The 115,343-nt window shown below is 67.7% G+C and carries 78 protein-coding genes and 1 tRNA gene (1 of these 79 running past the window's edge); 42 read left to right on the forward strand and 37 right to left on the reverse strand.

The window, feature by feature from the left end:
- The 8 genes from ACWPN5_RS31220 to ACWPN5_RS31255 form a co-directional block, all read left to right on the forward strand.
- Positions 1–2,769, forward strand: a 2,769-nt coding sequence (locus tag ACWPN5_RS31220) for a glycosyltransferase (protein WP_492299461.1), incomplete at its 5' end; no start/stop codon positions are given.
- Between the two features lie 20 nt (positions 2,770–2,789).
- Positions 2,790–3,437 carry a class I SAM-dependent methyltransferase gene (locus tag ACWPN5_RS31225; RefSeq protein ID WP_492299462.1) on the forward strand — a complete coding sequence of 216 codons (648 nt, stop codon included), beginning with the start codon at positions 2,790–2,792 and terminating at the stop codon, positions 3,435–3,437.
- A gap of 73 nt (positions 3,438–3,510) precedes the next feature.
- The gene (locus tag ACWPN5_RS31230) at positions 3,511–4,785 is read left to right on the forward strand and encodes a glycosyltransferase family 4 protein (RefSeq protein ID WP_200478393.1); all 1,275 of its coding nucleotides are present in this window, start codon (positions 3,511–3,513) and stop codon (positions 4,783–4,785) included.
- Positions 4,782–6,359: a class I SAM-dependent methyltransferase gene (locus ACWPN5_RS31235; protein ID WP_145689647.1), complete on the forward strand. Its 1,578-nt coding sequence runs from the start codon at positions 4,782–4,784 to the stop codon at positions 6,357–6,359. Before ACWPN5_RS31230 ends, ACWPN5_RS31235 begins: the two co-directional genes overlap by 4 nt.
- Positions 6,360–6,513: 154 nt before the next feature.
- Entirely contained in the window at positions 6,514–7,086 is a 573-nt protein-coding gene (gene gmhA, locus ACWPN5_RS31240) for a D-sedoheptulose 7-phosphate isomerase (RefSeq protein ID WP_492299464.1), read from the forward strand.
- Positions 7,087–7,599: 513 nt separating this feature from the next.
- Positions 7,600–9,294 carry a M10 family metallopeptidase gene (locus ACWPN5_RS31245; RefSeq protein ID WP_247888870.1) on the forward strand — a complete coding sequence of 565 codons (1,695 nt, stop codon included), beginning with the start codon at positions 7,600–7,602 and terminating at the stop codon, positions 9,292–9,294.
- Between the two features lie 225 nt (positions 9,295–9,519).
- The gene (locus ACWPN5_RS31250; protein WP_145689640.1) at positions 9,520–11,199 is read left to right on the forward strand and encodes a glycosyltransferase family 4 protein; all 1,680 of its coding nucleotides are present in this window, start codon (positions 9,520–9,522) and stop codon (positions 11,197–11,199) included.
- A 39-nt stretch (positions 11,200–11,238) separates the two neighbouring features.
- Complete coding sequence (locus ACWPN5_RS31255; RefSeq protein ID WP_200478395.1) at positions 11,239–12,084, forward strand: GNAT family N-acetyltransferase; 846 nt, start codon at positions 11,239–11,241, stop codon at positions 12,082–12,084.
- Positions 12,085–12,100: 16 nt separating this feature from the next.
- Here the strand turns inward: ACWPN5_RS31255 and ACWPN5_RS31260 are convergent, their stop codons facing one another.
- The 10 genes from ACWPN5_RS31260 to ACWPN5_RS31305 form a co-directional block, all read right to left on the reverse strand.
- Entirely contained in the window at positions 12,101–13,831 is a 1,731-nt protein-coding gene (locus tag ACWPN5_RS31260; RefSeq protein ID WP_145689637.1) for a tetratricopeptide repeat protein, read from the reverse strand.
- 81 nt (positions 13,832–13,912) lie between these two features.
- Complete coding sequence (locus ACWPN5_RS31265; protein WP_145689635.1) at positions 13,913–15,271, reverse strand: HlyD family type I secretion periplasmic adaptor subunit; 1,359 nt, start codon at positions 15,269–15,271, stop codon at positions 13,913–13,915.
- The gene (locus ACWPN5_RS31270; protein WP_247888871.1) at positions 15,234–17,540 is read right to left on the reverse strand and encodes a peptidase domain-containing ABC transporter; all 2,307 of its coding nucleotides are present in this window, start codon (positions 17,538–17,540) and stop codon (positions 15,234–15,236) included. Before ACWPN5_RS31270 ends, ACWPN5_RS31265 begins: the two co-directional genes overlap by 38 nt.
- Positions 17,541–17,718: 178 nt before the next feature.
- Positions 17,719–18,711, reverse strand: coding sequence for a GDP-L-fucose synthase family protein (locus ACWPN5_RS31275; RefSeq protein WP_145689631.1), 993 nt, complete (start codon positions 18,709–18,711; stop codon positions 17,719–17,721).
- Positions 18,708–19,484: an ABC transporter ATP-binding protein gene (locus tag ACWPN5_RS31280; RefSeq protein ID WP_145689629.1), complete on the reverse strand. Its 777-nt coding sequence runs from the start codon at positions 19,482–19,484 to the stop codon at positions 18,708–18,710. Before ACWPN5_RS31280 ends, ACWPN5_RS31275 begins: the two co-directional genes overlap by 4 nt.
- On the reverse strand, positions 19,484–20,344 hold the full coding sequence (locus tag ACWPN5_RS31285) for an ABC transporter permease (protein WP_492299468.1): 861 nt from the start codon (positions 20,342–20,344) through the stop codon (positions 19,484–19,486). The genes ACWPN5_RS31280 and ACWPN5_RS31285 overlap by 1 nt, the downstream gene beginning before the upstream one ends.
- 182 nt (positions 20,345–20,526) lie before the next feature.
- Positions 20,527–21,585: a GDP-mannose 4,6-dehydratase gene (gene gmd / locus ACWPN5_RS31290; RefSeq protein ID WP_492299470.1), complete on the reverse strand. Its 1,059-nt coding sequence runs from the start codon at positions 21,583–21,585 to the stop codon at positions 20,527–20,529.
- 196 nt (positions 21,586–21,781) lie between these two features.
- Positions 21,782–22,825 (reverse strand): glycosyltransferase family 61 protein, encoded by a 1,044-nt coding sequence (locus ACWPN5_RS31295; RefSeq protein WP_492299472.1) that lies wholly within the window; start codon positions 22,823–22,825, stop codon positions 21,782–21,784.
- Between the two features lie 262 nt (positions 22,826–23,087).
- The gene (glf, locus tag ACWPN5_RS31300; RefSeq protein WP_145689624.1) at positions 23,088–24,185 is read right to left on the reverse strand and encodes a UDP-galactopyranose mutase; all 1,098 of its coding nucleotides are present in this window, start codon (positions 24,183–24,185) and stop codon (positions 23,088–23,090) included.
- 166 nt (positions 24,186–24,351) lie between these two features.
- Complete coding sequence (locus ACWPN5_RS31305; RefSeq protein ID WP_492299474.1) at positions 24,352–25,335, reverse strand: hypothetical protein; 984 nt, start codon at positions 25,333–25,335, stop codon at positions 24,352–24,354.
- A 323-nt stretch (positions 25,336–25,658) separates the two neighbouring features.
- Between ACWPN5_RS31305 and ACWPN5_RS31310 the strand changes: the two genes are divergently transcribed.
- The 4 genes from ACWPN5_RS31310 to ACWPN5_RS31325 all read left to right on the forward strand — a co-directional run bounded on the left by ACWPN5_RS31310 (position 25,659) and on the right by ACWPN5_RS31325 (position 30,036).
- Positions 25,659–28,175, forward strand: a complete 2,517-nt coding sequence (locus tag ACWPN5_RS31310; protein ID WP_492299476.1) for a glycosyltransferase — start codon at positions 25,659–25,661, stop codon at positions 28,173–28,175.
- Positions 28,176–28,270: 95 nt separating this feature from the next.
- Positions 28,271–28,606, forward strand: coding sequence for a hypothetical protein (locus tag ACWPN5_RS31315; RefSeq protein ID WP_145689620.1), 336 nt, complete (start codon positions 28,271–28,273; stop codon positions 28,604–28,606).
- Positions 28,607–28,610: 4 nt separating this feature from the next.
- Positions 28,611–28,733 carry a hypothetical protein gene (locus ACWPN5_RS31320; protein ID WP_282186912.1) on the forward strand — a complete coding sequence of 41 codons (123 nt, stop codon included), beginning with the start codon at positions 28,611–28,613 and terminating at the stop codon, positions 28,731–28,733.
- Positions 28,734–28,737: 4 nt separating this feature from the next.
- Positions 28,738–30,036 carry a hypothetical protein gene (locus tag ACWPN5_RS31325; protein WP_492299478.1) on the forward strand — a complete coding sequence of 433 codons (1,299 nt, stop codon included), beginning with the start codon at positions 28,738–28,740 and terminating at the stop codon, positions 30,034–30,036.
- 137 nt (positions 30,037–30,173) lie between these two features.
- Here ACWPN5_RS31325 and ACWPN5_RS31330 read toward each other — a convergent pair whose 3' ends face one another.
- Positions 30,174–30,899, reverse strand: a complete 726-nt coding sequence (locus ACWPN5_RS31330) for a CatB-related O-acetyltransferase (RefSeq protein ID WP_145689616.1) — start codon at positions 30,897–30,899, stop codon at positions 30,174–30,176.
- Positions 30,900–31,180: 281 nt separating this feature from the next.
- Here ACWPN5_RS31330 and ACWPN5_RS31335 point away from each other — a divergent pair, with 281 nt between their 5' ends.
- Positions 31,181–32,419, forward strand: a complete 1,239-nt coding sequence (locus ACWPN5_RS31335) for a sulfotransferase family 2 domain-containing protein (RefSeq protein WP_145689614.1) — start codon at positions 31,181–31,183, stop codon at positions 32,417–32,419.
- 64 nt (positions 32,420–32,483) lie between these two features.
- Here the strand turns inward: ACWPN5_RS31335 and ACWPN5_RS31340 are convergent, their stop codons facing one another.
- From ACWPN5_RS31340 to ACWPN5_RS31390, 11 genes are all read right to left on the reverse strand, one after another.
- The gene (locus tag ACWPN5_RS31340; protein ID WP_492299479.1) at positions 32,484–33,110 is read right to left on the reverse strand and encodes an SIS domain-containing protein; all 627 of its coding nucleotides are present in this window, start codon (positions 33,108–33,110) and stop codon (positions 32,484–32,486) included.
- A 7-nt stretch (positions 33,111–33,117) separates the two neighbouring features.
- Positions 33,118–34,155: a GHMP family kinase ATP-binding protein gene (locus tag ACWPN5_RS31345; protein WP_200477662.1), complete on the reverse strand. Its 1,038-nt coding sequence runs from the start codon at positions 34,153–34,155 to the stop codon at positions 33,118–33,120.
- A 150-nt stretch (positions 34,156–34,305) separates the two neighbouring features.
- Complete coding sequence (locus ACWPN5_RS31350; protein ID WP_492299481.1) at positions 34,306–37,902, reverse strand: glycosyltransferase family 4 protein; 3,597 nt, start codon at positions 37,900–37,902, stop codon at positions 34,306–34,308.
- Between the two features lie 258 nt (positions 37,903–38,160).
- Positions 38,161–42,750: a glycosyltransferase family 2 protein gene (locus tag ACWPN5_RS31355; RefSeq protein ID WP_492299483.1), complete on the reverse strand. Its 4,590-nt coding sequence runs from the start codon at positions 42,748–42,750 to the stop codon at positions 38,161–38,163.
- Between the two features lie 282 nt (positions 42,751–43,032).
- Positions 43,033–43,365, reverse strand: a complete 333-nt coding sequence (locus ACWPN5_RS31360) for a hypothetical protein (protein WP_492299484.1) — start codon at positions 43,363–43,365, stop codon at positions 43,033–43,035.
- Positions 43,366–43,372: 7 nt separating this feature from the next.
- Positions 43,373–45,844, reverse strand: coding sequence for a glycosyltransferase (locus tag ACWPN5_RS31365; RefSeq protein ID WP_145689604.1), 2,472 nt, complete (start codon positions 45,842–45,844; stop codon positions 43,373–43,375).
- 17 nt (positions 45,845–45,861) lie between these two features.
- Positions 45,862–46,935 (reverse strand): glycosyltransferase family 61 protein, encoded by a 1,074-nt coding sequence (locus tag ACWPN5_RS31370; protein WP_492299485.1) that lies wholly within the window; start codon positions 46,933–46,935, stop codon positions 45,862–45,864.
- Between the two features lie 115 nt (positions 46,936–47,050).
- Positions 47,051–48,529 carry a mannose-1-phosphate guanylyltransferase/mannose-6-phosphate isomerase gene (locus ACWPN5_RS31375; RefSeq protein ID WP_145689599.1) on the reverse strand — a complete coding sequence of 493 codons (1,479 nt, stop codon included), beginning with the start codon at positions 48,527–48,529 and terminating at the stop codon, positions 47,051–47,053.
- Between the two features lie 145 nt (positions 48,530–48,674).
- A complete protein-coding gene (locus ACWPN5_RS31380) occupies positions 48,675–49,718 on the reverse strand; it encodes a rhamnan synthesis F family protein (RefSeq protein WP_145689597.1) in 1,044 nt (347 codons plus the stop codon).
- Positions 49,719–49,743: 25 nt separating this feature from the next.
- The gene (locus ACWPN5_RS31385; RefSeq protein WP_492299486.1) at positions 49,744–51,504 is read right to left on the reverse strand and encodes a class I SAM-dependent methyltransferase; all 1,761 of its coding nucleotides are present in this window, start codon (positions 51,502–51,504) and stop codon (positions 49,744–49,746) included.
- 159 nt (positions 51,505–51,663) lie between these two features.
- Positions 51,664–53,130: a DUF2142 domain-containing protein gene (locus ACWPN5_RS31390; RefSeq protein WP_145689780.1), complete on the reverse strand. Its 1,467-nt coding sequence runs from the start codon at positions 53,128–53,130 to the stop codon at positions 51,664–51,666.
- A gap of 214 nt (positions 53,131–53,344) precedes the next feature.
- Here ACWPN5_RS31390 and ACWPN5_RS31395 point away from each other — a divergent pair, with 214 nt between their 5' ends.
- The 11 genes from ACWPN5_RS31395 (at position 53,345) to rfbA (ending at position 67,648) form a co-directional block, all read left to right on the forward strand.
- On the forward strand, positions 53,345–54,868 hold the full coding sequence (locus ACWPN5_RS31395) for a glycosyltransferase (RefSeq protein ID WP_492299487.1): 1,524 nt from the start codon (positions 53,345–53,347) through the stop codon (positions 54,866–54,868).
- Positions 54,869–55,033: 165 nt separating this feature from the next.
- Positions 55,034–55,939, forward strand: a complete 906-nt coding sequence (gene cysD / locus ACWPN5_RS31400) for a sulfate adenylyltransferase subunit CysD (protein ID WP_145689778.1) — start codon at positions 55,034–55,036, stop codon at positions 55,937–55,939.
- Complete coding sequence (cysC, locus tag ACWPN5_RS31405) at positions 55,939–57,831, forward strand: adenylyl-sulfate kinase (RefSeq protein WP_492299489.1); 1,893 nt, start codon at positions 55,939–55,941, stop codon at positions 57,829–57,831. Before cysD ends, cysC begins: the two co-directional genes overlap by 1 nt.
- A 147-nt stretch (positions 57,832–57,978) precedes the next feature.
- Positions 57,979–58,938, forward strand: a complete 960-nt coding sequence (locus ACWPN5_RS31410) for a UDP-glucuronic acid decarboxylase family protein (protein WP_492299490.1) — start codon at positions 57,979–57,981, stop codon at positions 58,936–58,938.
- 404 nt (positions 58,939–59,342) lie between these two features.
- Positions 59,343–60,314, forward strand: a complete 972-nt coding sequence (locus tag ACWPN5_RS31415; RefSeq protein WP_425490044.1) for a replication protein RepA — start codon at positions 59,343–59,345, stop codon at positions 60,312–60,314.
- A 138-nt stretch (positions 60,315–60,452) separates the two neighbouring features.
- The gene (locus ACWPN5_RS31420; RefSeq protein ID WP_492299492.1) at positions 60,453–61,550 is read left to right on the forward strand and encodes a glycosyltransferase family 4 protein; all 1,098 of its coding nucleotides are present in this window, start codon (positions 60,453–60,455) and stop codon (positions 61,548–61,550) included.
- A 368-nt stretch (positions 61,551–61,918) separates the two neighbouring features.
- On the forward strand, positions 61,919–64,231 hold the full coding sequence (locus ACWPN5_RS31425; RefSeq protein ID WP_492299494.1) for a glycosyltransferase family 2 protein: 2,313 nt from the start codon (positions 61,919–61,921) through the stop codon (positions 64,229–64,231).
- 3 nt (positions 64,232–64,234) lie between these two features.
- Complete coding sequence (gene rfbC / locus ACWPN5_RS31430) at positions 64,235–64,786, forward strand: dTDP-4-dehydrorhamnose 3,5-epimerase (RefSeq protein ID WP_145689773.1); 552 nt, start codon at positions 64,235–64,237, stop codon at positions 64,784–64,786.
- 19 nt (positions 64,787–64,805) lie between these two features.
- The gene (gene rfbB, locus ACWPN5_RS31435) at positions 64,806–65,861 is read left to right on the forward strand and encodes a dTDP-glucose 4,6-dehydratase (protein ID WP_145689772.1); all 1,056 of its coding nucleotides are present in this window, start codon (positions 64,806–64,808) and stop codon (positions 65,859–65,861) included.
- On the forward strand, positions 65,858–66,757 hold the full coding sequence (rfbD, locus tag ACWPN5_RS31440) for a dTDP-4-dehydrorhamnose reductase (protein ID WP_145689771.1): 900 nt from the start codon (positions 65,858–65,860) through the stop codon (positions 66,755–66,757). The genes rfbB and rfbD overlap by 4 nt, the downstream gene beginning before the upstream one ends.
- A 27-nt stretch (positions 66,758–66,784) precedes the next feature.
- On the forward strand, positions 66,785–67,648 hold the full coding sequence (rfbA, locus tag ACWPN5_RS31445; protein ID WP_492299496.1) for a glucose-1-phosphate thymidylyltransferase RfbA: 864 nt from the start codon (positions 66,785–66,787) through the stop codon (positions 67,646–67,648).
- Between the two features lie 18 nt (positions 67,649–67,666).
- Here rfbA and ACWPN5_RS31450 read toward each other — a convergent pair whose 3' ends face one another.
- The 5 genes from ACWPN5_RS31450 to ACWPN5_RS31470 all read right to left on the reverse strand — a co-directional run bounded on the left by ACWPN5_RS31450 (position 67,667) and on the right by ACWPN5_RS31470 (position 74,140).
- Positions 67,667–68,203 carry a D-glycero-alpha-D-manno-heptose-1,7-bisphosphate 7-phosphatase gene (locus ACWPN5_RS31450; RefSeq protein WP_145689769.1) on the reverse strand — a complete coding sequence of 179 codons (537 nt, stop codon included), beginning with the start codon at positions 68,201–68,203 and terminating at the stop codon, positions 67,667–67,669.
- Between the two features lie 132 nt (positions 68,204–68,335).
- A complete protein-coding gene (locus ACWPN5_RS31455; protein ID WP_200477210.1) occupies positions 68,336–70,798 on the reverse strand; it encodes a glycosyltransferase family protein in 2,463 nt (820 codons plus the stop codon).
- 48 nt (positions 70,799–70,846) lie between these two features.
- Complete coding sequence (locus ACWPN5_RS31460) at positions 70,847–71,893, reverse strand: acyltransferase family protein (protein WP_492299498.1); 1,047 nt, start codon at positions 71,891–71,893, stop codon at positions 70,847–70,849.
- 104 nt (positions 71,894–71,997) lie between these two features.
- Complete coding sequence (locus ACWPN5_RS31465; protein ID WP_492299500.1) at positions 71,998–73,356, reverse strand: ABC transporter ATP-binding protein; 1,359 nt, start codon at positions 73,354–73,356, stop codon at positions 71,998–72,000.
- Complete coding sequence (locus ACWPN5_RS31470) at positions 73,346–74,140, reverse strand: ABC transporter permease (RefSeq protein ID WP_145689765.1); 795 nt, start codon at positions 74,138–74,140, stop codon at positions 73,346–73,348. The genes ACWPN5_RS31465 and ACWPN5_RS31470 overlap by 11 nt, the downstream gene beginning before the upstream one ends.
- A 377-nt stretch (positions 74,141–74,517) precedes the next feature.
- On the opposite strand from ACWPN5_RS31470, the gene ACWPN5_RS31475 reads away from it, so the two are divergent.
- The 10 genes from ACWPN5_RS31475 to ACWPN5_RS31520 all read left to right on the forward strand — a co-directional run bounded on the left by ACWPN5_RS31475 (position 74,518) and on the right by ACWPN5_RS31520 (position 89,826).
- A complete protein-coding gene (locus ACWPN5_RS31475; protein WP_200477207.1) occupies positions 74,518–75,486 on the forward strand; it encodes a GHMP family kinase ATP-binding protein in 969 nt (322 codons plus the stop codon).
- 179 nt (positions 75,487–75,665) lie between these two features.
- Positions 75,666–80,366, forward strand: coding sequence for a glycosyltransferase (locus tag ACWPN5_RS31480; RefSeq protein ID WP_492299502.1), 4,701 nt, complete (start codon positions 75,666–75,668; stop codon positions 80,364–80,366).
- Positions 80,367–80,398: 32 nt separating this feature from the next.
- Positions 80,399–81,358: an NAD-dependent epimerase/dehydratase family protein gene (locus tag ACWPN5_RS31485; RefSeq protein ID WP_492299504.1), complete on the forward strand. Its 960-nt coding sequence runs from the start codon at positions 80,399–80,401 to the stop codon at positions 81,356–81,358.
- 31 nt (positions 81,359–81,389) lie between these two features.
- Positions 81,390–83,327, forward strand: coding sequence for an HAD-IIIA family hydrolase (locus ACWPN5_RS31490; protein ID WP_145689761.1), 1,938 nt, complete (start codon positions 81,390–81,392; stop codon positions 83,325–83,327).
- 118 nt (positions 83,328–83,445) lie between these two features.
- On the forward strand, positions 83,446–84,927 hold the full coding sequence (locus tag ACWPN5_RS31495; protein ID WP_145689760.1) for a UbiA family prenyltransferase: 1,482 nt from the start codon (positions 83,446–83,448) through the stop codon (positions 84,925–84,927).
- A 16-nt stretch (positions 84,928–84,943) separates the two neighbouring features.
- Positions 84,944–86,362 carry an FAD-binding oxidoreductase gene (locus ACWPN5_RS31500; RefSeq protein WP_145689759.1) on the forward strand — a complete coding sequence of 473 codons (1,419 nt, stop codon included), beginning with the start codon at positions 84,944–84,946 and terminating at the stop codon, positions 86,360–86,362.
- On the forward strand, positions 86,359–87,099 hold the full coding sequence (locus ACWPN5_RS31505) for an SDR family oxidoreductase (RefSeq protein WP_492299507.1): 741 nt from the start codon (positions 86,359–86,361) through the stop codon (positions 87,097–87,099). Before ACWPN5_RS31500 ends, ACWPN5_RS31505 begins: the two co-directional genes overlap by 4 nt.
- Positions 87,100–87,113: 14 nt before the next feature.
- The gene (locus ACWPN5_RS31510) at positions 87,114–88,085 is read left to right on the forward strand and encodes an NAD-dependent epimerase/dehydratase family protein (RefSeq protein WP_145689757.1); all 972 of its coding nucleotides are present in this window, start codon (positions 87,114–87,116) and stop codon (positions 88,083–88,085) included.
- 32 nt (positions 88,086–88,117) lie between these two features.
- Complete coding sequence (locus ACWPN5_RS31515; protein WP_145689756.1) at positions 88,118–89,401, forward strand: NAD(P)/FAD-dependent oxidoreductase; 1,284 nt, start codon at positions 88,118–88,120, stop codon at positions 89,399–89,401.
- Positions 89,398–89,826 carry a GtrA family protein gene (locus ACWPN5_RS31520; protein WP_247888481.1) on the forward strand — a complete coding sequence of 143 codons (429 nt, stop codon included), beginning with the start codon at positions 89,398–89,400 and terminating at the stop codon, positions 89,824–89,826. Before ACWPN5_RS31515 ends, ACWPN5_RS31520 begins: the two co-directional genes overlap by 4 nt.
- Positions 89,827–89,864: 38 nt before the next feature.
- Here ACWPN5_RS31520 and ACWPN5_RS31525 read toward each other — a convergent pair whose 3' ends face one another.
- Entirely contained in the window at positions 89,865–90,983 is a 1,119-nt protein-coding gene (locus tag ACWPN5_RS31525; RefSeq protein WP_145689755.1) for an NAD(P)/FAD-dependent oxidoreductase, read from the reverse strand.
- Positions 90,984–91,553: 570 nt separating this feature from the next.
- Here ACWPN5_RS31525 and ACWPN5_RS31530 point away from each other — a divergent pair.
- The 6 genes from ACWPN5_RS31530 (at position 91,554) to ACWPN5_RS31555 (ending at position 102,531) form a co-directional block, all read left to right on the forward strand.
- Positions 91,554–94,418, forward strand: a complete 2,865-nt coding sequence (locus ACWPN5_RS31530) for a DUF4347 domain-containing protein (protein ID WP_492299509.1) — start codon at positions 91,554–91,556, stop codon at positions 94,416–94,418.
- A 452-nt stretch (positions 94,419–94,870) separates the two neighbouring features.
- Positions 94,871–97,180, forward strand: coding sequence for a DUF4347 domain-containing protein (locus ACWPN5_RS31535; RefSeq protein WP_492299511.1), 2,310 nt, complete (start codon positions 94,871–94,873; stop codon positions 97,178–97,180).
- A gap of 199 nt (positions 97,181–97,379) precedes the next feature.
- Entirely contained in the window at positions 97,380–98,372 is a 993-nt protein-coding gene (locus ACWPN5_RS31540; RefSeq protein ID WP_145689752.1) for an AAA family ATPase, read from the forward strand.
- Positions 98,362–99,252 carry a ParB/RepB/Spo0J family partition protein gene (locus ACWPN5_RS31545; RefSeq protein WP_145689751.1) on the forward strand — a complete coding sequence of 297 codons (891 nt, stop codon included), beginning with the start codon at positions 98,362–98,364 and terminating at the stop codon, positions 99,250–99,252. The genes ACWPN5_RS31540 and ACWPN5_RS31545 overlap by 11 nt, the downstream gene beginning before the upstream one ends.
- Before the next feature lie 488 nt (positions 99,253–99,740).
- Positions 99,741–101,138 carry a glycosyltransferase gene (locus ACWPN5_RS31550; protein ID WP_247888479.1) on the forward strand — a complete coding sequence of 466 codons (1,398 nt, stop codon included), beginning with the start codon at positions 99,741–99,743 and terminating at the stop codon, positions 101,136–101,138.
- A 286-nt stretch (positions 101,139–101,424) separates the two neighbouring features.
- Positions 101,425–102,531 carry a site-specific integrase gene (locus ACWPN5_RS31555; protein ID WP_492299513.1) on the forward strand — a complete coding sequence of 369 codons (1,107 nt, stop codon included), beginning with the start codon at positions 101,425–101,427 and terminating at the stop codon, positions 102,529–102,531.
- 156 nt (positions 102,532–102,687) lie between these two features.
- Here the strand turns inward: ACWPN5_RS31555 and pgmG are convergent, their stop codons facing one another.
- From pgmG to pseB, 5 genes are all read right to left on the reverse strand, one after another.
- The gene (pgmG, locus tag ACWPN5_RS31560) at positions 102,688–104,091 is read right to left on the reverse strand and encodes a phosphoglucomutase/phosphomannomutase PgmG (RefSeq protein WP_492299515.1); all 1,404 of its coding nucleotides are present in this window, start codon (positions 104,089–104,091) and stop codon (positions 102,688–102,690) included.
- A 33-nt stretch (positions 104,092–104,124) separates the two neighbouring features.
- Positions 104,125–105,447, reverse strand: a complete 1,323-nt coding sequence (locus ACWPN5_RS31565; RefSeq protein ID WP_492299516.1) for a UDP-glucose dehydrogenase family protein — start codon at positions 105,445–105,447, stop codon at positions 104,125–104,127.
- Between the two features lie 277 nt (positions 105,448–105,724).
- Positions 105,725–106,021, reverse strand: coding sequence for a hypothetical protein (locus ACWPN5_RS31570; RefSeq protein ID WP_145689746.1), 297 nt, complete (start codon positions 106,019–106,021; stop codon positions 105,725–105,727).
- 100 nt (positions 106,022–106,121) lie between these two features.
- Complete coding sequence (pseC, locus tag ACWPN5_RS31575; RefSeq protein ID WP_492299518.1) at positions 106,122–107,369, reverse strand: UDP-4-amino-4,6-dideoxy-N-acetyl-beta-L-altrosamine transaminase; 1,248 nt, start codon at positions 107,367–107,369, stop codon at positions 106,122–106,124.
- 10 nt (positions 107,370–107,379) lie between these two features.
- Positions 107,380–108,432, reverse strand: a complete 1,053-nt coding sequence (gene pseB / locus ACWPN5_RS31580; protein WP_200479216.1) for a UDP-N-acetylglucosamine 4,6-dehydratase (inverting) — start codon at positions 108,430–108,432, stop codon at positions 107,380–107,382.
- A 174-nt stretch (positions 108,433–108,606) separates the two neighbouring features.
- Here pseB and ACWPN5_RS31585 point away from each other — a divergent pair, with 174 nt between their 5' ends.
- Positions 108,607–110,817 carry a DUF6165 family protein gene (locus ACWPN5_RS31585; protein ID WP_492299519.1) on the forward strand — a complete coding sequence of 737 codons (2,211 nt, stop codon included), beginning with the start codon at positions 108,607–108,609 and terminating at the stop codon, positions 110,815–110,817.
- A gap of 48 nt (positions 110,818–110,865) precedes the next feature.
- On the opposite strand, the gene ACWPN5_RS31590 is transcribed toward ACWPN5_RS31585, so the two are convergent.
- From ACWPN5_RS31590 to ACWPN5_RS31605, 4 genes are all read right to left on the reverse strand, one after another.
- Positions 110,866–110,940 (reverse strand) — tRNA-Gly (locus ACWPN5_RS31590).
- A 455-nt stretch (positions 110,941–111,395) separates the two neighbouring features.
- A complete protein-coding gene (locus tag ACWPN5_RS31595) occupies positions 111,396–112,064 on the reverse strand; it encodes a 4-carboxy-4-hydroxy-2-oxoadipate aldolase/oxaloacetate decarboxylase (RefSeq protein ID WP_492299521.1) in 669 nt (222 codons plus the stop codon).
- Positions 112,065–112,141: 77 nt separating this feature from the next.
- Positions 112,142–113,647 (reverse strand): tripartite tricarboxylate transporter permease, encoded by a 1,506-nt coding sequence (locus ACWPN5_RS31600; protein WP_145689738.1) that lies wholly within the window; start codon positions 113,645–113,647, stop codon positions 112,142–112,144.
- Complete coding sequence (locus ACWPN5_RS31605) at positions 113,644–114,237, reverse strand: tripartite tricarboxylate transporter TctB family protein (protein ID WP_145689736.1); 594 nt, start codon at positions 114,235–114,237, stop codon at positions 113,644–113,646. Before ACWPN5_RS31605 ends, ACWPN5_RS31600 begins: the two co-directional genes overlap by 4 nt.
- A 957-nt stretch (positions 114,238–115,194) precedes the next feature.
- On the opposite strand from ACWPN5_RS31605, the gene ACWPN5_RS31610 reads away from it, so the two are divergent.
- On the forward strand, positions 115,195–115,343 hold the beginning of the coding sequence (locus ACWPN5_RS31610) for a TVP38/TMEM64 family protein (protein WP_200479714.1). It continues 544 nt past the right edge of the window; 149 of the gene's 693 nt are visible here — the first part of the coding sequence; it begins with the start codon at positions 115,195–115,197; the stop codon falls past the right edge of the window.

The raw sequence follows: 115,343 nt of genomic DNA on the forward strand, positions 1-115,343 counted from the left end.
CCGGCAACGGTCAACCGGGGCCTGCGCCTTCATCCGGACCGCGACGTCGTCCTGCTGAACGCCGACACGCTGGTCGCCGGGGATTGGCTGGCCCGCCTGCGCGCCGCCGCCCACGCTTCGGACGACATCGGCACGGTCACGCCCCTGTCCAACGACGCGACCATCCTCAGCTATCCCTCCGGGAAGGACCGCCCGCCGCCGCCCTCCCCGGCCGGCGCGGCGCGGCTCGACCGGCAGGCCCGCGCGGTGAACGCCGGCCTCCGGGTCGAGCTGCCGACGGCCGTTGGGTTCTGCATGTACATCCGCCGCGACTGCCTGGCGGAGACCGGTCCCTTCGAGAAACTCCTGTTCGGACGCGGCTATGGCGAGGAGAACGATTTCTGCCTGCGCGCCCGCGGCTTGGGCTGGCGCCATCTGGGGGCGGCCGATGTCTTCGTGGCCCATGTCGGCGGCCGCTCCTTCGGCCGGCAGAAGACCATCCTGGCCGCGCGCAACGGCCGCCTGCTGGAACGGATGCACCCCGGCTACGATGCGCTGGTGCAGGCCTTCATCGCCGACGACCCGCTGCTGACGGCGCGGCGGCGCCTGGACCTCGCCCGCTGGGCCGCCGAGGAGCCGGAACCGCGCCCTCCGGCTGTCCTGCTGATCACGCTGTCCGGCCGCGGCGGCGTCGCCCGTTTCGTCGCCGAGCGTGTCGCGGCGTTGCGCGCGGAGGGCCGGCGGGTTCTGCGCCTGACCCCGGAAACCGGGGAGGGCCCGGACGCGCCGCCTGACGATGAGGACGAGAACGACGAGGGGGCCATCCCGGCCGATCCCCCCGAACGGCGCTGCCGGATCGAAGTGGCGGACCGGCCCGAGCTGCGCGACTTGGTGTTCCGCACGCGCGGGGAGTTCGAGGACCTGGTGACGGTGCTGCGGCAGGCCGGGACGGTGGCGGTGGAGATCCATCACACGCTCGGCCATGATCCCGCCGTGCTCGGCCTCGCGGCCCGGCTCGGCGTGCCCTACGACATCACCGTCCACGACTACGGGCTGATCTGCCCACGCGTGAATTTGGTGGACGGGAACGGGCGCTACTGCGGCGAGCCCGATCTGGCCGCCTGCGAGCGCTGCACCGCCGATCCGGAGGCCCGCGCCGACCCGGACCTGACGGTGACCGCGCTGCGCCGGCGCACGAACGCCCTGGTCGCCGGGGCCCGCCGCGTGACGGCCCCGACGCGGGACGTCGCCCGGCGTCTGGCCCGCCACACCGCCCCGCGCGCCATCGACGTGCGCCCCTGGGAGTCCGTCGAGCCTCCCCGCCACCCCCGGCCGGCCCGCCCGCCGGGGGGGCGTTGGCGTGTCTGCACCATCGGCGCGATCGGCATCCAGAAGGGCTACGAGGTCCTGATCGCCTGCGCGCGGGACGCCGCGGCCCGCGACCTGCCGCTGGAGTTCGTGGTGGTCGGCTTCAGCGAGGAGGACCCGCCGCTCTTCGAGACCGGGCGCATCGTCGTGACCGGGCGCTTCGCCGAAGAGGAGGCGGTCGCCCTGGTGCGGGCGCAGCAGGCCCATCTCGCCTTCCTGCCCTCCATCTCGCCGGAGACCTGGTGCTACGCGTTGTCCACCGCCTGGCGGGCCGGGCTGGAGGTGGCCGCCTTCGACCTGGGTGCGATCGGCGAGCGCATACGGCACGACGGCGGCGGCCATCTTCTGCCACCGGAACTCGCACCTGCGACAATCAACGACATGCTTCTGGGTATCCTTGACGCTCACACAGTGCATAGCGTAGCAATCGAAAGGCCTATTTCCTTCCAGCCTGATTACAGGCGTTCCGGTCCGCTGACGGGTTCGGAAGCGCCCGTTCACCAGTTTTCAACCTTTCACGCCCGCGGGGGGTCGTCGATGATCGGTAGCGTTGCGTCCGCAGAAGCCACCCAGTCCAGCCAGATCAAGGCCACGGCGCAGACCCTGCCCTTGGTGCCGGGCTTCTATTCCCTGATCGTCACGGGCGGCGGCGGCCCGTCGACCCCGGGTGAGCTTCCGCTGCCGAGCGTCCAGTTGGCCGTCGCCCCCAACGGCGCGGCCGGCACCGCCGTGGAGATGATCGGCAGCGTCCCGGGCAACTGGCTGACCAAGCCGGGCGATACCATCATCATCAAGGTCACGGGCGGGCCCGCCAATGTGATCCTCAGCTCCTACAAGCACATCGACCGCACGAACGCGCTTCTGTCGCTCCAGTTCGCCCGCATCGACGACGTTCCGGCCTCCTCCCAGCCGTCGGCCGCCGCCCCTGCGGCGGCGGCCCCGGTTGCTGCTCCGGTCGCCGCTCCGGCGCCGGGCGCCCGCCTCCCGCGCACCGAGATCCTGGCCCATGTCCAGCGCCATGGCGACCTGCGTTTCGCGGATTCCAACTGGACCGGCGCCATCGGGCAGCGGCTGTGGATCGAGGCCTTTTCGATCACCCCGGTCGAGGGCCTGGCGGCCGAGGACATCGAATACAAGGGCCTGACCGCCAACGGCTGGGAAACCCCCTGGATCACCGGCGGCGGCATGTGCGGCAGCCGCGGCCTCGGCACGCCGCTGATCGGCTTCTCGATCCGCCTGCGCGGCGCCGCGGCCGAGCGCTTCGACTGCGTCTATGAAGGCGCCTTCGTCAGCGGCTATCGCTCGCCGACGGGGCAGAACGGCAGCCCCTGCCGGTCGGACGCCATCGGCGACCCGCTGGAGGGCATCCTGCTGCGTCTGGTCGAGAAGCAGGGCGCCAACGCCCAGCCGCGCCCCTTCTGATCCGGAGCGGTTCCAGTCTGATGCTCCATCCGGAGTTTCCTGACACCCCGCCGCCGGCGACGGCCGCGCCCAGGACCGTGCTCAACGTCGGTTGCGGTCCGCGGGCCATCACCATCGTCGGCACCGTCTTTCCGGCGGAGGGGTGGCGGGAACTGCGGCTCGACATCAACCCGAAGGCCGACCCGGACATCGTCGCGTCGATGACCGACATGCCGGCGGTCCCGGACGGGTCGGTCGACGCCGTCTGGTCGTCGCACAATCTGGAGCATCTCGATCCCCACGAGGTGCCCCTGGCTCTGCGGGAATTCCTGCGCGTGCTGAGGCCGGGCGGCTGCCTTCTGCTGGCCGTGCCGGACCTTCAGGCGGTCGCCCGGCGGGTCGCCGAGGACCGCATCGACGAACCGCTCTACCAGTCCGGGATCGGACCGATCTTTCCCCTCGACGTCGTCTACGGCTTCGGACCGGCGCTCGCCGCCGGCGACCGTTTCATGGCCCACCGCACCGGCTTCACGCCGCGCACGCTGGAAAAGGCGTTGCTGCACACCGGCTTCGGGCCCGTCATCATCTGGCGCCTGGACGAGGCCTACGAACTGCGGGTCCGGGCGTACCGGCCGCCGGCACCGGCGAACGCGCTGGACGGCGCCATGTGGGACTTCCCGATGGCCTGACGGGCCGTGGGGCGACATGACGTGCAACGTGACTCGGCCCGCGACGGGCCCTCTGCGGAATCGGCGACGCGCAATGAATTATCTCTTCGTCCACCAGAACTTTCCGGGCCAGTACCAGCACATCGTCCAGCATCTGGCGGCGCAGCCCGGCAACCGCGTGGTCTTCATCTCGCATGACAGCCCCATGCAGATCCCCGGGGTGGAGCGCGCGATCTACCAGCCCTTCCGCGCCGCGCGGCCGTCGACCCACCACTATCTCCAGGAGCTGGAGCAGGCGGTCGTCTACGGGCAGGGCGTCTACGAGGTCTGCCGGCGCCTGCAGGCCGAGGGCTTCCGTCCCGACATCATGATCGGCCACAACGGCTGGGGCGAGACGCTGTACATGAAGGACGTCTGGCCGGACGTGCCGCTGCTCGCCTATTTCGAGTTCTTCTACCACTTGGCCGGGGCCGACATCGGCTTCGACCCGTCGCTGCCGGTCAGCCTGAACGACGGCCCGCGGGTGCGCACCAAGAACGCAATCAACACGCTGGGCTTCGACGCCGCCGACTGGGGCCACACCCCGACCGGCTGGCAGTGGTCGCTCTACCCCGACTACATGCGGTCCCGCATCAGCGTGATCCACGAGGGCGTCGACACCAGCATCGTGCGGCCGGAGCCGGACGCCTGGCTGCGACTGCCCTCGGGCCTGACGCTGACGCGCAAGGACGAGGTGGTCACCTACGTCGCCCGCAACCTGGAGCCCTACCGGGGCTTCCATGTCTTCATGCGCGCCCTGCCGGACATCCTCAAGCGGCGCCCCAAGGCCCATGTGCTGATCGTCGGCGGCGACGAGGTCAGCTACGGCCATGCGGCTCCCGGCGGGCGGAGCTACCGCGACATCCTGCTCGACGAGGTCGGGGCCGGCATCGACCGGGAGCGGGTGCATTTCCTCGGCAAGGTGCCCTACCCCAGCTTCCTGACCATCCTGCGGATCTCCTCGGCCCACGTCTACCTCACCTACCCCTTCGTCCTGTCCTGGTCCTTCCTGGAAGCCATGGCGGCCGGCTGTCTGGTCATCGGCTCCTCCACCATCCCGGTCGAGGAGGTGCTGCGCGACCGGCAGAACGGGCTGCTGGTGGACTTCTTCGACGGCGCCGGACTGGCCGAGCGCATCGACGAGGTGTTCGAGCATCCCGACCGGATGCAGGCGCTGCGCGACCGGGCGCGGCGGACCGCGGTGGAGCATTACGACCTGCGCACCGTCACCCTGCCCCGCTTCCTCGCCCTGACGGACGACCTGATCGCCGGCCGGACCCCGTCCCAGGGAGCGCCTTCCGGAAGACTTCCCGAAAGGACCCCGGCATGAGCGGCTGGAGCGACGGCTACAACGCCGACATCGCCTATACCCACGGCGCTTACCGCGAGCTGGCCCCCGGCTACCTCTCCTACGTCTGCCTGCTGAACGGCATCCGGCCGCCGCGCACCGACCGGCCCTTCCGTTACTGCGAACTGGGCTGCGGCCAGGGGATGACCCTAAACATCCTGGCCGCGACCCATCCGCAGGGCCGCTTCACCGGCATCGACTTCAACCCGCTGCACATCGCGGGCGCCCGCCGGCTGGCCGAGGAGGCGGAGCTTACCAACGTCGCCTTCCACGAGCGCAGCTTCCAGCAAATCGTCGCCGACGGGCTGCCGGGCGATGAGGCCGGGGCCAAGGGCGGCGAGGGATTCGATTTCATCGCCCTGCACGGCGTCTACAGCTGGATCAGCCCGGAGAACCGCCAGGCGGTGGTGGACATCCTGGAGCGCATGCTGAAGCCGGGGGGACTGGTCTATCTCAGCTACAACAGCCAGCCGGGCTGGGCGCCGCTGATGCCCCTGCAGAAGCTGATCCTGGCGCACGCAACGGCCAATCCGGGACGCAGCGACCACCAGTTCGACGCGGCGCTGGGCTTCCTCAACCGGCTGAACGAGGCGGGGGCCGGCTATTTCGCGGTGAACAGCGCGGCCGGGCAGCATCTCGGCATGATGGCGGGGCAGGACCGCCGTTATCTCAGCCACGAGTATCTGAACGCTTACTGGGAGCCGCTGGGCCATGCCCAGGTGGCCAAGGATCTGGCCCGCGCCAAGCTCGGCTACGCCGGTTCGGCGACCATCCCGCAGAATTTCGACGACCTCGCGGTGCGCGCGGAACTGCGCGCCATCCTGGCGGAGATCACCGATCCGACCCTGGCCCAGACGGTGCGCGACTTCGCGGTGAACCAAGTGTTCCGCCGCGACGTCTTCGTGCGCGGCCCGGAATCGATGCCGGCGGCGGAGACGGAGGCGGCGTTGCGGCGCCTGCGCTTCACCCTGCTGGTCCCACGCGAGAGCGCCAGCTTGGCGATCCCGGTGCCGCTGGGCGAGCTGCGCCACGACCCGTCGCTCGGCCTGCCGATCCTTGACGCGCTCGCCGCCGGCACGCCGAGCTTGGGCGAAATCGCCGCGATGCCCGAAATGGCCCGGCACGATTTCGGCACGCTGTCGCGTTTCCTGGCGCTGCTGGTGTCCTCCAACCAGGCGCATCCCCTGGTGGACGCGCCGGAGGAGGGCCGCGCGTCGGCCGGCCGGCTGAACCGGGCGGTGGCCCGACGCATGGGGCTGGATGAGTCGCTGTTCCATCTGGCCGCGCCGGTCGTCGGACAGGGCCTGGGGGCGGACTCGCTGGAGCGCCTCGTCCTGGCCGGCCTGCTGACCGGTCCGCGGGACGGCCAGCCGCTGGACATCCAGGCGCTTGGCGGCTTCGTGGCCGGGGCGCTGGAAGGTTTCGGGCGGTCCGTGCTGGCCGAGGACGGCAGTCCGGTCACCGGCCGCGACGCCATGCGGGAGCGGCTCGCCGTGGTGCTGCCCGACCTGCTGAACCAGAAACTGCCGGCGTGGCGGCGCACCGGAATTCTGTGAGCCTCCTTCGCGATCCGGCCGATCCGTCGGGGAGGGCCGCCACGCGGCCGCCCGCGAAGGAGGGCGGAATAACAGCGGGATGGCGCCGCCGGGCGCCCCCATCGTATGGTGCGGGACGAAGGACCCGCCCTCTCGACGTTTCCAGGAAGCTCTGATGACCAACCCCGCCGACCGCGTCCGCGACGCCTTTCTCGAGACATCCCGCAACTTCGTCGCCTTCGCCGAGCAGGCGGACGCCATCGCGGCCGCGGCCACCGTGATGATCGACGGCCTGCGGGCGGGCGGCAAGGTGCTGTTCTGCGGCAACGGCGGTTCGGCGGCCGACTCCCAGCATCTGGCGGCGGAACTCACCGGGCGCTACCTGCGCGACCGGCCGCCGCTGGCGGCGGTGGCGCTGACGGTCGACACCTCGGCCCTGACGGCCATCGCCAACGACTATTCCTATGACGAGGTCTTCGCGCGGCAGGTGCGCGGGCTCGGCCGGGCGGGCGACGTGCTCGTCGGCATCTCGACCAGCGGCAACAGCCGCAACGTGGTCGCCGCCCTGGAGGCGGCGCGCGCCCTGAGCATGCGCACCGTCGGCCTGACCGGCGCCGGCGGCGGTCGGATGAAGGAGCTGTGCGACGTCTGCCTGTGCGTTCCCTCCTCCGACACCCCGCGCATCCAGGAAATGCACATCGCCGCCGGCCACATGCTGTGCGAGCTGGTCGAGAACGCCTTCGTCTGACGCGGGACCGGCCGCGCCCACCGTTCGGAGGCGGGCGCAAGGCCTGATCGGCCCAGCTTTCCAATCCCCGCTTTCCAGTTGGCCCGTTTCCGGCCGATCGGCGTTCTGTTCGATCGGATGAGGGGACGACGCTCCGGGCGCGACCGGAGCGCCGCCTTCAAGCGCCTCTCACCCGATCCGCTGTCCCGTTCGCGTCCCCCGGCACGGCCGGTTGTGCCTCCGGACAACCCGGCGCACACCGATGGTTTCCGCGATCCGGCGGAGCTACATCCTCGCATCGCAGCGACACGCAAAAGAAACAAGGCGGCGCCCCTTAATACTCCCCCTGCGGCGGCGAGTACTTACGGGTAGCCGTTCAATGGAGTAATTGTTCGCTCGAATTCACTCCTGAAATGAAGATCCATCCGCTGCGCGCGGTCCTTCTTCATTTCAGGGTATTGGGTGATGAGCGCAATTGATTACGCGTATCCCGTATCCGGGATTAACGCGAGCGGCAACATCGCGATCGATTCCTTGTTGTGGGGTTACAAATGGGGGGCGGACAGCACGCCCGGCACAGGCGTTTCCCTGACCTATTCCTTCGGCGTGGCCGGTCTCTCCACCTACCGTGACGGTTACGCGACGCCCGACCCATCCAGCGCCTGGACCCTGTCCGGCACGGCCGAGGCGGCGATCCGCCAAGCGATCGGCAGCTGGAGCGCGGTGGCGAACATCACCTGCACGGAGGTCGCCGACACGGCCACCGCCTGCGGCGATCTTCGCATCGGCGGCAGCGCGTCGCCCGCAGTCGCCTACACGATCATGACCATGGCCGATCTGCCCGAAGGGGGAGACATCTGGTTCGGCACCAGCTTCGCCGACCCCTCCCTGTCCTGGAGCGGCGGCTCCTACGCCTACCTCACCGCCATGCACGAGGTCGGCCACGCACTGGGCCTGAAGCACACGCACGAGGACGGCGGGGCCGGCTTTCCCGCGGCCCCCACCGCCATCGACAGCCAGCTCTACAGCGTGATGAGCTACAAGTCCTTCGTCGGGGCGTCGCCGACGATGGGGTACTGGCAGGACCGCTTCGCCACCACGCCGATGATCGGCGACATCCAGGCGATCCAGTACCTGTACGGCGCCAACATGGCGACCAACGCCGGCGACACCGTCTATTCCTGGGAGCCGGGTCAGGCGATCTACGAAACCATCTGGGACGGCGGCGGCAACGACACCATCAGCTGGGCCAACCAGACGACCGACGCGCGGATCGACCTGCGCCCCGGCCATTACAGCGACCTGGGCCCGGCCTGGTCGTCGGGTTTCCTGCTGGAGAAGCGGACCCTCGGCATCGCCTACGACTGCTGGATCGAAAACGCGACCGGCGGATCGGGCAACGACCTCCTGATCGGCAACGAGCGCGACAACCTTCTGATCGGCGGCGCCGGCAACGACACGCTGATCGGCGGCGGCGGCAACGACACGCTGGACGGCGGCGAGGGGATCGACACCGCCCTGTTCGAGAAGCCACCGGAGGCCTACAGCATCCTGCACACCGGCGACGGCGAGGTGACGGTGACCAGCTCCCAGGGCACGACCACCCTGCGCAGCATCGAGCGGCTGTCCTTCGGCGACATGACCCTGGCCCTCAACCCCGACGCCCAGGCCGGGACCGTGCCCACCACCTTCTACGCGGTAGCCGACAGCGCAACCGGGAACCGCATCCTTCAGGAGGCCTCATCCTACTCCGGCCCCCTGAACTCCCTGCAGTGGCAATGGATCGGCAGCGCCGCCGACGAGGCCATCGCCGGCAGCGCCGGCAACGACTTCATCAACGGCCTGGGCGGCGACGACGCCATCGACGGCGGGGCTGGCGACGATGTGCTGGACGGCGGCACGGGATCGAACTTCCTGACCGGCGGGGCGGGGCGGGACACCTTCTTCGTCGACGCCCGCGCGGGCGAACCGGTCTGGTCCACCGTGACGGACCTGGAGGCCGGCGAGTCCGTGACCGTCTGGGGGTGGCAGGACGGCCGGTCGACCATGTCCTGGGCGGAGATGAACGGCGCCGACGGCTACAAGGGCGCCACCGCCCAGATCGACATCGACGGCGACGGGCGCATCGACGCCAGCCTGACGCTGACCGGCAAGGCGGTCGGGGCGGTCGCGGCCATGTCCGGCACCGTGCAGGGCAACGGCTATCTCGCGCTCTGGCTGAACGGGTAACGCCGGTCAGCGGGCAGGCGGGGGGCGAAAGGCGGGCGGATGATCGTGATCCGCCCGCGCCGGAATCGGGAGCCAGAATCGGCCGCTGGCGGCGGGCACCGGCGATTGAAGAAATTTCCGGCGACACACGGCGTGGCGTTCAGGCGCGTTGCCCAGGGCGGGTGCCCCCGCTACTCTCCGGCTGGCATCTCTTCCCCGCCGCACCAGCCAGGACGTCCGCCGCCCGTGTCCAACGCCGCCATCTACTTCCACCCCGAAGGCTACGAGACCGCAAGGGCGGACCTGAAGGGCCGCCACGTCGCCGGGGAGTCCTTCCTCATCGGCTTCTTCCGGCATTCGGGGCTGGACGGCTTCGCCTGCCACATCGACCGGCCGGAGCTGGCCCACCTGTTCACCGATCTCGCCGCCCGCCACGCCCCGGGACGCCGCGTGACGCTCTACCCCACATCGGAGCCGTCGAAGCTCGCCAACGTGGGGTGCCTGTTCGTGCCGGGGCCGGGGATCGACCACTACGCCTGGCGCCGGCGCTCCCGCGACCAGCGCGGCTACAGCCTGTGCGGCATCACCCACACCACGTCGGAATCCCCGGAGCATCTGGGCGCCCTGGCGACCGCGCCGCTGCAGTCCTGGGATGCGGTGATCTGCACCTCCCAGGCGGCACGCGCCTCCGTGGAGGCCGTCCTGCGCCCCTACGCGGCCTATCTGCGCGACCGGCTGGGCGCCGCCGAGGTGCCGATGCCGAACCTGCCGGTGGTCCCGCTGGGCGTGGACACCGCCGCCTTCCGCTTCGACCCGTCGGTGCGCGCGGCGGAGCGCGCGGCGCTCGGCATCGGCCCCGGCGAGGTGGCGGTGCTGTTCATGGGCCGCCTGAGCTTCCACGCCAAGGCGCACCCGGTGCCCATGTATCTGGCGCTGGAACAGGCCGCCCGCCTCACGGGCAAGCGGATCCACCTGATCCAGGCCGGCTGGTTCGGCAACGACGCCATCGCCGCCGCCTTCGCCGAGGGAGCCAAGCGCTACTGCCCCAGCGTCAACGCGATCTTCCTGGACGGCCGCAAGCCGGAGGTGCGCACCCGCGTCTGGGCCGCGGCCGACCTGTTCACCTCGCTGGTGGACAACATCCAGGAAACCTTCGGCATCACCCCGGTGGAGGCGATGGCCGCCGGACTGCCCTGCGTGGTCACCGACTGGAACGGCTACCGCGAGACGGTGCGTGACGGCGTGGACGGCTTCCGCGTGCCGACCATCCTGCCGCCGCCGGGCGCCGGCGTCGATCTGGCCGACCGCTACGCCGCCGGACTGGACAATTACGACCACTACATCGGCCGCGCCTCGCAGATCAGCGCCGTGGACGTGCACGCGGCCGCCGAGGCCTACACGCGGCTGGTTGCGGACGAGGGCCTGCGCCTCCGGATGGGCGAGGCCGGACGCGCCCGCGCCGTCGCCCTGTTCGACTGGCGGGCGATCATCCCGCAGTATCTGGACGTCTGGCGCCAGCTGGCCGACATCCGCCGCAACGCGCCGGAGCGCGCGCCGCGCGCCTCCGGGGAGGACGGCAACCCGCTGCGCCCCGATCCGCTGCGCATGTTCCAGAGCTACCCGACGCGCGCGCTGGAGCCGGGGCTGCGGCTGGTGCGCACCGATGGCGCCTCGCGGGCGGCCATCGGCAACGCCTTGGCGGTGCTGCAGGCCGACCCGCTGAACTCCCCGGCGCGCGGCATCCTGTCCCCGGCGGCCGACCTTGTCCTGGCGCTGGACGCCCTGGACCCGCCGGGCCGAACGGTCGGTGAGCTTACCGCCCTGGTTCCGCCGGAGCGCCAGTTGCTTCTGGTGCGCAGCCTTGTCCATCTGATGAAGTTCGGTCTTCTGCGCACGGTCGAGCCGCTCGCCGTGCGGGAACTCTGAGGGCCGGACGGAACCGGCCGGGTGCCTGGGGGCAACGCCATGACCATCGGGCCCGAAGGCTGTCTCGATCGTATCGGCCACCACGTGACCGGCTGGGCCTGGCTGCCGGCGGAGCCGGCCCGCCGGTTGCGCGTGGAGATCCTGTTCGGTGATCCCCCCACGCGGATCAGGGTGCTGGCCGATCGGCACCGCCCCGACCTGGAGGGCGCCGGCAAGGGGGACGGGCGCCATGGCTTCGCCGTGCCGCTGCCCGACGCCCTGATCGGACGGGAACCCGCGGTCGATGTGCGCCTGCCGGACTTTCCCGGCGCTCGACTGCGGGGCACCCCGCGGCGGGCCATCCTCACGCTCGGCTTCGTCACGCTGCGGGCCATTCGCCCAGTGGGCACCGATCCGGAGCGCTTGTGCGGCTTCCTGGCCGGCATGGTCCGGCTGAATGGGGGATGCGCCGACACCGCCGTTCCAGGCGTGGCGGACCTTCGGTCCTGGCTGGCCGGCGGGGCCGACCGGTGCTGGCTGATTGCGGAACGGGGGGGCCGCATCGTCGGGCATTGCCGGATCGGCCCGGGCTGGCCCGCCCAGGCGAACACGGGAGCCCTCACCCTCGGCATCGAGCTGCACCCGGACGTGCGCGGCTTCGGCCTCGGCCGGCAGCTCATGCTGGCCGCGCACCGCTGGGCCGCCGGACGGTGCGCGCGCCTGGAGCTGGCCGCCTTGCCGCACAACGCCCACGCCCTCGCGCTCTATCGCGGCTTGGGCTACGTCGACCTGGGTCCGGCGGCCCTGCCCGAAACCGGGGAGATACACCGCCGCATGGCCATCGGGCTGGCCGCACCTCGCGGACCCGCCTGGGACGCGGGGCGGGCGATCATCCTGGTCGGCTGAGCCGGCCGCGGGAGCGTCACCCCTCGCCGGCGGCGCGGAGCTGGCCGGGGGGCTGATCGTCGAGGGTATCGCCGATCGGGTCGTCGCCGCCGGACGGGTCGGTGGCGGGCAGCCGCTGCAGCAGCAGCTTGGCCCGCTCATCGCCAAGGGTCGCCGCGCGCTCCAGCCAACCGCGGGCGCGGGCAAAATCCTTCCGCTCGCTCCAATGGCCGTGCAACTCGCCGAGCGCCGTCATGGCCGACGGTTCCTTCTGCTCGGCGGCGGCGGTCAACCAGCGGAGCGCCTCGTCGATGTCGCGCTCCATCCCCAGCCCCTGCATGCAGAAGCGGCCGAGGTTGATCATCGCGCCGACATGGCCCTGTTCGGCAGCCTTGCGCGACCAGAAGGCGGCGCGGGCGTAGTCCTGGGGCACCCCGTCCCCGGCGGCGAGCATGGTGCCAAGCCGGAACTGCGCCAGCACGCTCCCCTGCTCGGCCGCCCGCTCGTACCAGGTCAGGGCGCCCGCCGGGTCGCGCGGCACGCCGAGACCGAGGCTGTGCAGCGTGCCGATGTTGTAGACCGCGTCGCTGTTGCCCTGCTCGGCCGCCCGGCGGAACCAGTCGAGCGCCCGGTCGTAGTCGCGGGTCACCCCGCGCCCTTCGGCGTACAGCGCGCCGATGCGCAGCTGGGCCTGCGGGTCGCCCTGGCCGGCGGCGCGCTCCAGCCAGCGGACCGCCTCCATCTCGTCGCGCGGCACGCCGGACCCGGCGAAATACATCTGCGCGATGATCTTCTGCGCCTCCCGGTGCCCCATCTCCGCCGCCGCCCGGTACCAGGTCGCGGCGTCGAACAGGTTGGGCTGCATCCCCGCCCCCCGGCTGTTCAGGTGGCCGAGCTGCAGCATCGCCTCGGTGTCGCCCTGAACCGCCGCCTTGCGCAGCCAGGTCTCGGCCGTGTGCGGATCGGCCGCAACGCCGATTCCCCGCGCGTACATCAGGCCGAGCGCCCGCTGCGCGGCGGCGGCGCCGGCTTCGGCGGCGCGGCGGAACCAGACGGCGGCGGCCTCGTGATCCTGCGCCACCCCCACGCCGGCGGCGTACTGGGTGCCGAGATAGTACCAGGCCATCACGTTCTTCTGCTCGGCCGCCTTGCGGAACCACTGGTGGGCGGCCTCGGGGTCGGATGTCCCCCCATAGCCCCCGGCCAGCAGGGTCCCGAGCCCGAGTTGGGCCGCCGGGTTGCCCCGCTCCGCGGCGATGCGGTACCAGCGTTCGGCCTCGGCGTAATCGGGCGCGATGCCGAAGCCCGAGGCGTGCATGTAGCCGAGCATGGCCTGCGCACCGACGACGCCCTGCTCGGCGGCGGCGCGCGCCCAACGCAGCGCCTCCTTGTAGTCCTGCTCGATCTTCAGGCCCTTGGGGAAGAGGACCGACAGGGCCTCGTCGGTCGGCGTGATCCCCTTCGGCGCGTCGCAGCCGTAGTAGTAGATTTCGGCCAGCCGCGCCTGGGCATCGCCATGACCGTTCTCGGCCGCCTGCCGGTACCAGCCGACCGCATCGACGGCATTGCGCACCACGCCTTTGCCGAGATCGTACAGGCGACCGATCTGGTGCTGGGCGCCGGCATGGCCGGCACGGGCGGCCGGCAGCCAGGATTCCAGGGCCGCCTTGTGGTCTTCCCGTTCGAGCGCCTTCAGACCCTGGGCGTAGTCGTCGTCCGGCGAAGCGGCGCCGAACAGCCGCCCGGCGGCCTTGATAAGCTTGCGCATCGGCCTCTCAACCCTTTCCTTCCGTACCGATCACCGGCCGTCGGCTTGCGCCGGCCGGTACCGGTGCCTTCGGGCCTCGCTTTACGGCTCGCGCATGCCTTCGGCACGGCTCTTCAAGGCCCCTTCGACAAGATAGGCAATGATGGTCCTTTCACCGACCACAATGTCCGCCGTCAGCGGCATGCCGGGAACCAGCCGGAAATCGGCGGGCACATCGCGCAGCGTCACGTCGGTCAGCTCGATCCGGGCGCGGAAGAAGGGACGCGGCGCCTGGGACTGATCCTCGCGCTTGGTGAAGGAGTCCTCGCTGATCGTCTTGACCACGCCCTTGGCCATCCCGTGCTCGACGTAGCGGTAGGCATCGAGCTTGACCTGCACCGGGTCGCCCGGCTTGATGAACCCCTGGTCGAGACCGGCGATCTCGGCCTCCACCTCCAGCTTCGCGTTCAGCGGCACCAGAGTGTAGATCGGTTGGGCCTGCTCCACCACCGATCCGACGGAGTACTTCCCGACCTCCAGCACCACGGCGTCGTCCACCGCGCGCAGCTCGACGAGATCGCGGCGCTTCTGGGCCTTGGCCAGTTCCTCGCGGACGCGCTCAAGGTCGACCTGACGGGTCGACAGGTCGGTCAGCAGGGTGCTGCGCCACTGCTGGATGTAGACCTCGCGCTCGGCGCGCAGAGCCTCCAGATCGTGACCGGCGGTGCGGATGGTGTTTTCGCTGTTGCTGAGGTTGCGTTCCGTTTCCACCCGCGTGTCGCTGGCGATCAGGGAGTTGAGGCGGCTGCCGGTCTGATTCTTCTCCAGGGTCCGACGCATCGTCTCGATTTCGCCGACGATCCTCAGGCGCGAGCGGAAATGCTCGGCGTCCGTCTGGTTGTTCTTGATCGTCGCCTGCAGGGTGGCCATGCGCTGGTCGAAGTTGGCCAGCTTGGCCGTGTACTCCGCTTGGCGGAAGCGCCAGATGGATTCCTGCAGGGCCATGTCCGGGTCGTCGGCGGCCGCCGCGAAGACCGCGTTCTTGGCTTCCGCGTTCAGCCGGGCGATCTCGGCCGCCAGCTTGGACGCCTGCCGCTCCAACTGGGCGACGTCGGCCGACGAGAAGGTCGGATCGAGCGTGGCGAGCACCTGCCCGCGCTGCACGGTCTGCCCGACGCGCACGTTGAGGTTCCGGATGATCGAGGTTTCCAGAGGCTGGACGACGATGGTCGGGGCCTGGGACACGACACGCCCCTGGGCACTGACCACGCGGTCGAGCTTCATCACCGACGCCATCACGACCAGCGCGACCAGCATGCCGGTGAAGGACCAGAGGACCAGCCGGGCGCCATTCGGCTCCGGCTGACCGGTGATCTCCGCGACCTCGCCCTGGAAATCGTTGATCGCCTGCTCGGCGAAGCGGTCAGCTGTTTGCGGCCGACGTAAGAGGAGCGCGGTCATGAGTGCTTCCCGGGGAAAGGTGGCGGTTCTGCTGGAACCAGAGGTGCCGGTAGACGTCGCAGCGCTGGAGGAGCTCGTCGTGCTTGCCCATGTCGTAGAGCTTGCCGCGCTCCATCACGATGATCTGGTCGCAGTTCACCAGCGAGGCGAGACGGTGGGAGATGACGATCATCGTCCGGTCCTGGGCGATGCGCGTCAGGTTGTTGTTGATGATCGCCTCGCTGTCGGGGTCGAGCGCGCTGGTCGCCTCATCGAGGATCAGGACGCTCGGATCGACCAGCAGCGCGCGGGCGATGGCGATGCGCTGCTTCTGGCCGCCCGACAGGTTGGCCGAGCCTTCCTCGATCATCGTCTCATACCCGCGCGGCAGGCGCTCGATGAACTCCTCCGCGCCGGCGAGACGGGCGGCCCGCATCACCTCCTCAAGCGAGGCGCTGCGGTTGGCCGCCATGATGTTCTCGCGGATCGTGCCGCTGAACAGGAAGTTGTCCTGCAGCACGACGCCGAGGTTGGAGCGCAGGTGGCTGAGGTCGATCTCGCGCAGATCCACGCCGTCGACCTTGATCAGGCCCTCGTAGTTCTGATGCAGGCCCTGCAGCAGGCGCGTGACCGTGGTCTTGCCCGAGCCGGACCGCCCCATGATGCCGATGACCTGGCCGGCCTTGATGGCGAAGCTGGTGTTGTCGAGCGCCGGGTTCTGCGACCCCGGATAGCGGAAGCGCACATCGGAGAAGGAGATCTCGCCCTTGATCACCGGGCGCACGCCCTGGCGGCCCAGACCCTGCTCCTGCGCCTGGTTCACGACCGACGACACCTGGCCGACGGCGCCACGCGCCTCCTGGAACTGCTGCATCAGGCTGGCCATCTGCACGAAGGGCTGGGTCGCGCGGCTGGCGATCATGCTGAAGGCGACCAGCGAACCGCCGTAGACGATCGCCCCCTCGCCGATGGCGAGGTAGGCGCCGATCGCCAGCGTTCCGGCGTAGATCGATTTCTCGAGAGGCTGCAGGATGGTCTGCGGCTGGTTGGACAGCATCTGCATGGCCGTGTTGGCGCGCACCGCCTCGGCGACGCGGACCTCCCAATCGAGCCGCTTGCGGCCTTCCAGGGCCAGCGACTTCACGGTGCGCATGCCATGCAGCACCTCGATCATGAAGGAACCCTTGCGGTGCTCGGCCTGGATGACCTTGCCGTAGGCGCGGGCCAGCGGACCGATGTAGACCACCACCACCAGGCACATGATGAGCGCGATGCCCAGCACGATGAAGGCGAGCGGCGGGCTCAGTATGAACATCGCGGGGATCAGCACGATCAGCGTCATGGAATCAAGGAGCGTCCCGAACAGCTGGCCGGTCAGGAAGCTGCGGATGCGCCAGACCTCGTTGAGCTGGTGGGAGACGACGCCGGTCGGCGTCCGCTCGAAGAAGTCGATCGGCAGACCGATCATCCGGTCGAAGATGTAGGTGCTGATGCGGGCGTCCACCTTGGCCGTCCCAATCGCCACCAAGCGGCGGCGCAGGTAGCCGAAGAGGGTGTCGAACACCAGGATGACCCCGATGACCACCACGAGCAGGGTCAGCGTGGACATGCGCTGATGGACGAGCACGCGGTCCAGGATGACCATGAAGATCAGCGGCGGCCCCAGGGCGAACAGGCTGAGAACCAGGGCGGCGATGGCCACGTCGCCAAAGATCCGCTTTTCACGCAGGATCTGCCCGATCAGCCAGCCGAAGCCGAACGGCTGCTCCTCGTCGCTCATGCGGTAGCGGCGCTTGACGAAGATGACGTCGCCGTCCCAGACGGAGGCGAGGCGGAGTTCGTCGACCGCGACACAGGCTTGGTCGGGGCTCAGCGGGTCCTGCAGCATCACCGCCGGGGTGTCGCCATCCTTGCGGAAGGAGACCAGCACCATCGTGCTTCCGTCGCGCAGACGGAGCAGCAACGGGAGGGCCTTGCCCAGACGGGACAAATGCTTCCAGCGGAGCTTGGCGGCACGGGCGGTGAGCCCGTTGCCCTCGGCGATCTTCACCAGGAGTCCGGGGGACGGTTCTCCAGACTCGATCCCGTTGTCACGCCTCAACTGCTCCACCGAAAGATGGAGGCCGTGATGACGCGCAACGATGGCAAGCGCATGGAGGCTGGTGGTCCGCTGGGCCTCTGCAGAGGCTTTTTGCGGATCGGTGGCGGTCTTGCTCTGCATCGGGCCCCTGTGTTCCAGTCGCTCTTCCGGTGGCTTCCCAATGGCGCGACTGTACTTTACTACCTTCATCGGACACAAGCGCCACACTGGTAAGCCTCAATTTGGGCGAGCTTTAATTGGCCACTGGAGCGTTCGTGTCGGTTGTGATGTATTTGGGGGTGCCCAAAAGAGCACAGGCCATCCCGGTTTCATCGCGCGATGGCTGCGACGTTGCACCGCAGCGGACCGAGGGCGGGCGTGGCCGCCCTCAGCGGCCTTCCAGGGTCGGGACGGCCAGCCCGCGCAGGGTTCCGGAGCGCAGTTGATCCACATACCAGCGGTAGGTCCTTGCGAACCCCTCGCGCAGCGGCGTGGGCGCGGCCCACCCCATGGCGGCGAGCCGGCCGCTGTCCATGATCTTGCGCGGCGCCCCGTTCGGCTTGGACGGGTCGAAGCGGAAGCGGCCCCGATAGCCGATCACCTCGGCCAGCAGTTCGGCCAGCCCGCGGATGGAGACCTCATGGCCCGAACCGAGGTTGACTTGCGGCTCGCCCGAATAGTTCTTGGCGAGGAAGACCAGCCCGTCGGCCAGATCCTCGACGAACAGGAATTCGCGCAGCGGGCTGCCGTCCCCCCACAGCACGACGCTGTCCGCCCCCTCCTCCTTCGCCTGGTGAATCCGCACCATCAGGGCGGCGGCGACGTGCCCCTGCGCGACGTCGAAATTGTCGCCGTAGCCATAGAGGTTGGTCGGCATCGCCGCGATGAAGTCGCAGCCGTACTGCCGGCGGTAGGCCTGGCACATCTTGATGCCGGCGATCTTGGCGATCGCGTACCACTCGTTGGTCGGCTCCAGCGGACCCGTGAGCAGCGCCTCCTCGCGCATCGGCTGCGGCGCCAGCCGCGGGTAGATGCAGGAGGAGCCCAGGAACACCAGCTTGCGCACCCCGACCGTCCAGGCGGCGTGGATGACGTTGGTTTCGATCGCCAGGTTCTCGTAGATGAACTCGGCCGGCCGGCTGTTGTTGGCGTGGATGCCGCCGACCAGGGCGGCGGCGAGGAACACCACGTCCGGCCGCGCTTCGGCCATCCAGTCCTCGACCTCCGCCTGCCGGCGCAGGTCGACGCTCCCGCGGCCCGCCGTGAGGATCTCGCACGGTTCCCGTTCGAGCCGCCGGACGATCGCCGAGCCGGCCATGCCGCGGTGCCCCGCGACCCAGACCCGCTTGCCCTCCAAAGAGAACGGCGCGTCCACGGTCATGCCCCTGCTCCCGTGGCGGTGGCCGCCGCGACGTGGGCGTGATACTCCGCCAGCACCTCGTCGACCGGCCCGAAGCGCTGGACGCTCCCCCGCTCCAGCCACAGCACCTTGTTGCACAGCCGCTTCAGCACCTCCTCGACATGGGAGGCGACGACCATGATGCTGGACCGGCTCACGAATCCCTCGGCGCGGCGCTGCGCCTTCTCCAGGAACTTCGTGTCGCTGACGGCGAGCCATTCGTCCATCAGCAGGATCTCCGGATCGACCGAGGTCGCCGCGGCGAAGGCGAGGCGGAGCGTCATGCCCGCTGAATAGGTGCGGACCGGCAGGTTGAGATAGTCGCCCAGCTCGGTGAAGGCGGCGATGTCGTCCATCTTCCGCTCCACCTCCTCGGCATCGATGCCGAAATAGGCCGCCCGCATCCGGATGTTGTCGTAGCCCGACGCGTCCATGTCGAGGCCGAGGCCGAGGTCGAACAGCGGCGTCACGCGCCCTTCGACGCGGATCCGCCCAGCCGTCGGCTCGTAGACGCCGGCAAGCACGCGCAGCAGCGTCGTCTTGCCGGCGCCGTTCCCGCCGATCAGCCCGACGCGGTCGCCGTGCTCCAGGGTCAGCGAAAAGTTGCTCAGCGCCTTCACGGTGATGCGGTGATGGGCGTCATGCTTCAGGACGCCGCTGGTGGAGGAGCGCAGCAGGGTCTTCTTCAGGGAGCGCGCGCTTCCCTGGTAGAGGACGAAATCGACCGAGACGTCGTTGAGGTGGATCGCAGCCATCAGAGCCAGTAGGCGATGCGTTTGCGGAAACGAGCGAAGGCGGCGAAGGTCAGGGCCCAGCCGGCCACGGCGAACAGCAGGCCGAACGCCCAGTTCTCCCAGTGCGGAAGGTGGCCGAGCAGCGGCGCCCGAATGGCCTCGATCAAATGGTAGAAGGGGTTGAGCACCATCAGATAGCGCCGGTCACCCAGCAGCTCCGGCTTCCACATGACCGGCGTCACGAAGAACAGGAGCTGGATCACGCTGGCGACGATGGGCGGCACGTCGCGGAAGCGCGTGCAGATCATGCCGCACAGCAGCATGATCCAGCCGGCGTTGACCAGCAGGAGCCCGAGCCCCGCGAAAGCCAGCAGAATGCCCCCGAGCCCCGGCCAGATCCCGAAGACCACCGCCACCCCTGCGAAGATGACGATGTTGTGGGCGTAGATGATCAGGTTCCGCCACAGCACGCGCAGGATGTGCAGCGACATCGGGATGCGCACGTTCTTGATCAGTGGCTCCAGGTCGATGAAGCTCGTGCAGCCTTCGTTCAGGAAGGCCGCAATGAAGGTCCAGGTGGCCAGGCCGATGGCAAGGAAGGGCAGGTAGCTTTCCAGGTCGAGCCGGAAGAGCGTCCCGTAGATCAGGCCGAGGCTGGCCACCATGACCGCCATGCTGAGCGTCAGCCAGAAGGGGCCGAGCACCGAACGGCGATAGCGCTTGCGGATGTCGTGCCAGCCGAGCTTGCTCCACAGCCGCCAACGCCGGCCACCCTCCAGCAGGTCTTCCCAGGCCCTCTCCGACTGGCTGCGGTCGCCGGAATCGTAGACACCCGTGCGTTGCTTGCGAAGCCGCAGACAGGTCATGCTTTCACTCGTCATTGCGGGCGCCTTGGGTGCAAGCCGCGACCGTACACCGGGCCCGCCACGGCGAGGAGACTTTGGACAACACCACGCGAACTCCGGAACGAAACAAACCGAACGGCAGCCTGTATACTCCCTTCGTCAGTGGCTTCACAGCCTTAACCCACCGCCCTCCCAAGGGGGGAAGGTGCGCCCCCGGATCAGGCGTGACGCCCGGCTTCCTGCCTGAAACAGGCAAGGTCGCTGTCCATCATCTCGCGGACGAGGTCGCTGAAGCTGGTGGTGTGCGTCCACCCCAGCCTGGTCCGCGCCTTGGACGCGTCGCCCAGCAGCAGGTCCACCTCGGTCGGGCGGAAATAGCGGGGATCGACCTCGATCAGCACCTCGCCGCTGTCGGCGTCGACGCCCTTCTCGTCCACCCCCGTTCCCCGCCACGCGATCCGGCGCCCGACATGGCCGAAGGCCAATTCCACGAACTCGCGGATGGAATGGGTCTCGCCGGTGGCCAGCACATAGTCGTCCGGCCGGTCCTGCTGGACGATGCGCCACATGCCTTCCACATAGTCGCGGGCATGGCCCCAGTCGCGTCTGGCGTCCAGGTTGCCGAGATAGAGCCGGTCCTGCAGACCCGACTGGATGGCCGCGACGGCGCGGGTGATCTTGCGCGTGACGAAGGTCTCGCCGCGGGTCGGTCCCTCATGGTTGAACAGGATGCCGTTGGAAGCGTGCATGCCGTACGCCTCGCGGTAGTTCACCGTGATCCAGTAGGCGTAGAGCTTGGCCACCGCGTAGGGGCTGCGTGGGTAGAAGGGCGTCGTCTCCGACTGCGGAACCTCCCGCGCCTTGCCGAACAGCTCCGACGTGGAGGCTTGGTAGAAGCGGGTCTTGCCCTCCAGCTTCAGGATGCGGATCGCCTCCAGCAGGCGCAGCGTGCCGAACGCGTCGGCGTTCGCCGTGTATTCCGGCGTCTCGAAGCTCACCTGCACGTGGCTCTGGGCAGCCAGGTTGTAGATCTCGTCCGGCTGGACCTCCTGGACGATGCGCAGCAGGTTGGTCGCGTCGGTCAAGTCGCCATAGTGCATGCGGAAGCGGACGTCCTCCTCATGCACGTCACGGTACAGATGCTCCACCCGCTCCGTGTTGAACGACGAGGAACGTCGCTTGACACCATGGACGGTGTAGCCCTTCGTCAGCAGCAATTCCGCCAGATAGGCGCCGTCCTGTCCCGTGACGCCGGTGATCAGTGCAACCTTGCTCAACGCCCGCCCCTGCCTTTGCAACTGCCATTTCCGCTTGCGTTCCGAACAGCATGCCGCCGAACGGGAGATCATGACCGCACAGCGGCCATGCCGGCAACGCCACCCCTTGCCGAGGCTATGCATCAGTGCGCGGTTGGCTCCCGTGCGTCAACAGCTTTGCGTTCTGGACGCCCGCCGGGCTCCGCGCCGATCCCGATCAGGCCATACCCTGACCCGCACGCTCCAGCCACGCGCGCAAGTGATCGAGTTCGACCTCGAAAGAGGCATGGTGGATCATATCGCAGCTCCCGACCGTCGCGCCGAAGAGCGCGTTGTACGGCTGCCCGCGCATCGCCGCCAGATCCCAGTAGAACGGCTCAACCCAGCCGTTCGGCGCCAGATAGAGGATCTTTGCGTCTGGCGGACAGAAGACGGCGTTGGTCATCGCCGCCCCCATGATGCCGACGACGCTGGACGCCTCGTGGAAAGCCCGCCTCTGCTCGGCGAAGCTCAGGCTTTCCGGAAAGATCTCCTCGAAACCATGGTCGGCGAGGATGGATTTGACGGCGTCGCCGTTCGTGATGTGGCGGGGGTGCGACGTCGAGCGGTTGACGAACAGCTTCCGCCCGCGCTGTGCGGCGGGAGACATCCCGAAACGCCCGTCGCAGATCGCAAGCAGGTGGGACAGCGCCTGCGGATGCTTGAGAACCGGGTGGTAGGACACGGGCGTCACATAGTGCAGATCGTCCACGAAGACCAACTCTTCCGGCTCCAGGAACATCGACCCGACCGTTTCGGACCGCGCCCGCCCAAGCGCGGCGCCATCCGCGCGCACCGTATCGATCCGGCCGCCCACACGCGTCATCAAGGCGGTGACCGGCGTGGTCTCCGCAATGATATCCATCGCCTTGACGGTGGGCAGATCGTCGACGAGCCAATGGCCGTAATTGGAGGAACCGACCGATCCGATGAACAGGAACGCGCTTCCGTCCGCAGCGATGCGGGTGCCCTCCCCCGCCCGCCCGACCCGCGTCGCCATCTCCCGCCCCTTGACCGGGCGGTCGATCGTGCGAAGCATTTCGTAGACCGGGATCAGGTCGCCGTCGTGGACGACGAAGACAACATTGTCAAAGATCGCCGCCTTCGGAATCCGCACCAACGCCGAGCCGGCGATGCGGGAAAAGAAACCATCGAAATGCCGATAGTTCTCAAGGACATGGCGGATGAAGGACTCGTCCGGTCCGACCAGGAAGTCCGGCATTGGGCGGGTGACGGAAACCGGGGGAACAGCTCCGTCACGACCGTTACCGCCCCCTCGCGGGCACGCGCCAGCTCCTCCAGCGACGGCAACGGCACCTCGCCGTCGTAGAAGCCGCCATCCCGGTAAATCTGCTCGGCCGCAACGGAAAACATGTCGCGCCAATCGCGTTTACCAGCCGCGTGCGGGGTCGGGAGATCGCTCATTGCCCAGGTTCCTTTCCAAACCCCGTTCCGGCCATCATGCGGAATGGGATGGCCTCTGTTTAACGCACGGCCAAGGACCGCACAAATTTCATGGCGGCCCCGACGACCTGATGCATGTCGTAGTAGCGGTAATCGGCCAGCCGCCCCCCTATGTAATAATTCTCGTATTCGGCAATACGTTCGCAGTATTTGCGATGAAGACCCTCATTTTCCGGACTGTTCACCGGATAGAACGGAATGTCCCCGGGTCGCCAATTTGCCGGATACTCCCGCGATACTATTGAAACCGGCGACTGCGTCGGGCTGAAATGGCGGTGCTCGATGCGCCGGGTGTAGGGAACCTCTTCATCGCCATAATTGATGACCGCGTTTCCAAGAACATTCTCGGATTGGAACCAGTCGTGCTCGAAACGGAGGCCACGGTATTCCAAAACACCCAGGTCATAGCCGAAGAACTCATCCAAGGCACCCGTGTAGATCACACGGCGGGCCTTGGCCTGCAGCTCGGAGCGGTTCGTCAGGAAATCAACGGATGTTTCGACCTGAATGCCGTCCAGCAACCCACGGATCAGCTTGGTGTATCCGCCATCCGGAATGCCCTGGTAGGTATCATTAAAGTAATTGTTGTCGTAGGTGAAGCGAAGCGGCAGCCGCCTGATGATCCAGGGCGGCAGTTCCTTAGGGTCCTTCTGCCATTGCTTCTTCGTATAGCCTCGGATCAGCAGGTCGTAGATGGTCTTTCCGACCATCGACAGCGCTTGCTCCTCCAAGTTGCCCGGCTCGCGATCAAGAACAAGACGCTCCTTCTCGATGATCGCCCGCGCCTCATCGGGACTGGTCACCCCCCACAATTGGTTGAAGGTGAACATGTTGAACGGGAGAGAGTACAGTTTTCCACCCGAGATCGAGACCGGCCGGTTGACGAAGGGCCGGAAGGACGCGAAGCGGTTGACGAAATCCCAGATTTCCTGGTTCGAGCAGTGGAAGATGTGGGCTCCATAGCTATGGACCACAATTCCTTCCTGCTCTTCGGTGTAGACGTTGCCACCGATATGGCTGCGCCGCTCGACGACCCGAACCAAATGGCCGGCATCGGTGAGAAGTCGTGCGCACACCGCTCCATAAAGGCCTGAGCCGACAATCAAATAATCATGCATTGCTGGAGCCTGCCCTCATCTTGCAACAGCGGCCCGGATACCCTGGCCTGGACATCCGGCCTCGACCACCCAACACCCTCAAAAAGAGGAAGAGGCAAAGAGGAAGGGGCAGTGTCCGGCATCACACTGTCCGCTCTGTGCGCCTTCCTCAAGAGCCATCCCTGGATCAGAACAGGTTCCGCACCTGCAGGAAGAACTCCTCACGCTCACTCATGATCTTGCGCCGATAATATTCGAAGGAGGCGGTATGGTCCTCGAAGTTCTCCATGATGTCCCGGACCAGCGCGATCACACGCTCCGCATCCTGGTCCGGGTTGGCAACTTTGTATTTTCCAGGAATGGAAATGTCCTCGAAATGCTGGGCGGCGCCACGCATCCCAGTGATCACGCAGCAGCCGGAGACCGCCGCCTCGCGTGGCATGCGATCTTTTCCGGGGTGATAGCCGAAGTCCATGTAGAGTTTCGACGTTCGGAAGAAGGACCAGACTTCCTGTGAGGTCAGCCCGATCAAGGGTTGCCAGAGAAACTCCGGCGCCAACTCCGCAAGCTTCTCCGCCGGCGCGGCTCCCTTATGGTTGTAGAGAATGCGGTTGTCCCGCTTATCGGCCGGAGACGGGACGAAGTAGTTCGAACCGATGAAATCAAAAAGCGGGTACACTTCCCCAATTCCATGACTTCTCAAAGAAACTTTGGCGTGCTCGGATTGCGTCAGGTGCCGGCAGTTGTGATTTTGGAAGTTGCCCCACCCTCCGGCCGCGTGCACAAACGACAAGGCGTTGTCGTAGCTGAGCCACCAGAAATATTTCTGCAGGTTTTCACCGAACTGCAGCCAGTATGGCCAGACCTCCGGAAGGACCATAATGTTGTCCGGGGAGTCGACAACTTCGAAAGTGTAAGGAACGCCATATTTTACATAGTCCGGCACGACCGGATCATCGACCGACTTGAATTCATAAACATTCCAGAGATCGTCAGCGGTCTTTTTCTTCTGAAGCTCGGGAATCTCGCAAGCAACATACACCATAAAAGCATTGTGCCCAAGGCCCCGTAAAACGCTCCCCAATTGATGAAGCGCTTCCGGCCCGCCAGTCCGCCCCCTCGGCATGCAGAAAATATAAATATTGCGGCCGGGCTTCAATGAATATTTCATAACCAGCTCCAACAACTAGTAAAACATGTTTTCTTTCGTAAAATAAAATAAATTACGATAATGTCAAGCTTAACAATCAACGCCCGTCAACGTCTGGAAAACTACGGCCTTCGCTGCACTTCGTCGGTGCGCCGAGGTTCATGGCGGCAATGGGCGGCCACCGTGGAGAAACAACGACGGTCCTGGTCTGGCGTAGCGTCTTGACGAAGCCGGGCCGTAGCTGACACAAAAAAACGCATGGAGCACTCCCTATCGCCATCGCGCCATCGCGACAGCCGCCGAGCCTTCCCAGGCCCCGCACGGCCCTCCCATAAGGACTCTCCATGAGCAACAGCCTCCCGGCGCCGCCGGCTTCCGACACCACCACCGGCGACTTGGGGCGGCGATCGGCGACCGAACCCTTCTATGGGCGGCTGGAAGGGCGGGAAGGAGCACGGCTGTTCGGCTGGGCGCTGTCGGTGGCGGCACCGGACACGCCGGTCCCGCTCCTCGTCTCCGCAGGGTCGGCCAGCGTCACCATCCTGCCGGACCGCGACAGCGGCGCGCTCTCCCGCCTGCTTGGCCGGCGGGTGCGCTGCGGCTTCGAGTTGGACCTCGCGCAACTCTTTCCGGGCCTCGACCCGCTGCGGACGGCCGTCGGTGTGCGCATCGCCGCGACCGGCCATCTTCTGGAGAACGGCCTGTCCGTCCCCGCAGCCCCGCGCGCCGTGGTCGCCAATCTGGACAGCGTGGACGGGCCGCGGATCGTCGGCTGGGCGGTCAACACCGAAGACGAGCGGGAAGCCGTCGAGGTCGACATCCTGGTGGACGACCGCATCGTCGCCGGAGCCGTGGCCAACCAGCAGCGCCGGGACCTGCTGTCGCGCTTCACCACCTGCGACCACGGTTTCGAGCTGCTGCTGTCCGTCCGGTCGGGACGGGTGCTGGAGGTCCGCGACCGGCGCGACGGCGCGGTCCTCTGCGGCCCCGTCCCCATCGCGCTGCACGCGGACGAGGCCGGTCCGGACGACCGGCTGGCCGAGCGGCTGGACGAGGTGTCCCGCATCCTCCAGGACCTGCGCGACGAAGTGCCGCGCCGCCGCGGCGCCGCTGCCCGCTCCGTCGCCGACTACGCCGCCTACTTCGACGAACATTACGCCGACACGGCCACCCGCCGCCTGCAACTGTCGGCACGCGCGGCGAAGCTGGACCGGCGCCCGCTCTTCTCGGTCGTCATGCCCGTCTGCGACCCGCCCCTGTGGATGCTGGCGGAGGCGATCGAATCCGTACGCGCCCAGGCTTACGGACATTGGGAGCTGTGCATCGCCGACGACGCCTCGCGCGACGACGCCGTGCGCCTTCTGATCCGCCAGGAGGCGGCCCGCGATCCCCGAATCCGCGCCGTGTTCAGCGCGGCCCGCGGCGGGGTGAGCGCCAACACGAACCGCGCCCTGTCGCTGGCGTTGGGCGACCATGTGGCCTTTCTCGACCACGACGACCGGCTGGCCCCCGACGCCCTGCTGGTCATGGCCGAGGAACTGGCGCGGGCGCCCGTTCCGGTGCTCTACAGCGACGAGGACCGCATCGCCCCGGACGGTCGGCACGTCGCCCCCGCCTTCAAGCCGGACTTCGATCCGGAGCTTCTGTCCTCGCTGAACTACGTCTGCCACCTGCTGGTGGCCGAGCGGCGGCTGGTGCTGGAGGTCGGGGGCTTGCGCGAGGGGTACGAGGGGGTTCAGGACCACGACCTCGTGCTGCGGCTGTTGGAGCGGGTCGGTGCCGCCGGCATCCGCCACGTCCCGCGCGTCCTCTACCACTGGCGCATCAACCCTGCCTCGCTGTCGGGCAGCGGCGACCCGGCCGTCCTGCTGGACGGGATCGAGCGTGTGGTGGGCGAACACCACCGCCGGACCGGCAGCCGGGCCGCCGTGACCGCCGACCGCGAGACGCACGCCCGCTCCGGCGGGCTGTTCTGCGCCCGCATCCGCCATCCCCTGCCCACCCCGGCGCCGAAAGTGTCCATCATCGTCCCGACCAAGGACGCCGCCGAACTGGTCCGCGACTGCGTGTCGAGCCTCCTGGCAAAGACCGGCTATCCGGACTACGAGATCATCCTGGTTGACCACGACAGCGCCGACCCGCGGTCCCGCCCCGTCTTCGACAACCTCGCCCGCGACCCGCGGGTGCGCGTCGCCGCCTTCCACGGGCCGTTCAACTGGGCCGCGATCAACAACGCCGCCGTGGGCGCCTGCCGGGGCGACGCGCTGTGCTTCCTCAACAACGACGTCGTCGCCATCCACCCGGACTGGCTGGCCGAGATGGTGTCCTTGCTGGCCCGGCCCGGGGTGGGGGCGGTCGGGGCGAAGCTGCTCTACCCCAACGGCACGGTCCAGCATGCGGGTGTCATCCTGGGCGCGGAGGGGGCGGCCGGGCACGCCTTCGTCGGGCTCGGCGCCGACGAGCCCGGGCATCTTGGTCAAGCCGTGCTGCCGCGCACGGTCTCGGCGGTCACCGGCGCCTGCCTGCTGACCTCCCGCGCCGCCTTCGAGGCGGTCGGCGGCTTCGACATGGTGAACCTGCCCGTCGCCTACGCCGATGTCGACTACTGCCTGAAGCTCCAGGGCGCCGGCCTGCGCGTGCTGTGGACTCCGCACGCCCGTCTCTACCATCTGGAAACCCAGACGCGCGGCACCGACGACACACCGGAGAAAATGGAGCGGTTGGCCGGCGAAGCCCGCCATCTCCGCGCCCGCTGGGGCGAACGGCTGCTCAACGATCCTTTCTACAACCCGCATTTCGAACGGCTGGGACCGAGCCACCGGCGCCTGTGCCCGCCGCCCGGACCGGAGCCGAGGACATGAAGGACAGGCAGAACCAGATTATAGGATATATTTCCTTGATTTTTTAGGAACGCGTTCTTACGATGCGAGCAGGACCAATTGCGGAGCCTGCTGCCATGTCCACCCTCCTCCCGCGCGACGAAGACTGTGTTCCCATACCGGCGCTCCGCCTCCGGCCCGGCGGTGCCCAGTCGATCACGGTCGGGGCGGGCAGCGCCACCAACGCGCAGCCCTTCAACCCCGCGACCCGGGTCATCGGGATCTACGCCACCGGACCGGTCTTCCTGCGCAGCGGTGCCGCGGGAGTCACGGCCACGACGGCGGACCATTACTTCCCGGCTTACACCTACTACGACCTGTCCCTGGGTGACGAGCGCACCGGTCGCCACACCCACATCGCCGCCGTGCGTGCGGCCGGCGACTGCACCCTCTACATCTCGGAAAAGGAGTGACACGATGCTGCTCCGCCTCGGCCGCCTGACCGGCCGCGCCTTCGTCGCCAGCATCCTCGGGCGCTTCACCGTCGACACCGGCACCACCCTCGCGGCCCGCGACGGCCGCACCCTGGCCCGGAGGTGAGCCGATGAGCGACGTCTTCATCGGCGATCTCCCGGCCGCCGTCAGCCTGGCCGACGGCGACACGCTGCCGCTCGACCAGGGCACCCGGACCGTCAAGGCCACGGTCGCGCAGATCCGCTCCATCCCGCCGAACGGACTCAGCGGTGACGCGATACACGGCGGTACGGTCACCGCCTTCGCCTCCACCGGCATTGGCGACCAAGCCACGTCGCGGGTGCTGACCCTGTCGGCGGCAGGCAACGCTGGCATCGGGACCACCGCTCCGCCCATCCCTCTCACCGTCGAGCGGGCAGACGGAAGCCCCTTCGCAGCGCAGATTCTGCTCCGCAACCCAGGCGTTGCCAGCAACGCCGCCGGCATCGCCCTACAGGTCTCACACCCGTCGGAGTTTACCAGCTACGGCCCTAAGGCCGGGGTGCTGCTCCAGCGGGTCGCGCCCAACGGATTGGGAGCCTTCAAGCTTTACAATCGCGTGTCTGGAGACACCCAGGGCTATGGGACCGGCGATGCCTTCCTCACTCACAACGGCTGGACGGGAGCCTTGGCGTTCACCCCCACTGGCGGCGCATCGGTGGCCGGGACGCGGGGCGAAGGGCAAGCAATCCTGGATATTCTGACCGGCTTGACGTCCACCACAACCGTCTGCGAAGCCGCGGGCACCGGGGCGGGCGTGTCGGCCACCGTCATTCGGGTGCAAAAGAACAGCGTCACCGGGCGGTCGATCAACGCCGCCGGCACGGTCAACGCCACTGGCCTCGACTATGCCGAATACATGGAGAAGGCTGCGGACTGCGGCACCATCGCCAAGGGGCAGATCGCCGGAGTCGACGCCGACGGACGCCTGACCGACCGTTTCGACCGGGCGCACAGCTTTGTGGTGAAGTCCACCAGCCCCAGCTACGTTGGCGGCGATGCGCTGACCGAGGATCGGCTGGGACCGCCACCGGCCGAGCCGGTTCCCATCTCGGACGAGCCGGAGAGCGAGGCGGTGGAGCGCTTCGCCGACCGGCACAGCGCTTGGGTGGAGGAGCTGGCAACTTGGCAGGCGCGCGCGGAGGCAGAGCGGACACGATTCGACCGCATCGCCTTCTGCGGCCAAGTGCCGGTCACCGTCGCAGGGCCTTGGGCCGTTGGCGACTATGTGCAGGCCGAACGGGTCGAAAACGGCACGCCGGGCGGCGCCATCGCTGCGGTGGCGGTCCCGAGTGACGTCCTTGACGAGATCGGTTACCGGCGCGCGGTGGGACGCATCTGGCGAATCGCGCCCGATGGCCGCCCGGTGATCGTCGTCAAAACAGTCTGAGGCAGAAGCCCTGATTGATCTGGCGGCCGGCGAATCAGTCAGGGCTCATAACTTCCATTATTTCCGTTCTTCTTAGATAATTATATTTTGATCATCTTTAATAATTTCATGCGCTTTTCCCATAATAGATTACACCCTCATTGCACATTCTCTGTTATTTCTTCTCCCATATTTGATAGAATGTATGATTTGTATCTGGCTTTCTGAACAGTTCCATGCTCTATGGCATATTGTATCATTTTTATAGATTCGCCGACATTTGAATAATCAATCTCACCGGTCAGTGGACTTAGGTCAAAATTCCACCAATTAAGGTTCACCAGACTTTCTATAGTATTACTGTCAAACCTGAATTTTATATGCTTGGCAGGACATCCACCTACGACTGCATAAGGAGGAACATCTTTTGTCACGACGGCACCAGCCGCAATGACCGCACCATCACCAACCGAAACGCCTCGCTTTATTATGGCTCCATGGCCAATCCAAACATCATTTCCTATCCGGCATTGCCCAGGCTGCCCATGAAATCTTGTTGACTTTGCACCAAACCAAGCCTGCGCTTCAGGATATGTGCGGCTCACACCAACGACAACGTCGTTTGGATCGCAAACAAAAGGGTGAGTGGACAGCCAATCGATGGGATGCTCACCACCCCCAATACATACCGATGCCGCAATTGAGCAAAATCTTCCAATCTCTGTCCCTTCGATTACTGTATCTTTTTGTAAATAGGTGAACGCTCCTATGCTACATCCACGCCCAACATTCCCCAGTACTTTTGATGGGGCCTCAACTCGACACGGAGCGGAAAAATTGCTCTTGAGTGCAACAACACCAAGATGCAAAAAATTATCACTCATCACTGCAACTCCACATATTCGCAAAAAATTACACTGTATATGAAATATTTTACCATTATTTCAATATATTGCAAACAGCAATTTCCGTCTCTAAAATCGTTTGAGAATGGTTAGCGTCTAATCTATGTCATAAATTAGTATTAAAGGCCTCTCTCCTCCGTCATGTTAGATAAATACACAAAATTTTAACCTATAAATTTTAACGTGCGAAAGCTGACTATTAAGGTTGCAAGAAAGTGTTTCTTGCAAAATTTAGGAAGATTGCAAAGAGGCAGGGCAGAATGGGCAAGGATGGGATTTATTTTTTGCACATCCCGAAATGTGCAGGAACATCATTCAGAACCTGGATGGAAAATAATTTTCATCGGGATGACATCCTTAGCCTTTGGGATGATGTTAATATTTCGAGGATTCCTCCAAGTGTTCTTAGAACCAAAAAATGCATCTCAAGCCATAGTGGCTGGTGGCCGATGGATTATTTGGAAAACACTCATCGTGTGGTCACAGTCCTGCGAGATCCTGTAGAGCGCACTGTATCAAGTTATAGGTACATCTTACAAACCAGTCATCACATGTTGAGTGATACTGCGAATCGCATGGACATACTTGACTTTTTTAGGCATCCAAGAATCCGTCGATACATGGCTAATTGGCAAACTCGCCACTTGGCATTCCAGTCGATTCAGGAATCGACCGCTGTTCAGGAATACGACACTCCCGTCGACAAGGAATATTTTGTCAACTCTTATGATGAAAACTCTCTTGAAATAGCTAAAGAAAATATCAGAAATATAGATTTCTTGGGTACGAGCAAAACCGTAAACGAACTCATGCATTCAATTTGTCATTTTTATGGATGGTATCCGCCAGAGCGGCTTCCAAAATTCAACATAACACAAGCAGAGTTCACAGCAAACACGACACCAGAAGTATTGGACGAGATTCGCTCTATAAATTTGGTCGACCAAGCTGTTTATGATTTCGCTATTGAGGAAATAAAAAGAAGGGATCTCCAGAAATTTAGCAGAGATGAGACAATTAGCAAGTTTATCAAAAGAATGAATATGCAGAACAGGCAAAGCGGTGATTTCCGCTTTGATTTCAACGATCAGTTCAGTGGTGAGGGCTGGTACGGCCGAGAAAGCGAACAAAATGGATACACTGTTCGCTGGACAGGCCCGGAGAACTCATCGTCTGTGTACGTGTGCTTTGACTCATCCAGTGATTACAATATCACCATGATGGCGTCGTCCTATATTCCAGAAATTATCGATGGCATTGAGATATATGCGAATGGAGAAAAGCTGCCTCTATCACTGTATCAGCCGCCCAACCTTCCAACGCACACAAGAATAGTATCGGCAAGAATTGATGCAGCTTCGCTGTCGGCGAACAACGGAACCGTTCATTTCCGTATAGATTTGCCGCGCACGGTAATTCCGCACGAAATCAACAGCGCCGATCCTGACAGACGCGCGTTGGGCGTCTACGTACACTGGCTGGACTTCATCAAATTGTAACATCGTTCCATCATGAAGGAACCGCTCATGAAAGCGGTTCCTTCATGACAGGAATCAGGAACGCTTAGAACTTCAGCGTGGCGATGTCACCGGCGGGCATGACGCTCTGGCGCACGAACTGGGCCAGGATGTGCATGACCGACTGGTGCACGTCCTCGACGATGCCATAGTTGTTGGCCGCGACATGGATGTTGACGTCGGCGAGCGGCGCGGAGCGGCCGCCGTCGAAGCCGGTCAGCGCGATGGTGCGCAGGCCGTTGTCGCGCGCCCACTGGAGCGGACGGACGATGTTCTCCGAATTGCCGGAGGAGCTGACGGTGATGAGCAGGTCGCCGGGCTCCCCGATGCCGCTCAGCTGGTAGGCGTAGATGTCGTCGTAGGAGAAATCATTGCCGATGGCCGTGATCATCTCGAGATGCGCCGACAGGCTGTGGATGCGCGGGCGCAGGTTGGTGCCGGTGCGGATGCCCTTGCCGAAGTCGCAGTGCAGGTGGTTGCAGATCGCCGCGGAGCCGCCGTTGCCGCAGGCATAGACCCAGCGGCCCGCCTCGATCGTGCTGCGCAGCAGGTCGGCCGCCGCCCGCATGGCGTCCGGACGGATGGTCTCGCTCGCCTCGTATAGACGCTTGAAATACTGCGCGGTGTAGTCGGCCGCGTCGGGGATCGGAACAGCGGGAAACTTGCCGGACATGGCTGCCTCAGGTCAGTTCGAGAACGCGCTCGGCCCGCTTCGGGGCCGCGGCTTTGCGGACGGGCGGTTGGTAGAAGATGATCTTGCTGCCCTCGCGGGCGAACGGCATGTCGATCCGGCGCAGGTCACCGAGCGCCCGGGTGATCGCTTCGTGCCGTTCGGGCGGCGCGTAGATCATCAGGAAGCCGCCGCCGCCGGCACCCAACAGCTTTCCACCCGTAGCACCTTCGGCGCGGGCGCGCTCATAGAATCCATCGATGGCCTCGTCGGTGATGCCCTGCGACAGGCCCCGCTTCAGCACCCAGCCCTCGTGGAGGATCTCGCCCAGAATGTCGGTGTTGCCGGCCCGCAGATAGTTCAGGAAATCCTGCGCCAGCGACACCATGGTCTGCAACGACGCGATGGTCGCCGTGTTGCTGGCGCTTTTCTCCGACTGCTGCTTCAGGATGTTCGACGCGGAGCGGGTGCGCCCGGTGTAGAACACCAGGATGCTCTCCTCGAACCGCTGCTGGGCCGCCGGATCGCAGACCACCGGCGTGACCGTCACCGTGTCGTTCGGGTGGAATTCGATCGCGTTGAGCCCGCCGAAGGCCGCGGCGTACTGGTCCTGCTTGCCGATCGGCTCGCCGCAAACGTCGATCTCGATGTGGCAGGCGCCGCGCGCGAGATCGTCGGCCGCCATGTAGGCGCCCTGGTAGGCGCTGAGCGCGTGCAGAAGCCCGACCGTGAAGGAGCTGGACGAACCCAGCCCCGTCCCGCTCGCCGGGATGTCGGCAATGGAGGTGATCTCAAGGCCGCCGGCGATGCCCAGCTGCGCGCAGCTGGCGCGCACCAGCGGATGGGCGACTTCCTTGGCCGATCCGACGGTTTCCGTGACCGAATAGCTGACGCGCACGCCGTCGTCGAACTTGGGGTTGACGTTGACGAAGACGTACTTGTCGATGGCCGTGCTGATCACCAAGCCGCCATGCTGGCGATAGAAGGAAGGAAGGTCGCTGCCACCGCCCATGAAGCTCATGCGCAGGGGGGTCTTGCTGATAATCATGGCAACTCCTCGGCAGAAGCCATCAACCACTGGAACCGCGCCGCGACCGCTGGGCTTGCCAACGGGCCGCTCGTGGAAAATCCCATCACGGCCGCGTGGCGCCGATGAAGGAGCGGCGCCGGTCGGTCACCCCCCTCCACCGGCGTCCGCTCACGCTGTGACCGCTTGCGCATCGATCAGATCGAGCCGCTTCAGCAGCAGGCTCTCGACCCGGCGCACCAACTCCACCTCGCTGGGGAAGTCCAGGATGAACTCCTTCCCCTTGCGGACACGCTCCGCCCGTGCCGGGACATCGTCGAGCAGAGCGATGACCTGGTTGGCGAAGGCGGTCGGGTCCGGATCGCCGAGGAGGGCGATGTCCTCGCGGCCACCGTAATTCGTGATGTTGTCCTGGAAGCGGACATCCACCACGGGCAGGCCGCAGGCCATCATCTCGTACGGCACCAGGCTGGGGTTGGTGAGCGAGAAGACGATCCCGAGATCGGCGTTGGAGTAGAGGCGCGCCAGATCGTCGATCGTCGGCAGGATGCCGAGGTTGCGCGCATCGAACGGCAGGCTGCCGGTGTCGACATGGTGGGAGCCATACATCAGGATCTGCACGCCCGGCCGCCGCATCTTCACCTCGGCCAACATCATGTTGCCGAACTCGAAGCAGCGCCGCGGCATCTCCGGCCGGGCAAAATACAGGATGGTCCCTTCCGCCGAGGTTTCGGTCCGCGGCCGCTGCCAGTAATTCAGGCGGTCGAGCGGGAACTTGAAATGGTCGGCGTCGTTCGAATAGGTCTGCTTGAGAATCCGCTCGCAGTAGGGGCCCGAGGTGATGTGATACAGGCCCTTGCGGTAGGTGTTCTCCGCCATCAGATATTCCGAGCCCAACGGCACGAAGCCCGGCTCGAAGTCCTGGACGAAGTAGCAGGCCTGCTTGGCGGCGGCCCGGTGCCTCACCACGATCTCCACCGTCGTCCAATGGGTGGCGAACAGGACGTCGCAGGGCGGCATGCTGCCGTTGTAATTCTGGACGCTGCCCTTGAACGGGTAGAAGTGCTCGTTGATCAGACGGTGCGTCTCCACCGCGGGCCGGGACGAGTCCTTCACCACGATGCTGACGGTGTGGCCGAAGGTGGTCAGGTAGTAGGCGAAGCGCAGGATGTTGCGCTGTCCGCCGCTGCCCGCGTGGATGTCGGGCACGACCCAGACGATCCGCATCTTGCGCTCGTTGAGCGGAAGGCCGAAGCGCGCCGGGATCACGGCGTTCACGGCGTCCGGGGCGGCGGCCTTGGGGAACAGGCCGGTGATGGCCTGCTTCAGCGCGGTCTCGGAGAACTGGGTGAGCGCCCGTTCGCGGGCACGCCGGCCCACGGCGGCCCGCAGCTCGCCGTCGGCAACCAGCCGCTCCAGCCGCTCAAGCCACTCCTCCGGCGTCGTCGCCAGGAAGCCGTCCACACCATCGGTGACGGCCTCGCGGAAGGAGTGGGTCGCCGAGGCGACCGAGGGCACGCCGAACAGCCCCGCTTCGAACACCTTCAGCTGGCTCTTGGCCTCGCAATAGGGATTTCCGACCTCAAGCGGCGCGATCGAGATGTCAACCTCGCGGTAGAAGGCCAGCATTTCCTGGTGGGACATGAAGCCGACCGGAATGACGCGGTCCTTGAACTCCTCCCATTCCGGGCCGAGATCGATGCGGCCGACCGCCATCAGGGTGACATTGGGGTGCCGCGCCATGATCGTGCGCAGCGCCTGTTCGCACTGCGCGAAATCACGATGATGGGTCCAGGACCCGCTGAGATAGGCGATGCGCACCTCGGAACGCGACGGCGCCGGCTCCTGCAGGAGCACGGCGGCAAGCTTCTCCTGCAGCGGCCCGAAGGTGTTCGGAACGACCCGGGCGGGCCGGCCGAGCGCCGCCAGCTCCTCAACCAGGAAGGAGGTGGAGCCGGTGGCGCCATCGGTGAGCATCAGCGCCTGACGGAAATGCTCAATGCACTGGGCCGTGCCGGCAAAGGCCTCCGGGCTCATCAGCGCGGCGCCGGCGATCATCGGCAGGACCTTCGGCACGAAGAACAGGTCGTCGATGTCGTAGAGGAACTGCGTGCCCTGCGGGCGGAACGTCTCCACCACGTTGCACAGGGTGCTCGTGTAGGCGGACCGGAAGATGACCATGCACCGGATGCGGTTGCCTTCCGAGATCACCGTCGGGAATTCGGGCTCGGTGAAGCAGCCGACCCGGTAGCCGAGACCGATCAGCGTGTCCATCAGGTTGAGCACGCGGTAGCGCTTGGACTCGCTCGTCGAATCCCCGATGTAGAAGACGACGTCGTAGGTCTTGGCGCCCTTCGTGCCGTCAAGCGGCTGGTCCTTGAGGGACTTCAGAGGCTTGCCGATCCGCCGGCCGGGGTCCTGCCGGAACAGGGCGTAGGCGTCGCCGATGCAGCGGGCGGCGGCGTCCCGGTCACCGTCCTTGATCCGGTCGAGGCCCTGCTCGATCAGCGGCACGATGCGCCGGCGCAGCCCGTCGCGCTTCCAGCCGTACGTTTCGTTGGCCAGGGAGGTCGCGTGGATGGTCGCGTCGACCAGCTTGCCTTCGGCAAGGTCGAGCATCCCCAGTTCATAGGTCGCCCGCTCGAACACGATGAAATTGGGGCGCGGCCGGGGCAGCGACCGGTCTTTGTACTTGAAATCGAGATCCCAATGGTCGCGCCGGAGACCGGCCAGCACGGCCCGGGCTTCGTCAGAACGGCCGGCGAGGCGCAGCAGCTGCGCCGTGCGCAGATTGCTCCAACCGCTCACCTGCTCCGCCCAGAAATCCTTACGGAGCACGTAGTAACGCGCGGACGCCTCGCTCAGGATCTGGTAACGCTGAATCGACTGTTCGACCGTAGAACCGGTCAGCTCTCCAAAGACGGTCCGGTAATACAGGAAAACGAACAAATCGACGGGAAGCTCGGCGCGGACGTCATCCGGTTCCTCGATCTCCTCGACGTAGGCCAGCAGCCGAGGCAGGTCCAGCAATTCGTCGAGCTGGGGGAAGTCCACCAGCTGCTTGAGGCGCCAGTCATCGAAGGCTGAGGACGCCAGCCCGATCTTGCCGGTGCAGACGGCGTCGATGAACAGAAGCTGTTCGGCGACCAGCGGCTGGGGAATGGAAAGCGGCGCACCGTTGGCAACGATGCGGCCCTCCTTGGCCCCGTACTGGAGCCAATGCTGGTAACCGCTGGCGAACACGCCACCCCGGATGGCCGCCTTCACATCCGGATACTGGCGCGTGTATTCCTTCTCGTTGAAGCCGCCAACCTTGTAGGTCAGGTTCGTCGCGAGCGGCTGCGCGATGTCCTGGAAAATCCGATCCTTGTCGATCCCGAGCCCGGACGCGTCAGCCGCCGCCGGCGGCGCCACGACGATCTCGCGCGGGCTGCCTGTCAGGTGGAGGTTCGTGCCGGCAACGAGAACTGTGACCATATGCGGATTTCCATCGGCGAAGGCGGGCGGAACGGAAAAGTGAAACCCCTTGTCAGCCTGCCCGGTGGTCGCGGCGACGTCCGGTCGGGGGTGATTGGCGATGACCGTCGCCACGTTCACACCGTCGATGGAGATCTCGACGGCGGCGCTCCGCGCCGGGGTGTCCTGGTCGATCAGCCAGCCACGGATAAAATTCCCATCGACGGGATCGAAACTTCCCACCCACCGCTTCAGTTCCGCTTCATCAGGAATATTTGTGCCGAATTCGATGGGTGTGATGGCGACGGTCATGATCGAACCTTTTTGAGGATATCAACCCTGTGGACCCAGCCCTGAGGCCGGGCGAGAAACGCCCGCTTCAACAGAAACCAATGCAACGCGCGCCAAGGAAAACCATGGCCAGCATCGGCCGAATTAGGGCTTCACAACGTTACTATGTCGTTAAGAAACTCTGTAACCTCCAACCTCGTTGAGCATTGGGATCGCTCCAACCTGCACAGTGGGTTGCAACCTTTTTGTGGCAGAGCGATCGTGGAGCATGATCGCGGATCATACGTACCCGCGCGGCTGGTAACACTGCCCGGAAACGGGATAAAGGCGCGGGCTGTACCATCGGCTGGTGGACGGAACCGCCACGCCGAGATGGCCCAGCAGATCCCAGGACGGACTCTGCGGCTGAATGTTCATCCGCACCGTGAGCCGCCAGACGCTGAAGGGCGTGTAGAGCACACGCTTTCCCTCGCCATGGGCGCGGAGCGCGATGGCACCGGCGATCTGCCCCACGGTGGTGTCCGGAGCCAAACGCCCGAGCAGACCGCGCAGGAAGCCGGAGCGCGCCAGCCAATGGCTGGGTGACACGCCGTCCACGAACCTCTGGCAGAAGAGCATGCCGTGGTAGCCGCTGTCGTCGGCATCGCGCCCGTAGTCGGCCGTCGCCAGGAACCCGCCGATGCCGAAGAAGCCCCCGGCCCAGGCAACCTTGTCGTCGGGGCCCAGAACACGGCCGCCGATGGCCACCGCCTCCTCCACCCCACCGAGAAGGCCCGCCAGTTCCGGCAGGCAGCCGGCTTGCAGCGGCAGGCAGCCGGCCTGCACGAAGGCAACGCTCTCCCCGTCCCCACAAGCGTCGAGGAGGAGGTCCACCAGGGAGCCGCCCTCATGGATGGTCGTGCTCGACAGGGCGCGGGCACCGACGCCGTGGCGCTCCAGCAACAGGCGGAACGACGCCGCACCGCCGGCCGGCACCAGGAGCCGGACCGACGCGATCCAGCGGTTCCGCTGCATCAGCAGGGCCGCGACCGATGCCGCCGCCGCGTCGTCCACCGCCGACGCGGCGATGACCAGCGCCGTGCGCGGCTGCATCGCCGCGTCGGGCGCCAGCCGCCACATGCCCGGATGAGGGAACAGCGTGTTCTCGACGATGCCCAGCTTCTGGTCCAGCCCGGTCAGGGCCAGATGCTGCTCCAGAACGTGCCGCTGGCTGTGCAGGGCCGCCGGCTTCATGCTGCTTTCCACCGAAGCCGTCGAGCCGGGGTTGATCCGCCAGGCGTAGAGCAGGTGCGGAACATGGACGACGGCGTAGCCGGCCCGCTCGACGCGCGTGAAGGTGTCCCAGTCGTGGCTCCAGGTCGCCTTCAGATCCGTGTAGGCGCCGACCTCCACCGCCACGTCCCGCCGCAGGGCGCAGAGGTGGCAGGTGAAGCAGATGTTCATGTGCAGGACCCAGTCAAAGTCCGGCTTGTGGAAGGGCGAGAACAGCCGGGATTCGGGGTTGCTCTTGAACTCGTCGGAATACAGCACGGCCGGGCGGCCATGGGCGTGGATGTGCTCCGCCATCACCTGCAGGGCGTCGAGCGTCAGGAAGTCGTCGGCGTCCACGGGCAGGACGTAGTCGCCGGACGTCGCCCGGAAAGCCAGACCGTAGCCCGCCATGATGCCCTGGTTTTCCGGAGCGACGATCACCGTCACGTTCTCATGCACCGCCACCTCGCGCAGCCAGTCGAGCAGCTCCGGCCGATGGTCGCCGTCGCTGACGATCACCCATTCGAAGTTCCGGTAGAACTGGTTGAGAATCGTCTTCTCGATCTCGCGCAGGAACCGGACAGGCTGCTTGTAGGTGCTCATGAAGAAGGAGAAGCGGATCGACTCCTCCACCGGCGGCCGCGACCGCGACGCGGCGATGCGCGCCATGATCTGCTCCTGGACGTCGCGCACCGGACGGACGGCGGGGGCGTGCTCAAGCTCGTAGAAGGGGCGTTCGGCCGAGAAGGCCGGGTTGACGTAGGGGTCCTTCACGATTCCCCAGCGCCGGATGAAGTTCTGGAGCTCCCAATTGAAGGTGCCCGACTTCGACAGGGATTCGAAATGGTAAAGCTCGATCGCCGGATCGACGACGATCCGCAGGCCCCTGGCGCGGACCTTGTTGCAGAAGTCGACGTCGTTGTAGTTCAGCCAAAGCCCGGTGTCGAAGCCGCCGACCTCCTGATAGAGCTTGCGGGACACCAGCATGCAGGCCGCCGTGGTGGCCGCCGCGTCGTGCACCAGCTGGCCGATCCCCTGCGGGCCGGGCGTCAGCCGATGCTCGCCGATCAGGGCGTGGGTCGGCGAGCCGTTCAGCATCAGGATGCCGACATGCTGGATCGTGCCGTTGGCGAACAGCAGGCGCGGGCCGACGATGCCCACACCGGGCTGACTGGCCAGCCCCACCATGTCGCGCAGGAAGTGCTTCGAGATGGCCTGGATGTCGTCGTTGAGCAGCAGCACGTAGTCGCCGCGCGCCTGCTCCACGCCGAGGTTGACGCGGTCGGAGAAGTTGAAGTCCGCCCGCTGGGCGTTGACGTCGCGGACGTTCGGAAAGGAGCGCAGGAAGCGCAGGGTCGAGGGCTCAAGCTCGCCGTTGTGCACGACGACGACCTCGAAGTTCTCGTAGCACTCGCTGCCGAACAGGCTGGCGACGCAGTTCTTCAGGATGTCGACCCGCATCCCGAAGACCTCGCCCATCCGGCCGGCGCTGGGGATGACGACGCTGACCAGCGGGGCCGGGGACGGCGGGGCGTACACGACGCGCCAGTTGCCCGTGGACCAGTGGGGCCGCACCTCGAACGGCGTGGCGGCGCTTTGCGCGACGGCGTCCTCGATGGCCAGCTTCTGCCGCTCGATCGCGTAGCTCTTGGCCGACAGCACCTCGGCGGTCGATCCCGGGATCGCGACCCAGTGGTAGAGGATCTTCGGGACATGGACGAAGCGGTCGGTCACCGCGGCGATGCGGAGCGCCAGATCGTAGTCCTGCGTCCCGTCATAGGCGCTGCGGAAGCCGCCGACCGAACGGACCACCGAGGCGCGATAGCAGGTCAGATGCCCGGTGTACATGGTGCTGCGCAGCAGGTCGGGCGACCAGCCGGGCTTGCAGGCCGCGTCGTAGAACCGGCCATCGACGGTCATCTTGTCTTCGTCGGAGTAGACCGCGTCCGGCTCGTGCTCGACGATGGCGGCGGCGATCTCGTAGAGCGCGTCCGGCGTCAGCTGGTCGTCGTGGTCCAGCAGCGCGATCCACTCACCCTCCGCGAGCGACAGCGCGGCGTTCGACGCGGCGGAAATCCCGCCGTTGGCCGGCAGGCTCGCCACGCGGATGCGGCGGTCGCGCGCCGCAAACTCCTGCAGCAGCTCCGAGACGCGCGGGCTGGGCGACGCGTCGTCGACGATGCACAGCTCCCAGAACGGATAGAGCTGGTTCAGCACGGAGTCGATCGTCGCCCGCAGCCACCGTTCCGGCGTCTGGTAGACCGGCATGACGATGGAGATCGTCGGCCAGCGGTCCCGCGCGGCGATCCGCGCCAGGATCTCCTGGGAGGGGATGGTCCGCACGGGCGGCTCGCCGAGGTCCAGGCCGCCCCTGCGTCCTTCATGGTGCCCGTGGCTGAGGAAGTGGTGATAGCCGGAGGGAAGCGCGCGCCGGCCGACCGCCGCGGAGATGTCCGGGTTCTCGGCAAGGTAACGGTGCTCGGAATAGCCGTTCAGACGCGGCGTGGTTCCCGCCATGTCCTCGTGGATGCCATGCTCCACCCAATGGCGGCCGGCCGACGCGAGGCGGCCATCGGCGATCGCGGCGGCCACGTCGACGCGGAGCCCGCAGTAGAGGTCATCGGCGAAAGTGCCCGACAGGTCCTGGGCGGGAAAGCTCCGCGCGTTGAACGCCGCCCAGTTGCGCCCCGTCGGGCCGGGCAGCGGCCCGGTCCCGTTCAGGATGGCCATGAACTCCGGCCGTTCCAGCAACTCGTGGGTGCGCAACGGCGGCAGCGTGGCGCCAGAGGGCGCCTGACGGTGCTCCAAGGCGCCGTACATCAGATAGTGGCGGTAGCCGCTGACCAGCTGCCGCTCGTCCACCAGGGCACGGACATCGTCGTTGACGTGGAGGTAGGTCTGCTCGTCGAACCCCGGAGCGGCGTCGAAGCCGAAGACGCTGCCGACGTTGTAGTAGTGGTCGACCAGACTGCGGGCTTCGGTCCCGTGCATGCTGCGGATGACGTTCCCATAACGCTCCAGATACCAGGCCTCGTTCATGGGAACGTGCGCCCAGCGGTTCTGGGGGCGACCGACGAGCAGGTAGTGCAGATAGGGCGAGCCCCCGGTCTCGTGGCACCACTCGGAAACGTCCGGATAGGCCCGCTCGTACCAGTGGGCGTCGAAGACGCCGCCGTTGCGCAGCATGGCCACGTCGCCCACCACGTCGACCGGCATGTCCTCCGGCCGCCCTCCGGCCTCGGCCAGGGTGAGCGGCCGACGGGCAGGGCCGCCGAGCAGGGTCTGCATCGGCGAACGGTCATCGGGCAGCCTGAGGGTCGCGCTGCCGATCAGGTCTCCGTTGCCGACCACATGGAAGATGCGCGCCTCCTGATCGGAGAGATGCTCCGAAGGGATCAGGATGGAAAAGGCGCTGAAGCCGCTTCCGGTGCCGTTCGCGAACAACTCGCGATGAAAATAGCGGGCCCAGGAGGTCGTGATGCACCGTCCATCGATGACAACGCCGATGCCGACCTTTGTGGACGGGTTTTCGATATTGATGGCCCAGCCGAACAGGATGCAACCGAAGCCCTTGTACAGATTGACGGCATCAAGGCTGCCCACTGTCTTCTGTGTCATATGCCCTTGACCTTCTTGAGATTCAGTCGCGCCTGAGCGCACACCCGCCACCGGTGGAGGCCATCCTTCTCCCCCGAAAAGCCCCCCATCCAGTCACGATCGCGCGCCCACGAGGCGCGCTTTCGCAGACGTGAGTTTTCCGTGGAAGGCCACCTGACCCCCGTTATTAAGAATAAATTCATATGAATAACAAATTTCATGGAATTCCGCAGAAATAGAACGAATAACATGGAAAAATATCGGAAAAAATCAGTAACGGCGACTTCACCGCAACGGACCACATCAGCCGCTACTGGTTGCGAAATCTTCTGCCGTGAATGATGGACTTCTGCAAAGTTCATTTCTTCTGAAGGCAAGATGAGGCGCCGCTCTTAGATACGTAATCATTGATGACCAATCGATGGATTGGTGCTCCATCTTTCCGTTAATGTCAATCACTTCATCATCATGAGAGAAGCGTCGCGGGTTCTGTTTCTCTTGCCGATTCAATATTTCAAAACAGCAACAAAGCCATTCTGCTGAAGCAGTAAAACCGAACAGGACCACACGGCCGCCCGACGGTCGGCATCGACGACGGGCGATTGTGGAGAAAGGGCCACGAACGACCATCGCCATGCGGCGGTCACCTCTGGCCGGCGACACGCAAGAGGGTCGACAAGGCGGCTTCCGGCGTGGCTTGGGGGACGATGAAGCCGTTCGGCCAGCAGCGCAGCCGCTCGGCCGGCGCACCGATGTCGAAGGCACCGACCGGCAGCCCCAGCCCGACCACCTCATCCAGCACATAGCAATAGGTCTCCGGCCAGATCGACGGCAGGAAGACCGCGTGGCACCCCCGTTCGGCCAGAAGCCGCGGAAGCTGCCCCGGTTCGTAGGGACCGTTGTCGCTGAAGTGCACCGAGCGCAGGGAGCGGTCGATGTTGCCGAACAGTTCGAACCGGATCGGCAGGCGGTGCTCCTCCGCCAGACGCACCATCCGCTCCAGGATCCGGGCGCCCTTGGCCACATTGATCCCGCCGACGACAGCCACCTGCATGACCGGCCCCGGCGCCGGCGAGGGCAGCGGCGTCACAACCACATGGTCTGCCAAGTGCGGGATGATCCGCACCCGGTCGTCGGGAAGAGCGAAGGCCCGGCGCAGGACGGCAAGCGCGCTGCGCGAGAAGACGACGTGGCGGTCGGCCACGTCGAAGAGCTCCTGCCACGCCCGGCGGTGGGCGACCACATCGATGCCGGCACCTCCGGGGCCGACGGGCCCCGCGCTGCTCTCCCGCCATTGGAAATGCGCGTTCGCCGGGGCGCAGGTCCGGCAACGCTCCAGCGCCGGCACGCCGCAGAAGCGATCCTCCGCGTCGATCAGGTTGAGGGATGGGCAGACCGGGAAATAGTCGTGATGCAGCAGGCGCAGCGGCGCAGCTCCACCGCCGCCCGACCGGAGCGACCGGAGAAAGGCCATGACCTTGCCCGTGTCCGCGTGCCCGACCAGCGAGCTGACCACTACCTCGGCGGGCGGCAGCGCGGACACCAGGGCGGCGAGGTCGCCGAGATCGTTCGCCGGATAGCGGACCGTGGTGTCGCGGTGCAGAAGCTCGATGTCCAGTGCGCCCTCGGGCATGCCGAGAACCGGCTGCACCGTCGGCCGCACCAGCAGGACGGCGTGCCCCTGGCCCTGCAGGCGCGCGACCTCCTTGGCGCGGAAGGCGGCGGCCCCGCCCTTGCCCGGATGGTCGAACAGAAGCACCGTCCGCGGCCGGCCGGGCAGCCCGCGCGCCGACAGGATGCGGACGGCCGCCGCCGCTCGGATGGGGCGCAGCGGGTCGGCGCGGATGAAGTCCTGAACCTCCGCGTCGAACTCCGGATAGCGCTCCCGGATGACGGCGCCGGACGCTTCGATCAGGGCCGCCTTCTCCGCGCTGGGGAAGCTGCCGCCGTGGTGATGGTGCACGTAGAGATCGGGCACGATCACATTGGTGAAGCCGCGCCGCAGGGCGCGCCGGCACCAATCCACCTCCTCGCCATAGCCGCGCCCGAAGGCCGCCTGGTCGAAGAAACCGATTTCCCGCAGCGCGCGGCGGTTCAGGGCCATGCAGAAGCCGACGCCGGTCGGCGCCTCGACCGGTGGGAGTCCGGCCATGGCCGCAAAGGCGGCGTCGATCTCTCCGACCGGGGCATCGAGGAAGGGCGCGTTGTCCTCCGGCATCGCCGGGAAGCCGCAGATGGTGCCGGCGTTGGTGAAGGGGGTGGTGCTGGCGATCGACGGCGTCCGCTCGATCGGCCGGACGAGCCGTTCCAGCCAGCCGGCGGGCACCTCGACGTCGGTGTTCAGCAGCACGACATGCCCATCCGGGTTGAGACGGGTCGCCAGCTCCATCCCGTCGGCCACCGCCTTTAGGTAGCCCTCGTTGCGCGGCTTGCTCACCACCGTCACATGATCGAGCGAGACGGCGAGCGCCACCAGGAAAGCCGTGATGCTGCGGTCCGGGTTGCCGTCATCGACGAAGATGATGCGATGCCGCGGCTCCACCGTCTCCAGCAGGGCGTGGACCAGCGGTATCAGGAACCCCTTGCCGCCATAGATCGGCACGATGATGGACACGGGCGCGGCGAGCGGGCCGCAGGGCGGCGGGGCTTCGGCGAACAGCCCGAGCGCCGGCCGCGCGCGGGTCAGTCGCGCCGGCAGGGCGGCGGCGTAGCGCAGGCCGCTCTCGGTCAGGAAACGGTACTCCACCGCCGGCACCGACCGTTCGCAGCCCACCTCCCAACTGCGCAGGGACAGGCCGGTGCGCAGCATCAGCGGGATGGCCTCCTGCGCGTCCCCGGCGGTCAGGCGCAGGACGACGGCGGAGGTGCTGGACGGCAGCGCCGCCACCACCACGAAACCCGACCGCTCCGCCATCGGCGCGCCGAGGGCCAGGGCGACGTCGCGTCGGCCGATGCCCTGCTGGACATGGACGGCCGGTGGACGGTCGCCGCCATCGATCACCACGTCGAAGCCGCAGGGGCCGTGCCGGTCGTGGAACGCCCAGCCCTCGATCCGCAGCTCGCCGCCGACCTCGATGCGCTCGATGAAGAAGGCGAAGGTCCCGTGCGTGGTCATCGCATCATGCTCCCGCCTCAATCCGCGAAAATCCGGTCCTGGGCGTCCGCGGACAGGAGCAGATCGGTGTCCCAGGGCATGACGCCCTGCACGGGACCGCTCTGCGGGCAGCGGACCTCGGTGTAGTCGAGGCCGCGCAGCGTCGCGATGAACCAGAAGAAGGTGTCGGGCATGCCGGCGGGCGTCAGGGTCACGACCCGCGCGCCGGGCGCGGCGAAGGCGATGTTGGTCATCGCCGCCCCCATGACGCCGACGATTTTCCTGGCCCCCTTGAACAGCGACGCCTGCTGGGGCAGCGTCAGGACGCCCGGTTCGACCAGCGTGTAGCCAAGCGTCTGGGCGCGGGCGATCAACGAATCCTCGCCGACGACGCGGCGGAAGCCGGTCGCCTGGCGGGTGACGAACAGCCGTTCCGCCCCGGCCGCCGGGACGCCGCCGGCCAGGGCGTCCAGGGCGTCCAGGACGAGCGGCGACATGTAGCCGCCATGCTCGCTGAGCCCGTCCACCACAAGCAGATCGGTGAAGCGCCGGGGCGCGTCGTCGGCGACGATGGTCCGGGAGAGGTCGATCCCGAGCATCGCCATCGACTGGGCCATGCTGTCGTTCAGGTGCCCTGGCACATGCGCGACGAGGAAACGCGCCGACAGCGCCGGCAGATGCTGATGGACGAGCCATGCCTTGGGCAGCATCTCCATCATCCAGTGGCCGTAATTGCCGATGCCCCGCTTCTTGCACAGCAGGACCGGACCGTCCGCGTCGGCCTCCACCCCGCCCTGCTCCATCGCCGCCAGCACGGCCGCATGGGCTTGCTCGACCTCCCCCGCGGAATGCTGCGTGATGGTTTCGCGGTAGAGGTTGCCCCCGCGGTCGAAGACCAGCCCTTCCTTGGCCACCCACACGTCGGCGAGGCGCAGGACGCGCACCGGGCGTTCGGGAAAGCGCGGCGTGTTCCACGCCCATTCCATCGATTGCAGGATCGGCTGGGGGATCAGCTCCCTGTTGACCACGCGCGGGTAGGCGGCGTCGAAGGCCGGCGAGGCCAGGGTCAGGATGTCGGACCCGTCGGGCGGGCTGATCGGTGTCGGAGGCATGCGGAGAGATAGGCCTTCCATGGCGGAAGGCCTATCCTATGAGATCCCGGCGTCAAAAAATCGATTCAAAAATCGGGCAAAGATCGGATGATGTCCGCGCGCTTCGCCGACCGAGTCAGGGGCGTCCGTAATGATCGTCGACGCGGACGATGTCGTCCTCGCCCAGATAGGCGCCGGACTGCACCTCGATCAGGTTCAGCGGCACCTTGCCCGGATTTTCCAGCCGGTGCATCGTACCCAGCGGGATGTAGACCGACTCGTTCTCGCGCAGCAGGATCTGCTCCTCACCGCGGGTGACCAGGGCCGTGCCGTTCACCACGACCCAATGCTCGGCGCGGTGATAGTGCTTCTGTAGGGACAGGCGGGCGCCGGGCGCCACCGTCAGCCGCTTCACCTGGAAGCGGTCGCCGGCGTGCAGCGACTGGTAATAGCCCCAGGGCCGGTGCACGCGGCGGTGCTGGCGCGGCTCGTCGCGGCCCTGCGCCTTCAGATGCTCGACCAGCGGCTTGATGTCCTGCGCCCGGTCCCTCGCGGCGACCAGGACGGCGTCCTCGGTGGCGACGACCACCGCGTCCTCCATGCCGAGCAGGGCGACGAGCGCCCCGTCCTCGCTGCGGACATAGCAGCCTCGGCTGTCCCAGGCGATCGCGTCGCCATGGCAGACGTTGCCGCCCTCATCCTTGGTTCCGATGTCCCACAGCGCCGACCACGCGCCGACGTCGGTCCAGCCGATGGCGCAGGGCACCACCACGGCAGCGTCGGTGCGCTCCATCACGGCGTGGTCGATGGAGATCGACGGGGCGGCGGCGAAGGCCTCCTCCTCCAGCCGGAAGAAGTCGAGATCGGCGCGGCCTCCGGCGAGCGCGGCGCGGCAGGCGGCGAGCACGGCCGGCTCCCAGCGCTCCAGTTCCTCCAGGTAGCGGCGCGCCGGCATGAGGAACATGCCGCTGTTCCAGAAGACGTTGCCCTCGGCCAGATACCGCTCGGCCGCCGCGCGCGGCGGCTTCTCCACGAAGGCGGCGACGCGATAGGCGCCTTCCTGCTCCCCCGACAGCCCATCCAGGGGCAGGCCCCGGCGGATGTAGCCGTAGCCGGTCTCCGGCGCGGTCGGCACGATCCCGAAGGTGGCGAGCCGGCCGGCGTCCGCCGCCCGGGCGGCGACGGACACCGCCGCCAGGAAGGCAGCCGTGTCCTGGATGACGTGGTCGGCCGGCAGCAGCAGGAGCCGTCCGTCGGGGTCCTGCTCCGCGACGATCAGCGCCGCGATGGCGGCGGCGGCGGCGGTGTTCCGGCCGACCGGCTCCAGCACGATCCGCGCCGCACCCGTCCCCCGTCCCTGGCCGCGCTCCTGCTCGACCTGGCGCATCTGCTCGGCGATGACGAAGCGATGCTCCTGATTGCAGACGACCAGCGGCGGCGCGAAGAGCGCCGGATCGGCGACCCTCAGGGCCGTCTCCTGCAACATGGAGCGTTCCGAGCACAACGGCAGGAACTGCTTGGGATACTGTTCCCGCGACATCGGCCAGAGCCTGACCCCGGAACCGCCGGACAGGATGACGGGGAAGATGCGGGCGTGCTGCGGAGTGTTGGTCATGGCCGCCGATCGTGTGCGTCGCAAGGGATTGCCGCCCGGCGGGCCGTGCGGCAGCAACCCATTGTGACTACGGGAGGTCTCCGATTCCTGTCAACTTGGCCAAAGTGGGTCCTCCTTTCGGTGCCCGCCGGCCTTCGCCGCCGCGTCAGACGCTGCGGTTCTTCAGCGCCATCTCGAGATGGCGCAGGATGAGGTCGGTGTCGTAGTCGGTGGAGCTCTGGACCACCCGCTCCCAATAGTTCAGCAGCGGAATGTGCGCCGGGTTCTTCTGCAGCAGGTCGCGCTTGATGAACGGGAACTCCATGCGGGCGATCAGGTAGTCCCAGAAGAAATGCGTCCCGTTCAGCGGCACGCCGGCGTTGATCGTGTGGAAGACCTGCTGGATGAAGCGCTTGCGCACGGGGTCCTGCAGCGCGTCGCCGGTGACGTTGCCTTCCACCACCGCCTCGATCAGGGCGGCGGCGGCCTGCCGGTAGGGGAAGGCGGCCCGGCAGTGCAGGCCGGACCGGCGCAGGGTGCGGGTCAGCCCGATCTCGTACTTGCGCACGATCCACATCTTGGACTGGACGTAGCGCAACTGCCGCCAGAAAGCGGTGAAGGCCGGCGCGGTCAGGGCCGCCTTGTGGAACAGCAGGAAATAGCTCTGCAGGTGGAAGGACCGTTCCCAGCTGTCGGACGCTCCCCAGACATCGGCCTCCTCCGGCCCCATCCGGTCCAGCAGGCCGCCCAGATGGTACAAGGGGCCGTAGACGCTGTCGTTGGCGAGCAGCAGCATGTCCAGCGCGCCCAGATCGGGGACCGCCGCGATGCCTTCCTTGTAGGCGCCGAAATCGTAGCCGACGTTGTCCCGCCGGATGACCAGGGCGCAGATCTCCTGCAGCGCCTCCACCTGCACCAGGCGCGGCGCGTTGCTCACGAAGACGATGGCGAAGCCGATGTCGTGGAGCTGGCGCAGATAATGCCGCACGAAGTCGTGGACCACGCCCTGGCGGTCGTAGTGGACGAACACCACGACCCGGCGCGCGCCGGCCAGCGGCCGATGCCCGTCCCAGCGCTCGCGTACATAGCTCTCCTTGCGGAAGAAGCTGGCGGCGTAGGAGAAATACCCCCCCAACAGCTTGATCTGTGCGATCAGCCAGAAGAAGCCGATGCGCAAGCGCATGAGAAGACGCGGCAGAATGCTTGTCATCGGGACGGTGCCATCCTCGGCGCGATCAAACGGGAAGCCGCTGGGAGCGGACCAGCTTCTGAGCCCGGGCGTGCAGGTCGGCCGGCACCGCCGGCAGGCCGGGCTCCGGAGACAGGAGACCGCGCAGCGCCTCGGCCGCCTGGGACTTCTGCCCGGTGGCGGCCAGGGCCTCGGCCTGATGGTAGAGGGCCGGCCACAGCAGCGGGGTGACCGGCTCGCGGCTCGCCTCGGCAGCCCTGCCGAACCATCCGGCGGCCGTCTTCACCGCCTTGCGATGGTTGAGGGACAGAATGGCGAGCGCGAAGGCCGCCGAGGCCACCTCTGCCGGACCCCACTGGGCGAGGTCGTCCTCGACGCCCCGGGCGAGACGGTCGGCGGCGGCGTAATGGCCCAGGTTGACCAGATCGATGAAGCTTTGCCGGCGCAGGCCGGCCAGGATGGCGGGGGGCACGCGCTCGCCCAGGATGGGGCTGGCGTCGCGCGCCAGACGTTCGATGCCGTCGGCGGCCGCGAGCGGGTTGCTCCAGGCCAGGATGCCGGCGGCGTGGCCGCGGGCGCGCCAGGCGAGGTCGTCGGTCTCGCCGTCGTCGGCTCCGGCCGCCTGCAGCGCGGCGCGCGCCCGCTCGCCGGCCTCGCCCGCCGCCTGGAAGTAGAGGCGCGCCCGCTCGCGGTCGTCGTCGTGCAGCCACGCCGTCATGCCCAGGCAATAGAGGATGCCGCACAGGCTGAACGGGGCGCGGTCATGGAAACCCGCGATGTCGGCCGGCCAGTCGCCCATGGACGGCAGGCTCTCCGGATTGTTCAGCTCCAGGCCCCAGCGCGTCCGGCAGGCATCGAGCACCGGGGCCGCCGCCTCACGCGCCTCGGCGAAGCGGCCGGCATGGACCAGCTCCTTGAGGCGGCGGTAGCGCAGGCCGAGGCCGAGCGGGGTGTCGGCGGCGATGGTGCGCGACCGTTCCTCGAGATACTCGAGATAGCGCGCCCGGTCGAGCCGGCGCGACAGGTCGGCCGTCCCCTCCACCATCGCGGCGGTGGCGCGCAGCGTCGGCCCGTGCTCGGACACCGACACGGCGGTGAAGCCGGCGCGGCGCAGCAGCGCCTCGAAACCCTCGCGGCTGTAGAGCGTGACGTGGTAGCCGGGGCTGAGCAGCGGCACCAGGATGCCGGCGGCGGTGTCGGGCGCGATCGCCCCGGCGTTGGGCGTGGTCAGCAGCAGCGTGCCGCCCGGCGCCAGGACGCCGCGCAGGATGGTCAGGAAACCCAGCGGCTCGAAGATGTGCTCGACCACCTCGGAGCAGAGGACGAGGTCGAAGGGATCGGGCCCGGCGTCGGCCGGTGTGCGCAGATAGGTGGACGAGATGTCCAGCCCCAGCAGGTCGCGCCCGGCGCGGGCGGCGAAACCGGGGTCGATGCCCTGGACCGACCAGCCGAAGACGGTGCGCGCGACGTCGAGCGAGAAGCCGAAGCCGCAGCCGATCTCCAGATAGCGGCGGACCTTGGACGGGTCGATGGCGGACAGCGGCTCGGCCATCACGTCGATGCCGGCCCCCTGCTCCAGGTAGAAGGCGAGCGCGGCCTCGGTCGCATGCGCGCTTTCATACTCCGGCTGCCGGAGCGTCGGGAAGAAGGCGGTGCCGCAGCGGCCGCACAGGGCGAGCGGCAGCAGCGGGTTGGGCGGAACGGCCGAATGGACGGTCAGGCGAACGGACTTCGGGCTGGTGTCGGCGCAGGCCGGGCAAACCGCGTCGATGGGCGCGGCGCTGCTGGTGTTCCAGTCGATGTGCATCCTGCTCACAACCTGAAAAGGGTCCGGATCGGCCGGAAAGGGGAGTCCTGCGGCAATAGCAGAATACGCAACGGACAGGCAACCGCGCTGACGCCGCGCTCCGCCGCAAGCCCCCCGTTTTCCTCCGGCCTTCCGGAACGGCGTCCGCCCGGCCGGCCGTCAGCCGCCGCAGCAGCCTGCGACGGGCCAGAGGCTCCCCCAGACGCCCAGAACCTCCACGAGCACGGCCCCGCCCAGGGCCAGGGCGGCGGCGAAGAGGGCGAGGCGCAGGCCGCGGCGCGCCGCGGCCGGGTGCCAGGCGCCGGCCGCGGCGGCCAGCCCCAGAAGAACCAGGGCGTGCATGGGCAGGAAATAGCGCCCCTGGACGCCGTCCACGGTGGCGCCGCCGACCGGCGTGTAGCCGATCCAGAAGACCACCAGGAGGAGGAGCGCGTAGGCCGGCGCCGGAACGAGGCAGCCGACCGCGAAGCCGGGGTCGCGCCGCCGCGCGCCGTCGCACAGGGCGAGGGCCGGCAGCACCCAGAGGGCCGGCAGCACCCAGCGGTCGGACGCGTAGCCGTGCCAGGGCTGGGGGTGGCCGCCGTAGCGCCCGTAGCCGTCGCGCCACCACATCACCGCCCAGTCGCGCACCGTGGCGGCGAACACCCGCAGGGCCTCCAGAGGGTCGGCGCGCAGGCGGGCGAGTTGCGCGGCCGGATCGGCGGCGGTGCCCCAATAGGGTCCCGGGACGAAGGGATAGGCGGCGTTCCACAGGATGGCGACGCCCAGCGCGACGGCGAGGCACAGGCCGCCCAGCGCGACGCGCGACCGTTGGGTGCCCCCGGCGACCGCCGCAGGCAGGTAGAGCACCGCCCCGGCGAAGGGCGCCATGGTGAGCTTGAGCAGGCCCAGCCCCGCCGACAGGGCGACCAACCCCGCCCCCGTCGCCCGGCCGATCGGCGTGCCGCGCTCGCGCAGCCGCCAGACCAAAGCCAGCAGCAGGACGGGCAGGGTCAGGTTCAAGGGATCGGCGCTCAGCGAACAGGCGCTCTGCAGGGCCACCGGCGACAGGGCCAGGGCCAGGACGGCCACCCGGCCGGCCGGAAGCGCCCGCAGGATCGCGGCGACCATCAGGGCGTAGACGGCGAAATTGCCGGCACGCCCCGCCTGCATCTGGCCGAGCGGCCCCAGACCGGCGACGCGGGCCACGGCGACGCCCGCGGCCTGCGGCAGGTAGGCGAGCGGCGCGAAGCTGGCCGAACTGGGAAAGGCCACCACCTCCAGCGCCGGCGGCTGGGCGGCGAGGTGGTCGGACAGGGCCTGGGCCTCCGCGGGGTCGACCGGGCCGTGCTTCTGTATCCGGTCGATGTGGTAGAGCATCTGGAGATAGCCGGCCCGGTCGATCGGACCGCCCCAGGCGTTGGGGCCCAGCGTCTCCGCCAGAATATGGCCGTCGGCGATCTGCAGCACGCGCTGCCAGTGGAAAGCCTCGTCCTGGCCGGCGAAGGGCGGCGTCCGGGCCAGAAGCATCCCGCCGAACAGCAGGGCGTAAGCGGTGGCCAGGACCGCGATCAGAAGTGGCTCCAGCCGGACGGCGGCACCCGTCCGCGCGGGGAACCGGCGGACGAGGGGCGTGCCGCTGGACATCTGGCTTTTCCTGTTCCGTGTTCCCTTGGGCCCGGCCGCGATCCGGAGCGGCCGGGCCCGGTCGGACAGAAGCACAAGGCAGGCTTGCTTGGGAATGGCGAAGCGTCCTCGCCACGCCACCGGAGGGCTGTTAGAGTGCCCGCCCCGCACCCCCCCGACACCACCGCACCGGTTCCAGCCGAAGGCCGAGGCCGGTTCCGCCGAAGGCCGAGGAATGTCCGCCACCCTCCTGCATCTCGATCCCGGCCTGCCTCCCCGCGTTCCGCCACACAACGACCTGGTCTGGGGCTTTTCCGGATGGGCCTGCCGCCCGGGCGTCCGCCTGAGCGCGGCCACGATGGTGGTCGGCGCCGCGCGTTTCCCGGCCGCCGGTCTGAATACGCTCCGGCTCGACGCCGAGGCCGCGCAACGCCGCCACGGCGTCGAGCCGGATCTGGCCTGCGGCTTCTGGGGGCTGGCCACGCTGCCGGCGTCCGCGGAGGGCGGGACACAGAGCGCGGTCCTGGCGCTGGAATGGACGGACGGCACGCGGGAGGAATGGCCGGCGGGTACGGTGGCCGTCACCGACACGGCGCTCCCGCCGCCGGCCGAACCACCGCTGGCCGAACCACCGCTGGCCGAACCACCACTGGCCGAACCACCGGAAAACGCTCCAGCGGCGGGCGGGCCGCTCGTCGCCATCGCCATGGCCACCTACAACCCCGACCGGGCCCTGTTCCGGGCGCAGATCGAGTCCATCCGCTCCCAGACGCACGAGCGCTGGGTGTGCCTGATCGAGGATGACGGGTCCGACGACGCCCATTGGCAAGACATCATCGAGGCGACCTCCGGCGACGGCCGCTTCCGCCCGCTGCGCAACGGCGTCAACCTCGGCTTCTACCGGAACTTCGAGCGCGCGCTGGGCCGCGTCCCGGCCGAGGCGGAGTTCGTCGCCCTGGCCGATCAGGACGACCGCTGGGCACCCGGCCGTTTGGCCGCCCTGGTTGCCGCCCTGGAAAGCGGACCGGCGGGCGGACCCATCCTGGCCTTCGGCAACATGCGGGTGGTGGACGGCGCCGGCCGGGTCGTGTCGGAGACCTTCTGGCCCGGCCTGGACAGCCGGCACGACAGCCTCGACGCGCTGCTGATGGCCAACGCCGTCACCGGCTGCGCCTGCCTGTTCCGGGCCTCGCTGCTGCGGCAGGCCCTGCCCTTCCCGGCGCTCGGCCGGCTCGCCTACCACGACCACTGGATCGCCTGCTGCGCCGCGGCGGAAGGCACGATCGCCTATCTGCCGCAGTCGCTGGGCGACTATGTCCAGCACGGGGCCAACAGCCTGGGCTACCGGCGGCGCCCCGGCCTGCGGCTGGCCGCCAAGCTGTCGGCCGCGCTCGCCCTTGCCCCCGCCCTGGCGCTCGCCGCCCAATCGGCCGCGGGCCGCCGCCGGCTGGCCGGTTCATTGAAACTCCTGGTTTCCGTTCCGGACGCCGAGCTGGTCTGCCGCGCCGCCTTCGCGGAGACCCTGCGTCGGCGCACCGCTTGGGGGGGCGGATCGGAGGGCGACGCGCAGCGGACGGCGACGGACACCTTCCTGCCCGGGCCACGGCCGGGCCGCCGCCTGCTGGCCGCCCTGCTGCGGCGCGGACCGCGCGGACGCGCCTTCCGCGGGGTGGCGGCGCGCCTCCTCACGGGGCTTGTCATCGGGCGGCTGACGGGTTTGCTGGCGCGGCTGCGCCCGCCCTCCGCGGCGGAACGGTAACAAAACTGGGCGGACGCGCCAAAGTTCTTGGCACACTGGCTCACGTTGCGGTAAGCCCGGCAACAGCCCGTCTTGGTTGTTCATCCGGCCTCGTCTTCCGTCTGTTCGGGCCACCCGCCTGTTCGGACCGTCTGTTTTCAGGCCATATGTTTGTTTAGGAATCCAATGCCGAACCTGCCGGATGACTTGCGACTGCTCGAAGCGGAATCGATCGCCATTTTGCGCGAGGTCGCGGCGGCCTTCGCCCGGCCGGTCCTGCTCTACTCCATCGGCAAGGACAGCGGCGTCCTGCTGCATCTGGCGCGCAAGGCCTTCCATCCCGGACGGGTGCCCTTTCCGCTGCTCCACGTCGACACCGGCTGGAAGTTCCGCGACATGATCGCCTTCCGCGACGAGACGGCGCGCCGGCTGGAGCTGGACCTGATCGTCCACATGAACCAGGAGGGCGTCGCACGCGGGATCGACCCGATCCACTCCGGCTCCGCCGTCCACACCCGCGTCATGAAGACGGAGGCGCTGCGCCAGGCGCTCGACCGGTATGGTTTCGACGCGGCCATCGGCGGGGCGCGGCGCGACGAGGAGAAGAGCCGCGCCAAGGAGCGCGTCTTCTCCGTCCGCACCGCCAGCCACAGCTGGGACCCGCGCGACCAGCGGCCGGAGCCGTGGCGCCTCTGGAACACGCGCATCCGGCCGGGGGAGTCGGTCCGCGTCTTTCCGCTGTCCAACTGGACCGAGATGGACGTCTGGCGCTACGTGGCGGCGGAGGGGCTGCCGGTGGTGCCGCTCTACTTCGCGGCGGAGCGCCCGGTCGTCCATCGCGCCGGCACCCTGATCATGGTGGACGACGACCGCCTGCCGCTGAACCCCGGCGAGACGCCGGAGATGCGCCGGGTCCGCTTCCGCACGCTCGGCTGCTACCCGCTGAGCGGGGCCATCGAGTCCGGCGCCACGACGGTGGAGGACATCATCGCGGAGATGCGGGCGTCGCGGACCTCCGAACGGCAGGGACGCCTGATCGACGGCGATGAGCCGGCCTCCATGGAGCGCAAGAAGCGCGAGGGCTATTTCTGATGAACGCCGGCACGAACCCCATGCCCCTTCCCACACGGGGGCTGCTGCGCTTCCTGACCTGCGGGTCGGTGGACGACGGCAAGTCGACTCTGATCGGCCGGCTTCTGCACGACGCCGGGCTGGTGCCCGACGACCAGCTGGCGCAGATGCTGCGCGACAGCCGCGGCCGCACCGACGAGGAGGGCGGGATCGACTTCTCGCTGCTGGTGGACGGGCTGGAGGCCGAGCGCGAGCAGGGCATCACCATCGACGTCGCCCACCGCTTCTTCGCCACCGACCGGCGCAGCTTCATCGTCGCCGACGCGCCGGGGCACGAGCAGTACACCCGCAACATGGCCACCGCCGCCTCCACCGCCGCCCTCGCGGTGCTGCTGGTCGACGCGCGCAAGGGCCTGCTGACGCAGACGCGCCGCCACGCCATCGTCTGCTCCCTGATGGGCATCCGCCACGTGGTGCTGGCGGTCAACAAGATGGATCTGGCCGGCTGCGACGAGTCGGTCTTCACCGCCATCGCGCAGGACTTCGCGGCCTTCGCCGCCCCGCTCGGCTTCGCCACGGTGACGGCGATCCCCCTGTCGGCCCGGCGCGGCGACAACGTCGTCCACCGCTCCGCCGCCATGGACTGGTATCGGGGCCCCGCCCTGCTGGAGCATCTGGAGACGGCGGCCGTGGAGGACGGGGACGCGCTCGCCGGGCCACTGCGCTTCCTGGTGGAGTGGGTGAACCGTCCGAACGCGGACTTCCGCGGTCTGTCCGGAACCCTGCTGTCGGGCCGGCTGGCGCCGGGCGACGCGGTGACGGTGTGGCCGTCGGGGCGGCGCGCGCGGGTTGCCCGCGTCGTCACCTTCGACGGCGACCGGCCGCTCGCGCGGGCCGGCGACGCGGTGACCGTGACGCTGGAGGAGGCGGTGGACGCCGCGCGCGGCGACCTGCTGGCCGGCCCGGAGGAGGATGCGGGCGCGACGCCGGAGGTGGCCGACCAGTTCGCCGCGCACCTGCTGTGGATGGCCGAGGAGCCGCTGATCCCCGGCCGCTCCTACCTGCTGCGGATCGGCGCGCGCTGGATGCCGGCGACGGTCACCGCGCTGCGCCACGCGGTGAATGTGGAAACGCTGGAACACACCGCCGCCGCGACGCTGGTCATGAACGCGGTCGGCCTGTGCAACCTGTCCACGGCGGCGCCCCTGGCCTTCGACGCCTACGCGGCCAACCGCCACACCGGCTCCTTCATCCTGGTGGACCGCTTCTCCAACCGGACCGTCGGCGCCGGGATGATCCTGCACCCGCTGCGCCGCGCCGCCAACCTGCACCGCCAGGAGCTGGCCGTCTCGGCGGCGGAGCGTGCCGCAGCCAAGGGGCAGCGCCCGGCGGTCCTGTGGTTCACCGGCCTGTCGGGGGCCGGCAAGTCGACCGTCGCCAACCGGCTGGAGCGGCAGCTGCACGCGCTCGGCCACCACACCATGATGCTGGACGGCGACAACGTCCGGCTGGGGCTCAACCGCGACCTCGGCTTCACCGACGCCGACCGGGTCGAGAACATCCGGCGCGTGGGGGAAGTGGCGAAGCTGATGGCGGAGGCCGGGCTGATCGTGCTCTGCGCCTTCATCGCCCCCTTCCGGGCCGAGCGGGAGGCCCTGCGCGCCCTGTTCCCGGAGGGCCTGTTCCTGGAGGTGTTCGTGGACACGCCGCTGGAGGAGTGCATGCGGCGCGACCCCAAGGGGCTCTATGCCAAGGCCCAATCCGGGAGCCTGCGCAACTTCACCGGCGTCGACTCTCCCTACGAGCGGCCGGACGCGCCGGACCTGCGGCTCGACACCACGGCGGAGGACGCCGACGCCCTCGCAGCGCGGGTGGTGGAGGATCTGCGCGCCCGGGGCATCCTCGGCACCTGAACCGAACCGTCTCCACCGGAGCGCCGCGCCCGACCCGTGGCGCGGCGCCACCCCGCCCCCCAAATCTCTGGACATCCGGCCGCCGGCACGCGCATTCCTCGCCTTGGGGGCGGGCCGCCCCGGAAAAACGTCACCCAGGGGGACAGCATGGCCGGAATCCGCAGCTACAATCGACGCGTCCTGGTGACCGGCGGCGCCGGCTTCCTCGGTTCGCACCTGTGCGAACGCCTCCTTGCCCGCGGCGACGAGGTGGTGTGCGTGGACAACTACTTCACCGGCTCGCGCACCAACATCGCCCACCTGCTGGGCAACCCGCGCTTCGAAGCGATCCGGCACGACGTCACCTTTCCGCTCTATGTGGAGGTGGACGAGATCTACAACCTCGCCTGCCCCGCCTCGCCGGTCCATTACCAGCACGACCCGGTGCAGACGACCAAGACCAGCGTGCACGGCGCCATCAACATGCTGGGGCTGGCCAAGCGGCTGGACGCCCGCATCCTCCAGGCCTCGACCAGCGAGGTCTACGGCGACCCCGCCGTCCACCCGCAGCCGGAGGAGTATTGGGGCAACGTCAACCCCATCGGCCCGCGGTCCTGCTACGACGAAGGCAAGCGCTGCGCCGAGACGCTGTTCTTCGACTACCACCGCCAGCACCAGCTGGCGATCAAGGTGATGCGCATCTTCAACACCTACGGGCCGCGGATGCATCCCAACGACGGCCGCGTCGTCTCCAACTTCATCATGCAGGCGCTGCGCGGCGAGCCGATCACCGTCTACGGCGACGGCACGCAGACCCGGTCCTTCTGCTACGTCGACGACCTGATCGACGGCATGATGCGGCTGATGGATTCCGACCCCGCCATCACCGGCCCGATCAACATCGGCAACCCCGGCGAATTCACCATGCTGGAACTGGCCGTGCGGGTGATCGCGCTGACCGGCTCGCGCTCGACCGTGGAGCATCGTCCGCTGCCCCAGGACGACCCCCGGCAGCGCCGCCCGGACATCGGCAAGGCCAAGACCCTGCTGGGCTGGGAACCGGCGGTCCCGCTGCCCGAGGGGCTGGCCCGCACGATCGACGATTTCCGCCGCCGCTTCTTCTCCTGAAGCCGGCCACGGGCTCCTGCGAAGTTGGAGTCTTGTCGCGCCCCCCGGTCCCATGGACGCCGGCCGGGGGGCCGATCGTGCCGGATTCCCCGTCGCCACCCGCTCAAACCGAGAACGGCGAGTCGCACGGCGAATCGCCATCACGCCCGATTCGCCACAAAACCGCGATTCGCAAGGCTAGACCTGGAGTTTTGTCGCATCGACCCAAGCTTCCACAGGTGGAATGGGTTATCCCCTGGAGTGTTGTCGCGGGATTCCTGGAGTCTTGTCGCGCGACTCGCGATTCTCTACTGGAGTCTTGTCGCTCAAACAAATAGGTAAATCTAGTAACCTTACAAATAGTCTGCGCGACAAGATTCCAAATTGCCGCCACCAACCCGTCGTGTTATGGATCGAAACCTAAGTTGACCTGGAACAAACGGCGAGAACAGCGCGCTATGGGCCAGTTGCATCGCCTGATCAGTCAGGTGGGCCGCGAGCAGGCGAAAGCACTCCAGAGCGATCCGGATCAGCGCTCGCTGGTCGACATCGCTGCGGCGGTCTTGGAGGAGGAACGGCAAGAGCTTGGCATTACCTATTCAGGTTTTGCCTTGACCGCTCTTCCGCATCGCCGTCTGCCCGACGATCAGCCCTGGGAGCGGCGCGGTCACCGCATTCGTCTGTTGATCGAGCCCGGTCGACTGCCCGTGCGTGGCGGTGGCTTCAAGCTCTACGGCGTTCCTTACGGAAGCCGCGCGCGCATGATCCTGCTCTATCTGCAAACCCGGGCTCTCCAGACCGACAGCCGCGAGGTCGAGCTGGGCCGCAGCATGCACGACTGGCTGGACCGCATGGGCCTGTCCGTGGGCGGCCAGACCTACCGCGACATCCGGGAGCAGGCCTCGCGCATCGCCGCCTGCAACCTGACCTTCGCCTGGGAAGATGCCAACAGCCTGGGGTTCGAGAAGGATTCGATCGTCAAGGGCGGCATCCATTTCTCATCCGAGCACAACTCCCCGCAAGGCACGCTGTGGGAAGACCGCGTCCTGCTCTCCGAAGCCTTCTTCCGCGAACTGAAAGCGCACCCGGTGCCCATTTGGGAACCGGCGCTGCGCCACATCCAGAACAACAGCACGAGCATCGACATCTACATCTGGCTGGCCTACCGGCTGCACAGCCTGAACAAGTCAACCACGATCACCTGGCCGGCGGTTTTCGAACAGTTCGGCGCCGGTTACGCGCGGTTACGCGATTTCAGGAAACGCTTCATCGAGGCCTTGCAGCTTGCGCTCGCGGTCTATCCCGACGCCCGGGTCGACGTGGAGGAGCACGGCCTGCTCCTGCACCCGTCACCGCCGCCGATTCCCGAACGGAACATGGCTCAGCTGATGCGATGACCCAACGGTCCCAGGCCACCCGGGGCCTCGCGACAAGACTCCAAACGCCCCGGCGGACCGGAGAGCGGCCAAAGGCGGAGGGCACGGCTTTCTTCGCGACAACATTCCAGGTGCAGCGCGCTTCCTGGTCCTCCTGTGATGCTCGCTGACGCCGCCCCCGGACCATCGGTCCTCCTGCTGAGCCGCTACGAGCGGTTGGGCGCCAGCAGCCGGCTGCGTTTCCTCGCCTACCTCCCGGCCTTGCGGGCCGCAGGCCTCCGGGTGACCGAGGCACCGTTGCTCGACGACGAGTATTTGCGGGCGCTCTATACCGGCCGACGGATCGACCGGTCGCGCATCGCCAAGGCCTACGTGCAGCGCCTTGCCGCATTGCGGTCGGCACGGCGTCACGATCTCGTCTGGTTGGAGAAGGAGGCCCTGCCCTGGTTACCGGCACGCGTCGAAGCGGCGGCGGGGCTCGGCGCGGTTCCCTATGTCATGGACATCGACGACGCCTGGTTCGAGCGCTATGGCCGCCACCGGCTGGCGTCGGTGCGCGCCCTGCTCGGGACGAAGTTCGCGACGCTCGCGCGCAACGCCCGGATCGTGCTCGCCGGAAACCCCTATCTGGCCGACTGGGCGGCCGGCGCCGGCGCCCGCGACGTCCGCATCCAGCCGACCGTCGTCGAGCTGGGGCATTATGCCGCGCTCCCCGTTTCGGAGCGGAAGCCCGGCGATCCGGCAACGGTCGGCTGGATCGGCTCGCCCTCCACGGCGCACTATCTCGCCCCCATTGGCGGCGCGCTCGCCCGGCTCGGCCCGGCGGTGCGGCTGAGGGTGGTCGGGGCGGCCGGCCTCGACCTTCCCGTGCCCGCGACCTTCGTTCCCTGGCGTGAGGAAAGCGAGGCCGAGGAACTGGCCCGCTTCGACATCGGCGTCATGCCGCTCCCCGACGAACCTTGGGAGCGCGGCAAGTGCGGCTACAAGCTGATCCAATACATGGCAGCCGCCCGGCCGGTCGTCGCCTCGCCGGTCGGCGTCAACACCACGCTGGTGCAGGATGGTGTGAACGGCTTCCTTGCGGAAGGCCCGGAGGCCTGGGCCCAGGCGCTCGGCCGGCTGGCCGCCGACCCGGACCTGCGCGCCCGCATGGGAGCGGCCGGGCGCCGCATGGTGGAGGAGCGTTACAACCTCGCCGTCGCCACACCGCCGCTCGTGCAGGCTCTGCGCGAGGCGGTCCGTCCGGCGGCGCCCTGACGGCCGAACCCGGCCCATCCGTGGAAGCGTCTGTATGGGCACGGATTTTTCAAGACGCGGCCCAAACAATGTTCAAGGCATCCGGCTTGCGTTCGTTCAATGGCCCGCGTATGCCTGTCGCTGGCCGCACAGGGCGACAGGGCCTGCCAATCGCAACAGTCACTCGGGTTTGACAGCGTGCTGCCGCATAAGAGATACGAAATCGTCAGGTCCTGGACAGCCATCCTCTTCAAAACGGTCGAAGGGCGGATGGCCGTGGATGCAGGCTTGGCGGAACAAAGGCGATTGTGGACTCTTCTATGAAGGACCTGGGTTCCTATAGGTTGCGTCGTCTGCGCCGACCGGTCAGGCTCCTTTCCCCGCAGTCCATGACGTCGACCCTCGGGGCGACTCTGGGCGCGGCCCTGACGCGCGTTCTGGGCGCCGGCAAGGGCGCCGGCCGCTTCTACCGGTACCGGCTGCACCGGATGACGCTGGAGCCGCTGCACGACCTCAAGGCGGATCCGGCGGGCGGATACGAGAGCATCGGCGGCGACCCGGCCTTCCTGCTGCGCTCCGACCGTGGCCGCGCCCCCCGCGACTGGTGCGTGATCTCCTACACGGTGCGCCGCGCGTCGGCCCCGGTCACCCCGGTGCTGTATGTGGACGAGGGTGACGGTTTTACCGACCGATCCGTGATCCGCCTGCCGGTGGACACCACCGGCACGATCCGCCAACTGGTCTGCCTGCCGCAGGGCACCAGGGCCCTGCGCTTCGATCCGGCGACCCGGCCGCTGTCCTTCGACATCGCGGATTTCACGATCTGCGAGATCGGCAAGGGCAACCTCGTGCTCGACCATATGCGGCGCCACCGGCCGCTTCCCGTCCTGATGCACCTGTGGCGCCACGGCTGGACCGCGACCAAGCAGCGCGTGCTCCAGGAGATGCAGCCGGGCAAGACCGCCGATTACGAAACCTGGATCAGGCTGTACGACGCGCTGGTGCCCGAGGAGCTTGCGGCGATCCGGGCCGACGTGGCACGGCTGGCGTGGCGTCCCCTGATCTCCGTCGTCATGCCGGTCCACGACACGCCGGAATCCTTCCTGCGCGAGGCCTTGGAGTCCGTGCTGGAGCAGCTTTATCCCGACTGGGAACTGTGCATCGCCGACGACGCCTCGACCGCGCCGCACGTCCCGGCGCTGCTCGCCGAGTACCAGGCGAGGGACCATCGCATCAAGGTGGTCCGGCGCGCGCGGAACGGCCACATCTCGGCCGCCAGCAACAGCGCGCTGGAACTGGCGACCGGCGAATTCGTCGCCCTGATGGACCATGACGACCGGCTGACGCCGCACGCGCTCTACATGATCGCGGCCGAGCTGAACCGGCATCCCGACGCCGACATCCTCTATTCCGACGAGGACAAGATCGACGCCAGGGGGCGGCGCCACGACCCGTACTTCAAGTCGGACTTCAACCTCGATCTGCTGCACGGCCAGAACATGATCAACCATCTCGGCGTGTTCCGCCGCTCGGTGGTCGAGCGGATCGGTGGATTCCGCGAGGGGTTCGAGGGCAGCCAGGACTACGACCTGACCCTGCGGGCGGTCGAAGCCACCGTCCCGGAGCGCATCCGCCACATCCCGGCGGTCCTCTACCATTGGCGGGTCTTTCCGGAATCCACGGCCTTTTCCATGGTCGATCTGCCGCGGGCCACCGCGGCGGCGCACCGGGCGCTGACCGAGCATTTCCAGCGGCGCGGCGTCCAGGCCAGCGTGGAGGTCTCGCCCTCCACCCACCGCTTCACCCGCATCCGCTACGCCCTGCCCGACCCGCCGCCCCGCGTGTCGCTGATCGTGCCGACGCGCGACAAGGTCGGGTTGCTGAAGGGCTGCGTCGACGGGCTGCTGCAGCGCACCGACTACCCCGACCTCGAAGTCATCATCGTCGACAACAACAGCGAAGAGGCGAAGACCTTCGCCTATTTCGACACGCTGAAGGACGAGCCGCGGGTCCGGATCCTGCGCTGCGAGGCGCCCTTCAACTATTCCGCCATCAACAATTTCGCGGTGGCGCGGGCGACGGGGCCGGTGATCGGCCTGATCAACAACGACATCGAGGTGATCGGGCCGGACTGGCTGACGGAAATGGTCGGCCACGCGCTTCGCCCCGAGGTGGGAGCCGTCGGCGCCAAGCTCTACTACGCCGACGGCACGATCCAGCACGCCGGCGTCATCACCGGCATCGGCGGCGTGGCGGGCCATGGGCACAAGGGGCTGCCACGCGACGCCCACGGCTATTTCAGCCGGGCGCAGCTGACCCAGAACCTGTCCAGCGTCACCGCCGCCTGCATGGTCATGCGCAAGGCGGTGTTCGACGAGGTCGGCGGTCTGGATGACAAGAACCTGGCGGTCGCCTTCAACGACGTCGATTTCTGCCTGCGCCTCCGCGAGGCCGGCTATCTGGTCGTCTGGACGCCCTTCGCCGAACTGTATCATCTGGAATCCGCCTCGCGCGGGCCGGACACGGCCCCGGACAAGGTCCAGCGGTTCAACGCCGAAGCCGCCTACATGAGCCGGCGCTGGGGGGACCGGATGGCCCGCGACCCCTACTACAACCCCAACCTGACCTTGGATTCCGAGGATCTCGGGTTGGCCTTTCCTCCGCGTGTCACGAAGCCCTGGTTCGACAAGGAAAGCACCTGACCCATGGACGTCATCTCTCTTGCCATTCCCGACGTGAAAATCATCCGCCCCAAGAAGTTCGGCGACTCCCGCGGCTTCTTCTCGGAAACCTACAGCAAGAAGGCGTTCGAGGCGGCCGGGCTGCATTACGATTTCGTGCAGGACAATCAGTCCCTGTCGGCCGAGGTGGGCACGGTGCGGGGCCTGCATTTCCAGCTGGCGCCCTTCGCGCAGGACAAGCTGGTGCGCGTGGTGAAGGGTGCGATCCTGGACGTCGCGGTGGACATCCGGAAGGGCTCGCCGACTTACGGGCAGCATGTCAGCGCCGTCATCAGCGCCGAGGAATGGAACCAGATCCTGGTCCCCATCGGCTTCGCGCACGGATTCTGCACGCTGGAACCGGACACGGAAGTCATATACAAAGTGACGAATTTCTACTCGGCCGAGCATGACCGCGGCCTTCTGTGGAACGATCCGGATCTGGGGATCGACTGGCCCGTCGCGGCCGACAAGGCCCTGCTTTCGGACAAGGACCGCAAGCAACCCCGCCTCGCCGACCTCGGCGACTGGTTCTGACAGGATAACAGGTGCCTCAATGAAGAAGATCATTGTCACGGGGGGAGCCGGTTTCATCGGCTCCGCCGTCGTCCGTCAGCTCCTGGCCGAAACCGACGCCTCCGTCGTCAACCTCGACAAGCTGACCTACGCGGCCAACCTGTCCTCGCTGCCGGGCGCGGCCGAAAATCCCCGCTACGCGTTCGAGAAGGTCGACATCTGTGACGGTGACGAGCTGCGCCGGGTCTTCGCGGAGCACCAGCCGGACGCCGTCATGCATCTGGCCGCGGAGTCCCATGTGGACCGCTCCATCGACGGGCCGGGCGAGTTCATCCAGACCAACGTGGTCGGCACCTTCCGCCTGCTGGAGGCGGCGCGCGGCTACTGGACGTCGCTGCCGGCGGAGAAGCGCGCGGCCTTCCGCTTCCACCACATTTCCACCGACGAGGTCTTCGGCACGCTGGGCGACGACGGCTTCTTCACCGAGACGACCTCCTACAGCCCGAACTCGCCCTACTCGGCCAGCAAGGCGTCGAGCGACCATCTGGTGCGGGCGTGGCACGAGACCTACGGGCTGCCCGTGGTCCTGACCAACTGCTCGAACAACTACGGCCCTTACCATTTCCCGGAAAAGCTGATCCCGCTGATGATCCTGAAGGGTCTGAAGGGGGAGCCGCTGCCGGTCTACGGCAAGGGCGACAACATCCGTGACTGGCTCTACGTCGAAGACCACGCCCGCGCCCTGCGGCTGGTGCTGGACAAAGGTGTGATCGGCGAAAGCTACAACATCGGCGGCTACAACGAGCGCACCAACCTGGACGTGGTGCGGACGCTGTGCGCGCTCTTGGACGAGCTGGCCCCGGCCGGCGCGCCGCACGACCGGCTGATCACCTTCGTCGCCGACCGGCCGGGCCACGACAAGCGCTACGCCATCGATGCCTCCAAGATCACCCGCGAGCTGGGCTGGACGCCGCAGGAGACCTTCGAGACCGGCCTGCGCAAGACCGTGGAGTGGTACCTGGAGAACCGGTCCTGGTGGGAAGCCATCCTGAACGGCTCCTACCGCGGCGAGCGGCTGGGGCTCGACGCGGCATGAAGATCCTCATCCTCGGCACCAGCGGGCAGGTCGGCACCGAACTGATGCGCGCCGCCTGGCCGCAGGGCACCGACCTGGTCGGGCTGGCCCGGCCGGACGTCGACATGGCCCGGCCGGAGACGGTGGAGGCGGCGATGGCCGCCCACGCCCCCGACCTCGTCGTCAACGCCACCGCCTACACCGCCGTGGACAAGGCCGAGGGCGACCGCGAGGCGGCCTTCGCCGTCAACCGCGACGGCCCGGCCCGGCTGGCGGCGGCCTGCGCCGCGCGCGGCGTGCCGCTGGTCCACATCTCCACCGACTATGTGTTCGACGGCACCAAGCCGGCCCCCTACACAGAGGACGACCCGGTCGCCCCGCTCGGCGCCTACGGCGCCAGCAAGGAGGCCGGCGAGGCGGCGGTGCGCGCCGCGCTGCCGCATCATGTCATCCTGCGCACCTCCTGGGTCTACGCCGCGCACGGGGCCAACTTCGTCAAGACCATGCTGCGCTTCGGGCGTGAGCGGGAGGAGATGCGCGTGGTCGCCGACCAGCACGGCGCGCCGACGGCCGCCGCGGACATTGCCACCGCCATCGTGGCCATCGCCGTGCGGATCGCCGCGGCGAAGGACACAGGACGCGACGTTCCCTGGGGCACCTACCACTTCACCGGAACGGGCGAGACGACCTGGCACGGCTTCGCCGAGCGCGTTTTCCAGCGGCTGGAGGCGGCCACCGGCCGGCGTCCGCGCCTGCTGGCCATCACCACGGCGGACTATCCCACCCCCGCCCGTCGCCCGGCCAATTCGCGGCTGGACTGCGGCCGGATCCGGACCGCGTTCGGCATCGAGGCCCCGCGCTGGGAAGACAGCCTGGACCGCGTGCTCGACGCGTTGCTTTCCCCCACCGCATCCTAGAACGACCTCACGACAGGCGGCGCGATCATGAAGGGCATCATCCTGGCCGGCGGGTCCGGCACGCGGCTTTATCCGGTGACCCGGGCGGTCAGCAAGCAGCTTCTGCCGATCTACGACAAGCCGATGATCTATTTCCCGCTCAGCACGCTGATGCTGGCGGGAATCCGCGACATCCTGGTCATCACCACGCCGCACGACCAGGCGCTGTTCCAGACCGTGCTCGGCGACGGGTCGCAGTGGGGCATCAACCTGACCTACGCGGTGCAGCCCTCGCCCGACGGCCTCGCCCAGGCCTTCATCATCGGCCGCGAGTTCGTCGGCAACGACAGCTGCGCGCTGGTGCTCGGCGACAACATCTTCTACGGCCACGGCCTGACCAGCCTGCTGCGCCAGGCGGGTGAGAACACCCAGGGCGCCCGTGTCTTCGCCTACGGCGTCCGCGACCCGGAACGCTACGGCGTGGTCGAGTTCGACGAGCAGGGCCGCGCGCTCAGCATCGAGGAGAAGCCGGTCAACCCGCGCTCCAAATGGGCGGTCACCGGGCTGTATTTCTACGACAACGACGTTCTGGACATCGCCGCAGCGGTGAAGCCCTCGGCGCGCGGCGAGCTGGAAATCACCTCGGTCAACGCCGCCTATCTGGAGGCCGGCCGCCTGTCGGTCGAGCAGATGGGCCGCGGCTACGGCTGGTTCGACACCGGCACCCACGACAGCCTGCTGGAGGCGGCCGAGTTCGTCCGCACCATCCAGCACCGGCAGGGCCTGCAGATCGCCTGCCCGGAGGAGATCGCCTTCACCTCCGGCTGGATCGACGCCGAGCAGGTGCGCCGCCTCGCCGAGCCGCTGAAGAAGAACGAGTACGGCCGCTACCTGCTGAGCCTGACGGAGTAGCGGAACGGCGCCGGCGCGTCAGCGCAGGCGGGGAATGAGGTCCGTCAGGCGGCCGATCGTCAGGGAGGCCGCCTGGTCGCCGTCTTGCGTGTCGCTCAGTTGCACCCGCAGGCCGACGCCGGCGGTGAGGGCGGCCTGCATGTCGGTCGCCTGATCGCCCAGGAACACCGACCGGGACAGATCAAGGTCCAGCCGCCGCGCCGCGTCCAGGATCATGCCGGGGTTGGGCTTGCGCCAGAAGCTATCCCGCGTGTAACGCGCGACCGGGCCTTTGGGGTGGTACGGGCAATGGAACAGCCCGGCCAGCTCCACGCCATGCTCGCGGAACGCGGCGCGCATCCACTCCGACAGCTCCAGGAAGGCAGCTTCCGTGTAATAGCCGCGGGCGATCCCGGACTGGTTGGTGACGATCACCACGCGGAAGCCGCGGTCCACGGCGTGGCGCGCCAGCTCGAAGATACCGTCCACGAAGACGAAGCGTTCCCGCTCCACGACATAACCGTGATCGACGTTCACAACGCCATCGCGGTCGAGCAACAAGGCCCGGTTCAGCATGATCTGGGTCCTCTGACCTTCTGTCGCTCCATCCATGGGTGGCATTGCAGGGCACCCTGGTCTTTCCTAGGACCGTTTCTGATTTCGGCACAAGCGGGCTGTGCCGAAACCAGCTTCAAGAAAATCAGTTGGTTACGGGACAATCGCGACGTTTTGCCAGTAAGCCCAATCCCACGAGCAATTGCCGCCGCAGTCCGTCTCAAACGTCAGTCGCCCCCCTGCCGGCAACTCGGCATCGATGGAGACACTCTGCACGCCCCGATCCGCGAGGGCGGTTGTCGGACGAAGGCAGCGCTCCCAAGCCTTTACGGAGGCTCCGTCGGGAGCGGCCATGGATATCCGGAAGCAAACACCATCGGTCGCGGTGTTGGCCTGCCAAGCCACGTCTCTGATCCCGAATTCCACGTCCACACGTTGCGCCGATGCGACGTCGAGGAACATGGAGGTGGGAGCATGCGCCAAAAGCTTCTGTTCGCTGATTTCGACAAAGGGTGCCCGCACGGAGGACGAGGACGCTAATGTCCGCAGCGTCTCGTACATGGCCAATTCCCGGCGCACGCCTTCAGCCAAAGTGGGCTGCCTCAGCCCATCGACATGCAGCGGCTGGAAATGAAAATGAATATTCGGCTTCACCCAGGGCAAAAAATTGTCTGTATCCAGACGGATGGAAACAACCTTGAGGTTCGGGAAAAGCTCTGGCATTCCAGCGGAAAGAGCTTCGAACGCAAAATTGTTCTCTATGTGTGGTGATATGATGAAACCAGATTTTGCGATGCCTGGAATAAGGCGGTATTTCTTTTCCTCTCCCCCGGCCAAGGTGACCGTCATGTCGACGGTCGGGACGCGAAATACGGTCTTAAGCAGTTTCCCAAGCAAGGTCATGTCAATGTCGACAGACATGAACAGTGCATCCGCATCCTGCGGAAGGGCAACATTTTCGGAGAAGCCGGCGCTGACGGTGTGCGCATCAGCGAGAAGCAATGGAGCAGGTATGGACCGCTTTCGCATCATCAGCATCGACGATTCGAGACGGACCGGTTCGTAGCGTTGGAGGATGTCGGGCCAAAGGGGACCCTCCGCCAAGGCGGGATGCCGATTATCAATCGAGCCGACGCTGAACAAGAGGTTGTCCGGAGCACGATCCCCAAGCAGGAAACGCCGGTTTGCTTCAATCAGCATTGGGGTGTACGTCGAGTACTCCTGGAAAATCGGCCGTGGACGATACTCATTGCCGCTTGCCAAGACCGCAGCCTGGATGGATGGCAAAACGTCGACCGTTCCCTGCAGGACAGGAATTGGCTCAGCTTTGCGAAGGGCCTCCAAGTGTCGATTGTAGTCTTCCTGCTTCTGCTCAATCCAATGGGAAGGGTTTGAGGCGAAGGCAGCAATATCGTTCAACGACTGCTTCGGCTTTGCGACGAACTGGCCATAGAGAAGTGGCCCGAATGGATAATTCTGGTCCGTGGAATACCGATAAGGTGCCACCAAGGACATCAAGAGCGCCAGCCCAAGCAGGAAGCTTGTCAACAGCCCTGCCCGCGTATTGTTGCCGAGAGAAGCGACGTACAGAGCAATCCCGCAACCGGCCGCAGCCCAAGCGATCATGCTGTGCAAGTCATGGCGAACAAAGCCAGCCTTGAACACCATAAACCAGAAAAGACCGAGACCGGCCAAAAGAGCCAGAACATCAAGCGGCCGCCCGGCCAAGCGACCGTTGCGGTATTCGATGGCTACAATGGCAAGGAATGAGATTGCTGACAAAACAAGGAAAGATACCAGTTCTGATGTGGAACCTGGCATTGCCATTGCTTCGCTGTATCCAGAAACTACTTGAAATCCGAGCGTCAAGAAATCAGCAAAATAGTGTAGATCTTGTCCAGATATGACATAGAAAAATAGAACGCTCGAGACGAATACGGGCGTGAAAACAGGAGGATTTTTCCTGAAAATGCGGTGGGCGTCGATTAGGATGACAATGGCCAAGGCCAAGGCACCAAACGAAATTTTGATCAATGCTGACAGGCCAGCCGCAACAGTGAACAGAACAAGGCGCCACGTTGGGACGGCTGTAGGAAGTCGAAAATATCCGGTCAGAATGAACAGAGGGAATGCAAAATAGAAGCTGTCTTCGAGAAGGGCAAATGCTCCTAAGATCAATGCTGCGCTAGTTATTATTGCGCGCACGAAATTCATGTTGGCAATAAGGCCGACGGCTCCAATGCCAAATACGATAGAGAGTGCGGCGCTTATCGAAACAACAGAGCCCCAAAGATTGCTCTGGAAGGTATGAGAGTAAAGATATCCATAAGGGCCAAAAGTAAAAATAACATCTCTTCCCCATTGCCATCCCTCTACAGCCGCTTTGGCGATTACGGCATTCCAGGACGGATCTAGGCCAGATTGAGGCATCTGTAGTCTGAAAGGCGATGAAATTAGAAAAATGATAGAAATAAGGGCGGCTGATGCCACGATCTTGCTGATTTTAGGCTCGGATGACTTGTTCATTTTTCTTTCAACCATACCCATATGCCCAGAAGGCATATCATTCAATTTGGCTCTCGAATGCCCAACGGTGCGTGAAACATCGTCTTGCATGGTGAGGGCCTGGGATTGTTCGGTGTTACGTCGCGGCGACACCGACGTTCAAAGCGTCACTGGTTTCTTGTCCGCCACCGGGGCATCGACCAGCTTTTTTCGGGCGTCGATCAGTCGTTTCAGGCGTTGGTAGAGCGTGAACTCACAAGAACCAAAGAAGATGCCACCCGCCAAGGCCATCAGAAGACCGGTCAGATAAATACCGAGGCCGTGCTGCCCGGAACCGGCATAGACACATCCCAAGATGGTCACGTGCATCAGGTAAAGGCCATAAGATGCGTTGCCCCAACGCACCAGGGGATGGTCCGCAGCGAAGCGCTCGCTGAACCGGGGGTCCGAGGCGCCAAGCACGATAAGGGATGCGCCAGCCACGACGAAAAGTTCCCGCATCAAGGGCCAGGTGATGATCAGGTCCCCGAGAAGCAGAACAATGCCGAGAATGAAGAAGTCACGGAATCGGCCGACTCCCGTTCCCTTCAGGTGCCAGCAGAAGTAGCCTGCAATAAAACCCAGGTTGTACTGTGAAAGCAGGATTTGGGACGCGTCCGGCAACAGATGGGTGGACTCGCCGCCGAAGGCCATGATGACCACCATCCAGGCCAGCATCACGCCGATTCGCACAGCCGGATAGCGCAGTGCGATGAGAAGCGCGATCACCGCGTAGAAGGCGATTTCATAGACCAAGGACCATTCGACGCCCAGGGGATAGCCGATCTCTCCAAACGGCAGCAAGGAAACCGATTTGAAGGAGATGAGCTGCATGGGGTACGAGCCGAACACCGCTGTCTTGGCGGCGACGGCGATCACGATGGCGGCGATGTATCCGAAGTAAATGCGCAGAGCGCGGTGCCATAGGAATTTGCCGATGGATAGTCTTTCGGCCGACATCGCCATGATGAAACCCGAAATCACGAAGAATATCGCGACCCCCCGCGATAGGAGTCCGGGATCGAAGTAATCATGGAATTTTATGGGTGTTCCGCTCAGATTGTCATAATAAATGAAACTGTGATAAATGGTGACCATCGACGCGGCAACAAAACGGAGAACCTGAATTCCGTTGTATTGATGCTTGGGTGGGTTGTTCGGACTCAATTCTTCACTCCCGCGTCAAAAAACCGAATGGCTGTCAGCATGGCCCTTGAATCCAAAGCAATTCATAGATTCAAGGAACAAAGGGCTTTGGCGTCGAGAGTGGGTCACTCCTCCCAGCCCGGCATCCGGACGCCGTCCACCTCCAGTGCGATGTCGTGCATGGGCAGTCCGATCAGGCCGCGGATCAGGTGGCTGGAATGGACGCGGAAGAACATGGCGTCGTCCAGCCAATGGTGCTGGACGTGGTCGTCCTGAGTGCCCTCGGCCACCGCGACGGTGACGGCGAAGTCGCCCGTCGGCAGATAGGGAAGCTGGAAGCGGAAGGAGGCGGCGAAGCTCTGTCCCGCGGGGACAGTGACGGGCAGCCCGCGGTAGGTCAGGTAGGTGTTGTCGCCGAACAGGTTCTGGCCCAGCTTGTCCTTGACGTAGAAGCCGACGATGGGACCGTTGATCTCCTTCTGGGTCTGGCAGGTGACCCTCAGCACCACCTCTTCCCCGCCCTCCAGCGAGGGCAACACCTCGCCCTGGGTGTTGAGCAGGTTGATCCCGACGATGCGCGCGCCCTGCGCGCCGAACCACGGGCTTTCGTCGTTGAAGTCGAAGATCTCGATCTCGTTGCGGTGCTGGGACGACTTCAGCAGCTCGCTGCGCGGGTCCCTGACCGGGGCCGCCGCGACCGGGGCGGTGGCGCGGTTGCCGCCGATGCGGAAGGCGTTGGAGGTGTCGCGCTCGCTGTGCAGATCCGCGATGTAGCGATAGCAGACGTCCTTGGCCGGGCCGATCTCCTGCACCTGGCCGCGGTCCAGCCACACCGCGCGGTCGCACAGGCTGACCACCTGGGCGGTGTCGTGGGACACGAAGAACAGCGTGCCGGTCTCGCGGAACTTGTGGATGAAGCGCATGCATTTCTGGGTGAACGCCGCGTCGCCGACCGCCAGGATCTCGTCGACGATCAGGATGTCCGCGTCCACATGGGCCGCGACGGCGAAGGCCAGGCGGGCGTACATGCCGCTGGAGTAGAGCTTGACCGGCTGGTTGATGAAGTCGCCGATGTCGGCGAAGGCGGCGATGGCGTCATAGCGCTGGTCGATCTGCTCGTTGCTCAGCCCCAGGACCGAGGCGGCGAGATAGACGTTCTCGCGCCCGGTGAACTCCGGGTTGAAGCCGGCTCCCAACTCCAGAAGCGCCGCGATCCGGCCGTTGACGGCCAGCGTGCCGCAGGTGGGGGTCAGCGTGCCGCACACCAGCTGCAGGAAGGTCGACTTGCCCGATCCGTTGCGGCCGATGATGCCGATCGTCTCGCCCTTGTGCACGGTGAGATCGATGCCGCGCAGCGCCCAGTACTCGTCGTAATAGCGCCGCCGGCCACGGGCCAGCATCTGCTTCAGGCGGTCCTGGGGCTTTTTGAAGATGGCGTAGGCCTTGCCGAGCCCGGCGGCCTGGATGGCGATTTCAGACGACATCGGCGAAGCCTTTGCGGGTCTTGACGAACCAGGCGTAGCCCAGCCAGGCGACGGCGTAGCTGAAGACGACCGACAGCAGCCACGGTCCCCAATCGGGCAGCGTTCCCCAGAACAGCAGGCCGCGCGCCTGCTCCAGGATCGGCACCAGGGGATTGAGCGCCAGCAGCGACCGCAGCTCCTCCGGAATGGCGGACGCCGGGTAGAAGATCGGGCTGAGGAACATGAGCATGGTCACCGCCACCCCGATGAACTGGCGGATGTCGCGCAGGAACACGCCGGCCGACGCGAGGAACCACGAGACCCCCAGCGTCAGCAGGGCCAGCGGCACCACCACCAGCGGAGTCAGCAGAACGGTCCAGGGCGGGATCCCGAACACCGGTCCGTAGAACAGCGCCAGCACCACGAGGCCGATCCCGGCGTTGTACAGCGCCCCCAGCAGCACCACGGCGGGCAGGATTTCCAGCGGAAACACCACCTTCTTGATGTAGCTGACGTTTTCCAGCATCAGCCCGGGCGCGCGGTTGACGGATTCGGCGAACACGTTGAACAGGATCAGGCCGGCGAACAGCAGGAGCGCGAACTCGCCGTGGCCGCCCCCCGACCCGTCGGTGCTCCAGCGGGCCTTGAACACGGTGCGGAAGACGAAGGTGTAGACCGCCAGCATCATCACCGGTGTCAGGATCGCCCACACCATGCCCAGCATCGAGCCGCGATAGCGGGCCATCAGTTCGCGCCGGGCCAGCCGGCCGATCAGCACGCGGTGGGCCCACAGATCGCGGATCATGGCCAACGGCCCGATGGATGCGGGCTTGCTCGATTGTCCGCTGATCACTCTCACTTCACCCTTACGCTTGCTGCGGCGGCAATCACCGGCGAGCCCTCCGCCGATGGCCGCGGAATTTAGAGCAGAAACGGATTTGTGCTCTAGTGTTTTGTACCGCCGGGCCTTTCGCACTGGGCCCGACGCTGCGGCGTTCCAGCCTTTTCTGCGACGCTCTTTTTTGCGACGCCGGGGCGCTCCTTTGTAACATGCGCCCCGCCGGCTAGACGTTTACGGGATGGATGCGTCGGTGTATAGGTCCTGCCGTCCGCACGCAATGCCCGCCCTCCAGGGAACAGACACCGTTTCGCCTCATGATCATCAGCAAGACCCCCCTGCGCATGAGCTTTGTCGGAGGCGGAAGCGACCTTCCGGGCTTTTACCGGCGTCATGGCGGCGCGGTGCTCAGCACCAGCATCGACAAGTTCATCTATGTGAACGTCAACCGCAAATTTGACGACGGCATCCGCATCGCCTACTCCCGGACTGAGGAGGTCTCCAGCATCGACCAGATCGAGCACCAGCTCGTGCGGGCGTGCATGGAGCATCTGGGGCTGGCGGGCGGCATCGAGATCACGACCATCGCCGACATCCCGGCCAAGGGGACCGGTCTGGGCTCCTCCAGCTCCTTCACGGTCGGGCTGCTGCACGCGCTCAACGCCTACCAGGGGCGCTACGTGTCGAAGGAGACGCTGGGCGCCGACAGCTGCCACATCGAGATCGACCGCTGCGGCGAGCCGATCGGCAAGCAGGACCAGTACGCCGCCGCCTATGGCGGGTTCAACCTGATCGAGTTCCACCCCGACGACCGGGTGGCGGTCACGCCGGTGATCTGCCGGCCCGAAACCCTGCAGACCATCGAGGAGAGCATCCTCGTGTTCTACACCGGCATCACCCGCTCGGCCTCGAAGCTGCTGGCCCAGCAGTCGGAGCAGGTGGACCGGCAGGCGGACAAGCAGCAGGTCCTGCGCCGCATGGTGCAGCTGACCCACGACCTGTACGCGGAGATCCAGGGCAACAACGAGGCGGTCTTCGGCGAGATCCTGCACGAGAACTGGATGCTGAAGAAAAGCCTGACCCAGGGCATCAGCACCGACGACATCGACGACTGGTACGCGGCGGCCCGCGCCGCCGGGGCCACCGGCGGCAAGATCCTCGGCGCCGGCGCGGGCGGTTTCCTGATGCTGTACGCGCCCAAGGAGCGGCACGAGGCGATCGCGGCGGCCCTGCCCGCCCTGCGCCGCATCAGGATGGGCTTCGAACGCCAGGGCAGCGCCATCATCTTCTACCAGCGCAACCAGGGGGCTTGAACGCCGTTGGGGCAAAAGAGCGGTTCGGAGACAAGGCGCAAGATTGAGCGAGCACGCCGCCGCCCCAACGCCACCAGGATTCATGCAGGCGCCGTGCGGAGCGCCCGACAAGGCCTGATCCATCCGCCGCGCCGTCACGATCCCGCGCCGACACCGCCTTATCAACGGAAAAGCCCGTCATGCCGGCAAGCCTGAACGACGACATCGCCCATCTCCTCCGGTCCGCGGTGGTCTGCGCCGAACCCCAGCGGCTGGTCTGGCCGCCGCCCTGGGTCGGCCATATCCCCTTCGCCTTCTGGGTGATCGAGCAGGTGCGGCCCGGCTGCCTGGTCGAGCTGGGCACTCACACCGGCAATTCCTACTGCGCCTTCCTTCAGGCGGCGGTCGCCTGCGACCTGCCGCTCAAGGCCTACGCCGTCGACACCTGGGAAGGCGACCCGCAGGCGGGCTATTACGGCGACGAGATCCACAACGCGCTCGCCGCCGACCACGACCGGCTCTATGGCGGGATGTCGCGCCTGCTGCGCATGACCTTCGACCAGGCTCTGACCTACTTCTCCGAAGGCTCCGTCGACCTGCTGCACATCGACGGCCTGCACACCTACGACGCGGTCAAGCACGACTTCGACAGCTGGCTGCCGACGATGAGCACGCGCGGTCTGGTGCTGTTCCACGACATCAACGTGCGCGAACGGGATTTCGGCGTCTGGAAGCTGTGGGAGGAGGTGACGGCCCGCTATCCCACCTTCGCTTTCGACCATTCCAACGGCCTGGGCGTCGCCTATGTCGGCAGCGAGCCGATGCCGGACGGCCTGCGTTGGCTGATCGAGGAGGTCGCGCCGTCGCCCGAGCGGCTGGCCACGGTGCGGCGTTTCTTCGCCCGGCTGGGGGCCGGCCTGTTCGACCGGCTGTGGTCGCAGGAGCGCGCCCGCCTGCTGGACGAGCGGGCGGCGGAGATCCGGCGCTTCAGCGACATGGTGGTGGAGCGCGACGGCCGTCTCGGCGCCCTCTACGCCGAGGTCGATCGCCTGAACCAGGGAATCGCCGACACCGCGTCCGCCCACCAGGCGGAGCAGCGCGCCCTCAGCGACGAGATCGTGACGCGCGACCGGCGGCTGGGCGAGCTGTACGCGGAGATCGAGCGCCTGCAGGCGGCGATGGACGGGATGCGGGCCGGCCATGAGGAGGAGGCTCATCGCCTGGCCGGCATGGTGGAGGAACGCGACGGCCGGCTGGGCCTGCTGTACCCGGAGGTCGACCGCCTGAACGGCCGCATCCGGGACTTGGAGGCCCGGTTGGCGGCCGTCCATGCCTCCTCCTCCTGGCGTCTGACCGCCGGCCTGCGCTGGGGAACGGCGCGTGCCCGGAGGCTGAAGGGCAAGGGCTGCCTCGCCGCCCGGGCCGCCCTGCGCGTCGCCCGGGCCCTGGCCAGCCGGCCGGAGGCGATTCCCGGACGCCTCGCCGCCGCCGTGGGCCACCTGCGTCGGCATGGACCGCGCAGCGCCTTGCGCCGTCTGATCGGCAAGCTCCGGCCGAACGGCGTTCCGGAGGTCGATCCGGGCGCGCTGTTCGACCGCGCCTGGTATCTGGAGCGCAATCCCGACGTGCGCGCCGCCGGCACCGATCCCTGGGCGCACTACGCGACGTCCGGGGCGGCCGAGGGCCGCAACCCGAACCCGCTGTTCGACACCGCCTGGTATCTCGGCCGTTACCCCGACGTGCGGGCGGCGGGCTGCAATCCGCTGATCCATTACCTGCAGACCGGAGCGGCGGAGGGGCGCGATCCCGGTCCCGGCTTCGACACCGACTGGTACCTCGCCTGCAATCCCGACGTGGCGCGGACCGGGGTGAACCCGCTGCTCCATTACCTCGCCTCGGGGAAGGCCGAGGGCCGTGCGCCCAAGCCGGCCGCCGGGACGGACGTCTGGCAGGCCCCGGAGCCGCTGGCCCCTTACGAGGCGTGGATGTCGGTCAACCGGCTGAGCCGGGCCGACGTCGCCGAACTGCGCGCCGCCCTGGCCGAACGGGCCGGGCGGACGCCGACGATCTCGCTGGTCACCCCCGTCTACAACACCGACCCCGCCCTGTTCGGGGAGCTGGTGGACTCGGTGCTGGCCCAGGTCTACGAGAACTGGGAGCTGTGTCTGGCCGACGACTGCAGCCCGTCGCCTCATGTGGCGCCGATGCTGGAGGCCGCGGCGGCCCGCGACCCGCGCATCAAGGTGACCCGGCTGCCGGCGAACGGCGGCATCAGCGCCGCGACCAACGCCGCCGTGGCCATGGCGGGCGGGGAGATCGTCGCCTTCCTCGACCACGACGACCTGATCACCCCGGATTGCCTGGCGGAGCTGGCGCTCTATTACGCCGACCACCCCGACGCCGACATCGTCTACAGCGACGACGACAAGATCGACATGGAGGGGCGGCGCTACGCCCCGCAGTTCAAGCCGGACTGGTCGCCGGTGCTGCTGCTGTCCTTCATGTATTTCGGCCACGTCTTCAGTGTCCGCCGCTCGCTGTTCCAGGAGCTGGGCGGCTTCCGCAAGCCGTTCGACGGCTCGCAGGACTACGACTTCGCCCTGCGCGCCACCGAGCGGGCCCGCCACGTCGGGCATGTGCCCAAGATCCTCTACCACTGGCGCGCGGCGCCCGGATCGACCGCCGTGTCGGCCGACGGCAAGCCGGCCAGCATCGAGGCCGGCCGCCGCGCGGTGGAGGAGGCGATGGCGCGGCGCGGCGTCGCCGACGTCCGGGTGACCCATCCCGACTGGGCCGCCGCCGCCCGCTGCGGCATGTTCGAGATCCGCTTCCCCGACCATGGCCCGTCGGTGACCATCGTCATCCCGACCAAGAACCAGACCGGCTACCTGAAGACCTGCCTGGAGTCCCTGGAGCAGACCACCTACCGCGACTACGACGTGCTGGTGGTCGACAACGAGAGCGACGATCCGGCCGCCATCGCCTATCTGGACTCCCTGCGGGCCAACCCGCGGGTGCGCGTGGAGCGCATCCCGAGCCCGGGCGGCCGCTTCAGCTTCGCCAACCTCAACAACGAGGCGGTGCGGCGCTGCACGGCCGACTACGTGCTGTTCCTCAACAACGACACCAAGGTCATCACGCCGGGCTGGCTCGGGCAGATGATGGGCTACGCCCGCATGCCGGGTGTCGGCGCGGTGGGGGCGCGGCTGTATTTCGAGGACGGCACCATCCAGCACGCCGGCATCGTCCACGGCTATCACGAGGGGCTGGTCGGCCACGCCTTCCGCAACAACCCGCCCCACGACTGGGGCTACATGGGCTTCGTGCGCACGGCGCGGGAATATTCCGGCGTCACCGCCGCCTGCATGCTGACCCCGCGCGCCCTGTTCGAGGAGCTGGGAGGCTTCGACGAGGTGAACTTCGCCGTCGCCTACAACGACGTCGACTACAGCTACCGGGTGGTGCGCGCGAACCGGACCTGCGTCTACTGCTCCACCGCCGAGCTGTTCCACTTCGAGGGCAAGTCGCGCGGCTTCCGGGACGACCCGCAGGAGCGGGTGAACTTCCGCCGCCTGTACGGCGACTGGCACGACCGCTGGTACAACCCGAACCTGTCGCTGGAGAACGAGCGCTTCGAACCCGCGACGGTGCGCCCGCAGACCCGGCGGACCGGACCGGTGCGGGCCGTGATGGTGACCCACAACCTCAACCACGAGGGCGCTCCGGCCACGCTGATGGACCTGACCATCGGGCTGGTCGAGCGGGGGGCGGTGTCCGCCCATGTGCTGTCGCCGATCGACGGCCCGCTGCGCGCCATCTACGAGGCGGCGGGAATCGCCGTCCACATCCTGCCCCGCCAGCCGCTGCAGGGCGTGCACGACGCCGCCACCCTGGCGCGGGCGCACGACGCGCTCGCCGCCTGGCTGAAGGAGGTCGGGGCGGAGGTCGTGGTGGCCAACACGCTCCAGACCTTCTGGGCGGTCACCGCCGCGTCCCGCGCCGGGCTGCCCGCGCTGTGGTGCCAGCACGAGAGCGAGCCGTGGGAGACCTATTTCGACCATCTGCCGCCGGCGCTCCGCACCGCCGCCTACGGCGCCTTCGCGCAGGCCTACCGGGTGCTCTACGTGGCCGAGGCCACGCGCCGCAGCTGGCGGGCTCTGGACAGCCGCCGCACCTTCCAGGTCATCCGCCACGGCATCCCGCCGCAGCGCCTGGCCGAGGAGGTCTCCCGCTGGGGTCACGCCGACGCCCGTGCCCGGCTCGAGGTCGGCGATGACGAGCTGGTGATCGAGATCGTCGGCACCGTCTGCCACCGCAAAGGCCAGATCGACATGGTGAAGGCCTTCGCCCAGCTGCCCGAGGCGGTGCAGAAGCGGCTGCGCGTGTATCTGGTCGGCCGGGTCGGGGAAGCGGACTACGGCGAGGCCATCGCCGCGGAGATCGCCCGCCTGCCGGCGGCGGTGGCCGACCGCGTGGTGGTCACCGGGCCGGTGGACGATCCGTTCCTGTATTACGCCGCCGCCGACATCTCGGTGTGCACCTCGCTCATCGAAAGCGCGCCGCGGGTGATCGTGGAGGCGATGGCCTGTGGCCTGCCCATCATCACCACCCCGGTGTTCGGCATCCCCGAGCTGGTGCGCGAGGACGTGAACGCCCTGTTCTACCCGGCGGGCGACGCCGGGGCCCTGGCCGCCCTGACCGCCCGGCTGGTGGAGAACGGGGCGCTGCGCCGTCGGCTCGCCTCCAAGAGCCGTGCGGTGCTGGACGGCCAGCCGGGGTTTGCCGAGATGGTCGTGGGCTACGCCGAGGTGCTGCGCCAGGCCGTCAATCTCGACGTCGTTCCGAACGACGGGATGGCCGGCGGGGTCGCCGGCGGGACCGCCCTGGAAACAGTGTCCTGATTCTTTCCAAACCAACCGGATAAAGGTTCGCCATGACGATTTTCATCACCGGCGTCGCGGGTTTCATCGGTTCCAACATCGCCCGCCGGCTGGTGGCGGAAGGGCACCGGGTGGTCGGCTTCGACAATCTGTGCCGGGGGGTGGAAAGCAACCTCGACGGGCTGGTCGGCAACCCGCTGTTCGCCTTCGAGCGGCTGGACCTGTCCGACCTCTCCGCCTACCGCGCGGCGCTCGCCCGCGTCCACGCCGCCGATCCGGTGACCGAGGTCTGGCACATGGCCGCCAACTCGGACATTCCGGCCGGCATCGCCGACGCCAACGTCGACCTGCGCGACACCTTCATGACCACCTTCAACACGCTGGAGGTGATGAAGGCGCTGGGCATCAAGACGCTGGCCTTCGCATCCAGCTCGGCCATTTATGGCGACTTCAAGGGCGAGCGCATCCGCGAGGACATGGGGCCGCTGCTGCCCATCTCGAACTACGGCGCCATGAAGCTGGCCTCCGAGGTCGCCATCAGCGCCGCGGTGGAAAGCTGGCTGGACCGCGCCCTGCTGTTCCGCTTCCCCAACGTCATCGGCATCCCCGCCACCCACGGCGTGATCTACGACTTCGTGCACAAGCTGCGCGCCACCCCGGACCAGCTGGAGGTGTTCGGCGACGGCACCCAGCAGAAGGCCTATCTGCACTGCGACGATCTGATCGACGCGATGATCTTCATCCGCGACAAGGCGCCGGAGAAGCTGGCCTTCTACAACATCGGCCCGGAGGACGATGGCGTGACCGTGCGCTCCATCGCCGAGGAGGTGGTGGCGGTGGCCGCCCCGCAGGCCCGCATCAAGTTCGGCGAGGGCAACCGCGGCTGGGTCGGCGACGTGCCGAAGTTCGCCTACTCCACCGAGAAGCTGCGGACGCTGGGCTGGGCGCCCCGTCTGGATTCCCAGGCCGCCATGCGGCTGGCGGTGCGCCAGATCGTCGAGCAGTCCTTTTAAGTCCAGGCGTTCTCAGGAAGGAGTGGAGATCATGCGGCAGGCCGTCATTCTGGCGGGGGGCAAGGGAACCCGCTTGCGCGAGCGTCTGGGCGGCCTGCCCAAGCCGCTGATCGACATCGTCGGCATGCCGCTGCTGGAGCGGCAGATCCTGCTGGCCAAGCAGCACGGCATCGACGACATCCTGATCCTGGTCAACCACGCGGCGGAGCACATCGTCGATTTCTGCGCCCGCCGCGACAACTGGGGCCTGAACATCGCCTGCATCGACGACGGCGAGCCGCGCGGCACCGCCGGAGCGACGCTGGCGATCCTGGACCGTCTGGCCGACGAGTTTCTGGTCATCTACGGCGACACCATGCTGGAGGTCGACCTCGACCGCTTCGTGGCCTTCCACCGCGCCCGGCCCGACGCGGCGGCGACGCTGTTCGTCCACCCCAACGACCATCCCCACGATTCCGATCTGGTGGAGGCGGAGGAGGACGGGCGCATCGCCGCCTTCCACCCCTACCCCCACGATCCCGACCGCCATTACCCGAACCTGGTCAACGCCGCGCTCTACTGCGTGCGGCGCGCCGCGCTGGAGCCGTGGCGGGGCACGCCCGGCATGCTGGACTTCGGCAAGGACCTGTTCCCGGCGATGCTGGAGCGCGGGTTGACGCTGCAGGCCTACAACAGCCCGGAATACATCAAGGATTGCGGCACCCCGGCCCGGCTGGACAAGGTGTGCGGCGACCTCACCTCCGGCCGCATCGCGCGGGCCAGCCTGTCCGTGCCGCAGGCGGCGGTGTTCCTCGACCGCGACGGCACCATCAACCTCGACGGCGGCCACATCGCCAGCCCGGACCGCTTCGAGCTGCTGCCCGGCGTCGGCCCGGCGATCCGCCGGCTCAACCGCTCCGACTACCGCGCCATCGTGGTGACCAACCAGCCGGTGCTGGCGCGCGGCGACTGCGACGCCGCCGGCCTGACCGCCATCCACAACAAGATGGAAACCCTGCTGGGCCGGGACGGCGCCTATCTCGACCGCATCTATCATTGCCCGCACCACCCCGACCGGGGCTTCCCGGGCGAGGTGCCGGAACTGAAGATCGCCTGCGACTGCCGCAAGCCCGCCACCGGCATGATCGAGCGCGCCGTCGCCGAACTGAACGTCGATCCAGCGCGCTCCTGGATGGTCGGCGACACCACCGTGGACATGATGACCGCCCGCCGCGCCGGCCTGCGCGCCGTTCTGGTGGAAACCGGGGAAGGCGGCCTGGACGCCCGCCACGGCGCGGTTCCCGACTACGCGTTCCCCGACCTGCCGGCGGCGGTGGACTTCATCCTCGACGGGCACCCGCGCCTGCTGGCGCAGTGCGACGCGCTGACCGCCGACGTCGCGGCGGGCGACATCATCGTCGTGGGCGGGCTGGCCCGGGGCGGCAAGAGCACCTTGGCGGCCGGCTTGGCGGAGAGCCTGCGCGCCCGCGGCCTCGGCGCGGCGGTGGTCGCCACGGACCGCTGGCTGCGGCCGGCGGCGGAGCGGCAGGACGGGGTTCTCGGCCGGCACGACATGGCCGAGCTCACCGCGGTGACCGCCGCCTTGGCCGGGCGCGTGGCGACTCCCGGCGGAACGCGGCTGGAGGTTCCCGTCTACGACAAGAAGGCTCGCGGCCCGGCCCGCCACCGCGAGGTCCTGGAGATCCCCGCCGGCGCGGTGCTGGTGGTGGAGGGCGTGGCCGCCTTGTCGCTGACGGACGCGCTGACCGAAGCGCTGTCCGGCACCGGACGGCGGGTCCACGCCCTGGCCGTCGAAGCGGACGAGGAGGTCCGCCACCGGCGCATCCTGCGCGAATACGCGCGGCGCGGCATGGCGCCGGACGAGGCCGAGGCGCTGTACCGCAGCCGGATGGAGGACGAGGCCCCGGTGATCCGGGCGGCCGTTCCCGCCGCCGCCCGGCGCGTCCGGCTGGACCCGTCGGACGAATGACTCCGAACCGTCACGCGGGGCGCTTTGACATCGCGGGTTGTTTTTGCGACTTTCACCGGGATTTCGCACCCTTTTCTCCCAATGCGCTCCAAAAAGGATCACGGCCCTGTCTGTGGTGATGTCCACCCGTTCCGACGCCGGTGAGATGGCGGATACGCACCGATCGCCGCAGGAGGAGGCTCCGCCGCTCGTCGTCGACGTCGACGGCACGCTCCTGCGCACCGATCTTCTCTACGAAAGCGTCATCCTGCTTCTGCGGCACCGTCCATGGTGCGTTTTCCTGCTGCCCTTCTGGCTCCTCGCCGGCAAGGCGGTGATGAAGCGCGAGATCGCGCGCCGGGTGCAGCCCGACATCGCCAGCCTGCCCATCCACGAGGAGCTTCTGGCGTGGCTTTGGGAAGAGCGCAGGAAGGGCCGCCGGCTTGCCCTGATCTCGGCCTCCGACGAACGGCTCGTCCAGAGCGTCGCCGCGCGCTGCGCGGGCCTGTTCGATGTGGTGGCCGGCAGCGACGGCACGACCAACCTCGCCGGTTCCGCCAAGCTCGTCGCCATCGAGCGGCTGTTCGGCCCGCGCTTCACCTATGCGGGGGACGGCAAGCACGACATCGTCATCTGGGAGCGTTGCCGCTCGGCCGTTCTGGTCGGGCGCACCGCGGCGCTGGGCCGTCTCCTGTCGCCGTCGGTGACGGTCGCGACGGCCTTCGACGTTCCGCGGGCGGGCCTGAAGACCTGGATGCGGGCGCTGCGCCTGCATCAGTGGGCCAAGAACACCCTGCTGTTCGTCCCGCTCCTGCTGTCCGGGCGCATCTTCAGCCTGCATGACGTGGCTCTGGTCCTGCTCGCCTTCGTGGTGTTCGGGCTGCTCGCGTCCGGCTCCTATCTGGTCAACGATCTGCTGGATCTGGCGGCGGATCGCCAGCACCGGTCGAAGCGCAACCGTCCGTTGGCCTCGGGCGAACTGCCGACGCTGCATGGGCTGCTCGCCATTCCCGTCATCGCGGTGGTGGTGGGCGCGCTTCTGCTGCCGCTGCCCTCCGCCTTCGCCGCTGCGGCCGGAGCCTACCTCGTCATCACGCTGGCCTACTCGCTGTGGCTGAAGCGCAAGCCGATCCTCGACATGCTGGTGCTGGCGCTGCTCTTCACCTTGCGCATCGTGGCCGGCATCGCCGCGGTGGGGACCGCGATGTCGCCGTGGCTGCTGGCCTTCTCGATGTTCTTCTTCCTCAGCCTCGCCTGCATCAAGCGCTACAGCGAATGCCTGGTGATGAAGGAACAGGGTGTCCAGGCGATTCCCGGGCGCGGCTACCGGACCGGCGATGCGCCGTGGCTGATGAGCATGGGGGCGGCGAGCGGCTTCTGCTCCACCCTGATCTTCTTCATCTTCCTGACCGACGCGCAGTCGCCGATGTCGCATTACAGCACACCGGAATGGCTGTGGCTGATCTGCGGGATTCTCGGCTACTGGCTGGGCCGCGCGTGGCTGCTGGCCGGACGCGGCGAGATGCACGACGACCCCGTGCTCTTCGCCGTCAAGGACCGCCTGTCGCTGTGCCTGGGCGCCCTGTGCGCGGTGTCCATCCTGCTGGCCAACTTTGCGTGAGCCGTCTGAGACCGCGATGCCCCCCTCCCCTTCCCACGGCCCCTTCCGCGACAGCAGCGGTCCCCTGTCATGGGGACGCATCGTCCGCGCCCCGCACCGGGTGGCGCGGCCGGGCGGCCGGGCGGAGGCCGCCGCCGCCCTGACGGCGCTCCCGCCGGGCGAGACGCTGCTTGCCTGCGGCATGGGGCGTTCCTACGGGGACAGCGGCCTCAATCCCGGCCATTGCCTGATCGACATGCGCGGGCTCGACCGCTTCGTCGCCTTCGATCCCGACACCGGCGTCCTGGAGTGCGAGGCCGGCGTCACCCTGGCCGACATCCTGCGCCTGCTCGACCGGCGCAACCGGCCGGGGCGCTCCTGGTTCCTGCCGGTCACCCCGGGGACCAAGTTCGTCACCGTCGGCGGCGCCATCGCCAACGACGTGCACGGCAAGAACCACCACAGCGCGGGGTGCTTCGGCAACCATGTGCTGTCGCTGGAACTGCTGCGTTCCGACGGCGCCCTGCTCCGTTGCGCGCCCGACGAGAACGCGGCGCTGTTCGCCGCGACCATCGGCGGGATCGGCCTGACCGGGGTGATCCTGTCGGCGCGCATCCAGCTGAAGCCGGTGCCGGGGCCGTGGCTGGAGAGCGAGGACATCCGCTACAGCGATCTGGACGCCTTCCATGATCTGGCGGAGGAGTCGGTCGCCGACTGGGAGTACACGGTCGCCTGGATCGATTGCCTGGCGCGCGGCCCCCAGCTCGGCCGCGGCATCTTCTCGCGGTCCCGCCACACCGCGGACGGCCCGGCGGGCAGCCCGGCCAGGGCGGCGGCCTTCGAGCCGCGCTTCTCCATGCCGGTCGAGCTGCCCAACCTCGCGCTCAACCACCTGTCCGTCTCTGCCTTCAACGCGCTCTACTGGCGCAAGGCGCCGCCGCGGCCGGTCGCGCGCGTCCTGCCCTGGGATCCGGTGTTCTACCCGCTCGACGCGATCGGCCAGTGGAACCGCATGTACGGCCGGCGCGGCTTCTACCAATTCCAGTGCGCCGTTCCCAAGGCGACGGCGCGGGACGCCGTGCGCGAGCTGATGCGCACCATCGCCGCCGCGGGAGAGGCCTCCTTCCTGGCGGTGCTCAAGACGCTGGGCGGCCGGCCCTCGCCCGGCCTGATGTCCTTCCCCATGCCGGGAGCGACGCTGGCGCTCGACCTGCCCAACAACGGGCCGCGCACGCACAGCCTGCTCGACCGCCTGGAGCGCATCGCCGGCGAGGCGGGCGGGCGTGTCTACCCGGCCAAGGACGGGGCCGTCTCGTCCGGCGCCTTCCGGCGCGGCTACCCGCGGCTGGACGAATTCGCGCGGCACGTCGACCCACGCTTCTCCTCCGGCTTCTGGCGGCGGGTCGATGGCGCGGCGGCCGGATCGGGAGCGAACAAGGAAGAACCCACATCATGAAGCGTGTCCTGATCTTCGGCGCGACCTCGGCCATCGCCGAGGCCACCGCGCGTCTCTTCGCGGCCGAAGGCGCCCGGTTGTTCCTGGTCGGCCGCAACCCCGAGAAGCTGGAGGCGGTGCGCCGCGACCTGCAGGCCCGCGGGGCCGAGGCGGTGGAGACGGCCGTGGCCGACCTCGCCGACCCGGCGCTGCACAAGGGCCTGGTGGAGCGCGCCTGGGCCAGCCTGGGCGGCATCGACGCCGCCCTGATCGCCCACGGCACGCTGTCGGACCAGCGGGCCTGCGAGGCCGATTCCGCCCTGGCCCTGTCGGAGATCGCCGGCAATTTCCTCAGCCCCGCCTCGATCCTCACCCACCTCGCCAACGCGATGGAGGTCCAGCACCGCGGGGCCATCGCCGTCATCGGCTCGGTGGCCGGCGACCGCGGGCGGCAGAGCAACTACGTCTACGGCAGCGCGAAGGGCGGCCTGCGCGTCTTCGTCGAAGGGCTGCGCCACCGCATGGGGCCGAAGGGCGTCGCGGTGACCCTGGTCGAGCCCGGGTTCGTCGACACCCCGATGACCGCCGCCCTGCCCAAGGGCGGCCCCCTGTGGGCCACGCCCGACCGCGTGGCGCGCGACATCCATAAGGCCTTGAACCGCGGCCCGGCGGTGCTCTACACCCCGTGGTTCTGGCGCTGGATCATGCTGGTCATCCGCCACGTGCCGGATGCGATCTTCCAACGAACTCGGCTTTGAGGGCCACCTCCACCATGTCCAACAGCGTGCCGAACACCTCCCTCGTGAAGCCGGACGACAAGCTGGTCCTGTTCGGCGGCGCCGGCCTGGTCGGCCAGAATCTCGTGGTGCTGCTGAAGGAGCAGGGCTTCACCAACCTCGTGGTGGTGGACAAGCATCCCGCCAACAGCGCCATCCTGCGCCGGCTGCACCCCGACGTGACGCTGATCGAGGCCGACATGGCCGAGGCCGGCCCGTGGGAGGACTGCGTCGCGGGGGCCGCGGCGGTGGTCATGCTGCAGGCCCAGATCGGCGGCGAGATCGAGGCGGAGTTCAACCGCAACAACATCGTCTCGACGGAGCGGGCGCTCGCCGCCTGCCGCCGGCACGAGGTGCCCTACATCGCGCACATCAGCTCCTCGGTGGTCAACTCCCTGGCGCGCGACTGGTACACCGAGACGAAGAAGGCGCAGGAGAAGCTGGTGGTGGAGAGCGGGATCGCCCACTGCGTGCTCCGCCCGACGCTGATGTTCGGCTGGTTCGACCGCAAGCATCTGGGATGGCTGTCGCGCTTCATGAAGCGGATGCCGGTGTTCCCGATCCCCGGCCACGGGCGCTACATGCGCCAGCCGCTCTACGTCATGGACTTCTGCCGGATCATCCTGTCCTGCCTGCAGACGCGGCCGAACGGCGGCGCCTACAACATCACCGGGCGCGAGAAGATCGACTACATCGACATCATCCGCACCATCAAGCGCACGACCGGCGCCCGGGCGAGGGTCCTGACCATCCCCTACGGCCTGTTCTGGCTTCTGCTGAAGACCTACGCGGTGGTCGACAAGAATCCGCCCTTCACGACGAAGCAGCTGAAGGCGCTGTCGACGCCCGACGATTTCGAGCTGATCCCCTGGTGGGACATCTTCAAGGTCCCGCCGACTCCCTTCGAAGAGGCGGTGCGCAAGACCTACGGTCCCGGCGAATACGCCGACGTGGTCCTCGAATTCTGAAGCGGACTGCAATCCAAGGGAGTGTTTGCGCGATGACCGATGTGGCCGTGATCGGCGCCGGCGCCATGGGGCTGGCCGCCGCCTACCATCTTCTGAAGGCCGGGCACCGGGTGGAGGTGTTCGAGGCCGACGACCGTCCGGGCGGAATGGCGGCGCATTTCGATTTCGACGGCCTGTCGATCGAGCGCTTCTACCATTTCCTGTGCAAGGCGGATGCGCCGACCTTCGCGCTGATGGAGGAGCTGGGGATCGCCGACGCGGTCCGCTGGCGGCCGACCCATATGGGTTATTTCTACCAGGGCCGGCTGCACCCCTGGGGCGATCCGCTGTCGCTGCTGCGCTTCCCGCATCTGGATCTTCTCACCAAGCTGCGCTACGGCGCGCAGATGTTCCTGTCCACCAAGCGGACGGACTGGCGTCCGCTCGACCGGGTGCACGCCGACGACTGGGTGCGCGCCTGGGGCGGCGAGCGCGCCTGGACGGTGCTGTGGGAGAAGCTGTTCACGCTGAAGTTCTACGAGCTCAGCCACGACATCTCGGCGGCCTGGATCTGGACCCGCATCAAGCGCGTCGGCACCTCGCGCCGGAGCGTGTTCCAGGAAGAGCTGGGCTACATCGAGGGCGGGTCGGAAACCCTGGTCCGGCGGCTGGTCGAGCGCATCGAGGCGATGGGCGGGCGCATCCACCTGTCCTGCCCGACCAGCGAGATCCAGGTGGAGGACGGCAAGGTCACCGGCATCATCGCCGGCGGCGAGCGGCGGCCCTTCGGCGCCGTCATCAGCACGGTGCCGATGCCGCTGATTCCCGCGATGATCCCGGGCCTGCCCGGCGCGTTGAAGGAGCGCTACGCCGCCCTGCGCAACATCGGCGTCGTCTGCGTCGTCCACAAGCTGAAGAAGCCGGTCACCCGCAACTTCTGGCTCAACACCAACGACGACCGGATGGCGATTCCCGGCATCATCGAATTCTCGAACCTGCGGCCGCTGGGCAAGGACCATGTGGTCTTCGTGCCCTACTACATGCCGCAGGACAATGCGAAGTTCGCCCAGCCGGACCAAGCCTTCATCGACGAGTCCTTCGGCTACCTGAAGATGGTCAACCCCGACCTGGGCGATGCCGACCTTGCGGCCTCGGCGGTCGGTCGGCTGAAATATGCCCAGCCGGTCTGCCCGCCGGGCTTCCTGGACATGGTGCCGCCGGTGGTCACGCCGATCGGCGGGCTGCAGATCGCCGACACCTCCTCCTACTATCCGGAGGACCGCGGCATCGCCGAGAGCGTGCGCATCGCCAAGGAGATGGCGGAGCGTGTGTCGTGATCCGGCGGCTGCGGGAAAGCCAATTCGTCCGCTTCCTGGTGACCGGCGGCATCGCCGCCGGTGTGAACGTGGTGTCCCGCTATCTCCTGATGTCGACGATGAGCTACCGCTGGGCGGTCGTTGTCGCCTACCTGTGCGGCATGACCACGGCCTGGCTCCTGTCGCGCCTGTTCGTCTTCCAGAGTTCCGGCCGGAGTTGGGCCGACGAGTATGGGCGCTTCGCCTTGGTCAACATGGTGGCGGCCGCCCAGGTCTGGCTGATTTCGGTCGGGCTCGCCGAATATCTGTTCCCTGCCGTCGGCTTCACCTTCCATCCCGAGGACGTGGCGCATCTGATCGGCGTCGTCGTCCCGGTGTTCTCAAGCTACATCGGCCACAAGCATTTCAGCTTCGCCCGCAAGGGGACCGCGCAGGGGGCGGGGTAACGCATCCGCGTCCTGTTGCCCATGGCCGCCCACGAGTCTCAGGCCAGCCGCGCCGCCACCTCGTCGGCGATGGCGAGGCAGGAGGTCAGACCCGGTGATTCGATGCCGAACAGGGTGACGAGGCCGGGGATGCCGTGCGCTTCCGGCCCCAGGATCAGGAAATCGGCCTGCGGCTGGCCGGGGCCGCCCAGCTTCGGACGGACACCGGCGTAGGCCGGCACGAGGGCGCCGTCGGGCAGGCCCGGCCAGTAGCGCCGGACCTCGCCGTAGAAGCTCTCGGCGCGCCGAGGATCCACCGCGTAGTCGATGCGGTCGTAATCCTCCGGCACCAGCCATTCCACGTCGGGGCCGAAGCGGGCCTGTCCGGCGAGGTCGAGCGTCAGGTGGACGCCCAGGCCGCCCTCCACCGGGACCGGGTAGACCAGCCGTGAAAAGGGGGAGCGCCCCCGGGTCAGGGCGTAATAGTTGCCTTTGGCCAGAACGCGCGGGGGGATCCGATCCGCGGGAAACCCCTCCAGGCTCCGTGCCACGGTCCAGGCGCCCAGCCCGGCGGCGTTGACCAGGGTGGTGCAGGCGATGCGCACCGGCTCCGCACCGCCGACCGCCAGTTCGAAGCCGTCGGCGGTGCGGTGGCCGCGCTCCAGCGGGCTCCGCAAGGCGAGCATGGCGCCGGAGTCCTCCGCGTCGCCCTGAAGGGCCAGCATCAGCCCGTGGCTGTCGATGATGCCGGTGGAGGGCGACAGCAGGGCGCCGACGCAGCGCAGGTTCGGTTCCAGCGCGGCCGCCTCGGCGGCGGAAAGCGCGCGCAGATCGTTTACCCCGTTGGCCGCGGCCTGCGCCTGGATGGCCGCCAAGCGAGGCAGCTGGGCTTCCTCGGTGGCGACGATCAGCTTGCCGATGCGCTGGTGCGCGACGCCATGCGCGGCGCAGAAGGCGTACAGCGCGTCGCGCCCGGCCACGCACAGCCGCGCCCGGACGCTTCCCGTGGGGTAATAGAGTCCGGCGTGGATGACCTCGGAATTGCGCGAACTGGTGCCCGTGCCGATGGCCTCGGCGGCTTCCAGAATCACCACGTCCCGGCCGGCGCGCGCCAGCCGCCGGGCGACCGCCAGCCCGATCACTCCGGCCCCCACCACGACGCAGTCCACCCGCTCCATCGCGTTCCTCTCCGCTCCGCTGCGCCTGCTTCACCGCGCATGACCATAGAAACGCCAGACGGGCTGTGCCGCACAAGGCCGTAGCGCCCCGCGCCGTGCCGTTTCCTCCGCGGACAGGGAAAAGCGGCACGGGAACCCCCCCCCCCGCTCCGCCTGTCCCAAAGCTGCCCCCATGTCGGAAGGCGGTGCGACGACCGGAGCGTCGAAGGAGGGTGGGCGTAACGCGAAAGGGGGGTGGACGCATCCGCATGATGGGCGCCCGCGCCCCCTCTCCCTTCGAAAATGCGGTGTAGGAAGAGCGCTAGCCCCTCGCGCCCCTCTTCCGGAGGTTCCGGATTATCTGGGTGTCTCCAATAAAATCAGAAATATGCGACTGACGAACTCACTTTGGCCGTGCCTGTCTTTTGGCGCGTCACGGTAATACGGAGGAGCTTGGATTATTTCTTCTTAGAGGATTGCAGGAATACGCCATGAAAATTCATGTCATAGGATGTCGCCACCTTCCCAATGTCCGCGAAGGAGGCGATCTGGCATCCCAACGATCACAACAAAATCCACGGAGAGTCTCCCTTGACCGAAGTCATCATCGCGGACGCTGGCCTTGAGGATCTCGACGGACTGCTCAGCCACCGCCGTCCCGGCGTTCAGGTCACGCTCGTCTCCGCCACCGACGATGGCCATGCCGTGCTGGCCGCGGCCCTCGCCGCGCGCCCGTCCGTCCTGCATCTCGTCGCCCATGGCGAGCCGGGGCGGGTGCTGATCGGCTCCAGCCCGCTGGACGCGCGGTCGCTGCTCGACCGTTCCTGGCCGGACGCGCGCGGCACCGAGATCCACATCCACGCCTGCCATGCCGGTGCGGGCGAGGCGGGCCGCCTGTTGCTCGACCGTTTGACCGCCGCCACGGGCGCCACGGTCGCCGCGTCCTCGGGGCCGGTCGGCCCGGCGGAGCGCGGCGCGTCCTGGAAGCTCGACGTGCACACCGCGCCGGTCTTCACCCCCTCCCCCTTCGCCGGGGTCGAGGGAGCCGGTGCGCGCGGCTGGGCCCATGAGCTGGCCGTGACCGGCACGCCGACCGACGGCAACGATACGCTGACCAGCGATGACGCGGCGGACAACATCAACGGCGGGGCCGGCAACGACATCCTGATCGGCAACGGCGGCAACGACACGCTGATCGGCGGCATCGGGCACGACACGATGGACGGCGGCGCCGGGGCCGATGTGTTCGATGGCGGCGACGGCTTCGACGTCGTCACCTACGAGAACGCCACCGCCGGCATGGTCATCGACATCGGCAACCCGGCGAACAGCACCGGCGATGCCGCGGGCGACACCTTCACCGGCATCGAGCGCTGGATCGGCTCCAACTTCGCCGACACGATGGTGGCCGGAAACGACCCCGTGTGGTTCTGGGGCCATGCGGGCGACGACGTGGAGATCGGCGGGGCCGGCAACGACACGATGGAGAGCGGCGACGGCAACGACACCGTCTATGGCGGCGCCGGTGACGACCAGATCTACAGCCGCGCCGACAACGACGTGCTCTATGGCGAGGACGGCAACGATCTGATCTACGGCGGCTGGGGCAACGACATGCTCGACGGCGGCGCCGGCAACGACACCCTGTTCGGCGAGGGCGACGCCGACACCATGTACGGCGGCGCCGGCGACGACAGCATGGACGGCGGCCAGGGCAACGACCTGATGTACGGTGGCGACGGCAACGACACGCTGATCGGCGGCATCGGGCACGACACCATGGAGGGCGGCGCCGGTGCCGACGTGTTCGACGGCGGCGACGGCTTCGACGAGGTCACCTACGCGAACTCGACCGCAGGGATCATCCTGGACCTGCGCAACCCGGCGAACAGCACGGGCGACGCCGCGGGCGACACCTTCACCAACATCGAGCGCTGGATCGGCAGCGAGTTCGACGACCAGCTGATCGGCAACGACAACGGCGTCTGGTTCTGGGGCCATGGCGGCAACGATCTCGAGATCGGCGGCGCCGGCAACGACACGATGGAAAGCGGCATCGGCAACGACACGATCTACGGCGGCGGCGGCGACGACCGGGCCTTCGGTCGGGCCGACGACGACATGCTGTACGGCGAGGCCGGCAACGACCTGCTGGCCGGCGGCGGCGGCAACGACATGCTCGACGGCGGCACCGGCAACGACACGCTGATCGGCGACTGGGGCGTCGACACCATGATCGGCGGCGACGGCGACGACGTCTTCTACAGCGGCGCGCACGATCCGCTGCCCGAGGCCGACATCATCCAGGGCGGGGCCGGCAACGACACCTTCATCATCGCCGCGCAGAGCGACGCCGGCACGGTCTCCTACGACGGCGGCGACGGCACCGACACGCTGCGCATCAGCTCCGACAACGTCGCCGATCCGGAAAACAAGATCACCACGGCGACGCCACAGATCGACATCTCCGGGATGACCCTGACCAGCGTGGAGAGGCTGGAACTGGTCGGCAGCGTCCGCCACACGGTGACGATGACCATGGCCCAGGCCAACGGCTTCACCAGCGGCATCACTGGCGCCACCGGCGGCGACGTCTTCACCATCACCGGCACGGCGCTGTCCGGGACGGTCACCGCCGGCAACGGCAGCCAGCTCACCGCCGGGCAGGTCCAGGCGGAGACGGTGAACGGCGTCACCCTGCTGCACATCGGCACCGACGCCACGGCGGGCGCCGACGTCACCCTGCGCTTCGCCGGGGGCTTCACGGCGGACCAGTTCCAGGTCAGCGGCAGCGGGATCACCCTGAGCGGGACGCCCTCGACGCCGAGCACGGAGCCGCCGACCACGACTCCTCCGACGACCGAACCGCCGACCACCACCCCGCCGACCGGTACCGAGCCGCCGGTGGACAACCGTCCTTTCGCGCCGATGCAGCGCACGGTGGGGGGCGTGACGGAGGACGTGAAGGCCTACGCCTACGACGGTCCGGTCTCTGGCCTGCAGTGGAGCTTCCTGGGCGACGACCGCGGCGAGGTGCTGGGCGGCTCCGACGGCAACGACTTCCTCAACCTGCTGGGCGGTGACGACGCGGCGGCGGGCGGCGGCGGCGACGACGTGCTGGACGGCGGTGCCGGCTCCAACTGGCTGATCGGCGGTGCGGGTAAGGACACCTTCTTCGTCGACGCCCGCGGCGGCCAGATCACCTGGTCCACCGTCACCGATCTGGAGCAGGGCGAGTGGTCCACCCTGTGGGGCTACAAGGAGGGCGTCTCCAAGCTGTCCTGGGAGGAGATGGGCGGTGCCGAGGGCTACAAGGGCGCCACGGTCCGCTGCGACATCGACGGCAACGGCACCATCGACGCCAGCATGACCTTCACCGGCAAGTCGGTGGGTGCGATGAGCATGACCACCGGCTCGGTGGGTGACCAGAGCTACATCGCGTTCATCAACCTGTGACCGCGGATCACGCGGTTCAAAACGCCGTGATCTGAAACGGCCCGCAAAGCGCCGGCCCGGAGTCCGCTCCGGGCCGGCTTTTTTGCGCCCTGCGGCCTGCTCTGGCGGCCCGGTTCGGTTGTCAGGACGAATAAGGTTAGCCCTTTTGGGCAAGGCCTGCCCCGAAATTTCAGGGCGCGGTCGCCATATTTTCCTCAATCACCCCTTGATGGGGAAAGTTTATATTCAGTTCTCATAGGACTTTGACCGATCATATGAGTAAAGAGTTTTCCGTTATCAAGTAAGATAACGCACTAATTAAGTTCCCGTGATGACGATGTGTTATTTCTTCTTGGGCAATTGCAGGATGCCTCTCCGAAGGCGCATGTGAATGGGTGTCGCGCTACCCCGTATCCGTGAACGATGCGACCGGGCGCCCCAGCGATCACAACAAAATCCACGGAGAGTCTCCCTTGACCGAAGTCATCATCGCGGACGCTGGACTTGAGGATCTCGACGGGCTGCTCAGCCGCCGCCGTTCCGACGTCCAGGTCACACTCGTCTCCGCCGCCGACGATGGCCATGCCGTGCTGGCTGCCGCTCTCGCCGCCCGTCCGTCCATCCTGCATCTGGTCGCCCATGGCGAGCCGGGGCGGGTCCTGATCGGCTCCAGCCCGCTGGACGCCGGGTCGCTGCTCGACCGCTCCTGGCCGGACGCGCGCGGCACCGAGATCCACATCCACGCCTGCCACGCCGGTGCGGGCGAGGCGGGCCGCCTCCTGCTCGACCGTCTGGCCGCCGCCACCGGTGCGGTGGTCGCCGCCTCGTCGGGGCCGGTCGGCCCGGATGCGCTGGGCGCGTCCTGGACGCTCGACCGCAGCACCGCGCCCGTCGTCACCCCCTCCCCCTTCGCGGGCACCGAAGGCTGGTCCCATGTGCTGGCCGTCACCGGCACCACGACGGCGGGTCCCGACCTGCTGACCAGCGACGATGAGCCCGACGTCATCGAGGGCGGCGCCGGCAACGACACGCTGATCGGCGGTGGCGGCAACGACACGCTGATCGGCGGGGCCGGTGCCGACGTGCTGAATGGCGGTACCGGTTTCGACGAGGCGTCCTACGAGACCGCCACCACGGGCCTCGTGCTCGACCTGCTGACTCCGGGGAACAGCACGGGTGACGCCGCGGGCGACACCTTCATCGACATCGAGCGCTGGGTCGGCAGCAACTTCGACGACACCATGGTGGCCGGCAACGACCCCGTGTGGTTCTGGGCCCATGACGGCGCCGATTCGGTGACCGGCGGCGCCGGGAACGACACGCTGGAGAGCGGCAACGGCAACGACACCGTCCATGGCGGCGCCGGCAACGACCAGATCTTCGGGCGCGCCGACGACGACATGCTCTACGGCGACGACGGCGATGACCTGCTGGTCGGCGGTGGCGGCAAGGACAGCCTCATGGGCGGTGCCGGCAACGACACGCTGATCGGCGACTGGGACGCCGACACCATGATCGGCGGCGACGGCGACGACGTCTTCTACAGCGGTGAACACGGCACCATGGACGAGGCCGACGTCATCCAGGGCGGGGCCGGCAACGACACCTTCATCATCGCCGCCCAGGGCGACGCCGGCACGGTCTCCTACGACGGCGGCACCGGCACCGACACGCTGCGCATCAGCTCCGACGACGTGACCGATCCGGAAGGCAAGATCACCACGGCGACGCCGCAGATCGACCTCTCCGGCATGACCCTGACCAGCGTGGAAAATCTCGACCTGGTCGGCAGCGTCCGCCACGCGGTGACGATGACCATGGCCCAGGCCAACGGTTTCACCAGCGGCATCACCGGCGCCATGGTGGGCGACGCCTTCACCGTCACCGGCACGGCGATGTCCGGGACCGCCACCGCCGGCAACGGCAGCCAGCTCACCGCCGGGCAGGTCCAGGCGGAGACGGTGGACGGCGTCACCCTGCTGCACATCGGCACCGATGCCACGGCGGGTGCCGACGTCACCCTGCGCTTCGCCGGCAGCTTCACCGCCGGTCAGTTCCAGGTCAGCGGAAGCACCGTCACGCTGGTGGACGCCCCCACCACGCCGCCGACCACGGAGCCCCCGACCACCGAACCTCCCACCACGACGCCCCCGACGACGGAGCCGCCGACCACCACGCCTCCGACGACCGAACCGCCGACCACCACCCCGCCGACCGGCACCGAGCCGCCGGTGGACGACCGTCCCTTCGCGTCGATGCAGCGCACGGTGGACGGCGTGACGGAGGACGTGAAGGCCTACGCCTACGACGGTCCGTTCTCGGGTCTGCAGTGGAGCTTCCTGGGCGACGACCGCGGCGAGGTGCTGGGCGGTTCCGACGGCAACGATTTCCTCAACCTGCTGGGCGGCGACGATGCGGCCTGGGGCGGGGCGGGCGACGACGTGCTGGACGGCGGTGCCGGCTCCAACTGGCTGATCGGCGGCTCGGGCAAGGACACCTTCTTCGTCGATGGCCGCGGCGGCGCGACGACCTGGTCCACCGTCACCGATCTGGAGCAGGGCGAGTGGTCCACCCTGTGGGGGTATCAGGAGGGTGTCTCCAAGCTGTCCTGGGAAGAGATGGGCGGTGCCGAGGGCTACAAGGGCGCCACGGTCCACTGCGACATCGACGGCAACGGCACCATCGACGCCAGCATGACCTTCACCGGCAAGGCCGTGGGCGCGATGAGCATGACCACCGGTTCGGTGGACGGCCAGAACTACGTCGCCTTTATCAATCTGTAAGGCGAGGCAATCTGTAAGGCGAGGCGGTTCCAAACGCGCCGGCCCGGGGGACGCTCTCCCCCGGGCCGGCTTTTTCCTGTTGATGCCGGCTGTTGATGCAACAGGAGTGACCGTCAACCTTGACCAATTCGGGGCTCCGTCGTATCGGTTGAACACGGCAAGCGCATTCGCTGTGGAGGTTGACGTGCGTGGCGAAGACATGAGGCTCCTGCGGGAGGAGCGCAAACTCTCACAGCCGGATTTCGCGGCCTGGCTGAACGAACGGCTGGAACGGCGCTACGACCGCTCCAAGATCTCCCGGTGGGAAAGCAACAGCGAGAAGATCCCCGACGCGGTGGTCCGCTTCCTGCTGAAGGAGACGACGGTGGTGGACGGCAAGCACGGCCCGGCGCTGGTCGTCTGCCTCGCCAACCAGAAGGGCGGGGTCGGCAAGACCACCTGCACGGTCAACACCGCCAGCATCCTGGCGCGCGAGGGCTACCGCGTGCTGATCATCGACGCCGACCCGCAGGCCAACGCCACGGCGCATCTCGGCATCGACCTGATCGAGTACGAGGAGGGCCGGCGCAAGTCGCTCGCCCATGTGCTGCGCGAAGAGGTCGCCGTCGAGGACATCGTGGTTCCGGTGGGCGACATCGGGCTGGAGATCGCCCCGTCGAGCATCGAGCTGGCGTCGGTCGAGGTGGAACTGACCGCCGACCCCAGCGGCCCGATGGCCCTGCGGGAGCGGCTGCAGGACGCGCGGGCCGCCTACGATTTCATCTTCATCGACTGCCCGCCGAACCTGGGCCAGTGCACGGCCAACGGCCTGGTCGCGTCGGACGTCATCGTGATCCCCTGCCAGACCGAGTATCTGTCCTCCATCGGCGTGAACCATCTGCTGAAGACGATCAACAAGTTGAAGCGGCGCTGCCATCCCAGCCTCGCCGTCCTGGGCATCCTGCCGACCATGCACAACGCCCGCCTGAACCAGCACCAGGTGACCCTGGAGCAGCTTCACAGCGCGCTGGGTGGCACGCTGCGCATCTTCCCGCCGGTGCCGCGGGCGACCATCTATGGCGACGCCGCCCTTGCCGGACGCGCCGCCCTGGAGGCGGTGCCCGACGCGCCGGGGGCGTCCTCCTACCGGGCGCTTGCCGACGCCATCGCCGCGGAACGGCACAAGCGTGTGGAGGTGGCCCATGTCGCGTAAGCTCGGAACCGGAAACCTCGCCCGGCTGAACGCCATGAGCCGCGGCGCGCTCGCCGTCTTCGCGGAACCGGAGCAGGGCGTGAGGCTCGTCTACCCCGACGTGGAGTGGATCGAGGCCAATCCCGACCAGCCGCGCCGCCGCTTCGACGAGGCGGACCTCGCCGCGCTGACCGATTCCATCCGCAAGCACGGCCTGCAGCAGCCGATCGGGGTGCGGGAGCTGGGGCCGAGCCGCTTCCAGCTCGTCTTCGGGGAGCGGCGCCTGCGCGCGGTCCGCGCCCTCGGCCAGCAGACGGTCCCCTGCATCCTGGTGCCGGACGGCATCGACACCGCCGAGGTGGCGGTGGTGGAAAACGTGCTGCGCGCCGAGCTGACACCGTTCGAAGAAGCGGACGCCTTCGTGGCCCTGGTGGAGAAACACGGCTACTCCCACGCCGATCTCGGCCAGATCATGGGACGCGACCGTGCCGAGATCACCCGGACCATCGCCCTGACGAAAGTGTCCGCTGCGGTGCGCGAGCGGTATGAAACCGCCCCCAGGAAGCTCGCGCGCTACAAGCTGTACCAGGTCGCCGCCCTCGACGATCCGGGGGCGCAGCTTCGCCTGTGGGACACGCTGGTCAACGATCCCCTGCCCGCCGCCGCCCCGCCCCGGGCCGGGGATGGCGCCGCGCCGGGCGCGCGGCCGCCCCGCCGGGAGGATGAGCCGGAGGCCGTGCTGAGCGCCTTCAGCCTGCGCGTGTCCCGCAACATCCTGCGGACACGGGACGCCCTGCAGGCGTTCCAGGAAAAGCCGAAGCGGCTGGACGGCGTGGACCGCGAGGTTCTGCGCGCGTTGCGCAGCAGCATCGACGCTATCTTGGACGGCGATCCGGAGTGACGGCCGACGGTGAGAATTCTCACCGTTGTTCCCCTCTGGGCATAACGGTGAGAATTCTCACCGTCTGGAAACCGACCCTCCGGCAGCGATGACCGGACTTCCAACATCCTGGGGTCCATGTTCCAGGGCGGCGGGAGGCAATCACGACGGCAGGCCACCGCCATCCGCCGCCGTCCCGGAGGTCCGCGGGGCCGCCGCTTGGTGACAAACACCGGCTTGTGTCCTCTGGTAAGCGCTTCCACACCTCGGTTGCATTTTGCCGGGTTCGGTATCACTGTGACGCCCGCCCGTTGGACTGTCGTCCGGACCACCGGCCTTTGCCGGCTGCCGCGCTTGGCTTGCCCTGTTCGGCGGAGGCCCGGTTGCTTCCGAACACGTTGTCACGGACCTTATTTATGACTGTTGAGAGTTTCGAAGACGCTGCAGCCGGTGCGCCCACCCGAGCCGGTGACGCAGGTTCCCTGTCGCCCCGCCAGAAGAGCGTGCGGATGCTGTTCGACAGCCTTGCTCCCGAGCGCGACCGCTGGGTCGAGCGCAACCGGGCCTTCCATGAGGCCGACCGCGCCTATCTGCGTTTCCTCATTCCGGAGAACGCGTCGGTCCTGGAGATCGGCTGCGGCACCGGCGACACGCTGTCCTTCCTGGAGCCGTCACGCGGGGTGGGCATCGACCTCAGCCCGGCGATGATCGAACGGGCGCGGGAGCGTCATCCGGGGCTGGAATTCCACATCGGCAACGCGGAGGACCCCGCCGTCCTGGCGGAGATCGAAGGGCACTTCGACGTCATCCTGCTGTCCGACACCGTCGGCTTCCTCGACGACATCGAGGAGACGCTGCGCCAGCTCCATCGCTTCGCCACGCCGCAGACGCGCATCATCGTCAGCTACCATTCCCGCCTGTGGGAGCCGGTCCTGGCCGCCGCCGAACGGTTCGGCCTGAAGATGCCGCAGGGGCAGATGAACTGGCTGTCCAGCGCCGACATCGCCGGCCTGCTGACCCTGGCCGGCTGGCAGCCGGTGAAGCGCGAGTGGCGGCAGCTCGTGCCGCGTCGGCTGCTCGGTCTCGGCACGCTCATCAACCGCAGCATCGCCCCGTTGCCGGGAGTCCGGAAGCTCTGCCTGCGCAACTACGTCGTGGGCCGTCCGGTCGCCCGGGCGCCGGAGCGACAGCCGTCCTGCACCGTGCTGATCCCCTGCCGCAACGAGCGCGGCAACATCGAGAACGCCATCCGGCGCATGCCGCGCTTCTGCCCGGATCTCGAGGTGATCTACGTCGAGGGCAACAGCCAGGACAACACCTACGAGGAATGTCTGCGCGTCCAGGCCGCTTATCCGGACTGGGACATCAAGGTCATGAAGCAGCCGGGCAAGGGCAAGGGTGACGCGGTGAGGGCCGGTTTCGCCGCGGCGCGGGGCGACATCCTGATGATCCTCGACGCCGACCTGACCGTGCCGCCGGAAAGCATGCCGAAATTCTACCGCGCCATCGCGTCCGGGCAGGGGGAGTTCATCAACGGCACCCGGCTGGTCTATCCGATGGCCGATGAGGCGATGCGCTTCCTGAACTGGATCGCCAACCGCGCTTTCGCCCGCATCTTCTCGTTCCTGCTGAACACGCGCTTCACCGACACGCTGTGCGGCACGAAGGTGCTCTGGCGGCGCGATTACGACCAGATCGTCGCCAACCGCCATTACTTCGGCGACTTCGATCCGTTCGGTGACTTCGACCTGATTTTCGGCGCCTCGAAGCTGAATCTGGAGATTGTCGAGGTGCCGATCCGCTACGCCGACCGCAGCTACGGCGAGACGCAGATCAGCCGCTTCACCCATGGTTGGCTGTTGCTGCGGATGGTGCTGTTCGCCTGGAAAAAGCTGAAGGCGCTTTGATCCCCGCCGGCCCCGCGCGCGTGCGTCCCGTCCCGTCCAAGGGGCGGGCGCGGGCGCGTGGACGGTCACCGTCGCGGGTGATGATACCATTTCGGAACTTTGCTTCCGTCAGTGAACGATCCTTTGGCGCTCTTCGCCAATGATCGCGAACACACACTGCGGCGCGGTGCAGAGGGGCGGAGCTGTTCCGTCCGGAAATAGGCATTTCCGGACGGAACCCTTGCGTGCGCCGCCGCGATCCCGCATCCTCCGCGCGAACCCCCGCTTTCGCCGCCGACAAAACCCGATGCCGCAGGACACGCCGGACGATCCGATCCCCCGCCTTTTCCCGGACGGGACGGGCGCCGCTTGGCCGGCGCCGGACGCCGGCGTCGCCGTCGAGACCGGAATCTTCGGCCGCCTCGTCGTCCCGGCGGACCCGGCGCGCGCCGCGGAGATCCAGGACCTCGCCCGGCAGGCCGCTGTCTGGGCGACGCGGGCACGCGGGGAGGGCACGCTGCGCGCCTACCGCTCCGCCTGGACGGCTTACGGCGCGTGGTGCGAGCGCCTCGGCTTCGCACCGCTGACCGGCGACGCCGAGATCATCGGGATGTACCTGGTCAAGGCGGCTGAACGGCTGACCGTGCCGACGCTGCGCGTCCACCTCGCCGCCATCGCCACCGCCCACCGCCTCGCCGGGGTTCCGGTCGACCTCAAGCACCCGCGCATCGCCCTGGTGCTCGACGGCCTCGCCCGCGGCCAGGCCGACCGCCCGATCCGCCAAGCCGCGCCGATCCTCCTCGACGTCCTGCCGCGCCTGCTCGTGGCGCAGCCCGACGGGCCGCTCGGCCTGCGCAACCGCGCCATGCTGCTGATCGGCTACGGCGCCGCGCTCCGGCGCTCCGAGTTGGTGGCGCTGCGCGTCGCCGACGTCACCCGCCATCCCGACCGCGGCGTCGAGGTGACGGTGCGCCGCTCCAAGACCGACCAGCGCGGGCGCGGCGACGCGGTGGCCATCTGGGCGGCCGCCGATCCGGATCTTTGCGCCCTGCGCGCCCTCGACGCTTGGCTGGCGGTGCGCGGCGCGTTGCGCCCCGAGGACCCGCTGTTCTGCGGCGTGCTGAAGAACGGCGCGGTCACCGGTAAGCCGCTGTCCGACAAGGCGGTGGCCCGGCTGGTCAAGGAGAGCGCCGTCCGGGCCGGCCTGCCCGAGCCGGAGCGCTTCTCCGGCCACAGCTTGCGTGCCGGCCTTGCCACCGCGGCGGCCGAGGAGGAGGCGCAGCTCCACGACATCATGCGCCAGACCCGCCACAAGTCCACCGAGGTGGCGCGGCGCTATTTGCGCTCGCGCGACCGCTGGCGCAACAACGTCACCGAAAAGCTCTTCCGCTCACGGGGCGGGGGCGGCTCCTGATCGGGAACGCAGGCGAGCCCTTCGGTGAGGCCGTGTGGTCCCTTGCGGTCCGGCCGGACACGGTGAGAATTCTCACCGGACCGTCGGCCAAACCGCAGGCAGGAAAAAGGCCCTTCCCCGCATCCGCAGGAAAGGGCCTTGTTCGGTTGGATGCCGTCAGTGGGCGCTTCCGCCGTCCTCGAAGGAGGGTGCCTGGAGGCCGGACGCCGCCAACTGCGCGACCACCATATCCTTCAGCCGCTCCAGCCCTTCGGAGGTTGCGGATTCGGCACGGGCCACCAGAACGTCCTGGGTGTTGGAGGCGCGCAGCAGCCACCAGCCTTCCGCCGTCGTCACACGGACGCCGTCGATGTCGTTGACGTCGGCGCCCTCGGCCGTCAGCCGGTCCTTGACCTCCTGCACGACCTGGAACTTGCGCTCCTCGCTCACCTGGAAACGGGTTTCCGGGGTGTTCACCACAGCCGGAAGGCGGTCGCGCAGCTCCGACAGCGGCACGCCGAGCTTGCTGACGAGACCGATCAGCCGGACTGCGCAGTACAGCGCGTCGTCGAAGCCGTACCATTTGTCGGCGAAGAAAATGTGGCCCGACATCTCGCCGGCCAGCGGCGAGCCGATCTCGGCCATCTTCGCCTTCAGCAGCGAATGACCGGTCTTCCACATCAGCGGCTCGCCGCCCAGCTGGGCGATCTCGTCGAACAGCGTCTGGCTGGCCTTTACGTCGGCGATGATGGTGGCGCCGGGATGGTCCTTCAGCACGTCGGCGGCGTAGATCGCCAGAAGCTGGTCGCCCCACACCACACGGCCCCGGTGATCGATGGCGCCGATGCGGTCACCGTCGCCGTCGAAGCCGATGCCGATGTCGCAGCCCTTCTCCGCCACCGCGGCCTTCAGGTCCACGAGGTTCCGCTCGACCGTGGGATCGGGATGGTGGTTCGGGAAGCTGCCGTCGATGTCGTCGAACAGCAGGGTGTGCGTCCCCGGCAGGCGGGCGGTCAGGCGGCGCAGGATCTCGCCGGTGGCGCCGTTGCCGGCGTCCCAGGCGACCTTTAGATCGCGGGTGCCGTCATAGTCCTTCAGCAGCCGGTCCACATAGGCGTCCCGGACGTCGATCTGTTCCGAGGAGCCCTCGCCCGAGACATAGTCGGCTTTGCCGGCGATGACGCCGAGGTCGAGGATCTGCCGGCCGTAGACCGGCCCCTTTCCCAGCATCATCTTGATGCCGTTGTAGTCCGGCGGGTTGTGGGAGCCGGTGATCATCACGCCGGCCGCCGCCTCGCGGTCGCGGGTGGCGAAATAGAGCATCGGGGTGGGGCCGAGCCCGATGCGCAGGACATGCAGGCCGCAGGCGACCAGCCCCTCCACCAGGGCGGCTTCCAGCTCCGGTGAGGAAAGACGGCCGTCGTAGCCGACGCACACGGTCTTCCCGCCGCCGCGGGCGACCACGGTGCCGAAGGCCCGCCCGACCGCGCGGGCATCGGCGGGGGTCAGGGTGCTGCCGACAATGCCGCGGATGTCGTATTCGCGCAGCACCGTCGGATGGAACGTGTGGGCCTCGCTCATGGTCTGGACTGACCTCCTTGAACCGGTTCCGTTTCAGACGCTGGTGGGCTCGGCAGGCCGCCCGATGGAGGAGTAGGCGAAGCCGGCGGCCGCCATGTCGGCGGGATTGTAGATGTTGCGCAGATCGATCATCACCGGCCGCTTCAGCAGCGCCTTGACCCGCTTCAGGTCCAGCGCGCGGAACTCGTTCCATTCCGTCAGGATGGCGATGCAGTCCGCCCCCTCCAGGGCGCCGTAGGCGTCCTTCGCCCATTCCACGCCGGGCAGCAGCCGTTCGGCCTCGTGCATGCCGGCGGGGTCGAAGGCGCGCACGGTGGCCCCGGCGGCCTGGAGGGCCGGGACGATGTCCAGCGACGGGGCGTCGCGCATGTCGTCGGTGTTGGGCTTGAAGGTGACGCCCAGCACGCCGACGGTCTTGCCGGCCAGCGACCCGCCGCAGGCGGCGACGATGCGCTCGGCCATCCGCTTCTTGCGCGCGTCGTTGATCTCCACCACCGTCTCGACGATGCGCAGCGGGCTGCCCGCTTGCTGGGCGGTGCGCACCAGGGCGAGCGTGTCCTTGGGGAAGCAGGAGCCGCCGTAGCCCGGACCGGGATGCAGGAACTTCTTGCCGATGCGCCCGTCCAGCCCGATGCCGCGCGCCACGTCGTGGACGTTGGCGCCCACCTTCTCGCACAGGTCGGCGATCTCGTTGATGAAGGTGATCTTGGTGGCCAGGAAGGTGTTGGCGGCGTACTTGGTCAGCTCCGCCGTTTCCAGCGAGGTCAGGACGATCGGCGTTTCGATCAGGTAGAGCGGGCGGTAGAGCCGGCGCATCACATCGGCGGCGCGCTCCGAGGAGGCGCCGATCACCACGCGGTCGGGGCGCATGAAATCGCCGATGGCCGAGCCTTCGCGCAGGAATTCCGGGTTGCTGGCCACGTCGAAATCGGCCTGCGGGTTGGTGCGGCGGATGATCGCCTCGACCTCGCGGCCCGTTCCGACCGGCACGGTCGACTTGTTGACCACCACCGCGTAATGGTCGAGATGGGCAGCGATCTCCTCCGCGGCGGCGTAGACGTAGGAGAGGTCGGCATGGCCGTCGCCGCGGCGGGTCGGGGTGCCCACGGCGATGAAGACGGCGTCGGCCCCGGTCATCGCCTCCTTCAGGTCCAGCGTGAAGGACAGCCGCCCGGCGGCGACGTTGCGCGCCACGAGATCGTCCAGACCCGGCTCGTAGATCGGGATCTCGCCGCGCTTCAGCCGCTCGATCTTGCCGGCGTCCTTGTCCACGCAGGTGACGTGCACCCCGAATTCCGAGAAGCAGGCGCCGGACACCAGCCCGACATAGCCCGTACCGATCATCGCTATGCGCATGAAAGTTCCTTTTCTGAAAGCCACGCGCCTCTGCCCGTCTCCGGACCGGGAGGCGGTTCCTGGCATTCAAACGCTGTGCGGTGCGTTTCGGGCCGCAGCCTGGATGACCCGGTCCGTTTGCAGGAGGGCGCGGAAGCCGTGGAGGCCGGCGCGCATCGGGCCGCCCGTGGCCGGCCGGGGAAGGGCCGGCCCGGCCCATGGCCGCTTGCGGCGCGCTGTCGGTGCGAACCGGCCTTCAGGCCATCCGGGTTTGGGGCCATCCAGTGTTGGTGCGGCCTCAGATCGCCTGGAGATAGGCGGGGTCGAGGGCGCCGTGGCGGAACGGGATCCAATCCTTGTGGTCGGCCCGGTACTGCAGGCCGTAGGGATTCTTGAAGAAGATCTTCTGCAGCGGCTGCCCGCCCTCGGCGCGGGTGCGCTCAAGGTCGATCAGGGGAGAGGGGGCGAACACCTTGTCCCACAGTTCGGCGTTGTCCACGTCGCGGCCCGCGTTCTTCACGTAGTCGCGCGCAGCGTCGCTCAGTTGCCAGGCCTCTTCGACCATCGCGTAATAGTCCACAGTACCCTCGGCCATGACCCTGCTCCGAAGCGTTCGAGATGACGCTTGGCATAGCGCATTTTTGGAAGGGAGAAAACCGTTCAGCAGCGCCGCCGGCCAGCGACGATGCGGGGGCTCACGCCGGAGCGGGCAGGCCCAGCGCCGCGGCCAGGGCGGCGGTGACCCGGTCCACGTCGGCGTCGGCCATCGCCGGGAACAGCGGCAGCGACAGGGTGCGGGCGTAATGGGCGTCGGCGCCGGGCAGGGCGAGGTCACCGTAGCGCCGGCGCCAGTAGGGCTGGCGGTGGACCGGGATGTAGTGGACCTGGGTGCCGATGCCCTGCGCCCGCAGATCGGCCATGACCCGCGCCCGCGTCCGCCCGGCGGCGGCGAAGTCGATGCGGGCGGCGCAGAGATGCCAGGCGGGGCGGCACCGGGGCACGCGGGCCGCCGGCCGGACCAGCGGGGCGAGCGGGGCCAGCCGCTCCGCATAGAGGTCCATCAGACGGCGGCGGCGCTCCACGAAGGCGTCCAGCCGCGTGAACTGGCTGAGGGCGAGCGCCGATTGAAGGTCGGTCAAGCGGTAGTTGAAGCCCGGCTCCGCCATCTCGTAATACCAGGGATTGGCCGAACCGTGTTCGTCGACGGCGGCCTCGCGGTCCTCGAACCCCGCCGGGTCCCGCTCCATGCCGTGGTTGCGGAAGCGGCGCAGGCGGGCGGCCAGATCGCCGTCGTTGGTGGTCACGGCGCCGCCTTCGCCCGCCGCTATGGTCTTCACGGGATGGAAGGAGAAGGCGGTGAGCGTGCCGAAGGCGCCGCCGCCGACCGGCAGGGCGCGTCCGTCGGGCGCCAGATCCAGGCTGCCGATGGCGTGGCAGGCGTCCTCGATCACCGCCAGCCCGTGGCGCCCGGCGAGCGCGCCGAGCCCGGCCATGTCCGCGGTCTGCCCGGCGAAATGCACGGGGGCCAGGGCGCGCACCCGCCAGCCGGCGCGGGTTGCCCGCTCCAGCGCCGCCGCCGCCTGCTCCGGCCCCATCAGGCCGGTGTCGGGATCGACGTCGGCGAAGGCGACCTCCGCCCCGACATAGCGGGCGGCGTTGGCGGTGGCGAGGAAGGTGACGGCGGGCACCACCATCGCGTCGCCGGGGCCGAGCCCCAGCGCCAGGGTGGCCAGATGCAGGGCGGCGGTGCCGTTGGCGCAGGCGACCGCATGGGCCGCGCCGGTGCGCTCGCACAGCGCCCGCTCGAAGGCCTCCACCGCCGGCCCCTGGGTCAGCCAGTCACCGCGCAGAACGGCGGTGACCGCGTCGATGTCGGCCTGATCGATGTCCTGGCGCCCGTAGGGCAGGAAGGGCGGCGGGGACCCGGACGCGGAACTGGTCATCGGAGGGCCGTCACGGGGTTTCCGCGATCAGCCGCATCAGCCGCGGGCCGTCCAGCCAGTCGCCGTTGGTGTCGCTGGCGTAGCGGAAGCCGTCGGCCACCGGACGCGCGCCCAGCCGCTGGTAGGGCTCGTGCGTCCAGAAGGCGAAGGCCGGCTCGATGACGAAGCGGTCCGGCAATTCGAAGGTCTGGCGGGAATCGTCCTCGGTGATCATCACCTCGTGCAGCTTCTCGCCGGGGCGGATGCCGACCGGCTTGTGCGGCAGGTGGGGCGCCATCGCGCGGGCCAGATCGGTGATGCGCATGCTGGGGATCTTCGGCACGAAGATCTCCCCGCCCTGCATCATCGCGATGCAGGAGACGACGAAGTCCACCCCATGCTGCAGCGTGATCCAGAAGCGGGTCATCCGCTCGTCGGTGACCGGCAGCGTCTCCGCCCCTTCCGCGATCATCTTGCGGAACAGCGGAATCACCGACCCGCGGGAGCCCACCACATTGCCGTAGCGCACCACCGAGAAGCGCGTGCCGAGCGAGCCCGACAGGTTGTTGGCGGCGATGAAGATCTTGTCCGAGGCCAGCTTGCTCGCGCCGTAGAGGTTGACCGGGTTGGCCGCCTTGTCGGTCGACAGGGCAATCACCCGCTTCACGCCGGTGTTCAGCGCGGCCCGCACCACATTCTCCGCCCCGTAGACGTTGGTGTGGATGCATTCCATGGGGTTGTATTCGGCGGCCGGCACATGCTTCAGCGCGGCGGCGTGGACGCACACGTCCACCTCGCGCATGGCCAGTTCCAGCCGCTCGCGGTCGCGCACGTCGCCGATGAAGAAGCGCAGCGTGGAAGCCCATTCCGAGCCCAGCTGCTGCTGCATCTCGTACTGCTTGAACTCGTCGCGGGAGAAGACGATGACCCGGCGCGGGTTGGCCCGCCGCAGCACCGTTTCGACGAAGCGGCGCCCGAAGGACCCGGAGCCGCCGGTGACCAGGATCGAGCGGCCGTCCAGCAAGCCGAAGCCGGATTGCAGAGCCTCGGTCGGCGCCCCATTCGAACGGTCAAGCTGCTGCATGGTCACCGTGGTCGCGCGTGATGGTGTCTGAGGTCGTCCCGGCCGACCTTAGCCCGATACCCCTATCAGTGGGTTAATATTTCGGCAACCAGCGGGGCGGTCCCACAGCTTTGCCGAAAGGGCCCTTCGCAAAAAATTGTTGCACCGGCACCATTCCTTTGCACTCTGGCGTGCATGCCGGCCAACGATCCTTCCGCAACGGCGAACCGGTCCGGGGCGCCCTCCCTCCCGCCCGCGGGCGCCGTCCGTGACGCGGAGGCGTTCCACCGCGCCGTTCTCCGCGGCGATCCCCGCAACGCCGACTCCTTGCTCGGCCTGGGCGCCCTGTGTCTGGACACCGGGCGGGCGGGAGAGGCGGAGACCCTGTTCCGGGCGTTGGCATCCGTCCGTCCGGGGCCGGACTGCAGCTACCACCTCGGCCTTGCGCTGACGGCGCTGGAGCGGGCGGAGGCCGAGGCGGCCTACCGGCAGGCCCTGGTCTTCCGGCCCGACTTTCCCGAGGCGCTGTGCAACCTCGGCGCCGGCCTCAACGCGCAGGGACGGCTGGAGGAGGCCGGGCGGATCTACCGCCGGGTCCTGACGGTCCGGCCCGACCATGCCGAGGCGCTGTCGAACCTCGCGTTGATCCGGCAGGGGCAGGGGATGATCGATCGCGGGGTCGCGGCGCTTTGCCGCGCCCTGGCGGTCCAGCCGGGCAACCCGGACATCCTGCACAACCTCGCCCTCGCGCTGGACAGACAACGGCGGCCGGACGAGGCCGCCGCCGCCGCCCGGCGCGCCGTGGCGGTCCAGCCCTTCCACGCCGAGGCCCTGTCCACGCTCGGCACCCTCCTGCGGGAGCTGGACCGTCTGCCGTCGTCCATTCTGGCGCAGCGGAACGCCATCATCCTCCGGCCCGCCTGGGCGGAGGCGCTGAACAACCTCGGCAACAGCCTGCACGATCAGGGGCGGCTGGACGAGGCGGTCACGGCCTACGACCGGGCCGTGGCGAGCCGCCCGGACTTTACGAACGCCCATTGGAACCGCGCGCTGTCCCGGCTGCTCGGCGGAGACTTTTCCCGCGGCTGGGACGATTACGAGTGGCGGCTGCGCCAGGAGGGGAACCAAGCGCCGGGCGGTCCCTTTCCGCAGCCGTTGTGGCGGGGGGAGGAGCCGGTCCGCGGCACACTGCTCGTCCACACCGAGCAGGGCTTCGGGGACACGATCCAGTTCATCCGCTACGTCCCGGCCGCCGTGGCGCGCGGGTGGCGCGTGGTGGTCGAGGCGCCGCGCCCGCTGCTCCGCCTGCTCGGCTCCCTGCCGGTTCCCGAGGGCCGTGTGACGCTGGTGGCCAAGGGCGAGCCCCTGCCGCCCTTCGACGCCCATTGCCCGCTGCTCAGCCTGCCGCGCGCCTTCCGCACGGAACTCGGGACGATCCCGGCGCCCATCCCCTATCTGAAGGCCGAGCCCGACCGGGTCGAGGCCTGGGCCCGGCGGCTGCCGCCGCGGACGGTGGGCGCCGATGGGCCGGGCGGCCTGCGGGTCGGCATCGTCTGGCAGGGCAACCCGCAGGCGGCGGTCGACCGCGGGCGCTCCGTGCCGCTCGCGGAGTTCGCGCCGCTGGCGCGGATCCCCGGCCTGCGGCTGGTCAGCCTGCAAAAGAATCACGGGCTGGAGCAGCTCGACCGGCTGCCGGAGGGCATGGCGGTGACGGTGCTCGGGCCGGGATTCGACGATGGACCGGACGCCTTCCGCGACACCGCGGCGGTGATGATGGGGCTGGACCTGATCGTCACCACCGACACGGCGGTCGCGCATCTGGCCGGCGCGCTCGGCCGCCCGGTCTGGCTGGCGCTGAAGGCCGTGCCGGACTGGCGGTGGCTGATGGGGCGGGAGGACTGCCCCTGGTACCCGACCATGCGGCTGTTCCGACAGACGCGGCCGGGAGACTGGCGCCCCGTCGTCGCGCGGATGGCCGGCGAGTTGTTCCAGATCATGATGGCGAAGGCGATGCGGACGACGGACATCCTCGTGGAAACCGCTCCGGGAGAGCTCCTGGACAAGATCTCCATCCTGGAGATCAAGCGTGAGCGAATCCAGGACCCGGTCAAACGGCGCAATGTGGAGACCGAGCACGGCATCCTGACGCGGACCGCGGACCGGCACATACCGTCCACCGCCGAACTGCGCGAACTGGCCGCCGCCCTGAAGGCGGTCAACACGGCCCTGTGGGAGATCGAGGACGCGATCCGCGACTGCGAGCGCGCCCAGGATTTCGGGCCGCGCTTCATCGAGCTGGCGCGGGCCGTGTACCGGACGAACGACCGTCGCGCCGCCATCAAGCGGCAAATCAACGAACGGCTCGGCAGCGCGCTCTTCGAGGAGAAATCCTACGCGGCCTATTGAGGCCATGCGCGGGAATGACATGTCGGTGGGAATTGGTCTTCGCGATATTGGAGCGGGCGAAGGGATTCGAACCCTCGACCCCAACCTTGGCAAGGTTGTGCTCTACCCCTGAGCTACGCCCGCGCCGCTCCAACGAAGGAGGCAGGGAGATACCGCACCGGCCCGGCGGAACGCAAGCCCTCTGTTCGGCCTCCGCTTGATTTTTCACGCCGGAGGAAATCGGTCGCCGTCTCCTGCGCATCGGAGGGAGCGTTAGGCTTAAAGTTATAACCCACTCAATGCTGTTGACTTCACAGTGCCGACTGTGGAAATTTCCCTTCACAAAACAAAGGCCTTGAGGTCTGGGGAGGAAACCAAAAACATCACGATGCTCCAAGAGCATTAGTCTGCCGCGCCGACCTCGTGTCCGGACGCGGCTTTTTTTTGTCCGCCGTCGTTCTTTTGCCGGAATCCGGTAATACCACTCCGGGCGATGGCGGGCGGGACTTGGCCCCGCCCGTCTCGGCGCAGTGCTTGGCGTCACAGCGCTCCGTGTCAGCGGCTTCGTGCCACGGGGCTTCACGTCATAGGGCTTCACGTCACAGGGCGATTCCGCCGGCCTCCAGATAGGCCTCCAGGGCCAACGCCTCCACCGTCGTCCGCCCGGCGCGCAACTGCGCGCGCAGCCCCTCCTCCATCCGTTCGCGCTCCGCCGCCTTGGCGAGCGCGGCGGCGGCCTCGGCCTGGGGCACCACGACCACCCCGTCGTCGTCGCCGACCAGGATGTCGCCCGGCATGACCATCACGCCGCCGCAGACGATGGGGGTGTTCACATCGCCCGTGGGCTGGGTCTTGGTAGTGCCCTTCATGCTGGTCCCCCGGCAGAAGACCGGGAAGCCCATGTTGCGGATGGCCGCGGCGTCGCGCACGCAGCCGTCGATCACCAGACCGGCCAAGCCGCGCTGGAGCGCCGCCTCGGTCAGCACGTCGCCCCACGGGCCGGCCTCGGTCATGCCCTTGAAATCGACCACCAGCACGTCGCCCGGACGGGTCAGCGCCATGGCGGCGTGGATCATCAGATTGTCGGTCGGTCCGCCGGACACGGTCACCGCGGTGCCGAACAGCGTCATGCCCGGATAAAGCGGCTTGATCGGAAAGGACATCGCGCCCTTCTTGCCCATCGCTTCGTGCAGCGTGGCCGGGGACTGGCCGCGGAAGGCGGCGACCAGATCGGGGGCGGGACGGGGGAACTCTTTGACGACGGTCATCGCACAGGCACCTTTCACGGCGTGAAGGCCGCCCGCTTCCCGGAGGAGGGCGGGCGGGGAGAAAAAGACATTCGGACTCACTCGTCCTTGAAGGCTTCGTCGCGTCGCCGCCGTATCGCCGGCATCACCATCACGAGCAGCAGAAGAGCGGCGACGGCCAGCAGGCTGCCGCTGATCGGGCGGGTGGCGAAGACGGTGGGGTCGCCGCCCGACAGCAGCAGGGCGCGTCCGAGATTCTCCTCCAGCAGGGGGCCCAGCACGAAGCCCAGCATCAGCGGCGCCGGCTCGCAGTCCAGCTTGCGCAGGACGTAGCCCAGCACCCCGAACAGGGCCATCAGCAGCACGTTGAAGGCGCTGTTGTTCAGCGTGTAGGTGCCGATGCAGCAGAAGACCAGGATGGCCGGGAACAGATAGCCGTAGGGCACCCGCAGAAGCCGCACCCACAGCCCGATCATCGGCAGGTTCAGGATCACCAGGATCACGTTGCCGATCAGCATGCTGGCGATCATGCCCCAGAACAGCTCCGGCTGCTTGACCATGATCTGCGGCCCCGGCGTGATGCCGTGGATGGTCATGGCGCCGATCATCAGCGCCATGATGGCGTTGGGCGGGATGCCGAGGCTGAGCATCGGGATGAAGCAGGCCTGCGAGGCGGCGTTGTTGGCGGCCTCCGGTGCGGCCACCCCCTCGATGGCGCCCTGGCCGAAGCGCTCCGGGTGGCGGGACACCTTTTTTTCCAGCGAATAGGCGGCGAAGGAGCCGAGCGTGGCGCCGCCGCCGGGCAGGATGCCGAGAAGCGCGCCCATCACCGTGCCGCGCACCGTCGCCGGCCACGCCTGGCGGACATCCTCGCGTTTCGGCCACAGGCTGGCGATGGGGGCGGTGGTCCGCCCGACGCCGCCGGTCTGCTCCAGGCTGGCGATGATCTCGGCCAGCCCGAACAGGCCCATGGCGAGCGGAACGAAGTCGATGCCGTCGTAGAGCTGCGGCAGACCGAAGGTGAAGCGCGTGTCGCCGGAATTCACGTCGGTGCCGACCATGCTCAGCAGCAGGCCCAGCAGGATCATCGCGATGGCCTTCACCACCGATCCGTGGGCCAGCGTCACCGCCCCGATCAGGCCGAGCAGCATCAGCGACACGTATTCCGCCGGTCCGAAGGCGAGCGCCACCCCGGCCAGCGGCGGGCCGGCCACGGCGATCAGAAAGGTCGTGACGATGCCGGCGAACAGCGAGGCGAGCGCCGCCGTGGCGAGCGCCACCCCGGCCCGGCCCTGCCGCGCCATGGCGTGGCCGTCCAGGCAGGTGACCACCGACGAGGACTCGCCTGGCAGGTTCACCAGGATCGCCGTCGCCGATCCGCCATACTGCGAGCCGTAGAAGATGCCCGCCAGCATGATCAGCGCGCCGACCGGCGGCAGGTGGAAGGTCAGGGGCAGCAGCATCGCCACCGTCGCGGTCGGCCCCAGGCCGGGCAGGACGCCGATCAGCGTGCCGATCAGCGCCCCGCCGAAGCAGAGCAGCAGATTGTCCGGGGACAGCGAGACCGTCAGGCCGAGCAGCAGGTTGCCGATCAGGTCCGTCATGGCCATACCCCCAGGGGCCAGACCTGCAACGGCAGGCCCAGCCCCCAGACGAACAGGGCGACGCAGCCCGCCGCCAGGGCGCCGCCCAGCAACGCCAGCGGAACCGGGCGCAGCGGCTGTCCGGCCAGGTTGCCCACCCCCACCAGGATCAGCACCGCCGGCACCAGCCCCAGGGTTTCCACCGTCCCGGCGAAGGCGAGCACCGCCGCCGTCACCCCGAACAGCGGGCGCCAGCCCCAGGACGGCAGGGCGGCGCCGTGGGCCAGCAGGCTCCGGCCGGTCACCACGGCGCCGGCCAGCACCATCAGCGCTCCGATCATCCGCGGGAAAAAGCCCGACTGTACGTAGGCGAGCGTTCCGGTTGGCCAGTCGCGCCCCATCCACAGGGCGATCAGGCCGAAGGACGTGATCAGCAGGCCCGCAGCCAGGTCCTGCGAGGCCCGCCCCGGAATCCGGAGCGGCGTCCGCTCATCGGCCGCCGCGTTCCGGGATGCAGCCGGGGCGGTGCCGAACGGCGTGGCGGACGGGCCGCGGGGTGGGGTGGCCACGGACGAGGAGGGGCGGAGGTTTGGAAAGGGCAGGCTCGGCATGGGTCTTCCACGGCTTTCAATGGGCGGCTTTCGGAAGGGGGAATTCCGGCTGGGATGGACAGTCGGGCGAGGTTTGCAAGCATAAAGGTAAAATTTAACAGGAAACCCTTATTGATCGTTGTTCATTTATCCTATCCGGATTACTCAGAAGAGCAATAGCGCCGATCATACCCATCAAAATGACGCAACTGACGTCGCGCTTGCCGAAAATGGGTTGCTTTATTGATCGATAAGTCCCTTAACGGTTGATGAGTGTTTTCGAATGCACGGCGGACCGATGAGGCCGAGCGTGGCCTTTTCCCCTGTCTTGCCTTGCCGGCGGCCAGCCGTTGCCGTTGCCCCGGAGCGCGTTGCTCGACGCTGATCCGTTCCTGACGGTCCATGGCGAGGCGGTTGGGAAGGCCCGGCGGGCGGGGCATCGCCGCCGCGGCGTCGCTTGCCGCTGCGCAGCAAGGCGTCTTTTCTTCGACCAAGCGGGCTTTGGCCAAGCGGGAGCTTGGCTTTTGATCTTCATCAAAAAATGAGTATGTCTTCGGAATAGATGGCCTGTTTACGCGCTGTTAATCAAATCAGCCCATAAATGGCTTCACCAAGTTCTCTTGGTTTCCTCCCTCCCAGAACTAGGCTGCGCCTCACCGGCTGCAGCCTTTTCTTTTTCTGGACATTGTCATCCCAAGGTGGATGGAGGAAACCGCAAGGGGCGGCGTCTTTTCAGCGAAGGCCGCTCAGCGGGGGCTTGACCTTTGCTGCGATGCAGCATAGATTAAGTCCCGGATGCCCTTTGGGCGTTTCCTCCCTAGACTTGAAGGCCGCGCCTCCTGGCTGCGGCCTTTTTCTTGCCCCTGGCCTGCGGGCGCGCGCCCGGCGTCCGCGCGATCGTCTCTCGCGGCGCGGTAGCGCCCGTGATATGCAGGCCGGACCATAGAAGCCCCGTTCGTCGAACCGAAGGCCCGCATCATGGCCGAGCGCCGCCCGCCCTCCCTGTCCACCCTCCGCAACCTCGGGCGGGGGCTGCTCGTCCTGCTTCTGCTCGGTGGGGCCGGGGCTTGGTGGGCGTGGCATGGCGCCTTCGGGATGGACGCGCTTCAGGACGTCTTGCGCCACCA

The organism is Azospirillum sp. UENF 211521 (genome assembly GCF_058780535.1).

Excerpts from the sequence above, each read along its gene's own strand:
- ACWPN5_RS31225 (WP_492299462.1), top strand. The coding sequence starts at position 2,790 with ATGCTCCATCCGGAGTTTCCTGACACCCCGCCGCCGGCGACGGCCGCG.
- ACWPN5_RS31230 (WP_200478393.1), top strand. The coding sequence starts at position 3,511 with ATGAATTATCTCTTCGTCCACCAGAACTTTCCGGGCCAGTACCAGCAC.
- ACWPN5_RS31235 (WP_145689647.1), top strand. The coding sequence starts at position 4,782 with ATGAGCGGCTGGAGCGACGGCTACAACGCCGACATCGCCTATACCCAC.
- gmhA (WP_492299464.1), top strand. The coding sequence starts at position 6,514 with ATGACCAACCCCGCCGACCGCGTCCGCGACGCCTTTCTCGAGACATCC.
- ACWPN5_RS31255 (WP_200478395.1), top strand. The coding sequence starts at position 11,239 with ATGACCATCGGGCCCGAAGGCTGTCTCGATCGTATCGGCCACCACGTG.
- ACWPN5_RS31260 (WP_145689637.1), bottom strand. The coding sequence starts at position 13,831 with ATGCGCAAGCTTATCAAGGCCGCCGGGCGGCTGTTCGGCGCCGCTTCG.
- ACWPN5_RS31265 (WP_145689635.1), bottom strand. The coding sequence starts at position 15,271 with ATGACCGCGCTCCTCTTACGTCGGCCGCAAACAGCTGACCGCTTCGCC.
- ACWPN5_RS31270 (WP_247888871.1), bottom strand. The coding sequence starts at position 17,540 with ATGAAGGTAGTAAAGTACAGTCGCGCCATTGGGAAGCCACCGGAAGAG.
- ACWPN5_RS31275 (WP_145689631.1), bottom strand. The coding sequence starts at position 18,711 with ATGACCGTGGACGCGCCGTTCTCTTTGGAGGGCAAGCGGGTCTGGGTC.
- ACWPN5_RS31280 (WP_145689629.1), bottom strand. The coding sequence starts at position 19,484 with ATGGCTGCGATCCACCTCAACGACGTCTCGGTCGATTTCGTCCTCTAC.
- ACWPN5_RS31285 (WP_492299468.1), bottom strand. The coding sequence starts at position 20,344 with ATGACGAGTGAAAGCATGACCTGTCTGCGGCTTCGCAAGCAACGCACG.
- ACWPN5_RS31295 (WP_492299472.1), bottom strand. The coding sequence starts at position 22,825 with ATGCCGGACTTCCTGGTCGGACCGGACGAGTCCTTCATCCGCCATGTC.
- glf (WP_145689624.1), bottom strand. The coding sequence starts at position 24,185 with ATGCATGATTATTTGATTGTCGGCTCAGGCCTTTATGGAGCGGTGTGC.
- ACWPN5_RS31305 (WP_492299474.1), bottom strand. The coding sequence starts at position 25,335 with ATGAAATATTCATTGAAGCCCGGCCGCAATATTTATATTTTCTGCATG.
- ACWPN5_RS31310 (WP_492299476.1), top strand. The coding sequence starts at position 25,659 with ATGAGCAACAGCCTCCCGGCGCCGCCGGCTTCCGACACCACCACCGGC.
- ACWPN5_RS31315 (WP_145689620.1), top strand. The coding sequence starts at position 28,271 with ATGTCCACCCTCCTCCCGCGCGACGAAGACTGTGTTCCCATACCGGCG.
- ACWPN5_RS31320 (WP_282186912.1), top strand. The coding sequence starts at position 28,611 with ATGCTGCTCCGCCTCGGCCGCCTGACCGGCCGCGCCTTCGTCGCCAGC.
- ACWPN5_RS31325 (WP_492299478.1), top strand. The coding sequence starts at position 28,738 with ATGAGCGACGTCTTCATCGGCGATCTCCCGGCCGCCGTCAGCCTGGCC.
- ACWPN5_RS31330 (WP_145689616.1), bottom strand. The coding sequence starts at position 30,899 with ATGAGTGATAATTTTTTGCATCTTGGTGTTGTTGCACTCAAGAGCAAT.
- ACWPN5_RS31335 (WP_145689614.1), top strand. The coding sequence starts at position 31,181 with ATGGGCAAGGATGGGATTTATTTTTTGCACATCCCGAAATGTGCAGGA.
- ACWPN5_RS31340 (WP_492299479.1), bottom strand. The coding sequence starts at position 33,110 with ATGTCCGGCAAGTTTCCCGCTGTTCCGATCCCCGACGCGGCCGACTAC.
- ACWPN5_RS31345 (WP_200477662.1), bottom strand. The coding sequence starts at position 34,155 with ATGATTATCAGCAAGACCCCCCTGCGCATGAGCTTCATGGGCGGTGGC.
- ACWPN5_RS31350 (WP_492299481.1), bottom strand. The coding sequence starts at position 37,902 with ATGACCGTCGCCATCACACCCATCGAATTCGGCACAAATATTCCTGAT.
- ACWPN5_RS31355 (WP_492299483.1), bottom strand. The coding sequence starts at position 42,750 with ATGACACAGAAGACAGTGGGCAGCCTTGATGCCGTCAATCTGTACAAG.
- ACWPN5_RS31360 (WP_492299484.1), bottom strand. The coding sequence starts at position 43,365 with ATGGCGATGGTCGTTCGTGGCCCTTTCTCCACAATCGCCCGTCGTCGA.
- ACWPN5_RS31365 (WP_145689604.1), bottom strand. The coding sequence starts at position 45,844 with ATGACCACGCACGGGACCTTCGCCTTCTTCATCGAGCGCATCGAGGTC.
- ACWPN5_RS31370 (WP_492299485.1), bottom strand. The coding sequence starts at position 46,935 with ATGCCTCCGACACCGATCAGCCCGCCCGACGGGTCCGACATCCTGACC.
- ACWPN5_RS31375 (WP_145689599.1), bottom strand. The coding sequence starts at position 48,529 with ATGACCAACACTCCGCAGCACGCCCGCATCTTCCCCGTCATCCTGTCC.
- ACWPN5_RS31380 (WP_145689597.1), bottom strand. The coding sequence starts at position 49,718 with ATGACAAGCATTCTGCCGCGTCTTCTCATGCGCTTGCGCATCGGCTTC.
- ACWPN5_RS31385 (WP_492299486.1), bottom strand. The coding sequence starts at position 51,504 with ATGCACATCGACTGGAACACCAGCAGCGCCGCGCCCATCGACGCGGTT.
- ACWPN5_RS31390 (WP_145689780.1), bottom strand. The coding sequence starts at position 53,130 with ATGTCCAGCGGCACGCCCCTCGTCCGCCGGTTCCCCGCGCGGACGGGT.
- ACWPN5_RS31395 (WP_492299487.1), top strand. The coding sequence starts at position 53,345 with ATGTCCGCCACCCTCCTGCATCTCGATCCCGGCCTGCCTCCCCGCGTT.
- cysD (WP_145689778.1), top strand. The coding sequence starts at position 55,034 with ATGCCGAACCTGCCGGATGACTTGCGACTGCTCGAAGCGGAATCGATC.
- cysC (WP_492299489.1), top strand. The coding sequence starts at position 55,939 with ATGAACGCCGGCACGAACCCCATGCCCCTTCCCACACGGGGGCTGCTG.
- ACWPN5_RS31410 (WP_492299490.1), top strand. The coding sequence starts at position 57,979 with ATGGCCGGAATCCGCAGCTACAATCGACGCGTCCTGGTGACCGGCGGC.
- ACWPN5_RS31420 (WP_492299492.1), top strand. The coding sequence starts at position 60,453 with ATGCTCGCTGACGCCGCCCCCGGACCATCGGTCCTCCTGCTGAGCCGC.
- ACWPN5_RS31425 (WP_492299494.1), top strand. The coding sequence starts at position 61,919 with ATGACGTCGACCCTCGGGGCGACTCTGGGCGCGGCCCTGACGCGCGTT.
- rfbC (WP_145689773.1), top strand. The coding sequence starts at position 64,235 with ATGGACGTCATCTCTCTTGCCATTCCCGACGTGAAAATCATCCGCCCC.
- rfbB (WP_145689772.1), top strand. The coding sequence starts at position 64,806 with ATGAAGAAGATCATTGTCACGGGGGGAGCCGGTTTCATCGGCTCCGCC.
- rfbD (WP_145689771.1), top strand. The coding sequence starts at position 65,858 with ATGAAGATCCTCATCCTCGGCACCAGCGGGCAGGTCGGCACCGAACTG.
- rfbA (WP_492299496.1), top strand. The coding sequence starts at position 66,785 with ATGAAGGGCATCATCCTGGCCGGCGGGTCCGGCACGCGGCTTTATCCG.
- ACWPN5_RS31450 (WP_145689769.1), bottom strand. The coding sequence starts at position 68,203 with ATGCTGAACCGGGCCTTGTTGCTCGACCGCGATGGCGTTGTGAACGTC.
- ACWPN5_RS31455 (WP_200477210.1), bottom strand. The coding sequence starts at position 70,798 with ATGCAAGACGATGTTTCACGCACCGTTGGGCATTCGAGAGCCAAATTG.
- ACWPN5_RS31465 (WP_492299500.1), bottom strand. The coding sequence starts at position 73,356 with ATGTCGTCTGAAATCGCCATCCAGGCCGCCGGGCTCGGCAAGGCCTAC.
- ACWPN5_RS31470 (WP_145689765.1), bottom strand. The coding sequence starts at position 74,140 with ATGATCCGCGATCTGTGGGCCCACCGCGTGCTGATCGGCCGGCTGGCC.
- ACWPN5_RS31475 (WP_200477207.1), top strand. The coding sequence starts at position 74,518 with ATGAGCTTTGTCGGAGGCGGAAGCGACCTTCCGGGCTTTTACCGGCGT.
- ACWPN5_RS31480 (WP_492299502.1), top strand. The coding sequence starts at position 75,666 with ATGCCGGCAAGCCTGAACGACGACATCGCCCATCTCCTCCGGTCCGCG.
- ACWPN5_RS31485 (WP_492299504.1), top strand. The coding sequence starts at position 80,399 with ATGACGATTTTCATCACCGGCGTCGCGGGTTTCATCGGTTCCAACATC.
- ACWPN5_RS31490 (WP_145689761.1), top strand. The coding sequence starts at position 81,390 with ATGCGGCAGGCCGTCATTCTGGCGGGGGGCAAGGGAACCCGCTTGCGC.
- ACWPN5_RS31495 (WP_145689760.1), top strand. The coding sequence starts at position 83,446 with ATGTCCACCCGTTCCGACGCCGGTGAGATGGCGGATACGCACCGATCG.
- ACWPN5_RS31500 (WP_145689759.1), top strand. The coding sequence starts at position 84,944 with ATGCCCCCCTCCCCTTCCCACGGCCCCTTCCGCGACAGCAGCGGTCCC.
- ACWPN5_RS31505 (WP_492299507.1), top strand. The coding sequence starts at position 86,359 with ATGAAGCGTGTCCTGATCTTCGGCGCGACCTCGGCCATCGCCGAGGCC.
- ACWPN5_RS31510 (WP_145689757.1), top strand. The coding sequence starts at position 87,114 with ATGTCCAACAGCGTGCCGAACACCTCCCTCGTGAAGCCGGACGACAAG.
- ACWPN5_RS31515 (WP_145689756.1), top strand. The coding sequence starts at position 88,118 with ATGACCGATGTGGCCGTGATCGGCGCCGGCGCCATGGGGCTGGCCGCC.
- ACWPN5_RS31525 (WP_145689755.1), bottom strand. The coding sequence starts at position 90,983 with ATGGAGCGGGTGGACTGCGTCGTGGTGGGGGCCGGAGTGATCGGGCTG.
- ACWPN5_RS31540 (WP_145689752.1), top strand. The coding sequence starts at position 97,380 with ATGAGGCTCCTGCGGGAGGAGCGCAAACTCTCACAGCCGGATTTCGCG.
- ACWPN5_RS31545 (WP_145689751.1), top strand. The coding sequence starts at position 98,362 with ATGTCGCGTAAGCTCGGAACCGGAAACCTCGCCCGGCTGAACGCCATG.
- ACWPN5_RS31550 (WP_247888479.1), top strand. The coding sequence starts at position 99,741 with ATGCTGTTCGACAGCCTTGCTCCCGAGCGCGACCGCTGGGTCGAGCGC.
- ACWPN5_RS31555 (WP_492299513.1), top strand. The coding sequence starts at position 101,425 with ATGCCGCAGGACACGCCGGACGATCCGATCCCCCGCCTTTTCCCGGAC.
- pgmG (WP_492299515.1), bottom strand. The coding sequence starts at position 104,091 with ATGAGCGAGGCCCACACGTTCCATCCGACGGTGCTGCGCGAATACGAC.
- ACWPN5_RS31565 (WP_492299516.1), bottom strand. The coding sequence starts at position 105,447 with ATGCGCATAGCGATGATCGGTACGGGCTATGTCGGGCTGGTGTCCGGC.
- ACWPN5_RS31570 (WP_145689746.1), bottom strand. The coding sequence starts at position 106,021 with ATGGCCGAGGGTACTGTGGACTATTACGCGATGGTCGAAGAGGCCTGG.
- pseC (WP_492299518.1), bottom strand. The coding sequence starts at position 107,369 with ATGACCAGTTCCGCGTCCGGGTCCCCGCCGCCCTTCCTGCCCTACGGG.
- pseB (WP_200479216.1), bottom strand. The coding sequence starts at position 108,432 with ATGCAGCAGCTTGACCGTTCGAATGGGGCGCCGACCGAGGCTCTGCAA.
- ACWPN5_RS31585 (WP_492299519.1), top strand. The coding sequence starts at position 108,607 with ATGCCGGCCAACGATCCTTCCGCAACGGCGAACCGGTCCGGGGCGCCC.
- ACWPN5_RS31595 (WP_492299521.1), bottom strand. The coding sequence starts at position 112,064 with ATGACCGTCGTCAAAGAGTTCCCCCGTCCCGCCCCCGATCTGGTCGCC.
- ACWPN5_RS31600 (WP_145689738.1), bottom strand. The coding sequence starts at position 113,647 with ATGACGGACCTGATCGGCAACCTGCTGCTCGGCCTGACGGTCTCGCTG.
- ACWPN5_RS31605 (WP_145689736.1), bottom strand. The coding sequence starts at position 114,237 with ATGCCGAGCCTGCCCTTTCCAAACCTCCGCCCCTCCTCGTCCGTGGCC.